Below are 115,343 nucleotides of genomic sequence, written 5' to 3' on the forward strand. Positions count from 1 at the left end.
GTCGGAGCTCCTTTACGTACGATGTGTTTGTATAGCCGACTATACATACGCAGCGTACGTAAAGGAACCTTCCGTGCCGAGAGCCTCCGCCGCGGCCGCAGCCGAGACGGCCCGTGCCGTCCTAGCCGCCGCCACCCGCCAGTTCGCTGATCGTGGATTCTCCGAGGTGTCCCTCGACGACGTCGCCGAAGCCGCGGGCGTCACCCGCGGCGCCGTCTATCACCACTTCCGCAACAAAGGCGCGCTGTTCGCGGCGGTCGCCGCGGCCTGCCATCAGCAGGTCGCCGATGCGGTCGTCGCGGCGGCCGAAGCCGCCGGCACCGACCCGGCCGGTCAGTTGAGTGCCGGGTCGCACGCGTTCGTGGACGCGATCACCAGCGGAGCGGCCGTGCGCATCCTGCTGATCGACGGACCTGCGGTGGTCGGCTGGGACGAGTGGCGCCGACTCGACGAGGCCGGGTCGGCGACCCATCTGCGCGAGGCCCTCGTGGCGGTCGGCGTCGACGGCGAGTTGGTCGACGTGATGACGATGCTGTTGTCGGGTGCGATGAACGAAGCCGCCCTCTGGCTCGCCCGGCATCCCGACGACGACACCGCACGCGAACGCGCCCACCGCGCGCTGGATCGGCTGCTGGCCGCGATCGTGTGAGGAATCCAATAGAATCTCAATGCGATTCGTCCCGGAAGGCGGCTCGAATCGCAACGCGAACGGTGGGCCTTGCGGCCTATCGCCGTTCGACCTCGCGCGGCGGATGGCCGTACCCGCGAGGCGCATTCGTCGCGTCGGCCGTCTCGACCGCGGTGACGGCACCCGACGACGCCAGTACGACGCCGCCGAGAACTGCGCCGAGGAAGGCCACGATCGCGACCGGACCCCATCCGGCACGTGTGACGTCGCCGAGGAACGCGATGCCGACCGCCCCGGGCAGGACCGTCTGCCCGACGACCAAGGCGGCGGCCGCACCGTTGACCGAGCCGGTCTGCAGCGCCACCGTGAACAGGTAGAAACCGCCGATCCCGCTGAGCAGCAACGCATACAGCGCGGGGTCGGTGAACAACACCGACAGATCGAGTGGGTCGAGACCGTCCAGGATGCGAGAGGCCACCGCCATCACACCGAAGACGGCCCCGGCGATGAGCCCGGTCACCGCCGCGATGTGCTTACGCAAGCGGCGCATCACGATCACGCCCAGCGCGATCAGCGCCGGTCCGGCAACGAGTACCGCCCAGTGCATCCACGCATCGTGCTCCACACCTTCGCGGCCCGCCGAGAGCGCGAGCAGCACCAACGACAGCACGATCACCGCCCCGGAGATCCAATCCCGCAGCGTCAGACTAACTTTCAGGACCACCATCGCCAGCAACGCGGTGGCCACGAGCCGCGCGGAGATGATCGTCTGCGACAAGAAGAGCGGGATCAGCCGTGCCGACGCGATGGTCGCGACGAAACCGATGATGTCGAAGACGAATCCGACGAGGAACGGCACCGTGAGCATGGTGGCCGCCGTGGAGCGCAACGACGGATGCGCGGCGGCCGACCGACGGCGCTCCTCACGGATCGCCGCTCGCTGCGCAACCTGCTCGGCGCCCAGCGCCTGCAGCACCGCTGCCGCGGCGAACGCCAGCGAACCGATCACCGCGATCACGATGCCGGCGGTCATGACAGGAGCTCAGCTCAACGCGGCGTGAGCACGTCGGTGCCCACGAACTTGGCGAGCTCGGCGGGCAGCCGGACCGAACCGTCGGGTTGCTGGTGGTTCTCGAGGATCGCGACCAGCCAGCGGGTGGTCGCCAGCGTTCCGTTGAGCGTCGCGGCAGTCTGCGGTTTGCCGTTCTCGTCGCGGTAGCGGATCGAGAGGCGTCGTGCCTGGAACGTGGTGCAGTTCGACGTCGAGGTCAGCTCGCGATAGGTGCCCTGCGTCGGCACCCAGGCCTCGCAGTCGTACTTCCGCGAGGCAGACGAGCCGAGGTCGCCGCCGGCGACATCGATCACGCGGTACGGCACGTCGATGGCGGCGAGCATGTCCTTCTCCCAGCCCAGCAGGCGCTGGTGCTCGGCCTCGGCGTCCTCGGGCCGGCAGTAGACGAAGCCCTCGACCTTGTCGAACTGGTGGACGCGGATGATGCCGCGGGTGTCCTTGCCGTAGCTGCCGGCCTCGCGTCGGAAACAGGTCGACCAGCCGGCGTACCGCTTGGGACCGTCGGACAGGTCGAGGATCTCGTCCATGTGGTACCCCGCGAGCGGCACCTCCGACGTGCCGACCAGGTACAGGTCGTCGTCCTTGTCGAGGTGATAGACCTCGTCGGCATGGGCGCCGAGGAACCCGGTTCCCTCCATGACCTCCGGCCGGACGAGCACCGGCGGGATCATCAGGGTGAACCCGTTCGCGGTGGCCTTCGCCGCGGCCATGTTCAGCAGTGCGAGCTGGAGTTGCGCACCCTGGCCGGTAAGGAAGTAGAACCTCGACCCCGACACCTTGGCGCCGCGCTCCATGTCGAGCAGTCCGAGCGACTCACCGAGTTCGAGGTGGTCCTTCGGGTTCTCGATGTCGCGGGGCTCGCCGACGTGCTCGAGGACCACGTAGTCGTCCTCACCGCCGGCGGGCGCCCCATCGGCGACGATGTTGGAGATGGCCCGATGGGCCTTCGCCGCGGCCGCATCGGCCTCGGACTGGCGCGCCACCGCAGCTTTGACCTGCTCGGCGAGCTCTTTGCCCTTGGCCAGCAGCGCCTGCTTGTCGTCGCCCTGAGCCTTGCCGACCTGCTTGCCGAGAGCTTTCTGCTCGGATCGCAACGCGTCCGCCTCGACGATGGCCGCCCGGCGCTCGGCGTCGGCGGCGAGCAGCGCGTCCACCAGGCCCGGGTCCTCACCGCGGGAGCGCTGTGAGGTGCGGACGAGGTCGGGGTTGTCGCGAACAGTCTTCAGGTCGATCACGACTTCAAACCCTACTTGAGAGCGCGATGCGAACCCGATCACGCCGTCGGGTCCCCGGGGAGGTCTCAGCTCCACAGACGACGCAGGTCCTCACGGCCGAACATCGCTGCCGCGGCATCCGCGGCCGGAGTTCCCACGTGCGGGTCCGCCCCGGCGTCGACGAGCGCCCGCACCACGTCGTCGAAACCCTTGAACACCGCGCCCGCCAACGGCGTCTGCCCTTTGTCGTTGGCGAGGTCGGTGTCGGCGCCGCGGTCGAGGAGGGCCGACACCGTCGACGCGTGGCCGTGGTAGGCCGCGAGCATGAGGAGCGAGTCACCGGACTGGTTGCGCAGATCGGCCGGGACGCCGGCGTCGAGGTAACCGGCGAGCGTGTCGGTGGCACCGGACCGCGCCATGTCGAAGAGTCGGGTGGCCAGTTCGACGACCTCAGGGCCCGGGGCGTCGATGCCGGGCCCGGCCTCGAGTGGATCGTCGGAATTGGCTGCCACTCCCGCGAGTGTAGGCGTGGCCGACACTCCCTCGATCTGGGTGAGGCCGCGGGCACCGCATCGTGTGGGAGACTCGGCGCAGTGACTCCTCCCGACGCGCAGCACGAATCCGGCGGACCCGGCGAGAGTTTCCTGACGGTCGTCATCGCGTTCGTGTCGAACCTCTTGATCGCCGTCGCCAAGACCGGCGCCGCGATGATCACCGGCTCCGCGTCGCTCGTCGCCGAAGCGGCCCACTCGTGGGCCGACACCGGGAACGAGATCCTGCTGCTGATCGCGGAGCGACGTGCGCATCGGCCCCGGGATGCCCGTCATCCACAGGGCTACGGACGCGAGGCATACATCTGGTCGATGTTCGCGGCCTTCGGGTTGTTCGCGGTCGGAGCCGCGGTGTCGGTGCAGCACGGCATCACCGAACTGCTGTCACCGGAGCCGGCGACGGATTACGGCATCGCCTATGCGGTCCTGGCGATCGCCGCGGTACTCGAGGGCATTTCGTTCGTGCGGTCGTATCAACAGGCGAAGCGCGGCGCGGTCAAGCGTCGGATCGGTCTGCTGCGACAGGTCTTCCGCACCTCCGACCCGACTCTGCGTGCCGTCTTCGCCGAGGACGCGGCCGCGCTCATCGGTCTGGCCATCGCCTTCGTCGGAGTGCTCCTGCACCAGATCACCGGGTCGGCCACCTACGACGCGATCGGGTCGATCCTGGTGGGCGTGCTCCTCGGAGTCGTCGCCATCGTCCTGATCAACCAGAACAGGCGATTCCTGCTCGGGCAGGCGGTCGACGACGCCGTCCAGCAGCGCGTCCTCCGGGACCTGCTCGCGCACAACAACATCGAGCGCGTCACCTACCTGCACGTCGAGTACACCGGGCCCGTTCAGCTGTTCCTCGTCGCCGCCGTCGATTTCACGGGTGACGACGCCGAGTCCTCGGTGGCCACCGCTCTCCGGCAACTCGAGAACGAGCTGGAGCGCGACCCGCGAATCACGGAGGCGGTACTCACCCTCTCCGCCCCCGGCGACGCGGACCTTGTGCCCGACGCACCCTGATCTCACCGGGGGTCTCGTAGCGCAAGCGCACGGATCGGGTCGTGCCTTCGCTACGAGATCCCTGGTGATTCCGTTTCACACTGTGGAGTTGTCAAAGGTCTTGTGGCGCCGGGGTCGACGCCGGAGGGTCTGGTCTGCGCGGGGCCGGCAGCTATACGAGAGCGTCGTCGAGTCGCATGGTGCGCCGATTGTAGGCGGGTCGGGGTAGGCGCCGTGGGTCGATATCGGCGGGTGGGATCAACCACGGGTGCCGGTCGGGACCCATCACCACCTGCCAGCCGTGATGATGAACCTGGGTGTGACAGCGTTGACACAACAGGCACCCGTTGTCCAGATCGGTCGGACCACCATCGACCCAATGAACCAGATGGTGAACCTGCGAATGCGCTGCTGGCGCCCCGCATTTCACACAACACCGATCGCGCACGACGATCGCCTGCCGCAGGTGATGCGGGAACAGGCGTTTCGTGGTGCCCATTTGTAGCGGCACCCCTTCGTCGTCAAGGACGATCTCGGCCACCCCACCATCACACGACAGCCGTCTTGTCGTCGACTCCGAGACCGCCCCCATCCACGGCAGCCGTGCCGGATCAGCGCCGTCGGCGGGGATGGTCACCATCACTTGGGTGCGGGGTGCGCCGGCGGTGGTCATCGCCGCGCCGATCGCGGCTTGATCCAACAGCAACTCCAGCGCATCGGCGCGTCGCTCGGCCGCACCTCGACGATCGGCAGCGCCGTCGGGTTCGGGACGCGGACAGGACCGTTCGTCGATCATGGACACGAACTTCTCTCCGATCACCGCGGTCACATCTCCGGCGATCGCGACCCGCCCGTCTTCGGTGATCCTGGTGTGCACGGTGTTCAGCGATGCGTCATCGGCCGCCGCCACAATGCTGGGGTCGGTGGGGGCGACCCGGATGGCGATCCCACGGGCGTGGTCGTCGATCTGGGCGGGGGTGGCTCCGGAGAACGCCTGCGCAAGCAACTCACTCTCATATCCGCTGCGATCGTCGTCGGAAAGCGCTGTGGCAGAACGTTTGTCAATAAGCGCTAGCCCGCGGATCACCGCGTCGACACACTCGGCAGACAGATAACCCTCCCAGGCACAGTCGTCAACCTTCGGCACCGACTCCAGTCCGCCGGCGATCCGTACATAGCGGTGCGCGGCAGCGGGCGGCATGCCCATTTCGATCAACGCGTTCCGTGTGGTCGACCCCGCCCGCCCAGCGGCACCTATTGCGTCAAAAAGCGCTACGTGCACGGCGATCTGGTGATCGAGCACGTTGCGCAGCAGCCGTAGTTCGTCGAGCCGCTCGTGCAGAGCACGGCCACTGCCGTCGTCGGGTGGTGACGGCAGTGAGATGAGGGTGTCGCGGAGTTCGGTGGTCGAGGGCATGACACCAAGCTACTCGCAATCACGTTCGACGACGAAGTTTCTCCACAGCCCTCATCGTCATCGAATCCTGTTGCACAGCAATCGCCGTCAATCGCGCCCCAGTGGTGAACCGTGGTGGACTGTGGTGAACAGATACCCCACCAGTCACAGACGCCGGAGGGGTGCACCGGGGGGCACCGCCTCGGACGCAGGACCCTTCGTGACGCGCCCTCCACAAGCCCCGGACGCTCCTCAGACTCAGGGGGCGGTGGGGGCCGCGCCCTCCGCAAGCTCCGGGCACTCCTCAGCATCTGCGCCTTGCGGGCTGTTGTGGACTATGAAAGAACACTCGTGAGCGTCCAAACTTCTGCTCCCTGGGGTGCGAGCAAAGCGGGCAACGAAGGACCTCGCACGGTGCCTCACCAGGCCCTTCGCGGCTCGTCGCTCGCGCTCCTCGCACCTCAGAGACCATGGGTTTTGCGGTTCTCTCCGATTAGGAAGCAGGGGTTGATCGCCGCCCTCCGCAAGCTCAGGGAGCAGAGCGGGGCGCACTTCGCTCACGTCAGTGCGGCGTCGATCACTCTGTCGGCGAACGGAATTGGGCACGCTTCCAGTCGCCGTTGATCTCGTCGCGTTCGCGGACGGCGTCCCGGAACCCGACGGTCGCGGCCCGCTGCTGGAAGGCGTAGCCCTCGCGGGTGTGGCGGGAGACGCCGTCGAAGACCGTGCTGATCATGCCCGAATTCGCGACGCCCTGGGCCAGGAGCGCACTGTTGAGCGCCAGTTTGGCCATCACGAGTTGATTGATCGGCATGCGGGCGATCCGCTTGAGCAATGCCTCCGTCCGGTCGTCGAGCTCGTCCGCCGGGGGCGCCTCGACGGCCAGCCCCCACTCGTGCGCCTGTGTGCCCGAGAGGCAATCGCCGGTGAACAGCAGTCGCTTGGCGCGCTGATCGCCGAGCCGATGAGCCCACATCCCCGCGGCGGGGATGCCCCACACCCGGGTCGGCGGATAGCCGATCTTGGTGTCGTCGGCGCAGATGATCTGGTCGGCGTAGAGGGCGATGTCCGTCCCGCCGGCGACGGCGAACCCGTGCAGCTTGGCGACCGTCGGCTTGTTCGCGTGGAGCAGGCTGGCGAAACCGCGGTTGAACCTGCTCATCATCGCGTAGTCGATCATGGGATCGATCCCAGGTGCGGACCGGGTCGTGATTGCGTGCCTGCACAACGGGATCGAGCACGGTGCCGGTCCGTGGGTTGACGGTATGGGGATCGACGTCCTGCGACGGGTCGCCGCCGTTCTCGGCGAAGATCGACAGGTCGTATCCGCCGCAGAAACCCTTGCCCCGCCCGGATACGACGATCACGTGGACACCGGGGTCGAGATCGGCGCGCTCCACCGCGTGCGACAGTTCTACGGGGTGTCGACGGTGATCGCGTTGCCCTGATCGGGTCGGTTGAAGGTGATACGGGCGATCCGGCCGGTGACCTCGTAGGTGAGCGTGCGGTAGTCGGCATCCGGCTCGCGTCCGGCGCGGCCGGCGAACAACGAGTCCGCACCGTCGCGCAGGTCGTCGCGCCACGCGGCCGGCCGCGAGCCGGACGACTCAATGACGGACGTTGTCCTGCACGGTCTTCGGCGTCACCCGTTCGATGATCGACGCCGTGTCGATCCCCGACGGCAGGGTGCCGAACACGTCCCCCCGGTCGTTGCCGAGCCGACTCGCGGCGAACGCGTCGGCGACCGCCGGATGGCCGTACCGCACCAGCAGGGAGGCCTGGAGGAGCTGGGCCATGCGGCCGACGACCCGCCGGGCCCGGTATTGCATCGCGTCGAGGTCGCCCAGCTCGCGTCGGAGTTCGTCGGCCGCGGCGTCGAGGTGCCGATCCGCCCCTGCCGCACTGTCGATCTCGTCGAGGAACACGGTCACCGTGTCGGGCTGTTTGGCCATCGCCCGCAACACATCGAGCGCGGCCACATTCCCCGACCCCTCCCAGATCGACATGAGCGGTGACTCCCGGAAGAGCCGCGGCATCCGTGACTCCTCCACATATCCGTTGCCGCCCAGGCACTCCAGCGCTTCGGCGGCATGGATCGGGGCGCGTTTGCACACGTAGTACTTGCTGACCGCCAGCGAGATCCGCCGCAGCGCATCCGCCCGGGTGTCGCCTGCGGTCGCCTTGTCGGTCAGTTCCGCGAGCCACAGTGCTGTCATCGTGGCCCCTTCCGACTCGACCGCGAGATCGGCGAGCACGTTGCGCATCAGCGGTTGGTCGACGAGCGCGGCGCCGAAGGCCCGGCGGTGGGTGGCGTGATGGGCGGCCTGGGCGACGCCGACCCGCATGCCGGTCGCCGAGCCGAGAGTGCAGTCCAGGCGGGTCATGTTCACCATCTCGATGATCGTCGCCACCCCGCGGCCCTCGTCACCGACGAGCCACCCGACTGTGTCGTCGTACTCGACTTCGCTGCTCGCGTTGGAGTGGTTGCCCAACTTGGCCTTCAGCCGCTGCAGCATAAAGGTGTTGCGGGATCCGTCGGGCAGCACCCGCGGCACGAAGAAGCACGACAGACCTCCCGGCGCCTGCGCCAGCACCAGGAACACATCGCACATGGGTGCGGAGGTGAACCATTTGTGGCCGGTGATGCGGTACGTCCCGTCCGGTTGGACGACGGCCGTGGTGGTGTTCGCGCGAACGTCGGAGCCGCCCTGCTTCTCGGTCATCGACATTCCGGCGGTCAGCCCCGCTTTCGACAGCGGCACCCGGAGACCGGGATCGTAGGTCGTCGAGACGAGCAGCGGCTCGTACAGCCCGGCGAGTTCGGGGTTGGCCCGCAGTGCCGGCACCACCCCGTAGGTCATCGACAACGGGCAGCCGTGCCCGGCGTCCACCGAACCCCACACGCTCGACTTCACCGCACGCTCGAAGTGCGCCGTCGGGCTCGGGTCCGACCATGCGGTACCACCGAGACCGAAACCGATACCCGTCCGCATGAGGTGGTGATAGGCGGGGTCGTAGGTGACCTCGTCCACCCGGTTGCCGTAGCGGTCGTGGGTCCGCAGTTCCGGCGGGTGGGACTCGGCGAGGTCGCCCCATCCGAGCGCTTCCGCACCACCGGCGAGACGGCCGATCCGGTGCAGGTCCTCGAGCATGTGGTCGGCGCCCGCGCGGTGAACCGCCTCGGAGATGGCCGGAATGTCCGCGGCGTCGAAGTCGACGAGTTCGGGGACCTGATTGGTGACGACGTGGGTGGACATGGCGGAACCCGCTTCCTGGTGGAGGTCGTAACCCACGGTATTACATGATTCTGCTGTGCGCCAGAGTCTTGTAATACCCGTCGTCGCCGCCGAGCCGATCCCGCCCGATAGCATCGACGCCGTGCCCGGACGCGTGGACATTCCCAAGCTCACGGCGCGATCGGTCATCCTCAGCGCCCTCCTCGGCCTCGACTCCCCCGATGCGTCGATCAACGGGCTCCTGGCCACGGCCACCGAGCTCGGGCTCCGGGAATCGACCGTGCGGGTGGCGCTGACGCGTCTGGTCGCGGCGGGAGACCTGGAACGCACCGACGGCAGATGCCGACTCTCGCCCCGCCTGGTCGAACGACAGCAGCGCCAGGATCGGGCACTCCATCCGGCACGACGGGACTGGGACGGCAGCTGGGATCTCGCGATCGTGACGATCGGTTCGGAGAGCTCGACCGAACGAGCCCTGCTGCGCGACACGCTGCGGAAGGCCCGGCTCGGCGAGATCCGGGAGGGCGTCTGGGCCCGCCCGGCCAACCTCGACATCGAGCTCCCACCCGAACTGCGCCGCCGTCTGAGCCTCTTCCGGGCGGCTCCCGAGGAGGCGTCTACCGAGCTGGCCGCACGACTGTTCACGCCGTCGACCTGGGCCGCGACCGCGGACGAATTGCTCGACGCACTCGCCGCCGCGGCGACGGTCGCCGATCGATTCGAGGTCGCCGCCGCCATCGTGCGGCACATCCTCCGCGACCCGCTCCTGCCCGCGGAACTCCTCCCCAACGCTTGGCCCGGGGATCGGCTCCGCGAGGGTTACGAGGGCTTTCGCAGCGAGCTCACCGGACTCACCGCCCGGCACCTGTCACCCGGCGGGGAGTGAGGAACCGGTCTCAGAACCCGACCGGCGCGGTCATGCGGTGCATCGGCCCGGTCCGGCCATCGGCGCACGAGGGTGTGCCCCGTCCGATCCGTTAGGCATGATGGATCCCGATGAACGCGCCCGACCCCGACCGCAGCCACCCCGCCGACGCCGACGCACCGGCCGGCGGACCCCGCCGACCAGGCGCTTTCGCCCGCAACCCGGTCTTCGTGGTCCTGGGCGCGATCGTCGTCGGCGCACTCGTGGCCGGCGGGATCGCCTTCGCTGCGGGGGTCTTCGACGACAGCGGCAGCGTCGGCGGCAGCAACATCGGCGAGGGTGAGCGGTTGGTCGAGAACGCCTTCACGAAGTCGGTCGCGGGCGACTGTCTGGACTGGCCGGCCGGCAACCCCGGCCAGCCGGTCGATGTGCCGTGCGAGCAGAAACACCGCTTCGAGGTCGCGGGAGCCATCGACACCGCATTGATCCCCGGCGCGGAGTTCGGCGAAGACGCTCTCTGGCCCGGCGCCGAGCGGTTCGCGACGATCCGCGACGAACAGTGCCCGGTGATGGTGGACCAGTATCTCGCCGGGCGCCTCGACCCGCAGGGACGCTTCGCTGTCGGGATGATGTACCCCTCCCAGGTGCAGTGGGACAAGGGCGCGCGTCAGCTGCGGTGCGGGGTCCAGGAGAACGGCGCCGACGGAGCCCCGGTCCAGTTCTCCGGCCGGGTCGCCGACCAGAACCAGTCGTACGTCTGGCCCGAGGGCACCTGCGTCGGCATCGATCCCGAAACGCGCGCCCCGACCGGTTTCGCGGTGAGTTGTGCTGAGCCGCATGCCTTCCAGACGACCGGGATCGTCGATCTGTCGGTCCGCTTCGGCGACCGGATGTCGAACAAGCCGTGGCCGCCGACCGGCGCCCAGAACAGCTACCTCGGCTCGATCTGCCCGGTCCAGGCCGAACGGTTCGTGGGCGGGCGCAAGCAGCTCGACGCGACCACGCTCAACGTCCAGTGGTCGGTGCTCAGCGAGCCGAGTTGGCTCGCCGGAAGCCGCAAGGTGGTGTGCTACCTCGGGCTACCCGACAAGCGCGGCGGCTTCGCGACCCTGGTGGGCGACGCCAAGGGCGGCGCGCTGCTGATCAACGGGCGCGCGCCGGTCGCACCTCCGGAGGCGCCCCCGGGCCGGGCCCTGCCGACGCCGGTGCCGCTCCCGCCGGGCATCGCGCCCAACCCCGCCGAAGCACCGGCCCCGGCGGGCTGACCCGATGGCCGTGTACATGTCCGACGACGAGTTCGACGGGCTGGTCTCCGACGCGCTGGACACCATCCCCGGCGAACTGACCGACGCCATGAACAACGTCGTGATCCTCGTCGAACCGCACAACCCGGAAGAACCCGGCATCCTCGGGCTGTATCACGGTGTGGCACTGACGATGCGGACCACCGACTATGGCGGATTCCTGCCCGACACCATCACCATCTACCGCGACCCCATCCTCGCGATGTGCCACTCGCGGGAGGAGGTCGTCCACGAGGTGGCGGTCACCGTCGTCCATGAGATCGCACACCACTTCGGCATCGACGACGAGTGGCTGCACGCCAACGGTTGGGGCTAGTGGTGTGGCCGGCGCCCCGATTCCGCCGACTCGATGTTTGACCTGCGGCGGAACGCGGTACGAGGGGTAGCAGATCGAGCAGCCCTCTATCTCAGGAGTACGTCCATGTCCTCAGACGCCATCGTCATCCTCCGGGACGACCACAAGGAGATCCGCAAACTGTTCCGCGACTTCAGGTCGCAGGGCGACAACGCCGTGAAGACCAAGGGCAAGATCGTCGACAAGATCATCGAGGCCCTCACCGTGCACACCTACATCGAGAACGAGGTGATGTACCCCGAGATCCGCAAGCGGGTCCCCGATCTCGAGGACGACATCCTCGAGTCCTACGAGGAGCACCACGTCGCCGACGTGCTCGTCGTCGAGTTGGCCGCTCTCTCACCGGACAACGAGCGGTTCGACGCCAAGACCACCGTCCTGATCGAGAACGTGGAGCACCACATCGAGGAGGAAGAGGACGAGTGGTTCCCGAAGGTCCGAGAGGCGCTGAGCCGCAAGGAACTCCGGGAGATCGGTGAGGAGATGCTGCGCCGGCGGGAGAAGGCTCCCCGACGCCCGTCGCAACCGTCGGCGCTGAAGAAGACGGTCGACGCCATCATCAAGTAACCCTTCGTGACGCTCGCAAGCTCGCTCCTCAGGGAACGGGGTGACGCTCGCAAGCTCGCTCCTCAGGGAACGGGGTGAAGCTCGCTCCTCAGGGAACGGGGTGAAGCTCGCTCCTCAGGGAACTGAGGGACGCCGTCAGCCCATCGGTTCGTCGACCAGCGGCTCGTCGGCGATCTCGAACGGGGCCGTCGTGGCGCCCCATCGCGTGCACACCCAGATGCCGTCGGAGTACTCGAGTTCGATGGAACCGGTGTTGCCGAGGTGGGTCGCCGCGGCGAACCGGGAGTCGATCCCGGCGAGGCGCGCGGCGATCAGGCGGATGGCCGCACCGTGACTCACCAGGAACACATCGCGCTGGTCTGGGCCGGTGAGGTACATGTCGGCGAGGTCCTCGACCGTCGGCAGGTACCGGTCGTAGACCATCGCGAGGGATTCGCCGCCGGGGATGCGTGCGTCGAGGTCGCCGGCGTGCCAGCGGTGCATGATGTCCTGGAAGACCTCATGCGATTCGCGGTCGGAGCGGTCCTCGAGCTCGCCGGCCTGGACCTCGTGCACGCCGTCGATCGCCGCGGTCTCCACATCCCACACCGACCCGATCAGCTCGGCGGTCTGCCGGGCGCGGAGCGCGCGTGAACTGAGCAGCACCGCGTGCTGTTCCGGCACGTTCTCGAGACCGAACCGAACACCCTGTCGCGCACCGAAATCGGTGAGTGCGGCACCGGGCAGAGCGGTGTCGAGGCGGCGCATGACGTTCGAGGTGGTCTCACCGTGACGGACCAGATGCAGCCGCGCCATCACTTCCCTCCCCGACGCATCGAGTCGACCCATGCAAGCGATTCGGTGTGGTCCGGCGGCGCGGAGCCGGTGGTGCGCGCCGCGGGCCACGAGCCGAGGAACACCACCCGCTCGCATCGGCGGTGAAGGGCGGCAAGGGCTTCGGCGACGGCCGCATCGTCGATGTGTCCGACCGCGTCCAGGAAGAACCGGTACCGGCCGGTGATGCTGCGGCCCTGGGCCTCGTCACGCTGTGGGCGCGACTCGATCCGTGTGAGGTCGATTCCGCGCGAAGCGAATTCGTTCATCGCCGCCATCAGGCTCCCCGGTTCGTTCGACAGCTCGAGGATGACCGAGGTCCGGTCGGCGCCGGTGCGGGGCAGCGGAACCCCGGGTCGGCCGACCAGAAGGAATCGCGTGGTCGCCTCCCGCGCGTCGGCGACACCGTCGGCCAGCACGACGAGTCCGGACAGGCGCGCCGCGAGCCCCGTCGTGACCGCGGCGTCCGCTTTCCCGGCTGCGACGTCTTGCGCGGCAGCGGCATTCGAGCTCGCGATCACGAACTCGGCGTTGGGGAACAGCCCACCGATCGACTGACGCACCTGCGCGGAGGCAACCGGGTAGGCGGCGATCGTGCGGACATCGGCCGCGACCATCGGCGCGGCTGCGGCGATGGCGAACGAGATGTCGAGCACCGTCTCGGCGAAGGCCTGCACCCGACCGTCGACGGCGTCTGCCGCGGGCGGCACCAGTGCGTCCATCGTCGCCGGCACCGAACCCTCCAGCGAACTCTCGATCGGCACACAGCCGTAGTCGGCATCTCCGGTGCGGATCATGGCGATGGTGGCGGCCGGACTCGACGCGGCGACCCGGTCGACCCCGCCCGACAGGTCGAGGCCGTCCGCGGACTGTTGTTCGGCGAGGACCGCGTCGAGCGCCATCTCGGTGAAGGTTCCGGGCGGGCCGAAGTAGGCGATCACAGGCACCACACGAGCCTAGTGGAACAGGCCTGCCGAGACCCTTTCGCGCATGTGTCCCAGGCTCTACGCAGGGGTGTCGAAACCATTGACGCGTGCGCTCCGGGTATTTAGGTTAGGGTTACCTTTCATACGACCCGCGCCCCGCGACGCCGACCGGAGAGACTGTCATGACGAGAACGACGACCGACCGCCCCACGGATGCCGAGATGATCCAGACGGCTTGTCGTCGCGGCGGTTCCGCCATCCTGGCCGTCGAGGGCGCGGACGCCACCCCGATCGACGTCGTGCACCTCTTCGAGTCCCAGGCCTTCGTCCTCGTCCCCACCGACGGCGACGCGATGCGGACCGTCGACGGCGCCGAGGGCGTGCCCGCCATGCTCGAGGTCACCGACTGGGCACCCATCGACTTGCGTGAACGCGTGCGTTCGGTGATCTGGCTGAACGGCACGTTGCACGAGGTCCCGCGCGACCTGGAACGCGACCTGGCCATCGAGATCGCGGGCGAACACCCCGACGACGGTCTCCTCGACATCGGACACGGCGCGTCGATGATGCGCCTGCAGGTCGACACCGCGGTCATCGCGTCCTCGGACGGCGCGGCGTCGGTGTCGGCCACCGAGCTCGCCGACGCCGACCCCGACCCCTTCTGGGAGCACGAAGGCAGCTGGCTCGAACATCTCGACAGCGACCACGCCGACATCGTCGGACAACTGGTCCGCAAGCTTCCCGTCGAGCTGCGCACCGGACGGGTGCGGCCGCTCGGCCTCGATCGCTTCGGCATCCGGTTCCGCATCGAGGGACTCGACAGCGACTCCGACGTCCGCCTCCCGTTCGCGCGGCCGGTCTCCGACGTGTTCGAACTGTCCCGCGCGCTGCGGAATCTCGCGGGCTGCCCGTTCCTGAACTCGATGCCCGACTGACCCGGCTTCCGTAGCAACGCCGCCCGCGGATCACGCATCCGCACCACGGATCGCGGGGTCCTAGGCTGACCGGCATGGCCTTGCGCGAGTACCTCACACCGTCGCCCCACGGCATCCCGGTCGTCACCGACCGGACCGAACGACGCGGCATCATCGTCGAACTGGTCATCGTCGGTGTCCTCACATTCGCGTTCTCGGCGCTGTCCGCGGCACTCGCACTGCTCGAGGCGCAGCTCGCAGGCGGTATCGGCGAGACCACGGTCGCACTCAATCCCAGCCGCTCCGACCTCGGTCTCATCGACGCCGTCCGGCAGATCATGGGCGGCCTCCGACTGTTCGCCATCGCCGCCTTGGGGATGTATCTGCTGTGGCGCAGCGGGATCGGACTGTCGCGCGTCGGCCTGGGTCGGTGGACCCCGCGCCGCGACATCCCCTCGGGACTGGTCCTCGCCGCCGTCATCGGTCTGCCCGGCCTGGGACTCGTCGCCGTGGCCCGGACCCTGGGCCTCAACGCGAGCCTGGTGCCCAGCCAGGCCGACACCTGGTGGGAGTGGCCGGTTCTGGTGCTCATCGCGATCGGCAACGCCGCCGCCGAGGAGATCGTGGTGGTCGCGTACTTCATCACCCGGTTGCGACAACTCGGCGTGTCCGACAACGCGTCGCTCGCCGCCAGCGCGATCCTCCGCGGCGGCTATCACCTGTACCAGGGCTTCGGCGGCGGACTCGGGAATCTGGTCATGGGCGTGGTCTACGGGCGCTTCTTCCAGGTCACCGGCCGCGTCTGGCCCCTCGTGATCGCCCACGCGGTCATCGATGTGGTCGCCTTCGTCGGCTACGGACTGCTCCGCGACCATCTGTCCTGGGTCGGCTGAGAACCGAGACATCGTCGACCGTGCGGCCTTTCCCGTCGACTGCGCACTCCGACCGTGCACCCCTACCGGCCACCATTGAACGGGGTGAGATGATTCGCTAGATTCGTCTCATGACCGTCGATGCGCCGTCCGACCCGACCGCCGAGCCGGCGAGTTTCCCTTTCCCGCGACGCCATCGAGCCGCCGAGTCCCGCGGCCGGCGCATCGGCAGACTGCTCAAGGTCTACAACCACCTCCGTGAACCCGGCGACGACGAGCTCGCGGAGCTCGGACGTCGGCTGCGCACACGGGACGAACCCGCCGCGGCGCTGGTTCGGGCCATGCGCCTCCCGCGGGACACCGACGGCCGGGTCACGATGCGCCAGTTCGAGCGGGCCCTCGCCGGCGACATGCCCTCCGATGCGCCCGACGCCCTGCGCGACTTCTTCGCACTCGTCGAGAAGACACCGGACTGGGTCGATCCCGCTCTCTGCGACCGCGGCGCCGCCGTCTATCGGCGGTTCGGCCAGAACGCCAACGACGTCCTGCTCCAGCTCTCCCTGATCGGCGGCTACCGCTTCGGCGGTCCCGCCGACCTGCTGGTCGCGACCGGCGGCCTCACCGGGAACACGGTCATCCGACGACTCGGCGAGACGCAGACCTGGGCCATCGCGGTCGGCGAACCGGGCGGGATGGCACGCGACGGCGACGGCTGGCGACTCACCGTCCACGTGCGCCTCATGCATGCCCTGGTCAACGAGCGGTACGAGCACAACGGCCGCTGGGACATCGACCAGTGGGGTCTGCCGATCAACCAGTCCGACCTCGCCGCGACGCTGAACCTCTTCAGCGGCGCACTGATGATGGGGGTCCGCGCCCTCGGCGTCCCGGTGAGCCGTGACGACTCCCGCGCCCTCATGCACCTCTGGAAGTACGTCGGTTGGCTGATCGGCGTCGACGACGACTGGCTCTTCGACTCCGAACGCGACCAGCATCAGCTGAGTTATGCGGTCTTACTGGCGCAGCACGACGTGACCGACGCCGGCGCGGCCCTCACGACAGCGATCGTCGACGCCCAGAGCCGCTTGCACTACCGGTTGTTCCCCCGCCTCGCCGCGCGCTACACCCGCGCCCGCCTGCTGAGCATGCTGCAGGGCTTTCTCGGCGTGCGCGGCATGCGCGACCTCGGTCTCCGCCCCGCGGTGCCGTGGGCGTTCGGTCTCGCGTGGGTCCGCAACACTGTTGTCTACCAGGTCATCGCACGAACACCGGCCGGTCCGCGCTATCTGGAATGGACCGGCACCCGTTCCCGACGCCGCACACTCTTCCGCCACTTCGGCCCCGACGCCCCCGAGATCGGATCGCTCGCGGAGCATTGAGCCAGGGCTCGGGTCATCGGTACGAGGTCGCGTGCGACTTCGAACCGTCGGCGCGACTTCGATCGACGTCGCGCGTACCGATCGAGGTCGCGTGCGACATCGGTCCGGCAGCCGAGACCGTCCCGCGAAGCAAGCGTTCTCATCCCGAACCCGACCGACACGCGGTCAGCACGCGCATCGACTTTGCGGCATCTTGGTCGGCCTGCCGCAAACCGCCGCAACGAATATCGACTGTCGCGCCACAGGTCCGGCGCCTACGGTGGACCGATGTCGACGACCGGGATGATCCGCGAATGGCACCACGACGAGGGCTGGGGTGTCATCGAGTCACCAGCGTTGTCCGGCACCGTCCACGTGTCCACCTTCGTCGTCCGTGTTCGGGCCGTTCAGAATCTCGACGAGCTGTCCCTGCCGGGCTTGCGTCCGGGGACCGTCGTCGACTTCGACCATGCGATAGCTGTGCCAGCGGAAAGCGGATGCCGATATGTGGCGCTCTCGGTCTGGCCGACCGAGGTGGCCCGGCCGGATCCGAAGCACAATGGCGTGTTCCGAACTGCCCTGTGGCACAGCGTCGGTGACGCCGGACCGGACGGACTCACGATAATCGAGGAGACCGCCCTCACCGACACACCGACGTCACCGCCACCAACTACCCTCGGTCCGAACACCACCGGGACCGTTCGGTCGTGGAACGGCGAAGAGGGATGGGGCGTACTCGCTTCCGACGCCACCCCGGGCGGGGCGTGGGCGTTCTACAGCGAGATCGTCGGTACCGGTTTCCGGGACCTGGTGCCGGGGCAGACCGTCGAATTCCAGTACGAGCGAGCGAGTCAGGACGGATACGACTACCGCGCGAACAACATCCGCGTCAGGTGAGGCGCCCGGAGCGATCGTCGTCGTCGATGTCGTCGTCGATGTCGTCGTCGTTGACCCGGCGCCCACCCGACCCGGTCACACGCGCGAGGAGATAGAGCACGAGTCCGACGACGATCAGGATGCCCGCGCGCAACCAGGTCGACGCGCTCTGCTGCGTCATCAGGACGATGCAGGAGATCACCGCGAGCACGGGCAGGATCGTCGGCGCCCGGAAGTGGTCGGTGTCCGTGCGGTCGCGGCGCAGGACGAGGACGGCGACATTGGTGCTGACGAACACGAACAGCAGCAGGAGCACCACCGTCTCGGCGAGTGCCGCGACGGTCCCGGTTGCCGAGAGGATCATCGCGACGGCGGTGGTGGCGACAATCGCCGTCCACGGTGTCCGACGACCGGGCAGCACCTTCGCCAGCGCACCGGGCAGCAACCCGTCGCGGGCCATGCCGAAGGTCAGGCGCGACGCCATGATCATCGTGAGCAGCGCGCCGTTCGCGACGGCGATGAGCGCGATCAGGGAGAACAGCTGGTCGGGGATCCCGACATCGGCGATCGAGACGACCTCGAGCAACGGGCCCGACGACTCCACCAGGCGCTCCGGTGGCGCGACGACCGACACGGCGAGACCGACGAGGACGTAGACGACGCCGGCGGCGATCAGCGCACCGAACAGCGCCTTCGGATAGACCCGCCGCACGTCACGGACTTCTTCGGCCATGTTCGCGGAGGTCTCGAACCCGACGAACGAGTAGTAGGCGAGCAACGCCGCGCCCAGCACGGCGAGAGCCGGGGTGGTCTCGTCGGTGAACTCCAGCACCCGCTGCGGCTCACCGTCACCGCGACCCAGCACGATCCCGGCCAACACGACGACGAGCACGAGTCCGGAGACCTCCACCACGGTCATCACCACGTTGGCCCGCAGGGACTCGGTGATCCCGCGGGCGTTCAGCGCCGCGACGGCGAGCAGGAACACCAGCGCCGCCGCGGTGGTGGGCACGTCCAGAAAGACCTGCAGGTAGTCCCCCGCGAAGGCGAGCGCCAACCCGGCGGCGCTCGTCACACCGGCCGCCAGCATGCAGAACCCCACCAGGAAAGAGATGAGCGGATGGCGGTACGCGTGCCGCGCGAACACCGCCGCGCCGCCGGCCCGCGGGTACTTGGTGACGAGCTCCGCATACGACGCCGCGGTCAGCATCGCCAGCGCGAGGGCGAGCGCCAACGGCACCCAGATCGCTCCCCCGACCTCACCGGCGACCTCCCCGACGAGCGCATAGATGCCCGCACCGAGGACATCGCCCAGGATGAACAGGAACAGGAGTTTGCCGGTGATGGCGCGACGCAGCGGGGTGTGCCCGCCGTCGGTCCGGGCGTCATCGTTCCCGGAGTCCTGCGACGTGGCGTCGGCGACGTGTTTGTCGGTCATGGCGTGTCCTGTACCCCGTTCGGTCCGGAACGAGACCTCAGGTGGGCGGTTCGACGCCACGTCGGCAACCAACCGACCGACATCCGTGGCCACCGCCCATGCGTACATTGGTTGGGATGAACGAGCAGGACCCGCCGATCCTCCGGCGAGGTCGCCCCGGACCGCCGATGCCGCCCGGGCGGCCAGCGGGCCCGTCTCCGCGCCCGGGGCCACCACCCGGACAAGGCCACCGCCCTCCTCCCGGTGCCGTCGGTCCGTCCGCTCATCCGCAGGCCATGCCGCGGATCCCTGCACGCGGTCCCGACCCGCGCCGGGCGCCGGGCCCCGGTCCCACCGGCCGGCCCCCGCACCCGTCCCCGGCCGATCGGCCGCCACCATCGGCGCGGCCCGCTCCCGGCGGGTATGCGCCCACCCAGAAGCCGGAGCCGATCCCCGACGATCGGTCCCGTGGACCTCGTCCGCCGCGTGGCGACCGTCGCGACCGGGACCGGTCCGTCGGACGTCCGCCCGCGACCCCGGGGCCGGCCGGTCCTCGCCGGCCCCGGCGCACGGGGCGCCGCGCGGTCCGGGTGGGCAAGATCCTGATGATCCTGCTGCTCGTCGTCGTCCTCGGCAGTGTGGGACTGCTGTTCTACTACGACACGAGACTGGACCGGATCGACGCCCTGCCGGCCTACGCCGGACGCCCGTCGGACACCCCCGGCACCAACTGGCTCATCGTCGGTACCGACTCGCGATCCGATCTCACCGAGGAACAACGCCGGGCGCTGGCCACGGGTGACGCCGACGGCTCCCGCACCGACACGATCATGCTCGTCCACAACCCGCCTGGCGGCGGCAAGGCGATCGTGGTGAGCATCCCGCGCGACCTGTACGTGGAGGTGCCGGGCCACGGCAGCCTGAAGATCAACGCCTCGTTCAGCATCGGTGGTCCGGCGCTGCTCGTGCAGACCGTCGAGAACCTGACCGGCATCCGCATCGACCACTACGCCGAGATCGGCTTCGGCGGATTCGACACCCTCGTCGACTCGGTCGGCGGCGTCGACATGTGTCTCGACCAACCGCTCAACGACCCCAAAGCCGGTCTGCGCCTGGCGAAAGGCTGTCATCGTCTCGACGGTCGGCAGGCTCTCGGGCTGGTCCGGACCCGCGCATTCCCGCGCGCCGACCTCGAGCGCGTGGTCAATCAGCGGAAGTTCCTCGCCGCACTCGTGTCTCGCGCGACCAGTCCGTCGGTCCTGCTCAACCCGTTCCGACTCTTCGGGTTCGTCGGCGGCGCCATCGACGCGCTCACCGTCGATGAGCGAGATCACATCTGGAACCTCGCGTCCCTCATGTTCGCGCTGCGCGACCCCATCACGACGACGACGCCGGCCGGCGAGGGCACCTTCACCGACGAAGGACTGGCGTTGCCCGTCACCGAGCAGACCGAGGAGTTCTTCGGCTACCTCCGCGCAGGTCAGCCCGTCCCCGACGAGCTTCTCGTCGACACCGGCGGGCCGTCGTGAAAGGGTCGCCAAACGCAGGCCAGACTTGCCTTACTTAGCCTGAACTTGCTGGTGAGAGCCATTTTTCGGCTCTACGATGGGCCGCATGTCCGAACACACGAAGTTCCATCAGCTGCTGCACGACCAGATCAGCAACGAGTTCTACGCCTCGCAGCAGTACATCGCGGTCGCCACCTATTTCGACAACCACGACATGCCCCAGCTGGCAAAGCTCTTCTACCGCCAGGCCGTCGAAGAGCGCAATCACGCGATGATGATCGTGCAGTACTTCCTCGACCGCGACATGGAGGTCGAGATCCCCGGCATCCCGGCACCGAACAACCGGTTCGAGGACTACCGTGCGCCCATCGATCTCGCTCTCGCACAGGAGAAGACGGTGACCCAGCAGGTCGTCGACCTGGCGAAGTCGGCCCGCGACACCGGCGACTACCTCGGCGAGCAGTTCGTGCAGTGGTTCCTCAAGGAACAGGTCGAGGAGGTCGCGACCATGACGACCCTGCAGACCATCGCCGAACGCTGCAACGGGAACCTCTTCGACCTCGAGAACTTCGTCGAACGAGAGTTCAACGGCGAGAAGACATCCGACGCCACCGCACCGGTCGCGGCCGGCGGGAACATCTGACGACCCCCATCCGCTCCCTGAGGAGCGAGCTTGCGAGCCCAACCTCTGCTCCCTGAGGAGCGAGGAGCGCAAGCGACGAGCCACGAAGGGCTGGCGACGGACGTCACCACGCCCCTTCGTGGCTCGCTTCGCTCGCACCTCAGGGAGCAGAAGAAGGCTCTCAGGGAGCAGAAACAGCGCGGTTACGGACCACGACGGTCAGCGCAGCGTGACCTGGCGACCGCGAATGCCGTTGCGGGAGCTGCGTTGTTCGATCGTCAGCGGCGAGGTGTCGGCGAGTGCTTCGGCGAGGCGGCGATCGAGCTCGTTGAGACCGGCGTACCACTCTTCGTGGTGCATCTCGTTGTCGAGGTCGAAGACCGGGACGAGCAACCCGTGGGTGCGGAACGATCCGGCGAACCGCGAACCCTCACCCATCGTCAGATGACCGGCCGCGTGGAGCCGGGCCATCGCCGACATCAGGTCGTCCTCCGGCTCGGGTCGAATCCAGCGCAGGTGCGCACGTTCGCCCGCATCGACCCACCAGGGCGCACCGGCGCCGCTGTCGACCACGAGCCGCGCGGTCGGCAGCACCGAGTCGTTGGCGCGCTCGAACATTGCCGTGATCTCCGCCGGGACCTCGGTGCCCTCCACGAACCACCAGCCGAAGTCCTGGTGCACCGTGATGTCCAGGGTGGCGTCGGTTCTCACGACCTCGTCGAGGCTGGGGGCCTCGTCGGCAGCTTCGAGGTCGAACTCACTGCCGGCGTCGGCGTGAGCGGCCCACGCGATGGCCGCGGCGAGTTCGACGGTCAGCGCCGAGCGATCGGGGTCGGTCTGTAGACCCACGAAACCCTCTGTCGCACCGTCGAGGTCGCGCGCGAGAGCAGGCACCGCGCCCGGCAGGATCGTCACGATCGAGACGTCGTTGCGGGAACCGGCCGGCTCGGTGAGCTCCAACCGCGCAGTCGCCGAGGCGACGAAGGTCCGCAGCGCGACGAAATCGCATTCGGACGCGAACCCGGCGAAGGGCCGGGGCGGCGGCGCCAGAGCTGCGGCCTGGCGTGCCTTACGTGCTGCGACGCGCTCGGCGCGATTGCTTCCCGGACGTGGTCCACTACCCCGTTTGCTCTTCTTGCCCATCGGTCCACTCTCTCACGTCGGCCCGCGGCGCCCGACAGGTCGTGCGGGCGGCAGCTCAGTCGACGGTGACCAGCCAGTCGCGCACCTTCGCCGGGTGGTTGGTGGCCAGCCATCGCACACCGAGATCGGCACACAGCTGGACGTCGACCTGCTCGTCGACGGTCCAGCAGTAGGTGACCCGACCGGCTGCGGCGGCGCGATCGACCAGGTCCGGGTACTGCCGCAGGGTCATCACCGACGGCCCGATGCCGGTCGCCCCGACGGCGGTCGCGGCGCCCCCACCCAGGACCCGGGCGGTGTCACCGAGCAGGATCGTCGGCAGCATCGGGGCGTGGCGTCGGATCCGCCAGACCCCGGCCGACGAGAACGAGATGACCACGGCGCGGCTGTGATCGGCCGACGGCGGCGTCGCCACCCCGAACTCGTGCAGCATCTCGAGGAGCTTCTGCTCGACGAGACTGCCGAACCGCACCGGATGCTTGGTCTCGATGAACAGGCGGACGGGTCGGCGCCAGTCCAGGGTCAGCGTGAGCAGCTCCCGCAGCGTCAGGATCGACGCGGGTCCACCAGCCGCATGCCAGCTCCCGAAGTCGAGCTCGCGCAGTTCGGCGAGCGTCATCTCGCTGACGATCCCCGAGCCGTCGGACGTCCGGTCGACGGTCCGGTCGTGCACGCACACGAGTTCGTGGTCGGCGGTCAACCGGACATCGCACTCGAGGCCGTCCGCACCCTGTGCGAGAGCCAGCTCGTAGGCGGCCAGGGTGTGTTCCGGACAGTCGCCCGACGCCCCGCGGTGCGCCACCACCGCCGGCTTGCCCGATCGGGAGACCTTCTCGGCCGCGCCCACGTTCACCCCTGAGTTCATCCGACCGCCACCCACCGTCTCGTCGGGACCGGGGCCGCCGCGGCGGCGTCGAACAGTGTCCGCACCCGGCGTGCCATCCAGAAGGCGAAGGCAGCCGAGACCGCTGCGCTGACGATGACCATCACCATCGCGTTCGCCCCGGTCTGCAGCGAGTCCGAGCGCCACGCGACGAGCCGGGCGATGATCGCCGCACCGGCCGCCGCATTCACCACCACCCAGGCGACCCACAACTTGCGGAGTCGTCGGCCGACGAGGTCGGCATCGAGCGCGGGGTCCTGGCCGACCCGATGCACGGCGACCTCCTGCACCACCAGCGGCGCACCGATGAGGTTGACCAGCGGCAGGCCGGCGAGCGCGGCGACCCAACCGGGCCGGCGCGGGTCGACGAGACCGGCCGCGGCGTAGGTGTCCGCGCGCAACTCCAGGACCCAGCGCATGAAAGCCAGCGTCGCCAGGACGAATCCGAGGAATGCGACGACACCGACGAAGACGGTCAGCCAGTCGGACGCGACGATGAGGAATTCGGGCAGCGGACGGTCACGGTTGACGACCAGCAGGAGGTAGCGCACGAGATGGACCAGTGCGGACGCGGCCAGCGCAGAGCCCGCCACGTTCAGGGCGAACTGCAGTCGGACACGCGAACTCTCGAGTTTCTGGTGCGCGGTGTCGACCTCCGCCGGTTCGTCGTGGAGACCCCAGGTGGGTATGTAGACGTACCGGGGAATTAGTCGGGGGCCACGTCGACCCGAGGGGCCGCGGCGGGCAGGAATCGCCTCGGGTGGGCGGCGGGCCACCCACCGGACGTTGCGACTGCGGTAGAGACGTCCGGCGGACACCGGGGCCGGGCCGGAGCGAGACGGGACGTGCGGCGGGCGCACCGCGCCGGGCGCCGGCGATCGTGCCGGCGTCTGCCGGGCGGCCAGCGCCCGCGCGGCATCCTCGACGACGCTCAGCGGTCCGCCGCATCGGGGGCAGTGTTTACGGCCGGGACGGTGCGGTGCCTGGATTCGACACCGCGGGCACAGGTCGATCATCGGCCGGCGTCGCCCTCGGGTCGTGGATCACCGATCTCGACGGGCTTGCCGTGTTCCTGCCAGGCGAGCATGCCGCCGCGGACGCAGATCCCGTCGTAACCGACCTGCGCGAGGTACTGCAGCACGCGCATCGATCGGCCGCTGGAATGGCAGACCACGTACAGATCGTGATCGGGGTCGAGTTCGGCAAGGCGGCCGGGCACCTCGGCCAGCGGGATGTGCACGGCGCCCCGGATGTGACCGGACGCCCATTCGTCGTCCTCACGGACGTCGAGCATCACCGCGTCGGTCTGCCCGGTGAAGTCATCCGGAAGGTCGGTCACCGGCACCTGAGTGATGTCGCCCATGCTCACGTTTTCCATGGTGGCACAGAGACGGCCGGGCGCGGCGGCAGCTCGACCGGACCACTGCCCGCGCGCCCCGCTGTCATCACCGAGACGGGTGTGGAGCAACGCGCTATGTAGACCTACATAAATTTATCCACATGTACGTCCTGGACATTTGTCCCTCGTTCGCGCACTGACCGTCTACTTGGGGATGAGACTGTGGAATTGTGGAAAAACGCTGGCCACCGGCCCGCGGCTTGTGACCGCGATCACTCGTTTAGCCGAATGTGCGCGTAGGAAATTCACGAAAGTGCACACGCCGGAACGTCGTGAACTCTTCCTTCGATGAACAGCACCTGTGGATAACGTGGGGACAATTCACAAGCAAAACCATGTGAACGGGCTGTGATCGGGCCTTTCAGTCCCGGTGGAGCAGCGACAGCCGCAACGACGGGGCGCGGTCGAATGCAGCCAGAATGCCGGTCGTCACGCTCTCCGCAAATCCGGCAACCGATGTCTGGCTTCCCACGAGTCTCATGAGCAGCGGCTTCGGCGTCTCCACGACGGTGATCTCGGCGTCGGGGTACCGCTCGGCGACGACCGAGCGCATCACGCCGATCCCGTCGACGACCCCGAGTTCCGCGGCGCGGTGACCGATCCACACGTCGCCGTTGAAGAGTTCCGCGTCGGAAGCGGTCAGCTTTTTACCGCGGCGCTGCCTGACCCACGCGATGAACGCCTCGTGCAGCTGTGCCTGCAATTCCTTCAGCCATTCGACGTCCTCGGGCTGTTCGGGCGAGAAGGTGTCGAGTCGCGCCTTGTTCTCGCCGGTCGTGTACAGCCTGCGCTGCACACCGAAGCGGTCGAGCACCGCCGAGAAACCGAAGCCCGACGACACGACCCCGATCGAGCCGACGATGGAGGTGTGGGCGGCGAAGATCTCGTCGGCCGCGCAGGCGATCCAGTAGCCGCCGGAGGCCGCGACGTCCTCACAGAACGCGAGGACCGGCACGCCCTTCTCCGCCGACAGCTGGCGGATGCGTTCGGCGATGTACTCCGACTGTGCCGGCGAGCCACCGGGCGAGTTGATGACGACCACGACGGCCCGCAATCGCTCCGTGGCGAATGCCTTCTTCAGAACCGGCTCGACGGACTCGGTGTTGACGCCGTGCTTGCCCATCCCCGCGATCCCGATCGGGCCGTCGAGACGGACGACCGCGACCTGCTCGGTCCGCGCCTTCGAGAATTTCTTCCCCACCGCCCCCAGCGGTCCTGCAGTCATCTGTCCGAGTGTAACGACGGCGACCCGCCTGCTGTTTTCCCACGCGCCGCGACAGTCCGCGACGTGGGACGCACCGTAGAATCTGCCGGGTGCAGGTGCGGTGGCTCAGCGCATTCCTCGACTTCCCCGCGGAGGTGTTCGGCAGCGAGGTGACCTTCTGGCGCGCGATCTCGGGCAGCACGGTCTCCCCGCCGCGGGGTGAGCACCGCGAGTTCGCCTCGCTGGAGCCCTTCTACGGCGACCCGCATCTGCGAGTCCAGCGGATCGACGACGGACCGGGTGGAGTCCACCTCGACATCCACACCGACGACCCGCACGCCGCCACCGCCGAGGCACAGGCACTCGGTGCGACCCTCGTCGTCGACGCCGGGACTCACCTCACCCTCCGGTCACCCGCCGGTTTCGTGTTCTGCCTCGTGCCGTGGGAGGGCGAATCGAAGCGGTCGCGGCCCATCCGTTGGCCCGGCGACACCATCAGCATCATCGACCAGCTGTGCATCGACATCCCCGCCGGCATGTTCGACGCCGAGGTCGACTTCTGGACCGGGTTCACCGGCTGGCCGACGAAGCCCCGGGGTCGGCCCGAGCTGGTCGCGCTTCGCCGCGACCCCGCGGTGACCCTAGGAATCCTGTTGCAGCGCAAGCAGGATGAGTCAGACAACGATGTGGCGACAGCGCACCTCGACATCGCCACGAATTCCGTCCCCGACGAGGTCGCACGGCACGAGGACTGGGGCGCCCGCGCGATCGAGCACTTCCCGCACTGGACGACGATGGCGGATCCGGTCGGTCGCCGCTACTGCATCACCTCGCGGAACCCGCGCACCGGCGATTGAGTCGCGGGCTCCTTCGATCCGGTCCGCAGACGTAGTGTGTCGTTGCGCTCGGCGCCACGATGTGCGACATCTGCCGGGCCCTGCCGCTCCGAGCTTCAGGTATCGACCAGGAATTCACGGAGCCGATCGACCTCGGCGTCGACCTCGCGCCGTTCGGCGGCGGTCACCGGACGCAGGTACTCGACCGCCGGAACGTCCTTGGCGTCGAGAGACCATGTCCCCGCGAGGAATCCGTCGAGGAACACGAATCCGGGCGACCGGCCATTGGGAGTCACGGTGCGCCGGTACATCTCCGGGTCGGCGACCCGGATTCGGTCGGCCTGGGCGCCGATCACGTGGTCGAAGGGGGCGATCAGCCGCGCCGCCGCCGCCGCATCCGGGTCGGCGAGGGCGAGACCGTCGAGGTCGTAGAGAACCTCGCCGTTCGGGCCGTCGAGCCGGACGAGCTCCCAGTCGGCCTCCAGCTTTTCGACGAGGGGTCGCAACCGGGTGAGCCCGGACCACGTCTGGATGGCCTTCACGGTTGCCGGGCCGAACCCGCGCAGATACATCCGGACGAGATCGGCACGGGCTTCGTCGTCGACGACGGCCGGCACGCCCGGGCCGGCCCACTCGTCGAACAGGCGGTACGTCGGAGCGCCCCGCCCGCGCCACAAACCACGCGGGGGGACCTGGACCAGTGGCAGCCCGCACCGTGCGATGGCGGTCAGGGTCGACGCATCTTCCGCCGGATGGCGGGCAACCAGTTCGCTCCCGAGGTCGGCGACGGCGAGTTCGCGACCCGCCAGAATCTCGGCGGCGGACCGCACGACCTGCGTCGGGTCGGCGTCCACCAGTCGCTGGGCGTGGATGTCGGTGAGTCCACGCCGCAGCGTGGGCTCGGCGAGTGGACGAATCCAGCGTGCGTCCTCGGCGTCGATCAGGAAGATCGTCGCGCGCAGGAGCGTCATGCGCACGACCTCGCGGTCGGTGAGCAGATCGTCCAGCTCGAGGGGATCGAAATCCGCGATCCGCGACCACAATCCGAAGAATGCCGCCCGCGGGTCCTGGGACTGCAGTCCGACGCAGCGGTCCAGGACCTCGATGGCGTCCTCGGCGACGCGGGTGAGCAGGTGCTGACGCTGCAGCAGGGTGCGATTCCACTGCCGCAGCGAGATCCGTTCGGTCACCGCGTGTCTCGTCGGGTCTGCGACCGATGGGTACGACCGCGCACCGCGACGTCAGGCGGGGTAGGCGACACCGGTCGCGGCATGGCAGCGGTATCCATGCGGGTTCTTCGCCAGATACTGCTGGTGGTGGTCCTCGGCGTAGTAGAACCGTCCGTTGCCCGCCTGCGCCAGCGGTTTGATCTCGGTGGCGATCGCACCCTGGCCCGCAGCGTCGAGTGCGGTCTGGAAGGTTGCGGCAGTGCTGCGGACGACGTCAAGGTCCGCGTCGGTCAGGGCGTACACGGCTGACCGGTACTGGGTTCCGATGTCGTTGCCCTGACGCATCTCCTGCGTCGGGTCATGCGACTCCCAGAAGACCTTCAGCAGGCCTTCTAGATCGACGACGGCCGGATCGAAGACCACCAGCGCCGACTCGGTGTGACCGGTCCGCGCGGTGCAGGTCTCCTCATAGGTCGGGTTGGGCGTGTACCCGCCCGCGTATCCGACGGCAGTCGTGTACACACCGGGGACCTGCCAGAAGATCTCCTCGATGCCCCAGAAGCAGCCACCGGCCAGGACGATCGCGTCGAGTCCGTCGTCGAAGCGTCCGATGCCGTGTACGTGGGAGCCGTCGGACTCGGCCCGACCGCGCATGGGCGTTCCGAGAACGAGGTGCTCGCCCGGGACCGTGATCTCGGACGAGCGGCCGGGCAGTGCTGCGTCGGCGGCGACGAGATCCCGTTTGCGTGAACCGGCGGCGAAGAGCTGGTCGAGCCATGACATGCGTCGAGTCTACGCGCGGTGGGATACGGCCCGGCGACGACGAGTTGAGCTGACCGTTCGAGTCTGTTTATGATGGCGGTCACATCCGTGGCACTGTGATACCGATCACTCGAACGCCATCGCGGCCCGTCCGCCGGCAGGGATGTGCAGCCGTTCCAGGGACGAGAGGCGACGATGGCGACGCACGCGACCGGAGATCTCCGACGCGCCCCCGGGCTCGGTCGGACCGCCCCACGCGCCAACTACGACGTCGCGAGGAGTTGCCGCACAAGCGCCCTGACCATTCTCGCGCTCATCGCGGTCTTCATCCTGCTCGTCCTCATCTGAACCCAGCCGCCTCGATGCGGCCTGGTCAACTCTCAGCCGACGCACTCTCGCATCGTTGACATCTCAACCGCACTTGATGTTTCTTGGCGCGGGATTGTTGCAATCACCCATGCTCTGGGGAAGGCTGGAAGCATTCGCGTGGCGCCCGGCCGAGTCGTCGGAGCCATGCGTGGACAGGGAAACGAGTAGCACCTCAGAGAGGAACATCGTGGCTGAATACACCTTGCCGGATCTCGATTACGACTACGCGGCACTGGAACCGCACATCTCCGGCAGGATCATGGAGCTCCATCACAGCAAGCACCACGCCACCTACGTCAAGGGCGCCAACGACACCCTGGAGAAGCTGGCCGCGGCCCGCGACGACGACAGCATCGCCGGCAAGGTCTACGGACTCTCCGCCACCCTGTCGTTCCACCTGGGCGGTCACACCAACCACTCCATCTTCTGGAAGAACCTGTCGCCCAACGGCGGTGGCGAGCCCGACGGCGACCTCGCGGCCGCCCTCACCGAACAGTTCGGTGGCTTCGACAAGTTCAAGGCCCACTTCACCGCCGCCGCCACCACCCTGCAGGGTTCGGGCTGGGCGATCCTGGGTTACGACACCATCGGCGGCAAGCTCGTCATCCTGCAGCTGACCGACCAGAGCGGCAACATCCCCGCCGCGATCATCCCGGTCGTCATGCTGGACATGTGGGAGCACGCCTTCTACCTCGACTACCAGAACGTCAAGCCCGACTACGTCAAGGCGTGGTGGAACGTCGTGAACTGGGCCGACGCCAACGAGCGTCTCGCCCGCGCGAAGAGCCAGGGCAGCGGCCTGGTCGTCCCGGCCTGATCCCGGTTCGCCGAACCTCAACAGCGCCGGTCACCTTCGGGTGGCCGGCGCTGTTTGTTGTTCGGGGCCACGTTCTCTGCTGCAAGCAAACCCCTGCTCCCTGAGTAGCGACTTGAGCTTTCCTCCGCTCCCTGAGTAGCGACTTGCGAGCTTTCCCTCCGCTCCCTGAGTAGCGACTTGCGAGCTTTCCCCCTGCTCCCTGAGGTGCGAGGAGCGTTAGCGACGAGCCACGAAGGGTTTGGCGACGCATCTCACCAGGACCCTTCGTGACGGCCTCCGCAAGCTCCGGCCTCCTCAGGGAGCAGTGGGTGGGCCCGCTCCGAGACAACGAGTTCCGTAGCGGTCCACGACGGCCGTCGGGCCGCAGATACTGAGGAGCGAGCTTACAAGTGTCACCCTCAGAGAGCCAGCGTGACCGTGATTGCGACCGCGCAGGCCAGGCCGATCACGATGAGCGCCACCACATCTGCGCGCCCGGGGCCGGCCTGATGGGCGGTCAGGCGGCCGGTGCCGCCGCGGGCGGTGATCGCCTCGGACATCTCGGCGCTGCGTCGGAGCGCCGACGACATCGCCGCGGTGATCAGATCCATGATCCCCATCTCCGCCGACGGATGGTCGCTGCGGCCCCTGGCCGTCGGCCGGAGGCGATGCGCCGCACGCAGCATGCGCAACTCCTCGATGAGCAGCGGAAGACCCCTGAGGCACAACGCGATCGCGACCGCCCACTCGTCGACGGGCAGCCGGAGCCACCGCAGCGGACGCATCAGCCGCGCCAGCGCCGGCGCCACGTCGGCCATGGGAGTGGTCCAGATGACGAGGATCGAACTGGCGACGAGGACGAGTGCCAGGGTGATCGCGCGCAGGAAGACCAGGGCGCCGGGGATGCCGGCGAACGACACGTTGAACGCGACGCCGATGCCGATCAGACCCCAGAACCACCACGGCGGACGAGGTATGGCGCCCAACGGGATTCCCGCGACGAGGGCGGTGATCACCACCACCGCGGCGACCATGCCCAGCGCCGGCCACGACGGCAGCACCCAGGTCATGATCCCGAGGATCAGCACGATCACGAGTTTGGTCCCCGCCCACAGCCGGTGCACGAACGAGTCGCCGGGCACCTGCCGCAGCGGGACGGTGCGCATCGTCATCGGGTTCCTCCGTCCCAGCCGGGAGCCTGGTCGATCATCTGCTGCGAATCGGGCAGGAGACGCCCGTCGACCAGTCGGACCCGCCGGGTGCACACCGACTCCAACGACTCGAAGTCGTGCGAGATGATCACGATGGTCATCCCGTCGGCGCGGAGCCGGGCCAGCAGTGCGACGATCTCCTCGCGTGCCGGCGGATCGAGACCGGCCAGCGGCTCGTCCAAGACCAGCAGGTCGGGATGGCGCGCGATGAGACCGGCCAGCACGACGCGTCGCATCTGTCCGCCCGACAGCGCGTCGACCTTGGTGACCGCCATCCGGCGCGGCAACCCGACGAGTTCGAGGACCCGGGCGACCTCGGCGGTGCCCACCTTCTCACCACCGGCCGCCATGATCTCGTCGGCGACGGTGACCTTCTGCAGTTGCAGACGCGCGTGCTGGAATCCGAGTCCGACCGCGCCGACCCGCTCCGTCATCGGCGTTCCGGCGTCGAAACCCGCTCCGGGAGTGATCTTCTCGTGGATGTCCAGCAGACGGCAGGTACCGGTCCCGGGCGGGAGCAGGCCGGCCATGATCCACGCGAGAGTCGTCTTGCCCGATCCGTTGCCGCCGACGACGAGGAGTCCCTCGCCGCGGTAGACCGTCAGCGAGATGTCCTGCAGGGCAACTACCTCCCACGGTGAGCCCGGCAGGTGCGCATAACCCACCTGGTCGAGCACGAGGAGTGGCCCGCCGATCCGCGAGGTCGGTGCGGGCGGGGGCGACGGGCGCGGGTTCGGCGCGCCCAGGTCAGCGTCGGGACCCGGCATCCAGTCGGGCGCGTGCGGCACGAGGCGTCCCCCGGCCAGGTGGATCACCCGATCGGCCGCCGCCGCCTCGCTGCCGCGGTGCGTCACCAGGACGACGGCGATCCCGCGGCGTGCCGGGAGGCCCGCGAGCAGCGCCAGCAATTGTCCCCGGCCTTCCGGGTCGACCATCGACGTCACCTCGTCGGCGATGAGAAGCTGCGGATCCCGGGCGAGCGCCGCCGCGATCGCCAGCCGCTGCTGCTGACCGCCGGACAGGTCCGTGGTCTCCCGGTCACCGAGTCCGGCGAGACCGACCTCGTCGAGCAGTGCCTCGACGTCGACGTCGACGCCCGGCGGCAGACCCCAGACGACGTCGTCGGCGACGCGGGAACCCAGCATCTGTATCTCGGGACGTTGCAGGACGAGCGCGGTCCCGCCGTGCGCGCCCAGACCGGGCAGGCCCGGCCGGTGGACCACGCCGGTGGACGGGTCACGCCCGGCCAGGATCTTCGCCAGCGTCGACTTCCCGGAACCGTTGGCGCCGACGACGGCGACGAACTCACCGGGATCGATCCGCAGGTCGATGTCGTGCAGCACCGGGCGGGCTTCGGGCGCGTACGCGAACCCGACGCGTTCGAAGACCAGCGGAAGCGGCGCGATGCCCGGATCGTGGGCCGCGGCGACCACCGCGGCCGGGGCGAACCCCGACGGGACGGCGTCGAGCGTGTCCTCGCTCGGCACGTCCCGCAGCCTGCTGATCACGGAACCGAGGATCCACCACGCGACGAGCAGCGAGATCGCGGTGCCGAGGGTTCCCGACACCCAGACCCACACCCACCAGTCGTCGGCGATGCTCCGGCTCATGGCGTCGAGCCCATCGGCGACGCCGCCGGTCGGGCCCCATCCGTGCAGCCACTTCGCGACGCCGTGGATGGAGTTGGTCATCGCCTCGATCGTCAGCTCACGCAGCGGCACCAGGATCAGGAGGATCAGCACGGAGATCCCACCGAGCACCGGCGAGGCGACCAGCGTGGCGACCCCGAGCACACCGATCCCCCGGCCCCGGCGCTTGATGTCGCCGACCAGGCCGCCGACCAGCGCGGACCCGAGGACGGTTGCCATCGCGCCGGTGCCCGCCATCGCGAACGCCACCGCGGTGGTGGCGACCGTGGCGGTGACCAGGGCCCGCGGCCGCGTACGCGCCGCGATGAGTGCGAGCGGCACCGGGGCGAGCAGTCCGGCGGCCTGGGCCAGTGGGATGACCGACGCGATGACCACCGCCGCGACGGTCAGTCCGCCGAAGATCGCGACGGACGCGAACTCCATGGGTCGCAGCGGGGGCGAGTTCTTCACCGGTCCAGTGTGCCTGGTGTCGTCGCCCCCACCGGCGGGGACAGTGCTCCGCGACCGCCGCTGTCGTTCGTTCGCATGTTAAAGATCCATCACAACACGGTGATTCGAGTTGTCGACGCCTCGCCACCGGTGGATGGTCTTCTCACCAGGGTCGGCCGTCGGTCCCCAGTCCGTGGATCACCCCGAGGTCGTGCCCGGGTCGGAGGAGGACATGATGCAATCGATTCCGATCGGCCTCACACCGTTCCAGCACGAGGGCACACTGAACGGCATTCTCATCTCGGGCCGCTGGCCGGAGTCGACGCTCGAGTGGACGCAGACGCTGGTGGCCTCGGTTCGGATCGCCTGCCGGCCGGGTTTCCTGCCCACGACGACGATCTTCGGCGTGGTCGAGCAGCGTCCGGAGCAGGGTGAGGCGGACACCGTCGGGATGATGGTCGCGATCGGCAATGTCGTCGACGACAGCTTCGTCGAGGCGGGCCGCTTCCTGAACAATCCGCCGGCCCTGGTCATGCTGCATCCCCCGTCGCAGACGCGCCCGTCTCTGCCCGAGTGTTCGCAGGTCGCCTCCGGCTGCGTGCTGCTACCCGGACTGCCCGAACTCGGGCTCGAACACCGGGCGGGATGGGCTGAGGCGGAGGCCGACGGCACGGTGGTCAACCTCCGCAATCAGGTGGGTATCGACCCCAACGCCGACCCCGACACCGCCGTGCTGGCCATGCTTCTCGCAGCGTAGAGCGGGGCGGACGCCCGAAGGCCATACGACGGGTCACCGACCCCGTGGATACGGGTCCCCGAACATCTGATTTTGATGGCCCTACCTGCGGAAATACGGGTCTTCGACGAGTTGCGTCCGCGAGTTAGCGCTGACTAACCTGGCGTCCGTGATTGCCGCCCTGCTCCTCAGCTTCGGCGTGATCTTCGTCGCCGAACTCGGTGACAAGTCACAGCTGATGGCGATGACCTACGCCCTGCGCTATCGCTGGTGGGTCGTCCTCCTCGCAATCACCGTGGCCACCACCGCGGTGCACGCGGTCTCGGTGTTCTTCGGCCACTTCCTCGGTCTGTCGATACCCACCACGCTCCTGACGATCCTCGCCGGCCTGGCGATGCTCGTCTTCGGCCTCTGGACGCTGCGCGGAGACCGGCTCGACGACGAGGAGTCCAGTCGGGCGACCCGCGTAGGCGCCTCGGTGTTCTTCGCCGTCATGTCGGCGTTCTTCCTCGCCGAACTGGGCGACAAGACCATGCTCGCGACCATCACGTTGGCCACCGACAACGACTGGCTCGGGGTCTGGATCGGGTCCACGCTCGGCATGGTCGCCGCCGACGCGCTCGCCATCGGCGTGGGTGTGCTCCTCGGCCGCCACCTCCCCGAGCGCGTCATCGCGATCGGCGCGGCAGTTCTCTTCTTCGCCTTCGCGGCCTGGCTCATCACCGACTGTCTGATCGGTGCGTCGGTACCTGTGATCGCCGGCACGCTGAGTGCGGTCGTGATCATCACCGGGATCGGCATCGTGCTGATCCGCCGGGAGAACCGCCTCCGTTCCGACGAGAGCGTCCGAGCGCTCGTTCGGTAATTCAGGGGGTCTTTCGCGGTTGGTGCGAGTCGTCTGACTATCGTGAAACTGCAGCACGAGCCGGAGCGGCGTCGCCGACGACGGCGGCGCGGCCGGCAGGAGAACGGGTCGGGTACCGCGAAAGGATCACCTCACACATGGACGTTTCAGGCGCTTCCGTACTGGTCACCGGCGGGGCCTCCGGCCTCGGTGCGGCCACCACACGGCGTTTCGCCGCAGCCGGCGCCCAGGTCTTCGGCCTCGACCTGCAGGCCTCGATCGACAAGGCCGCGCCCACCGAAGGAGTCACGCTGGTCGCGGCCGACGTCACCGACGAGACCCAGGTCCAGGCCGTCATCGACACCATCGCCGAGTCCGGGGCACCGCTGCGTGTCGCAGTCAACTGCGCCGGCGTCGGCTGGGCCGCACGGATACTCGGCAAGAAGGGCCCGCACGAGCTCGATCTCTTCCGCAAGGTCATCGACATCAACCTGGTCGGCACCTTCAACGTCATGCGACTGGCCGCCAACCGCATGCAGGAAGAGTCCACCATCGACGGTGACGGTCAGCGCGGTGTCATCATCAACACCGCATCGGTGGCCGCGTTCGAAGGCCAGATCGGTCAGATCGCCTACGCGGCGTCGAAGGGTGGTGTGCACGCGATGACCATCTCGGCAGCCCGCGACCTCGCACGCATCGGCGTGCGCGTGTGCACCATCGCCCCCGGCACCATCAGCACGCCGATGCTGGCTGGTGTCACCCCCGAGTTCCAGAAGACCCTCGCCGAGGGCATCCCGTTTCCGCAACGTCTCGGCGAGCCCGACGAGTACGCGCAATTGGCGGAGTTCATCGTCGCGCACAACTACCTCAACGGAGAGACCATCCGCATGGACGGCGCGATCCGGATGGCGCCGCGCTAGTCCGACTGACTCGTTGGATTCACCTGAGGCGACTTCGCCCGTTCGAGGGCCGGCCGGCGCGTCACCGGTCGGCCGGCTCCTCGACCATCTGCACGGCGTCGAGCGCCCGGGCCAGTCTGATCAACGGCGCGGCATCCGCTTCGAGACCCTCGCCATCCGCCGGCGCCAGGTCTCGGACGGCACCGCCGTCACCCTCTCGCGGATCGTGTCCGGCCACGGCGGCCCGCAACAGCCTCGCCTGCACCTCGGGTTCGGCATACCCGAACACCGCCGGGACCCGAGGACTCAACTGCGTCAACGCGTCTCGGGTCTCGACGACGCGCCGATGCAATCGGGTGGTCGGTGTCAGCCGGCCGGCATCCGGTAGCACCACTTCGGGGACCGCGTCGGTCACCAGTCGCCACAGGGGCACGAGTTCGGCGTCGAGGCGTCGACGACGCCGGTTGGCCGCGACCGACTGAGCCCGCGCGTAGACCATCGGATAGCTGATCCCCACCAGGAACGTGACGACGCCGACGATGGCGACGGCCCGATTCGTCGTCAGAAGCCACGGCGACCGGACGACGTTCGTCGCGGACACGATCACGAACACGATCTGACAGACCGCGCCGACCGCGAGACACGTCAGACCCGTCATCAGAAGGCCAAGGGACACACGGAGATAGCCGTCCGCCGTCGCATAGAACTTGCGGACGCTGTTGACGCAGGCGACGAAGCCGTAGGCGAGGTAACCGCTGGCGATCAGCATGAACAGCGCGAAACCCCAGTTCTGGACGGTCCATTCGTCGATGGTCGCGGTCCGGATCTCGACCGGGATGACCAGCATGGTCACCTGCAGCCCGACGAGTGCCACGACGAGGGGCAACGCCTCCCATCCGGTCCGGCGTTCGCGCGTGACCTTCCCGGGGAAGAAGAACACCACCACGAGCGCCGCGACCCCGATCGCGAGGAGCGCGTAGAACGCCACCCTCGACAGGCCGGTGAAACCGACCTCGTTGAGCACGTCGGCGACCGAGTCGTCGACGACGACGAATGCGAGGGTCAGCGCCGCCACGGCGATCATCATCGCCAGCGGCTGCAACCCCCATCCCGCACGGCGGATCTGATCGAGGCGCCAGCAGAACGCGAAGGCGAAGACGACCGCGGCGACGGCGTTGACCGCGCCGATCCCGACGTCCACCCCGGAGGCCAGCAGATTGACCGTCGGGCCCCCGCCCGCGACAGTGATCACGCCCAACAGGGACTCACATTCTTCCCGGTGCCGCAACCGACCGGCGTGTCACAGCCATCCGCGATGACCCCCCAACAGTTTCTGGAGTCCACGCAGTTCGCCGTGCGATGCGGTGCTCCCGACGCCGGTGCCGGCGTCCTCGGCCCAGCCGAGAATCAACGAGGCGAGCATCTCGGCTTCCCACTCGGCGTCGTCGGAGTAGCACGTGCGCCGGAGCGCGGCTGCCGATTCGTCCTGCGTCAGGGCGGCGATCCCCGCCGCCGAGGCCTCACCGAGGATCTGGTGGCCGGCGATCAGATGGCCGAACTCGTGGACGACGATCTGGTTGCGGTGCAAGCGTGAGGTGTGGGCCTGGTGGAAGAAGTAGTCCGCGTCGGTCGCGGCCAACCAGATGCCGTTGGGAACTCCCGCGGGCAAGGCATGCTCGATCAAGCGGATGGGCCGACCGCGACGGTCACCGTACCGTTCGCAGAGTTGAGCCACGTCGAGGGGCAGATCGAGATCGAGCCCCTTCAGCTCGGCGCGGCACAACGCGCGCAATGCGCGCTCGGATCGACGCATGAGCTCATCGAATCACGAGCGCGCACCACGCCGGAATCCACCCGCAGCGATCGACTTCGCTGGCCTGTCCGGGCCGACACCCCTCGGTCCGGAACGAATGGCTCCGCGAACGCCTCACCGGCGGTCAGTCGTCGCTGTGGTCTCCGACGACGCGAAGCCGCGAATCGGCCGACGGCTTGGTGTCGCTCAGACCGGCCGCGATCACGTCCGGCGGATCCTTGGGCAGACCCTGCTGCTCGCGCAGCACCTTGATCAGCTCGTTCACCACCGTGACCGAATCACTCGACAACCCGGCCAAGCGGAAGGCCGCCAGCTGGACGTTCGTGTCGGCCTGCAACCGCATCAGATCGATCTCGTCGCGGGTACGCTGCGCGGCCCGATCCTCGAGAAAATAGTGCACGTCGACCCCGAAAGCGGCCGCGATGCCCTCCACCGTGCGGAACGAGGGAGACTTGGCCTTCCCCGATCGCAGTTGGCTCAGATACGACTCGCCGAGCCGGAACCCCCGCTCGGTCGATCGCGCCGCGATCGCCTTCGCGCTGTACGCCCTACCGTTCGGACCAGGAACCGTCCGGAACAGTTCCTCGAGCCGCCGGGCGAACAGCCCGGGGTCGAGAGCATCCGCGTCCGTCGTCCTCGAACGATCGGAGTCGGTGCGTCCGGTGTCGCCCATAGGCTTCTCCGCCCCTCCTGAAGTCATGACAATCTTCTCCGAAACGCAAAAATTTGAATTTGCAAGCATTAAAGCCCGCTGTACACGGCCGTTGCAACGATCGGTACGATCAGAAAGTACCGGACCGCCGCGCTCTGCGCGTATCACCTGTGAAGATGGTGTAACGATCGTTAGTGTGGCGTTCTTCACATTCATGGGGGTCATGGGTTGCCGACGCGGATCCGTCAGATGAACATTCGGGTTCGGCCCGCGGTGCGCGTCGATTTGCCGCATGGTGTCAACGACGATGTTTCACCCCCTCGACTGTACGCCTGACGAACGATGAGCCACCGTCTCCCGACCCACCGCGGCGCCCGTGCCAAGCCGCGTGGTCTCGCCGTCCTTCTGATCGCTCTCGCCGCGATTCTCTTCATCGTCGTCGCGCCCGGGGTGGCGTCGACAGCTCCACCTGGCCCCGATGCGCCAGGCGCCGACTGGGCGGGTGACGCCGACAGCGATCCCGATGACACGGACGAGGTCGACGACACCGACACCGACACACCCGCGGGCTCGCCGACCGACGACTCGGACACCAGCGACCCCGAGACGACCGAACCCGAATCCACGGACCCCGAGAGCACCGATCCCGAGACCACGGACGAGTCCTCCGCACCGTCTCATCCCACGGGCTGCGGTTGTGGATCGTGGCCCATGCCAGGGACGTCGGACACGACGAGCGAGACCACCAGCACGACCACGACCACGACCGACGATCCGGATCCGTCGACGTCCGGGCGCGAGACCACGTCCGGGAGCGATGGCGACGGTGACGACCCGTCCCCCGGCACCCGCCGGGAGGAGGACGCTCCCTCGGCGTCCGACGGCGATGTGAGCGGGTCCGACCCGGCCGGCGCCCCCGCGAACACCGGTCCGGCCGTCGCCGACGTACCGACGGTCGCCCCGCCTGGTGGAGGTGGTTCGACCGGGCCGATTCCGGACTCCGGCTCCGGCAGCGGGCCGGACACCGATCGTCGTTCTCCACAGCCCGACACCGACGTCGAAGCCGACGGCACCGACACCTCGCAGACGGTTTCGGGTGCAGCGGGTCCGCCGGTCGATCCGCCGCAGGCCTCGCCCGGTGTGCCGGAGGACTCGACGTTGACGTCGGTGCGGAAGTTCGTCCTCGGCGTGGCGCCGGGAGCACTGTTGCTGCTCGGCGCCGTCGCCCTGCTCGGCAGCGGGTCGTTCCTCGACTCGTTGCGCTCGATGCGTCCCTGACACGCGGCGACGAGACGTTCGACCCAGCGGTTCGGCTGAGGTCGTCAGCTCGCCCGGAACCGGTCGAGCAGATCCCGCTCGTGGGGCACCTGCGCGGCCGCGCCGTCGGTCATCCACTCGCGCAACACTTTTGTGGCACGGACATCGTCTTCGTTGTATTCGAGAAGTCGCCGGCGCTGCCCGTCGTCGGGGCGCCCGCCCCCGAGCGCGACAGCTGCCCGGTACCACTCCATCGACGCCTCGCCGCTCGCGTCGTCGTCGCGCCACGAGAACCCCGCGACCGGCGCCACTCGTTTCAAGCCCTTGCCCCGCGGGCAGATGAAGTTCTCGCCGACCGCCTCGTAGATGTCCACCCATTCCGACGATGCGATGAAGGCCTGGACCTCGGCGCGCGCCGGGATGCCCGGCTCGCCGGCAAATCTGTCGGCCGACCCCAGCAGCCATCGGTTCTCCGCCTGCTGGGAGTAGCAGTAGGCCGCGAACGTCTTCCCGGCCTCGCGGGCGGCGGCGCGTTCGGCCATGAGCCATCCCCAGAACTCGGCGAACGACCGCGCTTCGTCGCGCGTGGGCAGCGGGTCCCAGGTGACGAACGGGCGGTACTCGACGGGCGCGGACGAGTCGGTGGTGTCGGTGCGCAGTGTCCCCCACAGATACGCCCCGTGCTCGCCGTAGCTCTCCATGTCGACGTCGATCTCGATGTCGGCGCGGTGGACCCGCGGCGAGTCGACGCGCCGGACGAGCTCGGTGCCGGTGAGCCAGGCGATCGCGTTGATGATCGCGTCGCCGAACCGGACGCCGCCCGGCCAGCCCTCCGGTGGGGCCCCGCGCTGTGCGGCCAGTTCGTCGATCGTCGTGATCCCGGCATCGATCAGGACCGAACCCTGGTTGCCGCTCGCCACGAGACTGACGTCGCGCTTCTCCTCGAGCTCCGGTCCGCAGCGCACCCACCACGGGCACGAACGGCATTCGCTGATCCGGCGGGGCTCGGTGGGGACCTGCCCACCCGCGACCGCGAGCCGATGCTCGAGGATCGCCGAGTAGTCCTCGAGCATCGCCCCGGTGTCCAGGACGACGATGCAGTCCGCGTCCACGCCGATCACGCCGCCGCGCAACTCCGTCGTGTCGGTCGACGACGCCCTGCCGATCTCCACGAGCATGGCGGTGAGATGAGCCAGCCGGAGGTTGTCCCGTCGGTTCGGCCGGCCGGTCCGATACGGGTCGGGGCTCGGTGCCCACATCCAGAACGGACTGGTCACCAGGCTGGGCGCACGCCCGTCCGGTTCCGGCGTCGATTTCGCCGGCTGGCTGACCCGGTGATTGACGACGATGACCGGTGTGTAGCCGTCCCCGACCCGCACCAGCAGTTCGGAATGGCCACGGCGCCCGTGCTCCCGGTCGGTCGGCAGGGTCGCGTTCCAGATCCACGACGCCCCGGCGTCGCAGGCACGCAGCGTGGCCGCGACGCGCTCAGCGGTGCTCGCATCGGCGTCGACGACCACGAACGCGCCCGGCTGATCGCTGTGTACCCCGCGGAGCAGCTCGCGGATCGCCGCTCGATGGTCGGCCGCGGCCTCCTTGCGACGCTGCACGCCAGGCGGATCGGGTTCGTCGGCGGGACGTCTGTCGTGCGCGAAGTCGAGGGCGACCCGGTGCTCGCAACCGGCGAGGTCGCGCGGCGACAACACGACAGGGACCACGCCATCCCTTTCCGGGCTCGAACGGACGGACACGTGGTCGGATACAACCACATGTCATGCTTGTACTTGTTATCACGCGCGCCTGACGTCGGGAGCGAAGCGAGCGGGGCCACGAAGTGCGGCGCCGGACGCGATCGAGCGAGCCGGTCGACACCGGCGCCGGGAGCGGAACGAGAGCAGGCCGGGGGTCGACTGCGGTCTTCTCGGCAGCAGCGAAAGGGCATTCGATGGGATTGTTCTCCTCCGACGGTACGACTCGTGCTCAGCGCAAGGCAGAGGCCAAGGCTCTCAAGGCGAAAGCCAAGCTGGAGGCCAAGTTCGACGCCAAGTCGCGGCGCAAGGAACAAAAGGCCCGGCGCAAGAACGAGCACAAGTACTTCCAGAAGGAGATGAAAGCCGAGCGCAAGACCGCCAAGCAGCTCGCCAAGTCCCAGACGAAGGTGAGCAAGGCCGAGGCGAAGAAGTTCGCCGTCGAGGCGCAGGCCGCCGCCGACGCGAAGGCTCTCAGCCCGGCCAGCGTGAAGCGCTACCTCACCGTCGCCCGGCTCGTGGCACCGATCGCCGCACCCGTCGTCTACCGGGCCGCGGTCGCCGGACGCGAACAGCTCTCCACACTGCAGGCGAACCGCGCGGGGGTCTCACCGGAGGTGTTGCGCCAGTTCAGCGGTCACGGAGCGACCCTGTCCGCGCGGATCGCGACCACCCGTACGGCACTGGAGAAGGTCGTCGCGCAGGACACCAGCTCCGACTCCACGGATTTCGTCGCGGCGATGACCAAGCGCCTCGACAATCTGGACATCGCGGTGCAGACCGCCGAGACGATGTCGGCCGGTCAGCGCCGCACCGCCCACAAGTCCATCGCCGACGAACTCGAAGCCGTCGACGCCGACATCCTCGCGCGGCTCGGGGTCCGTTCCTGACCCACGGTCCGAGCCGGGTCCTCGCCGCGCCGGTGGACGGCGGCCCGTCGGGTGAGATCGGCGAGCGATCAGCGGCACGTGTGGAACAGGCTGCGGGATCCGGTCGCCGGTGCCCGGTTCCGGGGCACACCATTAGGATGGGTGCGAACGTGTCGCGCGGCGCAGCAGTTGCCGGGCGCCTGCCGGATACTTGCGAGGGAGCGCCGTATGACCGAGCCGGATCCGAACGCCACGCCGTCCGCCGGTGAGTCGAACCAAGACGAGCAGGCGCTGTTCCCGATCGCCGCACCGGAAGAGTCCGCCTCCGTACCCGACGCCGTACCCGCCGCGCCGGTAGCGAAGAAGGCCTCGCCGGAGACGGCTGCCGCGGAATCCGGCGGCGACAAGCTTCCGCCGAAGAAGGCGGCGAAGAAGAGCCCCGCGAAAAAGGCACCGGCCAAGAAGAGCCCCGCGAAAAAGGCCGCCGGGGCCGCACCGGCGAAGAAGTCGGCAGCCAAGAAGGCACCGGCCAAGAAGGCGCCGCCGAAGTCGGCGCCGCCCGCCCCGGAGCCAGTGGATCCGCCGACTCCGACCCCGGAACCCGAAGCGCCTCAAGTATCGTCGGCCACGACCCCGGCGTCGCCCCCCGAGCCGCCGGTGACGCACTCCCCGAAGCCGGCCCCGACCGCGTCCTCGGCCCCCGCGCCCGCCGATCCCACGCCCGCGCACCCGCCGGTCGATGTGGTCGCCGAATCGAACGCCGCCCGTGCGACTTTCGCACAGTTGCGCTCGGGTTCGCCCACTGAACCCCCGACCACCAATCTCACGCCCGCGTATGCCGGGCTCGCAGCTGTGGTCGCGCTGATCGTCTTCGTCGTGTTACGCCGAGTCCTGCGCTGACGGTCCCACCGCCGACGGGGCGGTGGTCGAACCGTTCGCCGGGGCGAGATCGCCGACCCGGTCGAGGACCGCAGCGACAACGTCGTCGGCGTGCGCTTCCGGCAGCCAATGGTCGGCACCGCGCAACGCGATGAACTCGTACTTCGCGTCGACCCACCCCGAACACAGGCGGGCCGCCTCCTCGCCGATCGCCGGGTCCGCGTCGCCCCACACGAACGTGGTCGGGACGCGGACCGGCCGGGGCGCGGATCGCTTGTCGGGGAGCAACATCGCGCGATACCAACCCAGCGCGCCGGGAAGGGCGCCGTAGTCACCGATCTCACGGGCGATCCGCGACGCGAACGGTTGCGGAAGTCCCATCCGTTCCCCGAAGTCCGGTTGTGTTCGCATCGCCCAGCCGAGGAACTTCTCGGGCAGGACCGGAACCTGGAAGGCGGCCATGTACCAGGACCGGAAGATCTGTCCGTGGCGCATCGAGCGCAGGAAGGCCCCTGGGTGCGGAACAGACAGGGCGGTCAGCGTCTTCACCCGCTCGGGATGGTGCGCGGCGACCGCCCACCCGACGAGTGCGCCCCAGTCGTGGCCGACGACGTGGGCTCGTTCGAGGCCGGCGGCGTCGAGCAGGGCGAGCACGTCCGCGGCCAGTTCGCTCTGCACGTAGTCCCGTCGGCGTGCGGGGCGAGCACCGGGCGAGTACCCACGCTGGTCCGGTGCGAGGGTCCTGAACCCGTTGTCGTGCAAGATTTCCGCGACCAGTTCCCAGCACGAGGCCCGCTGGGGGAACCCGTGCAACAGCACGATCGGTTCACCGTCGATCGGACCTTCGTCGGTGACGTCGAAGGTGTGGGGTCCGCGGTCGAACCGGGTGATGCGCGTCGTCATCGATGACCTTTCTGTGTCCGATTCACACCATGGCGATCACGCGCGCCGGACCGCCGGTACCACCGGCGAACTTCGGTGCGCCGACGATCACGGTCGATTGCGTGTCCGACGGCCAAGTTGTGCACATTGCTCAGCCGTCCCAGCGCACCCGCAGGATGCGGTCTGCGCCTTCGCCGTCGCTGGTTGTCAGGATCAGCGAGCCGTCGGGCGCAACGGCCACCCCGCGCAGGCGACCATGCTCGTCCTTCAGGGCCTCGGTTCGCGACACCACGTGGCGTCCGTCGTCGGAGAGCTTAAGGAACACCAGTCGTTCGCCCTTGAGCGCCGTCAGCACGACGCCGCCGTTGTATGCGCCCCAACCGGTTTCGGGCAGGAATGCGATTCCCGGCAGAGCGATCGTCTCGTTGCCCGAACTCCAGACCGGACCGATCGCGCCGGGGACCCGTACCGGATCGGTCATCGGCACCGATTCGTCGTAGATGATCGGTGTGCGGTCGGGCTTATAGCCGTAGTTGCCCCCGGCGACGATGCGATTCAGTTCGTCGTCGCGGCTCGTGCCCTGCTCGATGGCGTACACGCGACCAGTGCCGGGCTGGACCGCCACGCCCTGTACGTTGCGATGCCCTAGGCTATAGATCGGACTGCGCGGGTTCGGGTTTCCCGGAGCGGGCGTACCGTCGAATTTGATGTGTAAAACTTTGCCGCCCAGCGACTTCTGGTCCTGGGCAACGGATGGTGTGCCTGTGTCGCCGGTACCGACCCAGAGGCTGTCGGCAGTAGCGGAAAGGCCGCATCCGGCACGACTGCCGGAGGACGTCACGGGGATTCCACCGAGGACCGTCCGTTCACGGGTCATCTGCGTCCAGTCCGCACTAACCCCCACGACACCACCTTGATGGTCGGACCAGTCTGTGGGGCCGGAAGAGGTGCGCCGGCAAGAGGTTCCGGCACGACAAAGGCGCCGGGCACCGTGTACTCCGCTTGACATGAATACACACGCCGGTTGTCCGAGAACCGTTGGTCGATGGCGAGCCCCATGAGGCCAGCCTCGTGGACAGCGAAGATCTTCGACAGGTCTGCTCTGACGTTCACACGTTTTCCACCGGGGCGCACTGCAACAAACCGCCCCGCGCGCTCACCGGAAAGCACGGTGCCGTCGGGTGCAACAACTACACCCCAGGGGATGGTCATCCCGCCAGTCACAGCAGTGACCTGCAGCGGCACTCGAGCATGAGCCGCCGGGCCGGCGAAGAACAGCCCAGCCACGACAGCCGCGGACGCGGTCATCGTCACAAGCCCACGGGCCGGTGATGGGACGGATTTTTTGCGTCCATGACGTGTTCGGGTCACAAGGCCTACCGTAACCACGCTCACACCCACGGGGCAGGACATCGGGCGTCTCGATCAGCGAAATCGTGCTCCCCAGGCACGCCAGATGCCGCGACGTCGCGGCCCGACCGGAGCGACCGGGTGGTGGCGACGCGACGCCGTCCGGGGTGAGGGATTTGCGTCCCTGTGAGCGAGGTCGGAGGGCAATCTGCCCTTCCCACACCCTGAGGTGGACGGAAATTCGTCCTACTCGACGCCGTCGAGGGAACGAGTCATCCCACTCCCGAACAAAGCAGAGAGTGAGCTCTCTTACTCTCTTACCGGCCCGGCAGGTACTTCAACGCGCGGACGGCGGTCGGCGTGATGGCGCGGTAGATGCTCGTCGGGACCACCGGCATGCGGTCGATGCCGATGAAACGCTGCTCGGCGATGGTCTGCGGCTCGGTGTACTTCAGCAGCCCCTCGTCACCGTGCCGGCGTCCCATCCCGGAGATACCCATGCCGCCCATCGGGGCCGCCGTCGACGCCCACGCGGCGGCGTAACCCTCGTTGATGTTCACCGTCCCGGCGCGCAGCTGCTCGGCCACCTGCTGCGCCTCGGCGCTGCTACCGGCGAAGACGCTGGCGTTGAGGCCGTAGTCGGTGTCGTTGGCGAGCTTGATCGCCTCGTCGGTGGAGTCCACCGGGTAGATCGAGACGACGGGTCCGAAGGTCTCGTTCGCAAAACACACCATGTCGTCGGTGACGTCGGCGAGGACCGTCGGCTCGAAGAAGAAGGGGCCCAGGTCCGCGCGACGCTTGCCGCCGGCGAGCACCTTCGCGCCCTTGGCGACCGCATCCTCGACGTGTGCTTCGGCGGTGTCGATCTGCGCGGCCGAGGCCAGTGAACCCATGTCGGCGCTGAAATCGTAGGAGGCCGACAGCTTCATCGTCGACACATACGCGGCGAACCGCTCGGCGAAGTCGTCAGCGATCTTCTTGTCGACGTAGATCCGTTCGATCGAGATGCACAGCTGCCCGGAGTTGGAGTACGACGCGCGCGCCGCGCCGCGCACGGCGTTGGCGATGTCGGCACTCGCGGTGACGACCATCGGGTTCTTGCCGCCGAGTTCGGCCGAGAAGCCGATGAGCCGACGTCCGGCCTGTTCGGCGAGGGTGGCACCGGTCTCCGAGGAGCCGGTGAACATCACGTAGTCGGTAGTGGCCATGATCGCCTGTCCGACAACGCTTCCCGGCCCGGGCACCACGGCGTACAGCTCACGCGGCAGACCCGCCTCGTACAGCAACTCGGCCAGGGCCAGCGCGCAGTACGGCGTCTGGCTGTCCGGCTTGATCACGACGCCGTTGCCGGCGATCAGGGCGGCCACCGCATCGGACACGGCCAGTGTCAGCGGGTAGTTCCACGGGCTGATGATGCCGACCACACCCTTGGGCAGGTACCGCACGCGCACGCTGGTCGCGCCCGGCAGCATGCCCTTGACCTTGCGATCGGCCAGCAGCTTGGGTCCGTTCGTCGCGTAGTGCCGCGCGGTGATCGAGACGTCGATGACCTCTTCTTGCGCGTAGATGCGCGCCTTGCCGGTCTCGGCCTGCGCGATGTCCATCAACGACGCCGCGTTGCGGTGGACCAGGTCGGAGAAACGGTCGATGATCGCGGCGCGGTCGGCCGGCGTGCGGGCCGCCCATCCCTCCTGCGCCTGGCGGGCCCGGGCGACCGCCACCTCGAGATCGTCGGCGGTGGCGACCGGGATGGTCGCCATCTCCGTCCCGCTGAACGCCTCGAGGACGGGGCGCGTGGGACGACTCGCGGCGTCGTCGATGGCGACGAGCGCACCCAGGCGAGCGAAATAGTCGGCGGTGGGCTTCGGCATGGCGGTGCTCCTCAGCGCTGTGCGGGTGTCCGGTCTTCGATGTCGATCGTGGTCTGCGGTCGGGGCTCTACTGGTTGTCTCCCGCGGCGACGAGCACGATGCCGTCGTCGTCGGAGTAGACGATGTCGCCGGGGGTGAACGTCTCGCCGCCGATGGTCAGCGGGACGTCGCGTTCACCGGCGCCGGTCTTGGTCGACTTGCGCGGGTTGGTACCCAGGGCCTTGACCCCGATCGCCATCCCGCCGATGGTCTTGGCGTCGCGGATGGCGCCGTTGACGATGATCCCCACCCAGCCGTTGGAGCGGCCGAGCTCGGCGATGAGGTCTCCGACCAGTGCGGTGTGGACCGACGCGTCGCCGTCGACGACGAGCACCCCGCCGGGGTTGGATTCACCCAGAACCGACTTCAGCAGGGCGTTGTCCTGGAAGCACTTGACCGTCGACACCCGTCCGACGAACTCCCGGTTTCCGCCGAACTGCGTGAACTGGGTGTCGCAGCTTCGGACGTCGGCGCCGATGTCGTCGACGAGGTCGGCCGTCGGGGTGAAGGTCAGCTCGCTCATGCCGAACAGTTTAGGTGTAACCGCAAGTAGCTGGTTACTCGCGGGTAGGGATGGGCCGCACCCCGCCGATGATCTCGGCGACGTCGTCCGGGCGCTCCGACACGAGGAAGTGCCGCGCCCTCGGGAGTACCGCGATCTCGCGGGCACCGAGCACGTCGGCGTACCGTCGCTGCTTCCATTCCCAGAAGTGGCGCCACCCCGGGAGCCTGGACGACGCCACGACGACGATCACCGGGACGTCCGGCATCGGCTCGGACCGTCGCAGACTCCGCAACGTCTGGTTCATCGATCCGAAGGCGGCGTTCTCGACGAGAAGGGCCAGGAGGTAGGGCGGCTGCCCGAAGACGCGCGTACTCCATCGGCGCTGCTGCTCGCCTCGACCCTCCGGTGGCGCGGGCACGACGCGGCTCCACACCTGGAAACTGGGCCAGCGACGAATCCCGACGCGGCTCGTCACCGCGCGCGCCGCACCGACCACCCGATGGGCGTTGCCCACCCGGAACGACAGCGGGACGATCCGCCACGGCACCAGGACGAACGACCCGTCGAGGATGACGACGCCCGCGGTCCGCTCGGGATATCGGCGTGCGAACGCCTCCACATACAGCGACGCCAGCGAATGCCCCACGACGACAACCGGTTCGGTGATACCCCGAGCGTCCAGCACCGCGGCCATCCGCTCCACCTCGCCCAGCAGCGACGGGTGATGACCCCGGCCGATGGGATCGGACAGCCCGTAACCCGGCCGGTCATAGCGGATGACCCGCCACGACGAGGAGAGCCGCGCCACCAACGGATCGAGATCGAACCAGTTGCTCCCGAGCGCCGCCATCAGCAGCAGCGGCGGTCCCGAACCCTCGTCCAGCACGTGGAGCCGATGCTCCCCGACCGTCACGAACTCACCGGGTGAATCCAGACCCGCGTCGGGTGTCGTCTCGTGCACGCGTCCAGTGTGCCCGCGCGGATGGCGCGGCGTCGCCGGACGGCACGACGCGCTCACAGCCGATCCGTCAGCGGTCGTCCTGCGCGTCCAGGCAGCTCCGCAGCCGTCTCAGGCCGTCCCGGATGCGGGATTTCGTGGTGGGCAGGGGTGTGTCGGTGCGTGCCGCCACCTCGGGATAGGTGAGTCCGCCGAAGTACGACATCTCGAGGCTTCCTCGCTGCAGCTCCGTGAGATGTCCGAGGCAGGTATGCACTGCGCTCACCTCCACCGACCGCAGCACCGCTTCGAGCGGAAGATCCTGCGTCATCTCGGGTTCGGCGGCCCGGACGCCGTACTCCGACAACCGCTCGGTCTGCATGTCCTCGGTACGGACCCGGTCGACGGCGCGCCGGTGCGCGATCGTCATCATCCAGGTGATCACCGATCCGCGGGTCGGGTCGTAATCGGCGGCACGCTGCCAGTACTGCAGGTAGGCCTCCTGGACGATCTCCTCGGCGTAGTGCCGATCACGCACCACCCGGACGGCGAGGCCATAGATCCGCGAACTGGTCAGGTCGTAGAAACGCGTGAACGCCGCACGGTCGCCTTCGGCCACCAGGGCCAGCAGGTCCCGTAGGACCTGCGATTCTCCCCCGCCCCCATGATCCGCATTCGCGGTGGCGTCGCTCTCCCTCGGCGCCACGGTTTCAGGTGCTGCCGGGTCGGGGACGAGGCACGGGAAGACTCGGTGGCTGCCCGGGAGTCGCCGTGAACCGGATGTGGGTCGGTTGCATGTCAGCGACGGTCCGCCCGACGGTCCTGGTGTGCGAGCTCTTCGACAACCATTCCGGTACCTCTCGTCAGACGTCGGGGGTCGATGAATAGGTCGTTGGACTCTAGCGCGTCGTTACACATTGTGTTCGGTTGTAGCCCGTTGGGAGGACAGCAGGCCCTTCGAAGGGCCAGGACCATTCAACGACGGCGGAGTGGTACCCAAAACCTCTCCGCGGTGAACTACACATGACATCCGCTTGCCCGGAATCGGCGCGGGCACCTAGCGGTCGGGGTAGGAATACGCGGTGGCCACCTTTCGCCAGCCGGGCCCGGCGCCAGCCGAGATGCTGCGCACGGGTGCGCTCGCCGTGCGCGGCGCGTTCCGGCCGCGCCCGCCGGACCGGCGACTCATCGACGCCATCGAGGACGCCGGGCTCCCCGACGGCGAGGTGACGGTCCGGGTGCGCGCCCTGCCCCAGGTTGCGCGACGGGTACCGCTCGCCGGCCTCGCCGAGGGAGCTCGTACCCTGCGTCGCGCGTCGTCGGCGATGACGACCTTCGTGGTCGAGCACCCCGAGGCCGCGTTCTTGGTCGATCCCGGCTTCTGCCGCGACGCCCATCACCGCGTCCTGCCCGAATTGCCGACGATCTTGCGCCCGCTGGTCACCCCGCCGCGGTCGACGGTCAGCACCGCCGACGGTCTCGAGCTGCGGCCGCTGCACCGCTCCCCCGACTTCGCCCTGCCGACGCACGCTCACTGGGATCACGTATGCGGCCTGCTGGACCTGCCCGGCCTGCCGGTGTGGCTACCTCGGCCCGAACGCGAATGGATACTGGCGGGCACGCGACCACCGGTCGGCGGGGTGCGGGCGGCTCTGACCGACGGCCGACCGATCCTCGACTACGAACTCGACGGCCCGCCCGTGTCCACATTCGTCGCGAGCCACGACCTGTTCGGCGACGGCTCCGTGGTCGTCGTCGACCTCGGCGGGCACACCCCCGGGAGCGTCGGCGTCCTGGCCCGCACGTCCTCCGGCCCGGTCCTGCTCGCCGGCGATGCGGCCTGGCACTTCGAGCAGGTAGCGCGCCTGCGCCAGAAGCCGAGCATCCCCGGCGAATTCGTCGACGACGACCGCGACGCGGCGTTCGCGACGCTGCACCGGCTCCACCTGGCCCGCCACACCGTGCGCGTGATCCCCACCCACGACCACGACGCCGTCGGAGCACTCTGCGGCTGAGGCGAACGGGGGGGCGGGCTCAAACGTGAAGAAGTCACACGCATGGACCTGTCCCGTGCGACACCTCAACTGTCACCTCGGGTCAGGCGGGTTTCGGCGAGCGGTGGCCGGATCAGAATCAGAGGCCCTGATTCGAATCCCCGCCTCGATTGTCCCCGCCGCCTCCGTTGTCCCCGCCGGTTTCGCAGACGGCCGCGACATCCCGGGGCGTGTTCCCGGGAGTGCGGTAGGTCTGGACGGCCCACGCGACCTTCTTTTTCGTCACCGGAGACAGCACCTCGGTCCGCCGGATGCCGACCGCGAAACACCCACCGGTCATTACGAGTTTCTGGAGTTCCCCTCGATCGAGCCACCTGCCGATCCCGCTGTACGGCAGATCCGTTCCGGCGAAAGCCGGCACGATCCCGGTACGCGCGATGTCACGCGTCTGCGCCGCATTGAAGAGCGTATTGAACTCCATACGGACACCGACGTTGGGCCAGAACCAGTTCTGGTAAATCGTCGGGAACGAGCTGAAACCCGCTCCCGCAGGGGTACTCAGGCCGTGACCCTCGCCAACGGGTGCCGCCCCGGCCACACCGCCGTAGAGTCCCACACCCGATCCCGTCAGCATCACGGCCGACGCGGCGATCGAAACCACAACTCTCCGCGCACTTTTCATCTCTCTGAGCCTCCAGGTCAGCTATTCATGAGACAAGTTGCGCTGCGCAGCGTCTTCAGCGTCGCACAGATTGAGGATGGTGTACATCACGCTTAGGAACGCTCATCACACAGGACCCCAGGGTGCCAAGGCACCTCAAGCGTCCTGCGGTTTCGCCAGCGGGAACGCGAGCGACTCGCGGATCGACTGTCCGGTGATGAGCATGACCACGCGGTCGACACCGACACCCAGACCTCCGGTCGGCGGCATCGCGTATTCCAGTGCCTGCAGGAAGTCCTCGTCGAGTTCCATGGCCTCGGGATCGCCGTCGGCGGCCAGGATCGACTGCTCGGTGAGACGTGCCCGCTGCTCCACCGGATCGGTGAGTTCGGTGTAGGCCGTGCCGAGTTCGACGCCCCAGGCGACGAGGTCCCATCGCTCGGCGACGCCCGGCTTGCTCCGGTGCGCGCGGGTGAGGGGTGACGTCGACGTCGGAAAGTCGGTGTAGAAGGTCGGGAAGGTGGTGCGATCCTCGCCGAGGTGCTCGTACAACTCCAGGACGATCTGCCCGGCGTCCCAGTCGGGCCGGTGATTGATCTCCAGGCGGTCACACACCGCGCGCAATTCCTCGACGGAGGTCTCCGGCGTGATGTCCTGCTCCGCGCCCTCCGAGACCACCTGATGAACGGTCTTGACCGGCCACTCCCCGGAGATGTCGACGCGCTCTTCGTTTCCGTCGGCATCGGTGCGAACGATGACCGGTTCCCCGTAGGCCGCCGTCGCCGCGTACTGGATCATCTCGCGCGTCAGATCGAGCATCTTGAGGTAATCACTGTGCGCCTCATAGGCTTCCAGACTCGTGAACTCCGGGTTGTGACTGAAGTCCACACCCTCGTTGCGGAAATTGCGGCCGATCTCGAAGACCTTCTCGACCCCGCCGACACACAGTCGTTTGAGGTAGAGCTCCGGGGCGATCCGCAGATACAGGTCGAGGTTGTAGGCGTTGATGTGCGTCTGGAACGGGGTGGCGTTCGCGCCGCCGTGGATCTGCTGCAGGATCGGCGTCTCGACCTCGAGAAAGCCACGAGCGCCGAGGAAGTCACGCAACGACTTCACGACGAGACTGCGGGTCGCCAGCGACTTGCGCGTCTGCTCGTTGATGGCGAGGTCGACATAGCGCTGGCGGACACGCGCTTCCGGATCGGTGAGGCCGGCCCATTTGTCGGGTAGCGGACGCAGGCATTTGCCGTTGATCCGCCAGGCGTCGATCAGGATCGACAGCTCACCCTTCCGACTCGTGCCGACGACGCCGCGGGCCTGGATCAGATCCCCGAGGTCGACGTCGGTACCGAAATCGGGTGTGCCCGGGATGATCCGGGAATCCTCGACCAGCACCTGCACCTCGCCGGACCAGTCGTGGACGTCGGCGAACACCACTTTGCCGAAGTCCCGAAGTCGCGTCACGCGTCCGGCGACGGTGACGACGGTTCCCTCTGGTTCGGCCTTGGCCGCCGCGATCGTATGAGTGGGTTGATCGGCCGGCGGGTACGGATCGAACCCGCGCTCGACGAGCCGGTCCATCTTCTCGAGTCGGACGCGCACCTGTTCCGGCCGGTGGACGATCGCACCCTCGGGTGTGGCTGCCTCGGCGTCGAGCTCGGCGATGAGCGCGGGCGCGTTGACACCGGGCGGGATCGACGGCGGCCCCTGCGTGTAGTGCTTGGCCCGTCCGAAGCGCGGCAACGTGATGAAACCCTCGGTCACGATCGCGGCTAGGCCCACCCGGGGCAGGATCCGGCTGTCCTCGAAGCACAGGTAGCGCGACTGCCAGTCCGGCAGATACTTCGCATTCGACTTGTACAGCGACTCCATCTGGAAGAACCGCGAGCCGAACATGAGGATCGAGTAGCCCATCCGCATCACGGGCCCGGCCCCGATCTGGGGGCCCTGCTCGAAGAACGCCCGGAACGCCGCGAAGTTCAGCGACACCTCGGTGATGCCCAATTGCTCTGAGTTACGGCACAACTCGGCGACCATCGTCTCCACGACGCCGTTGGGTCCGTGCCGGTCACGACGCATCAGGTCGAGCGAGACACCCCGGCGCCCCCAGGGCACGAAGGACAGCATGCCGACGACCCGCTCGCCGGGGGTGCCCTCGTCCATCACGGCCTCGACCAGCAGGCAGTCGCCGTCGGCGGGATCGCCGATGCGCGAGAGCGCCATCGCGAAGCCGCGTTCCTCGTCGGTGTCGCGCCAGTCGTCGGCGCGCGCGACGATCTGCGCCATCTCGGTGTCGCCGATCTCGTTGTGTCGTCGGATGCGAACGCCGACCCCGGCACGACGGGTGCGGGTCACGGCCTGGCGCACCGCCTTCATGGCCGGCCCGCTGAGGCTGAACTCGCGCGTGTGCAGGATGGCCTCGTCGCCGATGTTGAGTGAGACGAAACCGGCGGCGTCGAAGGCGGCCGCGCCACGCGGGCTCGACCCCATGGATGCCGGATGCCACCCGTATTTCTCGCACAGGGTGAGGAATTCGGCGATGGCATCCGGCCACGACTCCGGATCGCCGATCGGGTCACCGCCCGCCAGTCCGACGCCTACCTCCACCCGGTAGGTGATCGCTGCCCGACCATCGGGCGAGAACACGACGGCCTTGTCGCGACGGGTCGAGAAGTACGCGAGCGAATCGTCGTCGTTGAATCGCGTGATCAGCGCCCGGATGAGCGCCTCGTCCTCGGCGGTGATGAGCCAGCGCAGCCGTTGCGACCGGAACAGCACGACGGCCGCGGCGATCAGCGCCAGCGCGCCGAACAGTCCCAGCAGACCGTTCACGAACAGGTGGGTGTGCCGACCGTCGAACGAGGCATCCTGGTCGATGGCGCCGAACGCCACGACCCGGTTGAACGCGTACGGCAACCGGTCGCCTCGGGTCAGCGTGTGCGGGAACGCCCACACCAGGGCCCAGCCCAGCAGCGTCGCGATCGCCAGTCCGGCGATCAGGGTGCCGAACGCCGCCAGGACGGCGCCTTTGCGGACCCGTGTGTAGAACTGGCGGTATGTCGACAGCAGGAACATCAGGGCAAGCGCGTCGATGAACAGTCCGAGGTAGATGTTCGTGCGGTCCCACCGCGTCACGCCCAGGTCGTCGGCCAGCGACGGCACGAGATAGAGCGCGTTGGTCGCCATGAACAGGATCAGGTAGATGACGCTGATCCACCAGGCGATCCGCTTGCGGGCCGAGAGCGCGACGGCGATGAGGGCGAGCACGAACGCCCAGGCGAAGCTGGTGTCGGGGAGGGTGATGAGGTAGTCGTCGACGTAGCGGCGGGGGTCGTGGATCAGATGCCGTATCGCCGGGAAGAGGCTGGACAGCAACGCGATTGCCGCCAGGACACCGACGATCGTGCCGGCGATGTGCGGGGCGCGGGACCCGAACCCGGAGGGCCGTCGGATCTTGTCGAGCAGCGCGAGGGACCTGCGGTCGGCCGCGGTGGGCGTCCGCGGTCCCACGTCGCGGTGCTCGCCGGGATTCTCGGGGTCGACCGGCGCGAGGGGGGTGTCGGTGGCCATGCGTAAAAGGTAGTCGGGATGAGAGGTATGTCCCGGCACTCCACGCGGATTGGCCCCGTCCGGCACAGATCGTCTTGCGTCCCCGACGGCCGAGGTGGCCCGGCGGGCGGTGGAACGGCATGATCGAAGCCGTGTACGACGTGACGATCCGGGACGACTCCATCCGACTCGGCCAATTCCTCAAACTCGCCAACCTGATCGAGTCAGGGGCCGAGGCCAAGGAGGTGATCGCCGACGGTCTGGTCACCGTGAACGACGAGGTGGAGACCAGGCGCGGCCGTCAGCTGACGATTGGCGATGTGGTGTCGGTCGGCGGGATGAGCGTGCGAGTCGTCGCCGAAGGCGACGTGCCCTGATCCGAAGAAGCGTCCCCCATTGCTCCCTGAGGTGCGAGGAGCGACAGCGACGAGCCTCGAAGGGCGCTAGGACCGTACGCCGAACCGTCTGAGCTCGGCGGGTGTGATGAGTCGCTCCGCTTCGGCGGGGAACATCGTCGTGGAACCGCGGCGGCCCCCGAGTCGCCCGCCGGTCAGCGAGTTCAGCAGAGAGCCCCGGCGGGGCGAGTGAAATGTGTCAGCCAACTTCATGACCAATCACTTCCTGATACTTCACATTCGTTACAACGGACTGGAACTTTGTTTTACTGTAGCGGCTGTTCCCGGTCGTGTCGCCGGACTTTCCAGTGGCTTTCGCCACGCCCCCGCGACTGCCGACACGTGTGAATCCCGCAGCTCCGGTTCCCGAAACGGCGAGTGCCGCACACGACGGCTAGATCGATCGTCGCACGAGAACTGTTACCTCGCGCGTAGCGACGCGCCCCTCACCTGCATGAATGACCCGGGCGCGGCCAGGCGTTCACTCGCCCCCGCGGGTCGCCGTCGAACGACCGAAGCCGCCGACCCGGGATTCGGGCCGGCGGCTTCGGTGTGATGGACGACGATGGCGGTCGGTGCGCCTCTCGGCAAACAGGCCGCTCGAAGCGGCAAAGGGTGGGACCCGGGGCATTGAGTCGGTCACCGTCGCGGGGTACAACCGCGCTTCCGCACGAGGTATTCCATGGGTCGTCCCACTCTCCCGGCCCGCTATCCCGCGGCACTGGCGCGGCGTCGGCGGACCCGCTTCACGACGAACCAGGCGACCATGAGAACCAGCACGGCGATCACGATGTTGCTCAGCACGCCACTCCACCGTTCGAGTGCGGGGGCGATCGCCGGACCGAAGCCGAAGCCGATCCCGATCCACAGCGCGTTCCACACCCCCGACCCCAGCGTCGTGTACGCGGTGAAGCGCCAGAACGGCATCTTCTCGATGCCCGCCGGGATGGAGACGAACGACCGGACGAGGGGCACGCACCGACCGAGGAGAACCGCCATTCCGCCCCAGCGGACGAAGTACTCCTCCGCCTTGTCGAAGTCGTCGTAGTCGAGCAGCGGCATCCGGCCGACGAGTCGCCGGGTGCGATCGCGGCCCAGAGCCGCACCGATCCAGTACCAGAGCCAGGCCCCGACGAGCGACCCGATGGTCGCCGCGGCCCAGGCGAGCCAGACGTTCATGCGGCCCTCGTAGGCGAGGAAGCCGGCGCCGGGAAGAACGGCTTCGGACGGAATGGGCGGCAGGAAGGTCTCGAGGAGGATCGCCACCCCGACACCCAGCTCGCCGAGCGTGTCCATGAGGTCGAGAATCCAGCCGATGAAACCGCTGTGACCTTGCGACGGGTCGGTCTGGGCGAGTACGGCGGCGAGCTGCGTTGGCAAGGAGATGTTCCGTCTGTCCGAGGGCGGGCGGCTGGTCCCCGGCTTCGGTGACCACTTCGGCCGCCACTCTAGTCGGACGTCCGATTCATCCGGTTCTCGTGCAGGTCAGCCGACCGGCGCCGTCAGGCGAGGCCGGCGAGGAACCGGTTGGCCCACTGCACCGCGGTCACGCCGGGACGGACCTCGAAGTCCCGGTAGGTGCCGTGCGACCCGGACTGGAGGAATTGGTTGAACGACCTGATCTGCTCGCGAGCGCGCGCGTCACCGAGCTCCTGCGCGATCTCGCCGGGGCCGCCGAGGGTGAGCAGTTCGGAGAAGATCGCGCCCGCCTCGGCCTGGTACTGCACGATCTGGCTCGGCGTCGGGTCGCTGGTCTCGGCGAGGTAGCCGACGATCCGAGTCACGTAGTAGTCGCGGGGCACGTTGCAGTAGACGTCGGTGGGTTCGCAGAGGGTGAACGCCCTGGGCAGGACCCACCCCATGCCGTCGAGGCGTGGTCCGCCACTGCCCTCACCCCTCAGGGCGGGGCCGATGAGATTGTCCCGCTTGGACCGCCGCGGATCCGCGATCAGCACGACCCCCGCGACCTGGCTCGGACGGATCGCGGCGCGACCGGTGCCGATTTCGGATGCGAGGTCACCGGCGGCGTCGGCGCCCTGGCTGTAGCCGACGAGCGCGATCCGGGTACCGGGGCATCGTCGGAGCATCTGAAGGGCGAGCCCCGTGGTGTTGGCAACCGCCTGCGCCTTGGACTTGCCGTAGATCGCCTTCTCCCACGGGAACGCCGTGGCGTCGTAGCCGACGTACTGCACGCGGGTTTCCGGTCCGAGCCCGGCGGTGATCTCCCCCAGCACACCCGGGCTGGCGCCGTTGGACCAGGTCCCGGGGACCGCGAGCACATAGATCTCCGGGCACCCCCGGGGCGCGGCGGTCGCCGTCGGGACGGCGAGCACACCGCCGGCCAGGAGCGCACACAGCAGGGCACATACAGTCGCGACGATCCGACGCATGGTCCGTTCCCTTCGTACCGGCCGAGGAGGCAGCTTCACCGCCGAGTCTAGGTCGGGCGTCCGGCGGGCGTGTTGCCGCCTGCGGAACTCCCGTGGAACGACGGATCTGCCTACGCAGAACTCCCGCCCACCCTGAGCGGGTGAGCGGGAGTTCGGTGTCGTACGTACTACACGAAGCGCGCGATCAGCGCTGCGCGACCTGTGTGGGCACGATCGGTGCGGGCAGGTCCGACGCCCCGGTGAGGAACGCGTCGGCGGCCGCGGCGGCCGAGCGCCCCTCGGCGATGGCCCACACGATGAGCGACTGTCCGCGCCCGGCGTCGCCGGCGACGAAGACACCCGGCTGACCGACGGCAGCGAAGTTGCCGTCGCGCTTGACGTTTCCGCGGGGGTCGTACTCGACGCCCATCTTGTCGAGGAGGTCCTCGCGCTCGGGTCCGACGAAGCCCATGGCGAGCAGCACCAGGTCCGCCTCGAGTTCGAAGTCCGAGCCCTCGACCTTCTCGAAGCGGCCGTCGCGCATCACGACCTCGTGCGCCTTGAGCCCGGTGAGCTTGCCGTCCTCGCCGACGAACTGCTCGGTGTTGACCGAGAAGACGCGCTCGCCGCCCTCTTCGTGGGCGGACGACACGCGGTACATGAGCGGGTAGGTCGGCCACGGGGTCGACTCGGCACGCTCGATCGGCGGCTTCGGCATGATCTCGAACTGATGGACGATCTCCGCGCCCTGGCGCAGGGAGGTGCCCAGGCAGTCGGCGCCGGTGTCGCCACCGCCGATGATGATGACCTTCTTGCCCTTGGCCGAGATCTGGCCCTCGACTTCGTCGCCGAGCTGCACCCGGTTGGCCTGCGGCAGGAACTCCATGGCCTGGTGGATGCCGTCGAGCTCACGCCCGGGGATCGGCAGATCGCGACCGATGGTCGAACCGTTGGCGAGGATCACCGCGTCAAAGTCGGCGCGCAGCTGCTCGACGGTGACGTCGACACCCACGTTGACGCCGGTGCGGAAGACGGTGCCCTCGGCCTCCATCTGCGCGAGACGACGGTCGATGTGGCGCTTCTCCATCTTGAACTCGGGGATGCCGTAACGGAGCAGGCCACCGATGCGGTCGGCCCGTTCGAACAGCGTCACGTCGTGTCCGGCACGCGTGAGCTGCTGCGCCGCAGCGAGTCCCGCGGGCCCGGAGCCGACGACGGCCACCGACTTGCCGGTCTTCTCCGACGGCATGACCGGGGTCACCCAGCCGTTGTCGAAGGCGTTGTCGATGATCTCGACCTCGACCTGCTTGATGGTGACCGGCGGCTGGTTGATCCCCAGCACGCACGACGCCTCGCACGGAGCCGGGCACAGGCGGCCGGTGAACTCCGGGAAGTTGTTCGTCGCGTGCAGACGTTCGATGCCGTCGCGCCACTGGTCCTTGTAGACCAGGTCGTTCCACTCGGGAATCAGGTTCCCCAGCGGGCAGCCGTTGTGGCAGAACGGGATACCGCAGTCCATGCAGCGGCTCGCCTGCGTCTTCAGATGGCCCTTGTCGAAGTCGGTGTAGACCTCTTTCCAGTCCAGCAGACGCAGTTCCACCGGGCGGCGGTCGGGCAGCTCCCGCTCGGGGTGCTTGAGAAATCCTCTGGGGTCAGCCACGTGCGGCCTCCATGATCGCTTCGTTCACGTCTCGCCCGGTCTTCTCCGCCTCGGAGATGGCCAGCAACACACGCTTGTAGTCGCGCGGCATGACCTTGGCGAACTTGGTCTGGGCGGTGTCCCAATCGCCGAGCAGCGCTGCCGCGACCGGGGATTCGGTCTCGGCGCGGTGCTCTTCGATGATCGTGGCGAGGAACTCGATGTCCTCGTCCTCGAGCGGCTCGAGGTCGACGAGCTCGGTGTTGAGGTTGTCGGCCAGCTTGCCCTCGGGGTCGAAGACGAACGCCATACCGCCGGACATGCCCGCCGCGAAGTTGCGGCCGGTCTCGCCGAGGACGACGACGCGTCCACCCGTCATGTACTCACAGCCGTGGTCGCCCACACCCTCGACCACCGCGGTGACGCCCGAGTTGCGAACGCAGAAGCGCTCACCCACGATGCCGCGCAGGAAGATCTTGCCCGCGGTGGCACCGAAGCCGATCACGTTGCCGGCGATGATGTTGTGCTCGGCGACGAAGTCGTCCGGCGCGTTGCGTGCCGGACGGACCACGAGGCGACCGCCCGAGAGACCCTTGCCGACGAAGTCGTTGGCGTCGCCCTCGAGGCGCAGCGTGATGCCCTTGGGAACGAAGGCACCGAAGCTGTTGCCGGCCGATCCGGTGAAGTCGACGATGATCGTCCCGTCGGGAAGACCCTGTGCGCCATAGGCCTTGGTGACCTCATGGCCCAGCATGGTGCCGACGGTGCGGTTCACGTTGGTGATCTTCGAGGTGAAGGACACCCGCGTGCCGTGGTCGATGGCCTCGCGGCTCTGCGCGATGAGCTGCTGGTCGAGCGCTTTGTCCAGGCCGTGGTCCTGCACGCCGGAGCAGTACAGGTCCTGGTTCATGAACGGCGACTCGGGCATCGCCAGGATCGACGACAGGTCGAGCTTGCCCGCCTTCTCCGACTTCCAGTGCGCGAGCGCCTTGGTCGTGTCGAGCGCCTCGACGTGACCGACGGCCTCCTGCAGGGTGCGGAAGCCCAGGCGCGCCAGCAGTTCCCGGACCTCTTCGGCGATGTACAGGAAGAAGTTCTCGACGAACTCCGGCTTGCCCGCGAAACGCTCCCGCAGCAGCGGGTTCTGGGTGGCGACACCCACCGGGCACGTGTCGAGGTGACACACCCGCATCATGATGCAACCCGCGACCACCAGCGGCGCGGTGGCGAAACCGAACTCCTCGCCACCCAGCAGGGCGGCGACCACGACGTCGCGACCGGTCTTGAGCTGGCCGTCGACCTGCACGACGATCCGGTCGCGGAGTCCGTTGAGCAGCAGGGTCTGCTGGGTCTCGGCCAGGCCGATCTCCCACGGCGCACCGGCGTGCTTGACCGAGGTCAACGGCGTTGCGCCGGTACCGCCGTCGTGCCCTGAGATGAGGACGACGTCGGCGTGCGCCTTCGAGACACCGGCCGCGACGGTGCCGACGCCCACCTCGGACACCAGCTTCACGTGGATCCGGGCCTGCGGGTTGGCGTTCTTCAGGTCGTGGATCAGCTGCGCGAGATCCTCGATCGAGTAGATGTCGTGGTGCGGGGGCGGCGAGATGAGGCCGACGCCCGGCGTCGATCCACGGACCTCGGCGACCCACGGGTACACCTTGTGCGGCGGCAGCTGCCCGCCCTCACCCGGCTTCGCACCCTGCGCCATCTTGATCTGGATGTCGGTGCAGTTCGACAGGTAGTGCGAGGTGACGCCGAAACGGCCCGACGCGACCTGCTTGATCGCGCTGCGACGCCAGTCACCGTTCTCGTCGTGATGGAAGCGCCGCGGATCCTCGCCACCTTCACCGGAATTCGAGCGACCACCGAGCCGGTTCATGGCGATCGCGAGGGTTTCGTGCGCCTCCGCGGAGATCGAACCGAAGCTCATCGCGCCGGTCGAGAACCGCTTCACGATCTCGCGGGCCGGTTCGACCTTCTCGATCGGAATCGGGTCGCGGTCACCGAAATTGAAGTCGAACAGGCCGCGCAGCGACGCCATCTGGCGGGACTGGTCGTCCACCAGCTTCGTGTATTCCTTGAACACCTTGTACTGGCCGGTGCGCGTGGAGTGCTGGAGCTTGAAGACGGTGTCCGGGTTGAACAGGTGGTACTCGCCTTCGCGGCGCCACTGGTACTCGCCGCCGACCTCGAGCTCGCGGTGGGCGCGCTCGGACGGGCGATCGGAGAATGCCAGCGCGTGGCGGGTCGCGACGTCGGCGGCGATCTCGTCGAGACCGATGCCGTCGAGCTGGCTGTTGAGCCCGGTGAAGAACTCGTCGACGGTCTCCTGCGAGATACCGATGACCTGGAAGAGCTGTGCACCGGTGTACGAGGCGAGGGTCGAGATGCCCATCTTGCTCATCACCTTCAGCACGCCCTTGCCGGCGGCCTTGATGTAGTTCTTCTGCGCGGTGGCGAAGTCGAGGTTGCCGAGCACACCGCGCTCGGTCATGTCCTCGATCGACTCGAAGGCCATGTACGGATTCACCGCTGCCGCACCGAAACCGACGAGCGCGGCCACGTGGTGGACCTCGCGGCAGTCACCCGACTCGACGATGAGACCGGCCTGGGTGCGCTTGCGTTCCCGCACCAGGTGGTGGTGCACCGCAGCCGTCAGCAGCAGCGACGGGATGGGTGCGTAGGTCTCGTCCGACTCGCGGTCGGACAGGATCACCAGGTTCACGCCGTCGTCGATCGCGGCGCTGACCTTCGCACGCACCTCGTCGAGGGCCTTGCGCAGACCGGCGCCACCCTCGGCCACCGGGTAGAGGCCGTGGATGTGGACGCTGCGGAAACCGGGCAGCGCGTCGTTGGAGTTGATCTCCACCAGTTTCGCGAGCGTGTCGTTGTCGAGGACCGGCGACGGCAGCTCGATCTGACGGCACGACTCGGGGCCGGGGTGCAACAGGTCGGCCTCGGTGCCGATGGTGCCGCCGACGCTGGTCACGATCTCTTCGCGGATCGCATCGAGCGGCGGGTTGGTCACCTGGGCGAACAGCTGCTGGAAGTAGTCGAACAGCATGCGCGGACGCTTGGACAGCACCGCGATCGGGGTGTCGGTACCCATCGAGCCGAGTGCCTCGGCACCGGTCTTCGCCATCGGCGCGACCAGCAGGTCGAGTTCCTCACGGGTGTAGCCGAACACCTGCTGGCGCAACGCGACCCGGTCGTGCGGCATGTGCTGATGCGGCGGCGCCTCGATGTCGTCGACCGCGACCAGTCCCTGCTCGAGCCACTCACCGTAGGGGTGCTCGGCAGCGAGCTCGTCCTTGATCTCCTCGTCGTCGACGATGCGGCCGGCAGCGGTGTCCACCAGGAACATGCGGCCGGGCTGAAGACGCATCTTCTGCACGACGTCGGCGTGATCGATGTCGAGCACGCCGACCTCGGAGGCCATCACGACGAGCCCGTCCTTGGTGACCCAGATCCGACTGGGCCGCAGGCCGTTCCGGTCGAGCACGGCACCCACGACGGTGCCGTCGGTGAAGCACACCGACGCCGGTCCGTCCCAGGGCTCCATCAGTGCGGAGTGGTAGCGGTAGAAGTCCCGGTGCTCAGGTTTCATCGACTCGTGACGCTCCCAGGCCTCCGGGATCATCATGAGCACGGCGTGCGGGAGGGAGCGTCCACCGAGGTGGAGCAGCTCGAGCACCTCGTCGAACCGGGCGGTGTCCGACGCACCCGGGGTGCAGATCGGGAAGATCTTCGACGCCGCGTCGGCCCCGAAGGCCGCGGTGTCGATGAGCGCCTCGCGGGCCCGCATCCAGTTCTCGTTACCGGTGACGGTGTTGATCTCGCCGTTGTGGGCGACGCGGCGGAACGGATGCGCCAGCGGCCACGACGGGAAGGTGTTGGTGGAGAAGCGCGAATGCACCAGACCGAGCGCGCTCTCGACACGCGAGTCCTGCAGGTCGACGTAGAACTCCCGCAGCTGCGGCGTCGTCAGCATGCCCTTGTAGACGAAGGTGCGTCCGGACAGGCTCGGGAAGTAGACGGTCTCACGTCCGGGCCCGTCGGCGCCGGCGCCCTTGTTGCCGAGTTCGTACTGGACCCGTTTGCGCACGACGTAGGCGCGACGCTCGAGTTCCATGCCCTCCGCGCCGCCGACGAACACCTGCCGGAAGGTCGGCATGGCATCGCGGGCAAGTGCTCCGAGCGAGTTCTCGTTGGTCGGCACCTCGCGCCAGCCGAGCAGGGTCAGACCCTCTGCCTCGATGACCTTCTCCACGCCCTCGCAGGCGAGGCGGGCGTCTTCCGAGCCCTGGGGCAGGAAGGCGATACCGGTCGCGTAGCTGCCCTCCGCGGGCAGCTCGAAGTCCACGGTCTCCCGCAGGAAACGGTCCGGGACCTGGATCATGATGCCCGCACCGTCGCCGGTGTTGGGCTCGGCACCCGCGGCGCCGCGGTGCTCGAGATTGACCAGGGCCATGATCGCCTTGTCGACGATGTCGCGACTGCGCCGCCCGTGCATGTCCACGACAAACGCCACGCCACACGAGTCGTGCTCATTGCGTGGGTCGTAGAGACCCACCGGTCCCGGAGCCTGCTTCATAGTTCGCCTCACTTTGCGCGCGAGGAGTGCACGCACTACCCGTCGTCGATGTCTGGGGCCACACCCGGCCGTGTCGGGCCGCGGACCACGATGTCCCCGGCGTCGTCGTGCTCCACCCGCATCGGGGCTGACCTGGGCAGAGCCGACGATCACAGCGGCGGTGAGTCCCGGTCAGCGCCGTTGCTGACGGTCCCTTCGGGCCGCATCGTCGGGACCCGAACCACCCTGCTCATCGCAGCTACCGCGCGCAGCACGCCAGAGCGCCCCCGGGCAGCCGTATGAGCATTGTGAGTCATTTTTCCACGCGAAGGGCCCACTCTCGAAATCCGGTTACCACAGAGACACCGCCGGTGCACGTCAGACGAAAATCCGGCGATTCGGGGTCCGCCCCGGAGACGGCCCGCGCGGGCCTTTCGGGAGCGTCGACGGTCGCGGTCCGATTGCGGCCGGGTCTCACCCTCACCGATCCCGCACCCGCACGGCATCGAGCCACTACCGTCAGGTGATGAGCGTCACCGTATCGGCCGATGAGCCCACCCCGGAAGCGGATCTCCTCGCGCATCCGTTCGGCCGCCTGGGCGTCGATCCGTACGGTTCGCGGCGTTCCCGTGCGGTCAACGCCTATCTGGCCCGGGTCACCTGGCCGATGATGACGGCGGCCGGGGTCAGCCACCCCCGCGTCACCGCGCAGATGATCCAGCGGACGCGCCCGGCACTGAACCGGACCATCGAGCGGATCAACCCGCCTCCGGCCAACACCCGGGTGAAGATCGTGCGTGAGAACTTCCGGGGTGGGCAGGTCCGTGGCGAGTGGGTGATCGGCCGGCAGGCGAGCGCTCCGGTCCCCGGTTCGCGGATTCTGTATTACATGCACGGGAGCGGGTACGTGGTGTGCTCGCCGCGAACGCACCGGGGCCTGGTCGGCCGGCTCGGCAACAAGACCGGGCTGCCCGCCTTCAGCCTGGACTACCGGCTCGCCCCCGAGCACGCCTGGCCGTGCGCGGGCAACGACGCCGTCCGCGGCTATCGCTGGCTGCTGTCCCAGGGGTACTGCGCCGAGGACATCGTGGTCGCGGGTGACTCCGCCGGCGGCCACCTGGCGCTCGACCTGCTCGCCGTCAACCACGCCACCGGGACCCCGCAGCCGGGTTCGATGGTGCTGTTCTCGCCGCTCTACGACCCGACTTTCCAACTGGCCGTGCGCAATCAGCGAACCGGGGTGCGGGACCCGATCATCGACGCGATGTCCGCCCGCAAGATCCTGCGGCTCTACACCCGGACCGCCGACCCCGATCATCCACGGATGCGCGTCCGTCTCACCCCGGACATGACCCTGCCCAAGACGCTCATCCAATACGGGGCGCGCGAGGTGATGGGGGCCGACGCCCGGGCCACCCACGACGAGATCACCGGCGCCGGAGGGGTTTCGGTGATCCAGGCCTGGCCCGACCAGGGTCACGTCTTCCAGCTGATCCCCCGCCTGTCGGCCGAGGCGCGGTCGGCCATCGACATCGCTGCGCGGTTCATCGAGGTGACCGCGCCGGTTCCTTCCGACTCGCAAACCCACCCCTTTTCCACAAACCCAGCACGCTTCGACGGGCTGGGTTTACGGAAATAGGGTGGGTTTGTCAGGGGGTCAGTCCGCGAGCCACGCGCCGTGCAGCCCGGCGGGGACGCGGATCGGGAGTTCGACGGTGGCAACCGGCCCGGCCGTCGGCTCGTCGGCGGCGAGAAGGTAGAAATACGAACGCATGTCGGCGGGGTCGGTGCCGATCGCGCCCCAGTGATCGCGTTCGGCGCCCGGGATGTAGATCGGCTCGCCGATCGCGGTTCCGGGACTCCAGAAGGTCTCGGTGCCGGCGGAGAGATCGTGGAACCAGAGACTGTCGGTGGCATCGGTGTCGCGGGGTCCCTTCGCCACCGTTGCCACGCGATGGTGGTCCCGGGTGAGCAACCGGTCGTCGACTCGCGGGAACTCCATGTTGAAGGCGTTGTCGCTGATCGTGTTCCGGGTGATGGTGCCATCCGGGCGGATGATCGCGCGGGTGAGCGCCGACGTCGCCGGCCGGGGTTCGGCGGCGAAACCACCCGGGTAGCTCCATTCCACGTAGTCGACGGTGACACCGTCGTCGGGGCCCGGACCGTCGAAGGCGTTGGCGAAGTGCCACACCCAGAACGGGTCGGTCTGGACCCAGCGCACCGGGCCGCCGTCGCGCGGGATGAGGGCGATGCGCGTGCCGTCGTCGGGTTGCCAGGACAGCAGCGAGCCACCGGTCATCGCGGCTTCGAGGTCGAAGATCAACGGGCACACGAAGAGTACGAGGTACCGCGACGTGAGGGCCATGTCGTGGATCATGACCGACTTGTCCAGACCGTCGACCGGGTTGGGCCCGGTTGCCGCCGTCCCGTCCGGATTCACGATCGACCAGGTGAGATACGGCGCTTCGAGGCTGTAGTTGAACAACATCATCTCGCCGGTGGCCGGGTCGATCTTCGGGTGAGCGGTACTACCGACCCGCATGGCGCCGTCGCAATCGGTCTTGGCCAGCGTCGCCAGCGTCGACGGTTCGAGCAGGTAGGGCTGGTCGGATTCGGCCATCGCCATCAACCGTCCGCCGTGACGGACGATGTTGATGTCGGGCAGTTCGCGGTAGGTGCCGGCGAGTTCGTCCCCGACTACACTCGCGGGTGGTGTGTACCCGTCGGTGAGACCGGACCAGAGTGCATGTCCGGCAGCCTCTTCCGCGATGACCATCGGGGTCCGGACGAAGCGGTTGGTGTACCCGACGCGAACGCCGTCGATGCTGATCCGGTGCACCATGCCGTCACCGTCGAGGGGATAGACGAACGATCCGATGGGATCGAAACGCGGATTGGGGCCGTTGCGCAGGTAGCTGCCGCGCAGATCCGCGGGGATCTCGCCGCGGACGGGCAGGTCGGTGACATCGACCTCCTCCCGCTGCGGGGCGTACACACCGGTGAGGTGGGCGTGATGCGCGAGGTCGACGGGGGCGGGCGTGGGGGGCGTGGCGATGGTCATCGGATGTCCTTCGGGCGGGTCGGTAGGAGGGCTGTGCCGCGGGGGTCAGCCGACGGTCGGGGCGGTGGAGGCGGCGGGCGCGCTTGGGGCCGCGTCGGCGATTGCCCGGGTCCGCTTGACCGCGAACACGATCAGCGCGATCGGCACGACCCAGTTGAGCAGGATGTTGCCCGGGTGGCTGCCGGGCACCGACGCCGACGACGCCAGCAATCCGGCAACGATGTGCGAGCAGCCCATGAGTGCGATCGCCCCGGCCCACAAGAGGCTGATCTGGCGGTTCTTCGCGCGGAACACGGGTGAGTGCCACAGGGCGGGATCGACGGTCTCGCGGGCGTACTGCTCGGTGAACGGGACCGTGAACGCGGACACGGCCATGACCGCGGCGAGGACGAACGCCGAACCACCGCGACCGAAGAACACGAGCGCTTCGTCGACCTGAGTATCACCGACGATGCCGATGAGCGCGATGACGCCGAACAGGACGACCCCGGCGACGTCGATGATCTTCCAACCGCCGCCGGTGCGGACGGCCTCGTAGATGGTGACGGCCAGGGCCAGCGCGCAGGCGGCGATCGCGGCGAGCGTGACGTGGTCGGCACCCAGGCGTTCGGCCGCCCAGGCGAACACGAACCAGGGGGCGAGTCCCAAGATCATCGATTTGGCGTTCACGGGTGGTCTCCTTCGGTACGGCCGAGGTGGGTCCTCGTTGGGGGTACACCCACTGTCCGCCGTACCGATGACGCGTACATCTGCGTCATGACGGAGAAAACTGCGCCAACCGTGCGACGATGCTCAGTTCTGCTGCCGACCCACGACGAACGCGGCGAGTTCGACGCGGGTGCGCAGGCCGAGTTTGGCGAGGGCGTGGGAGACGTGGGTCTGCACCGTGCGGGTCGAGATGAACAACCGGTCGGCGATCTCGCCGCCGCTCATGCCGGCCGCGACCAGTTCGGCGACGGTCGTCTCGGTCTTGGTGAGACTGTCCCAACCATGGGTCGGCCGGTCGCGTGCCGCGGGGTCGAGCCGAATCCCCAACGGACGCAACCGCGAGGCCACGCGTGCGGAGCTGGTGCTTGCTCCCATGGCACGCGTCAGTCGCATCGCTCGCCGGGCGAGCTCGCGGGCGCGGTCCCGGTCTCCCGAAAGGGCGACCGCGCACGCGGCTTCCTCCCACACGCACGCCTCGGACTGCCGGTCCCCGACCGCCTGCACGATCTCGGCGTACTCGTCGGCGGCGTGCACGATCGTCAACGGGTCCGCGTCGTGGAGCACCACCGAACACATCGCGCGGGCCACCGCGACGGGCCCGGACATGGGCGGCGCGGGCGGTACCGGGAACTCGTCGAGCCCGTCCAGAATGCTGCCGAGCAGCGCGGTGTCGCCCGCACGCGCGCCGATCCGCGCGGTCTCGAGAACGACGGTGGGCAGCCAGGAGTACAGACCGAACCGGCGGCCGTGGTCCCATGCGCTGCCGGCTGTCGTCGCGGCCGCACGTAGTTTCCGGTTCGCCTCGAGCAGCAGGGCGCGGGCGTGGGTGGGCACCGGGAAACCGAACTGGTCCGGTAGTCCCGTGTCGTCCCACGCGTCGAGGCGGGTCGACGCGGCCGCCAGGTCGCCGCGTAGCACGTCGACCATGGCCCGCCCGCCGACCGCCATCGACTTCCAGCCCATGTCCGCGGAGTCCGCGCGATCCAGTCCGGCATCGAAGGACGCCGCCGAATCGTCGAGGTCGCCGAGCCCGAGAGCTATTCCGCCGCGGGTGAACTCGTGGTACGCGGTCATCCAGTCGGCGCCCCGGCTCGATCGCAACCGGGCGGCCCCCGCGAGCAGGTCGGCCGCGGCCGCCGGGCCATGCGCATACTGTTCGATCAGCGACGGCCAGATGTCGGCCGACGACGTCGACAACGTGCCGCCGGCAGATTCCGCCGCGTCCCGACGCGAGGCGAGCAGCGCGATCCCGAGCGCCTCCTCCACCTCGCCGCGCAGGAACCGGCGTAGTGCCTCGGCGATCAGGCCGGACACCGATCGGGTGGACGCGTCCCGCTCGACGTCGAAGAACGGGGTGTCCGGCGCGGGCGCTCGTCCGTCGAGGATGCCTACGTAGTGCCGCAGGTCGGTGAGCGTGCCGGCGACGCCGTCGTCGACCGGGAGTTGCAGGGTCTCGTCGATCAGGTCCCGCACCCGGTCGGTGTCACCCTTGGCGATCAGGGCGAACAACAGGATTCGATGCAGCTCGGCGAACTCGGCGATCTCGGTCGCCAGTCCCATGCCGTCCTCGGCGACGCGTGAAGCCCGGTCGAGCTGCCCGGTTCGGGCGAGGGCGAGCGCGAGTGCGGTGTTGACCCCCGCCGACGGACGGGCGGTGCCGGCCAACGTCTCCAGGAGTTCCGCCGCGACCGCCGGCGTGCTGGCGAGTTCGCTCTCGGCACGGCGTACCGCCGCGAACATCGCGGATTCGTCACTACCCGAAGCGATTCGATGATGAGCCACGGACTGTGGATCGTGCCGAGTACTGGGATGGCTGGCGATCGCGTCGTGCAGCACCGAGCGCAGCATCGGATCGAGTTGTCGATAGGTGACATCGGCGTACAGATCGTGGGTGAACCGCAGTGCTCCCCCGTCGTCGACGCCGACGATCCCGGCGTCGATCGCCGACTGGGCCGGCCCGACCAGCGAGGCGGGCGGAACCGCGTCGACCGCGGCCAGTTGGGCGAGCGTCGCCGGGCGGCCCCACACCGCGAGCTTCTGCGTCAGCTCGCGGGCACGACCGTCGAGGAGGGCGACGTGTTCGGCGATCGCGTCCTCGAGTCCACTCGGTACCCCCGACGCGGTGCGTGCGTCGACCGCCGCGTGACCGTCGACGATCCGCAGACCGCCCGACTGCTGCAGCGCGCGCAGCACCGAGATCACGTGCATCGGGTTCCCACCCGATGCACCGAGCAGCCCGAAGAGTTCGGCGTCCGGTGCGGCACCGACGGTCTCGATCGAGATCCGGTGGACCTCGTCGGCGCCCAGCGGGGGCAGGGACCAGTCGACGACCTCCGCTCGCGCCACCAACCGGTTCAGCAGATCCCGTTCTGGGAGCGGCCGCCGGCCGAGGAGCATCACCAGCGGTAGCACCCGCGTGGCAGGTACGAGGCGGGACAACAGTTCCAGGGTCGCCGCATCGGCGTGGTGGGCATCGTCGATGACGAGCACGAGCGGCCCGTCGGCACACAGCGTGTCCACGCGCGCGTAGAGATCGTCGTCGAAGCCATCGGGAACCGGGGTCGGCAGATCCACTCCGAGCAGCTGCCCGGCGAGTCCGAACGGTTGGCGCCATGACAGTTCGTCTGCCCGCACCGTGCGAACGGAACCATCAGTGGCAGAGGCCAGTTCCCGGAGCGTATGGGTCTTTCCGGCGCCCGGGCCGGCGGTGATCACGCCGACCCCACGGCGGGCGGAACCCGAATCGCGTTGGGCAGCGGCGACGAAGTCGCGCATCTCGTCGACCACCGCCCGACGGTCGGCGGACTGGGACGCGAGCACGGACTCAGGGTATCGGTTGTGTCCGATTCGCGTGATCTATCTGCTCACCTCACCGGCCGAACTCGGACCCGTATCCCTGCCGGTCCGCAGCCGCGGCCAGTCGCCGGTCGAGGTCGTCGGACCAGTCGCGGGCGACCTGCGCGTCGAGCACGGCCAGTCGCTCGGCCACCGGCGCGCGCTGCGCGGGCCCGCACCCGGTGAGAAGGGACTCGAACAGCGCGCGCAGGCGGCGTTGCACCTGTACCTGGCCGGTGCTGTGCCGTCGGATCTCGTCGGTCCCGATCGCGACGTAGTCCGCCCAGCTGCGCCGGATGCCGCGGACCGAGGGGTCGCTCGAGAAATGTTCGCTGCGAAGCCGCGGAGCCAGCAGCAGCAACAGGTCCTCGGTGTGGTCGAGCGCCTGGACCACGACGCTCGGATCGTTGCTCCCAGCCGACATCGCCTTGAGCGCGATGTCCGAGATCGCCTGCAGCGCCGCGGCGGGACTCACCGAGGGTTGATGGGTGTCCCCGAACAGCAGACAGGCCAGCACGCGGCGCTTCTCCACCTGGATCGGATCACCGATGATCTCGACCACCGGGAGATCGTGCGGCACATGGTCGCCGACGGCGACGAGCACGTCGATCCGGACGTTCCACGACGCTGCGTATCGACGAAGACGATCACCGTTGACGGCCAGCAACACCCGACCCCGCGCCGACACCTCCCCCAGCCTGATCTGCATGCGTGGCGCATCCGTCGTGACGTCCAGATCGACGCTCGGTTCGCCCGGTCCGGCGACGACCGACGGAACGGCCTCACCGTCGAAACCGATTGCCACCGAGGGCTCGTCGTGCTTCACCGGCGACATCGGCAGCTGCCGCACGATCGCCGACCGGCCGTCGTCGGCGATCCACTGCAGCAGGCGCGAGGTGTTCAGGATCGTCCCGACCTTCCCGACGAGCGCGATGAACAGGTACGCGCTGACGGTCGTGAGCATGAATGCGATCGCCGTGGACAGGCCGGGGGTCGGCTCGTCCGGACCCCCGACCGACAGGTCGATCGCGATGATCACGCTGTAGACGAAGGTCGCGAGGAAGAAGCCGGTGGACCACCGCATGACGGGTTCTTGCTGCAGCATCGGGATCACCCGCACCGAGATCGACGACGCCCCGAACTGCATGGCGAGGGTGACGGCGGTGAACACGAGACCGGTCAGGGTCGCCATCGAACCGGCGATGACACTGAGCAGCGTCGCCAGGGTTCCCGGGTCGACCTCCAACTCGAGCAGCTCGTCGAATCCGACGGTGGTCCACGCGGCGACGATCGCCAGGGTCACCAGCACGACCGGCAGCCGCCAGATCGGGACCGTCCGCAGCGCCCGGCGCGTACGCCGCCATCGGATAGCGGTCGCCAGCGCACTCGGCACCTTCTCGGTCACGACGGTGACCGCCCCCGGCGCCGGTGTCGGAGTCGGAACGGGAGCCGGGGTGTCCGGCACCCCGAATCGGCCCGCCACCGCCTCCTGCACGACGATCTTCCATCGCATCAACGGTTCTCGATATCGCTGCTCACGCCCGATCGCGCGAGCCAGTTTGCGGGGGCGGTTCTTGTATCGCCACCGGGCCCATGGTGATCGCGGCCGCGCGAGTCGCGCGGCACCGAACCACAGCAGGACCGGGACGAACATGCCCACCAGTCCGGTCCAGACCTTGCCCTTGATCAGGGTGACGATCGCCAGGAGCACGTTGAGCACGACGACACCCGCCGCGACCAGCCGTGCCACCAGGCCGTTCTCGTTCCGGATGTCCCCGACGACCTCGAACGCCCCGAACGGCTGCAACCCGAGGAGGAAGAGCAGACCGATGGCGATCGCGACGAACACCGCGTCGATCGACGTCCGCCCCTCCTCCGCCCAGTAGACGTCGCGCAGGTGGAGGATGAGCGCGAACTCGTCGAGCACGAGCGCCGCTCCGATGCCGAACAGGGCCGCCAGGACACAGTCGATCACCGGTGTCCGGAGCGGGTCGACCGCGACGAATCCGAAGCCCGCCACCAACATCGCCATCATGCCGAAGAAGGCGTGGTGCACATGCACCCCGCCCGGCGTCACGTTGCCCGGCCACCAACTGACCTCAGCGCGGATCATCCGCACACTGAAGCGGATGAACAGGAAGGTCAGGACGAAGGCGAGCAACAGGAAGAACAACGGCAGACGACCGGTCTCGACGATCCGCTCATCGAACCACCCGGTCATCCCCCGACCCTAGCGGCAGCGCCGGGGGTTCTCGCGGGCAATCGCGACTCTGATCTACGGGCCGAGCTGGCGCAGTGCACTCAGAGCCGCGTTGTGGCCACACATTCCGTGCACTCCGGCGCCCGGTGGCGTGGACGCCGAGCAGATGTAGACACCCGGGATTCCGGTGCCATACGGGTCGGCCGCGATCCGGGGGCGCATCACGACCTGGAGGGGATCGTTTGCCCCGCCGATGATGTCGCCGCCGACGAGGTTGGCATTGCTCGCGGCGAGATCTGCGGGCGTGCGCACGACGGACCCGACGATCCGATCGCGCGTCCCCGGCGCGAATCGTTCCAGCTGCGCGAGCACGGCGTTCGTGGCGTCGCCGCTGTAGCCATGCGGCACATGTGCATAGACGTACACCGGATGGACGTCACCGACCGACCGCGCCGGATCGGCCAGATATTGCTGGGCGACGAGGACGAAGGGCCGCTCCGGCATCCGGCCACGATGGATCTCGGCCTCGGACGCGACGACCTCGGCGGCGGAGCCGCACACGTGCACGGTGCCCGCCCGACCGGAGAACTCGTCCCGCCACGGAATTCCGCCGTCGACGGCGAGGTCGAGTTTGACCGCGGCGGGCGCCCGCCGAAACCGTCGATACGCCTTACGGACTCGACTCGGGAGTGCGTCCCCCGCAAGGTCGGCGACCGCGCCGGGCTCCAGGTCGAGCACGACCACATCCGCCGGTGGGAGGTCGGAGAGGGAGCTGACCCGATGGCCGGTTTCGATCCGGCCGCCCAGCGTTGTCAGCACCGCGGCGAGGGCCTCCGGCATTCGGGCCGTCCCGCCCTTGATGATCGGCCAGCCGTACCGATGCGAGATGGCGGCGAACATCAGCGCGAACGCAGAAGTGGTCGGACGGGTGAGCGGGTACCACCCATGGGCGGCGTTCCCGGCGAACAAGGCCGCCGCCTCGTCCGTGTGCCACACCCGTCCCAGGACGGTTGCGGGCAGGAGAGCGGCGGGCCCGAACCGGGCAAGCGGGCCGAGATGACGCGGCACGTGCAGGAGCGGGCCCAGCACTTCCTGCGCCAGGCCGTCGAAGTTCTCCGCCAACGGACCGAACAGGCTCCGCCATCGTGGTCCGTCGACCCCGAGAAGCCGACTGGTCTCGTCCAGCGAGTTCATCATGGCGCCGGCCCGGCCGTCGGGCAGCGGATGTGCGAGGTCGATCTTCGGCCAGCCCCATTCGAGCCCATGGTCGGCGAGTCCGAGGCTCTGGAAGAACGGCGATGCCAGCCCGATCGGGTGGACGGCCGCGCCGTCGTCGTGCAGCAGGCCGGGCAGGATCCGCTCGGACGAGCGGGCGCCACCACCGATCGTCTCGGCCGCCTCCAGCACGGTCACCACGATGCCCCGCTGCGCGAGGGTGATGGCGGCGGCGAGCCCGTTGGGGCCCGCCCCCACCACGATGGCCGAGGTCATGAGCGGCATCGTATTCGATTTGCATCGGCACGACCGCGATCGCAGAACTCGATGCCGGGCTCGACATGGTGGTTGCCCGGATGAGCCGCCCGCCTCACTGCATGTCGGGGTGATCGGAATGTCGGGCCGGCCCGGGCTCGCTGCGTCTGACGGACGCCAGGCGGGACGACGCCTGCGCGCGTAGGGCGGCGACATCCGCTGCCGGCGCCGGCGCGGTGGCCGCGGCGAGTGAGGCATCGGGCAGGTGTCGACGCAGCTCATCGATCAGCGCCGCCGCCTGCCCGGGTGGACCGTCGTCGTCGTGCACCACGCAGATCGCGAACTCCGAATCGGCCAGGCGTGCCAGGGCGGAATCGGCGGGAAGCAAGTCGACGCAGGTCCGGGCACGGCGAACCAGTCGCCGTTCCCTCTCGCGTGGGTCGTCGGTCGTCTCGGAGTCGTCGACTGACCACGAGATCACCGTGACCGCCGCGGCCGACCGCCGTCCGTCGAGGAGCCCCGCGGTCGCGAGTTCCCAGCCCGCGCGGTTGAACACGCCGGTCAGCGGGTCAGCACAGACCGCGGTGAGCAGCGTCCGCGTCAGCAACCCGAACGACTCGGCCGCCGCCGGGATGGCGACGGCGACGACGATGTACGTGCTGAGGTACTTCGGTGCGGGCGCCACGGCAAGCGCGACGACGCACCCGGCCGTCAGCACACCGATGAACGCCCACGCCTGCCGACGCGGAAGAGTGGCACGGACGTACATCGCCAGGAACATCGCCGCGATCATGCACAGGAACTCGGCACTGATCAGCTCGTGGAACGCCATCACCGCGGGGGTGGCGACACCGGCCGCGATCACGGCCGGTAGCGGGCGCTGCCGCCGCACCGACAGCCACCCCAGCGCCGCGAGGCCCAGCACGACGGCGACCAGTCCCCCCGTTGGGTCGGACAGGGTCGCTGAGTCGTCGGCCGGGAACAGCGTGAGAGCCACCCCCACCGCGTACAGCAGCGTCGTCACCGCCAGATAGGTCCGCAGCACATGCAGCGGCGATCGCGGGAGCGGGCCCCTCAGCGCTCCCAGGTGCAGGTCCGGTCGATACATCCCCCACTCCGATCCTCGGTATCGGTCCCCGATCCGAGGTTGCCAAATCGCGTCGAGTTGCGCGACCGGCGCGGGGTGGTGGGGCGTCGGGTTCCTGGTCGACGAGCTCAGAACAACCAGGGCATCTCGTCGTGCCCGAAGTCGCGGAAGTCGCCGAACCGGCCGGAGTAGAACACCAGCCCGGTGCCGTCGCGCCATCGCAGCTCGGACACGTCGCCGTAGAAGACGCGGTGGTCGCCGATGTCGTGCGCGCTGTGCACCGTGCATTCCAGGTGCGCAAGCGCATCGGCGACCACCGGCAGTCCGCAGGCGGTGCGGTCACACGGCAGCCCTTCGAAGCGTGCCCCGCCCCGGGTCGCGAAGCGCCGGGCGACCGCCTCCTGCCGAGACGACAGGATCGACACCGCGAACCGCCCGCCGGCCTCCACCGCGTCCGTGGTCCGCGATCCGTGGGTCAGCGACACGAGGATGATCGCAGGGTCGAGACTGACCGACGTCAGCGAACTGATGGTCATGCCGCACGGTTCGCCGTCGGAGTCCTCGGCGCTGACGACCGCGACACCGGTGGTGAACCTCCCCATGCTGCGTCGCATGTCAGAGGGAGTGGGCCGAGAGAAGGCCGGCAGGGTCATGATCGTCTCCTATGCGCTGCGGTAGCGGACCTCGAAGGTGAGCACACCTTCGTCGGTCCGCCACGGTCCGTGCGGCATTCCCGGTGGGCGGCAGGCGTACTCACCGGCCGAGAAGGTCTGGTCCAGGGTCAGGTCGACGAACGAGCCCTCGAGGATGTAGACCTCTTCCCAGAAGTCGTGCTTCTGCACGCCCATCGGGCTCGAGTCGGCACCCGCCTCGTAGCGGAGGATGCGGGTGGCCACGTTGCCGTCCGGGTCGCGCGACAAGATGCGTTCGGTGATCTTCGGATCCCCACCGGGGCAGACGGTGTAATCGACGTCGGTGACCGGGAAGAATTCGTACTCGGGTTTGGCCATGATGGCTCCTCTCAGGCGTCTTCGAGCTTGTAGGACTGCAGGAAGCCCGCGACGTCCTCGAGTGCGTCGTCGTAGGCGTAGTTGCGATAGGTGTAGGCGCCCTTCACCACGAACGGCGCTCCGGCGTAGAACATCTCGTACTGCTGGTGCCGGCCGGCGAACTCGGAACCGACGATGTCCCAGGCCAGCTTGAACAGCTTGATGCGCTCTTCGGACGGCACGCCCGGCGACTGCACGTAGTGCTGGATGTCCTTGGCGGTCAACGAGCTCGTGAGGTCGTGCACGCTCGACGGCAGCTGGAGCACTCCACCACCGACCAGATCGCGGAGGATGGCGAGCACGCGCGGATAGGTTTCCGATTGCAGACCCATCGACCCGTACAGGGCCTGCCGGCCCGGCAGCCACTGGCCCGACGCGTCCGGCTCCGCCGTGTATTCCGCTGCCAGCACCGCGGATTCGACACCGGACACGACGGCGGCGAGTTCGCCGAGCTTCTCCTGGACGCTGGGGATCTTGTCCACCCCGTTGACCTGGGTCACCCGCCGGGCCACGCCGGCGATGAACTTCAGCTTCGTGGCGAAACGGATCTGCGCCTGCCAGTTGCCGAGGACGTGTGCTCCGGTCTCGAAGAACTGACGGCGCACGCCGACGATGTCGCGGTCGACGAAGACCCGATCCCAGGGCACCAGCACGTCGTCGAACACCACCAGGGCGTCGGGCTCGTCGTACCGCGAGGTCAGCGGGTAGTCGAAGCTGCTGGTCGCCGCGGGCGCGTACGGCCGCCGGCAGTACAGCTTCAGGCCCTCCGTCGCCACCGGGACAACGAACGAGACGGCGAAGTCACTGTCGTCCGGGCCGAGCGGCTTGATGCACGAGACGAACACCTCGTCGGCGATCGCGGCGCCGGTGGCGAGCATCTGCGACCCACGCACGACGATCCCTTCGTCGGTCTCGCGCACGACACCGGCCTGGAGGAACTCGCCCTCCCAACCCGACGCCGTGGTCGCGCGCGAGACCTGCGGCGGGATGATCGCGTAGGAGACATACAGGTTCTCCTCCAGCAGACGCCGGTGGAATGCCGTCACGTTCGCCGACAGGTCGCGGCCCTCGCCGGCGAAGACCTCCGGGTGGGCGGCGAAGGATGCGAGGAAGGTCCCGACGTGGTCGGGGCTGCGACCGACCCAGCCGTGGGTGTGCCGGGCCCAGGTCTCGATGGCTTCGCGACGGAGTCGGAGTTCCTCACGGCTGCGCGGGATCCCGAACGTCCGGTTGGCGGTCGCGCCGGTCTCCGGCGCGGTGTACTGCATGTTCTGCGCGGGATCGGCAGCAAGGTCGAACATCTCGGCGATGGTCGCCGCGACCGGCGCGAACGCCGGGTGGGTCGTGACGTCATCGACCTGTCGCCCGTCGACGAGCACCACGCGCCCGTCGTTCAGCGAGGACAGATAGTCGGCTCCGGTACGCATCATCAACGTCCTTCCGGGTCGGAGGTGTAGGAGTGGGTCAGGACGGTCCCGTCCGGCAGCGTGAGTTCGAGGTCCCACCGGGTGCCGTAGACGAAAGTGCCGTCGAGCAGGGGCAACGTGCCCGCGAAGCAGAGCAGGTCGGCGTCGTCGTCGCCCTGCCGTTCGGCGAGGATCCCGAGCAGGTTCTGCGGCGTTCGCAATCCCGACAACCCGCCGTCTTGATAGAGGCGGCCATCGACCCAGCTGCGGGCACGGCATGCGTCCCAATCGAAGTCGGCCCAGGACTCGATCTCGACGACCTGCCGGCCGACCGGCTTCGGGCAGGCACGCTTCGAGTCGCCGATGTCCACGGTCTCGAGCTGGCGGTCGGTGTGGTCGGAACCGATACCGAGATACCAGCGTCCGTCCCGGCGCAACAGCACCGGCTCGACCTCGCCGGAGGTCTCGCGACCGTGCACCTCCGTGGTGGGGTCGGTGGTGATGCTGCCCGGCTCGACCGGATAGAACATCGGAACCTCGGGCGGCGGCGCCACACCGATGGCCGCGAGCTCGTCGATGTGGTGGCGCACGGCGGCTTCGTCGCGTCCGGTGTATCCGGCGACAAGTGTGCGGAGGGTGTCGAATTCGATCTGCTCGGCGGTGCCGGCGATCGTGAAGCTGAGCACCCGGGCGTCGGTACCGGTCATGAGTGGACCTTTCTACGGGACAGGACGGAATAGTCGGGCAGGCGGTCGCCGAGCACCGGGAACTCCGACCGCACGGTGGAGACCAGGGTGGGGTCGATCTCCGAGAGGGTGACCCCTTCCTCCGAACCGGCCTCGGCGACAACCGCTCCCCACGGGTCGACGATGCGGCTGTGACCAGCCAGTTCGACCCCGGCATGCGTGCCGGCAGCGTTGCATGCGATGACGAACACCTGGTTGTCGACGGCGCGCGCGGATGTCAACAGTCGCCAGTGTTCCCGTCGCGCCATCGGCCAGGCTGCCGGCACGATAACCAGTTGCGCTCCCGCAGCCCCGATCTCGGCCCACAGGCCGGGGAACCGAAGGTCATAGCAGGTGGTCGCCGCGACCGGACCGAAGGCGGTGTCCACCGCGTGGACCTGCTCACCGGGCTCCAGCAGATGGGCCTCCTGCGACCGATAGCCGAACACGTGCACCTTGCTGTAGTGGTGTACGACGGTCCCGTCCGGTCCGAGCAGGACAGCGGTGTTGCGCAGGCGTTCCGAGCCCCGATCCTCGACGATGCTGCCGGCGTGCACGAAACAGTTCCGGCGGCGTGCGATGGCCGCCATCGTCGACACGGTGGGCCCGCACAGGTCCTCGGCCGACGACAGGTAGTCGTCGAAGTGGTTGTAACCGACCCGCCACAGTTCCGGCAGGACGATGAGGTCGACGTCGTCGGGCAGGCCGTCGACGAGTGTGCGCACGCGTTCGAGGCGATGCGCGCCGGTCTCGTCGTCGGGACTGGCCACCTGGACCAGTGCGATCTTCATGAAGGGCTCCTCGGTACAGATCTATAGATGGGAGTGGCGCAGGGAGTCGTGCGTGGTCCCAAGGTGCTCGCGCACACTGCGAACCGCCGCGTCGACGTCTCCGGCCCGGATGGCGTCCGCGATCGCCCGGTGCTCGACCAGCACCTGCTTCTTGCGGTGCTCGTCGTTCATGACGATGCGGACACCCATGCGCATCTGGCGATCGCGCAGTGAGTTGTAGAAGTCACCCATGAGGCTGTTGCCGGCCGCACGGATGATCGTCGTGTGGAATTCGAGGTCGTGGGCGATGAAGTCGACGGGGTCCTGGTCGTCCTCCTGCTGTTGCAGGAGGAGCGCCAGTTTGTCCGGGACGAGTCCCGGTCGCGGTGCCACCTCGTGCACCGACCATTCTTCGACGACCCGCCGCGCCTGCATGACCTCATCGACATCGCGATCCGACAGCGCCGGGATATACGCACCCTTGTGTGGGACCCGGCGGATGAACCCCTCCGCCTCGAGCCGCATCAGGGCCTCCCGGACCGGGGTGCGCGAGATTCCCGACGACGCCGCCACCTGAGCCTCGGACAGGAACATCTCTTCGTCCCGCGGGAGCGTGATGATCGTCTGCTTGAGCCACTCGTAGGCGAGTTCGGGCGCGGTGGCCGTGCCGGAGCGCGATGTCGACATGGTGTTGTCTCCTCTCAGAGCGTCACGGAGCAACGGCAGCGGGCGGCTGCTGTTTCGCTTCGGTCGTGGTCGTTTCGGCTGCGGCGGAGGGGTTCTCACCGGAGTCATCGTCTCGCCCGGTATCGCCGACCGTCGCCAGGTCCACCGACTGCGTCTCGCGGGCGACGATGGCGGCGATCAGTGAGATCAGGCCCATGACGGCGAGGTAGGCACCGATGGCGAAACCCGTGTCGAACCAGTTGTAGAGAGCGATCGCGATAATTGGCGCGAGCGATCCCGCGAGCACCGAGGCGAGGTTGTACGCCAGGGAGACACCGGAATAGCGAACCTCGGTCGGGAACAGCTCGGAGAAGAACGCCCCGATCACCGCGCTGTAGGCCGCGAAGATCAGCAGCCCGACGGACACGGCGACGACGATCGCCACTGTGTTCTTGGTGTCGAGCAGTCCGAAGAAGGCGAAGGCCCAGACAATGGTGGCCAACGAGGCCGAGATGTAGATCGGGCGCCGGCCGATCCGGTCGGCCAGGATCGCGAACAGCGGGATCGTCACCAGCGCCACGACCATTCCGATCATCACGGCGTTCAGTCCGGTCGAGCGGTCGAGGTCGAGGATCTGGGTCAGATACGTGATGACGAACAGCGAGAAGATGTAGAAGCCGGCGTTCTCGCCGAAGCGGGTGAATGCTGCGAGCAGGATCTGGCGCCAGTAGCCGCGGACAGCATCTCCCAGGGGCATCCGGCGGGTCTCGGACTTCGCTTTCTGCTGCGACTTCTCGAACAGCGGTGTCTCGGCGACGTAGAGGCGCAGGACGAGTCCGACGATCACCATCACGGCCGACAGCGCGAAAGCGATCCGCCAGCCCCAGGACAGGAACGCTTCCTCCGACATCACACCGGACAGGATCGCGAGCGCACCGGCGGCCATGAGATTGCCCAGTGGCGGACCGAGATTGGGCCAGGAGGACCAGAAGGCCCGACGGGTCGAGTCGCCGTGCTCGCTGACCAGCAGCACCGCGCCGCCCCATTCACCCCCGAGCGCGAATCCCTGGACGAGACGCAGGAACACGAGCAGCAGCGGCGCGGCGACACCGATCGCGGCGTAGGACGGCAGGAAGGCGATCAGGAAGGTCGAGACACCCATGAGCATGAGGCTCGCGATGAGGGTGGCGCGCCGGCCCTTGACGTCGCCGTAGTGGCCGAGCACCGCGGCGCCCAGCGGCCGGGCGATGAAGCCGACGGCGTAGGTGGCGAAGGCGAGCATGGTGCCGACGAGCGGGTCGTCGGCCGGGAAGAAGACCTCGTTGAACACCAGCGCAGCCGCGGTGCCGTAGAGGAAGAAGTCGTACCACTCCACGGCGGTTCCGGCGAGGCTGGAACCGGCGATCACCGGAAGGCTGGTGTGGGATCTACGACTGCTAGATTTCGTGGTGGCAGTTGCCATATGTCGACTCCTCAGTCGAATCGTCGTTGCGTGACGACTGCGCGACCGGCGCCTACCTGCCAGTAGGCGAACGTCCGGACGTGCAGGTGGAGCTGTCCGGCTCGGTGGTTGTTGCTGCAACCACCGAGCCACCCCGAGACCATTGATCACCGTGTGAAGCGGACCACATCAAGGCCGTACACCAGTTGTATACGACCCGTACACGATCGGGCAAGGGGTGTAAACGAATCGTCACGAGCGGATACGTGGCCGTAACCCGGACCGGTTGCACAGGATGTCGACCGGTACGGCGGCGGCGCACATATCCTGATCCGATGAACAGCCTCGTCACCGTGGTCGTCGTAGACGACCACCCGTTCTTCCGCGACGGCGTGTCCCGGGGCCTGACGGCCAGTGGCCGGGTGCGGGTGCTCGGTGAAGCCGGCGACGGCAGGGCCGGACTCGAGCTCATCCGGCGGGAGAAGCCCGATGTCGCGGTCGTCGACCACCAGATGCCGCACATGACCGGTGTCGAGGTCGCGCACGCGGTGTCGCGTGACGGGCTGCCGACCCGGGTGTTGCTGCTGTCCGCGGTCACCGACGGTCCCATCGTCTTCCGGGCGCTCCAGGAGGGTGCGGCCGGTTACCTGTCGAAGGACGCCGATCGTGACGACATCGTCGGCGCGGTGACCCGGGTGGCCAAGGGCGAGACCGTGGTACCGCCCGAGCTCGCCGCCGGACTGGCCGGTGAGATCCGGGCGCAGACCCAGCGGGACGCGCCGGCACTGAGTGAACGGGAACGTCAGGTCCTGACGGGATTCGCACGCGGACAGTCGATTCCACAGGTCGCCGCCGAGCTGTACATCGGGGCGTCGACCGTGAAGACCCACACGCAGCGCCTCTACGAGAAGCTCGGCGTGTCCGACCGCGCGGCCGCGGTCGCCGAAGCGATGCGCCGTGGCCTCCTCGAGTAGCACCGGCTCCTCGAACCGAGGAGCCGAGCCTGATCAGATCGCCGGTGCGACCCGCTATCTGGGCCTCGACGAGTTCGCCGACGAGCCGAGGATCCACGACATCCTGATCGACCACGCGATCCGCGGCATCCGAATCCAGGTGGTACTCCGGCTGTTCCTGTCGTTGTTCGTGCTGCTCACCGTCGCCCTTGACCCACCCGCGCACGCCGAGACGTTCAGCGTCGTGACCGCAATCCTGTACGCGGCGTGGTGTATCGGCGGGTCGATCGTGGTCGTCCGCCACGAGTCGGCGATGATCCGGTACTCGTGGATCGCACTTCCCGTCGACCTCCTCCTGCTCACCGCGCTCGCCGTGGTGGCGAGCCGATCGAACGAATTGAGTTGGACCACCGACGTTCTCCTCAGCGGCTTCGTCCTCGTGCCGATGATCGCCGCGATCGCTTTGCAACCGAGGACATGTGCGGTGGTCGTGATCGTGACGACCGTGGTGTACGCCGTGTCCTCCTCGCTGGCACGGACGTCGAACGGCGAACCGTGGTCGGTGATAGTGCTCCGTATCCTCGTCGTCGCGGCCCTGGCCGTCGGCGCGATCCTGTTGTCCCGGTTGCAGCGATCGCGGGTGACGACGATCGGGGCGCTCGCCGCCGAACGCGCCCGTCTCCTCGACGCCACGATGGAGATCGAGGAACGCGAACGGCGCGATCTCGCCGACAACCTGCACGACGGCGCCCTGCAGTACGTCCTGGCCGCACGTCAGGAACTCGCCACGCTGCGCGACTCCACCGATCCCGTGACGCTCAACCGCGTGGACGGCGCGCTCCGCGACGCGGCGCAGCTCTTGCGTTCGACGCTGAGCGAGTTGCACCCGGTGGTGCTCGAGCAAGCCGGTCTGACGGTGGCCCTGACCGACCTCGCCTCCTCCGTCGGGAGCCGCACCGGCGCTCCGACGATCTCGGTCGACACCGCCGGCTGGCCGCCCGACCTGCGCACGTCCGCCGACCCCCTTCTGTTCGCCACCGCCCGCGAACTGCTGACGAACGTGATCAAGCACGCGGCCGCGACGACCGTCGAGGTGACCGCCGAGTTCGACGACGGACGGGCACGCCTCGTCGTCGTCGACAACGGCACCGGACTGCCGGCCGACATCGTCGTCGACGAATTGATGCGTCGACGACAAGCCAAGGGCCACATCGGGCTTGCCTCGCGCCGCGTGCGCATCGAGGGAACCGGTGGCACGTTGTCGCTGTCGAACCATCCCCGCGGCGGAACCGTCGCGATCGTGGAGGTTCCCGCTCGAGCGGTATGAGGCAGACTGCCAACCGGGGACGCCCGCCTGCTCCACGCGATTGCGTGGACGCCGCTATCGACGGTCGCCCTGAGCCGGCTGGCCGATAGTCCGCACCGCCGGTATCTGCAGCAATCGCTCATAGCTCGTCCCCGGCGCACTTCGCGCAAGGGCGATCACTGCTTCTTCGGTCGTGGCGATGAGCACAGCGGGGTCGCTATCCGCAGACTCCGGAACCTCCGTCGTGAAACTGGCCGCTCCGCAGATGCCGCCACAGCCCGCTTCGAGGTCGACACATAACAGACGCTGTGTGTCGTCGACCAGAAGAACCCTGCGCACGAAGCCGTCGGACTCGCGGTACGACCTCGGCGGGCCCAGGTCGACGATCCGCCAGCCGCAGCGCAACAACTCATTCAAGGGATAGCGTTCTGCCAGTAAGTGTGTCATCGTCCACTCGCCGCATCGTCACCCACTGAGTGGCGGCCCTCCACATCCGCATGTCTGACACCGACGCCTCTGGTGTCCCGGGTGGTCGTCTCGGGCGGGCGGGCAAGCGGGCGAGCACAATACACCGCGGTCCTCCTTTCGATGCTGCGGAAACAGGAAACAACTGCCATCACTGTCCGTCGACGAACTCGGTCGCCGCTGTCATCTGGCTGGTGGTTTCCTGAGCGCCGGGATCTTCGCAACACAGTCGACGACTCACGACCCGGCAGCCGGCAGCCGGCAGCCGGCACACTTCACATGGCCAGGTGCGGCGAGTTCCTGATCCGGCGCGCGTGAGGTTCGAGCCGACAGCTCACGACGTCTGCCCGGTGGCGAACAGTACGTCCGATGAACCGACCAGCGCGTGGTCTCGTCGCCGGGACGTCAGTACCCCATCACGCAATTCGGCGACTTCGTCGGCGATCTCGGTGACACGGGGGTCGTGGGTGATGAGGAGGGTGGACCGGCCATGGGCGAGACGTCGGAGGGGCTCCAGGATCCGCTGCGCGGTCTCGTCGTCCAGCCCTGATGTCGGCTCGTCGAGTACGAGGACGGGACTGTCGCGAAGGATTGCCCGCGCTATCGCGATTCGCTGGCGCTGACCCCCCGAGAGGGTCAGGCCGTCTTCGTCCAGAGGTGTGTCGTAACCGTCGGGGAGCTCGTTGATGAACGGGTCGGCGTCGGCAGCAATTGCAGCGCTGATGATCTCGGCGCGGGTAGCGTCCGGTCGCCCGTAGGCGATGTTGTCGGCGACGGTTGTCGCCTTGATGATGGGCTGCTGGGGTAGCAAGGTCACATGATCGCGGATGGCGCGGCCTGAGAGGGCGACATAATCGAATTCGCCGAGAGTGATCGTTCCTGCGTCGGGGCGGTCGAATCGACACAACAACGACGCGAGTGTGGACTTGCCTGCGCCGCTGGGTCCGACGAGTGCTGTGATCGTTCCCGGATGCAGATCGAGCGAGACGCGGTCGAGTACCGTCATCTCTCCCCGACGTAGGGTGACCTCCCGCATCGATACCGTGTGATCCGGTCCCAGATCGGTGATCGCATCGTCACAGTCGGCATCCGTGGGTTCGAGGTCGAGGAGCTCGCCAATCCGTTCTGCGCTGACCGCCGCAGACGCGAGCGACAGTCGCACCTCGGCGAGTTCCTGCATCTTTGGATACAGCATGCCGAGATATCCGGTCAGGGCGATCAGTTCGCCAACGCTCAGTGCGCTCTGGCGCACTTGCCAGACTCCTGCGACGGCGATCGCCAGAGTGACCACGACCTGCCCGAAGCCCATGACGGCCCCGAACCCGGCCTCGATCCGTGTCTGCGATAGACGGGCGCCGAGCCAGGTGAAGCCGTAGTGGTGCAGGCGCGCCTGTTCACGGTTCTGCTGGTTGTAGGCTACGGCCGTCTCGTGGCCACTCAACGCGCTCTGCACAGCGACCGCGATGCCGGCGTTGGCGATTCGTTCGTCACGGGTGACCAGCGTCTGTCGACGTCCGTAGAATGCCGAGACCGCCCACAGGGCAGGCACGGCCGCGATCGCCACCACAGCGACCTGCCAGCTCATGATGAGGGCCGCCACCACCAAACCGATGGTGTTGGTGACCGCCACGATCAGTTGCATGACCCCGGAACCGATCAAATACTCGACGGCTTCGAGGTCGCTCGAATGACGGGTGACCATGTCGCCCAGGCCAAAACGTCGGTGAATCACCGGGCTGAGTCGCTGGACGTGAGCAAATAGCCTGTCGCGCAACCGCAGGACCACTCGTTCGGAGACGCCGACCGCGGCAACCTGGCCGTAGTAGTCCGCTGCAGTTGAGATCGCTGTGATCAACAGCCAAAGCGCGGCGAGGCGGGCGAACTGAAGTGCGCTCTCGGCCGAGAGCGCGCCGTCGATCACGTCGGACAGAACGAAGATCGCGATCACCTCGCACGCGGTGGCGACAAGCAGAAGTGTTGCGGCAAGGGTGAATCGCGGGCCCTCGCCTCGGAGAGCCGGCAGGAATCGGAGGTAGGCCTCGCGTGCGGTCATCTATCAGTCCATTGGTGGTGAGGGTGCCGGACCTGGGGACACCGCGTCGGATGTCCCCAGGTCTCGGCGGGATGGGCTAGGTCGCGCGCGGGATCAGTACCAGGTCCAGACCCAACGATGCTGGTGCCGGTTCCATACACGGCGGCGACGTCGCTGGCGCGGTTGAGCGGGCTGCTGCTGACCGGGGCGCTGGCCCTGTCCGGACTGCCGTCCTGGCTGAGACATGAATTCTCCTTGTATTCAGATGACCGGCATCGTTGTCGGCCAGGAACGAAGCTATGGTCGCGGCCTGGGGGGTGCCTTGCGCGCAGCTGGGAGAACGCTGTCATCGAACTCGGGCTGTCTGACAGCAAACACACAGCCACAGCGCAGTGCGCTTTGACATCGCGGGTCGATCCTCAGAACATGAGAAGAACCACACACCGCGCCTCAGTCCCCCTCGTAGTCCTCGACGACCCCGCGGCGCTCGATTACGCTCGGTCGCTGTTCGACTGCGACATACCGTTGGGTGTCGTCAGTAGCCGATACTCGGTCATTCTTCCCTTCATGGTGGGAAACAACGGCCTCACAGTCGCGCTCGTCGCCGACGTCGATGACCCCGATCAGCTCGCGGGCGCGATCGGGATCGTCGAACGGCGTCTCGGGCGGGTCACTTCCGTCATCCGCTATGCAGGCGACGTACCTGTGGAGGTGGGTGCATCGGAGACGAGCCGGGCCTCGTGAACGCATCAACGGAGTGCTGGCCCAAGGCTCGGTCTGACGCACAACGCCTGTACGTCTGATCGATCCCTGCTGTTGCGACCACGTTCCGGAACGCCAGTGGCGTTGTCGACCTCTCGATGCCGACCGCCGGCCCGGGCTTCAACCGATGCTGAAGGGTTTGCCGTACAGAGTCGTCTTGGTTTTCGAACCCTTCTCGTAGGCAGTCACGTTGACATACAGGCGGGCCTGCGCGTAACCGGCGCAACCGGTCAGGCCAAACGTCTTATCGGTGAAGGTGAGGCTCGCCGAGTGGCCGTTGAAGGTGTAGTAGCCGACCTGCTCGGTGTCACCGTTCTCATCCTTCTGACTGAACATCAGGATCGGTTGGCGTTCAACGTCTCCCGGACCCAGAGTGATGTCGCCACCGGCCGACGCCCCGATCTCGACGGTGCTGTCGCCGGCCTCCGAGGTGCTCTTGGCGTCGGTGCTTGCGCCGAGCGCCACCTGGCAGCCGATGATGTAGCCGGCCTCCAACCGTCCGTTTGTCATGGTATTGCTGCCCTCGACACGGACGGTGCCGGAAACCCAGACGTTGCGGTGCAGAGGTGTGGCGCCCATCGAGGGTGAGATCCGAGCACGGTCATCGGCGGTGACAGTGATGGTGCTGCCGTCGGAGAGTCGGTCGACCGCTTGAACGCGGGGTAGGTTCACCTGGGTGTCGGCGTTGGCCGGCGAGTGACTCAACGCCGTTCCCGCTGCGACAACGGCTCCGGCGACCGGGATGGTCAGTGATCGCTTGATGATGGGGTGCAATGGTGGGCCTTTACGTAAGTATGGGCGGATCAGCCGAGACTGAACGGACGTCCGTAGAGCCAGCCGACGTAGCGATGGGCTCCCTCGTCGGTTTCGACTTTCGTCACCGAACGTGCTTGGGCATAACCCCCGCATCCGGTGATCTCCAGGCCCTGGCTCGCGTAGCGAATAGAGGCCCTGCCGTCGACAAGGTCGATGTCGGTGACCCGGCTGTACTTCACCTCGCCGGCTTTCAACGGAATCGACAGGCCCGCAGACAGCGCTGACGAGTCCAGCGTCAACTCGCCGCCAAGACTCCCCTCCAAGCCGGAGATGTCGACCTGACAACCGACGAGGTACCCGACTTCCAGTTCGGCCGGGACGCCGTTGGGCGACGTCGCCGACACCTTTCCGCTGACCCAGGCGGTCCTTCCGGTGCCATTGGCGTTGAGGGCCGGCGAGATCACTGCGCGCTCGCCGCTCCTCTGGATCATGTAGCCGTTCTCCGTCCGCTGGCCACCGGGTAGGGAGACCGTCGTGTCGGCGCTTGCAGATGCCGGTCGGGCAACCGTCAGCAAGCTGGTCACAGCCATTGCCATGACCACCGTCGACACCAGAGGTTTCCAGCAGAGCATGAGGTTTGATCGATCGTCGACCAATGCAGAATTCCTTCGTCGTGGGCTTGCGCCGCAGATGTGATGACGCAACCACGACACCAGGCGAACATCTGGTGAACTGATGGTGAATCTGCGAGTTCGCTGTGCAAACGGCATATTGGCTGGCAGCAACCGGAATCGCACGCTACGACCGTTTACGCTCGGCACGTGCGTCAGAATCTCGCTCAACCGCTGCCCACGGTGCTCGTGGTCGATGATGAAGAATCCATCCGCAACCTGCTGTGCATGTCGCTTCGGATGAGCGGCTTCCAGGTGATCGAGGCGGGCGACGGCAGAGCTGCACTCGGCGTCGCCTTGAGCGCGGTCCCGGATCTCATAGTGCTGGACGTGAGATTGCCCGACATCGACGGTTTCGAGGTGGCGAGGGCACTGCGTTCCGGAGGTAGCGACGTCCCGATCTTGTTCCTGACAGCTCGGGGTGCACAGCAGGATCGCATCGACGGACTCGAATCCGGTGGCGACGACTTCGTCGTCAAACCTTTCAGTATCGTCGAAATCGTCCTGCGCATACGAGCGATCCTGCGGCGTACGCGAGGTGAGGTGACGTCGAGATCGCGACTGGTCTATCACGATCTCGAGATCGACCTCGACGCTCACCGTGTGTTTCGTGCTGGAGATGAGATATGGCTCTCGGCAACCGAATTCAGTGTTCTTGACTACCTGGCGCGGAATGCGGAAAAGGTGATGAGCAAGTCCCAGATCTTCGAGTACGTGTGGGGATACGGCGAGGGACAGAACGAGCGAGTGGTACAGACCTTCGTCAGCCAACTCCGACGAAAGATCGATGACCATCGTCCACCACTGATCCATACCGTCCGAGGGATCGGATACACGCTGCGAACGGCCCCCAGCCGGTCGTGAGATTCCTTCGCAAACCGGTCAAGTGGAGCCTCAGCGCCAGGTTGGTCATTGCCCTGATGGCGGTCGCCGCAACCGGATTCGTGATCTTCGGGGTGATCAACACCCTGGTCCTCCAGCGCCTGCAGGATGATCGGCTCGACGGTCAGCTCGAGGTGATAGCCAACGACATCAGTGGTTCCGAACAACCACCGCCGAGCCCGTTGCCGGACGTCGATCAGGCCCCCTCGGAGTTCCGGCTCATGTACTTCGACACCTATGGCAGACCGGTGAGTCGTCTTGGTGCGCCCGTGGGGCGGAGTACCTACCCTCGCCTGCCGGACATGAGCGTCGATACAGTCCGCGCCCGAGGACCAGGGACATTCACGGTTGGTGACGAGCAATCCGATGTGCAGTGGCGAGTACGCACATTCGTGCGTGCGGCATCGACGGCCGCGGGCCCGCCCGAGACCGGGGCCGTGGCGATCTCGCTGGAGACCGTCGATGACACCGTCGGGCGGCTTCGTTCGATCGAGCTGATCGTCGGAGCCGCTCTCCTCTCGGGGATGACACTCATTGCCGCGCTGGTGGTCCGGATCGGACTCCGACCGCTCAAAGGCATCGAACTCGCAGCAACCTCCATAGCCGATGGCGATCTGGAACGTCGGGTCTCTGTCGATGAGCACACGGAGATCGCTCGACTCGGGTCCGCTTTCAACACCATGCTGGATCGTCTGGCGGAGGTCATGAGCAGACTCGCAGGCTCCGAACAACGAATGAGGACCTTCATCGCCGACGCCTCGCACGATCTTCGGACACCGCTCACGGCGATTCGCGGATATGCAGAACTCTATCGGCACGGCGCTCCCGACGATTCGACACGCAACGAGATCGTTGCACACATCGAGGCTGCAGCGGTGCGAATGAGCAAGCTCGTCGACGACCTCATCGAGCTCGCCGAGTACGACGAGCGACCCGCTCTCAGTGTTCGCGATGTGGACGTAGGGCAAGTCGTACGCGATGCGGTCGAGGAGGCCGGGTTCGCGGCCCCCGCTCGGCACCTCACGATCGAAGGTGCCGAGACGCCGCTGGTGATTCGTGGCGACGAGGTTGCCATGCGGAGGGTGTTCAGCAACCTCATCGGAAACGCACTGGTCCATACCGATGACGCGGTCAATGTCGTAGTTGTGGAGTCTGAGCAAGCCGACGGTTTCCTCGACACGCCGGTCAGGGCCCACGCCGGCGCCGAGGACAGCGGCGGTGGCAGCGTGACCGTTTACGTGTGCGACAACGGTCCCGGCATCCCGGTGGAAAAATCGTCCCATGTGTTCGAGCGGTTCTACCGCGCGGACGAGTCACGAGAACGCGCCGCCGGGTCCGGTCTGGGCCTGTCCATCGTCACCGCCATCCTCGCCGCCCACGGCGGCTACATCGAGCTGCTCGACACAGACCGCGGCTCGACGTTCCGCGTCGTCCTTCCCTACGGCTGACAGCAAACTCCAAGGCTCGCCACACGGTCACCGAACATTTCTCCGTTGTACTCGTTGCAGTCATGTGCTGTTCATCTGCACACAACTGACACATCCTCGGGATGCGAGGCAGACCGATTCACGACCAGCTGGTCGGCAGGAACGGTCCGCCGCACCCGAAGGTGAACGCGTGTGATGTGTGAAGAGATTTTGCGTGCGCACCTCTCGGTGGGCGATGGAATGGAAGGGCAAGTGCAACGTGGGCGTGTTCGACAGGCTGGGTAGACGATCCCGGGCAGAGCGGGATGAAGCAGAGGACGCACCGACCGAACCGACCGGCTATGAACAGACCGCGAGCAAACTACATGCGTTCAACCGCTACGAGATCAAATACTTCGTCGATGAGATGAACGTGCCGACGCTGCGGCGCGAGCTGGCAGCCCGCATGGACAGCGACCCATTCTCTCCCCACGGCGGCTATCCGGTGACCTCTCTGTACTACGACACTTCCGACCTGCGGTTCTACTGGGAGAAGATCGAGGGACTGAAGTTCAGGCGCAAGGTGCGCGTGCGCCTGTACGGCGACCCGGCGGACTGTACCGATGACACATCAGTCCATGTCGAGATAAAGCAGCGCGTCAATCGAGTCACTCAGAAACGGCGCACCGCGATGCCGTACGGACTCGCGCAACGGTGGCTCAACGGCCGCGAAGAGATCGAGTGTGACAACTCGCAGCTCCCCTTCGTCAATGAGGTGTCCGGTTTGATCGGCAACCTGGACCTCCGTCCTATCGTGACGACCGGCTACTTACGGGAGGCGTTTGTCGGACGTGATGCTGATCTTGGTCTGCGTGTGACGATCGATCACAAGGTTCACGGCCGCGACCGCGACTTTCACTTCGCATCCCGCGCGCAGAATCGTTTCATCATCCCGCCCAAGCTGGCGATCGTCGAGCTGAAGGCGAACGAACGCGTGCCTTATTGGGCGACCGATCTCACGGCCAGGCTGGACATGTCTGTCATCCGCATCTCGAAATACTGTCAGTCGGTCGAGGCTTTCGGTCTCGCGCCCCGGTCCCGTATGGGCGCGCCCGAATTGGTCCTTCCCGAGGGAGCCGACACACGCGTGCCGGTCGGCCTGTTCGACTCCGCGACCACCAAGTCGACCCTGGCGAGTTGATTGGACAACGTGCGCATCCACAATCGACGTCGGCCTTCTCTCGCTTGCCATGCAACGTTGTGTGATCTCTTCCCCCCGAGATAGATAGCAGGATTATTCATGAACCTTGATTTCCAAGATCTGAGCGGCACCTTCACGGCTTTTGACATCATCGTGTCGTTGTCGTTGTCCTTTGTATTGTCGTCCATCATCGCGTGGGTCTACCGCTACACCCACAAGAATGTCTCCTACAGTCAGTCCTACGTTCAGACTCTCGTGCTGTGCGGCATGATCATCGCCCTGATCATGTTGGTGGTCGGTTCGAACATCGCACGCGCCTTTGCTTTGGTCGGCGCCCTTTCGGTGATTCGATTCCGCAACGCCATCAAAGAAACCCGCGATGTCGGGTTCATCTTCCTAGTGATGGCGATCGGCATGACGACGGGCACCCGGTTCTATGTGCTCGCAATAGCCGCCACCGTCGCAATCTGTCTCGTATTGCTGATCATGAACAAATTCAATTGGTTCAAGCTCGACGTCAGCAGGCAAGTCGTCAAGGTGCAGGTCCCGCCAGAGCCCGAGTACACCTCCCGGGTGGAGGACGTCCTCATCAAGCACTGCAGCGAGTACGAGCTGGTGTCCACTGAATCAGTGCGTGCCGGGGCGTTGACCGAGTTGTACTACACCGCCATGCTCAAGAAGGGGGTCTCCTCGGGCCAGTTGATCGCGGAGCTGAGCGCGGTCAACACCGGCCAGCGCGTGACCGTCCTCACCGGTTACGACCAGACTGATCTCTGATGACCGGTCCGACCGCGGTGCCGCCTCGACGACGGTGGCGACACCGCATTCCCAAATCGGTGCGCCAGCACTGGAAGTTGCCCGCGGCCTTCGTGCTTTTCGTGGTGATCGTGGCCACCGTGTTCGGTACCACGTCCGTCCGTCCGTACATCACCGGCGAAACCGATGTGATCGCATCGGAGATCACCGACAACATCAGCGGTACTGTCAACTTGTTCGACGACTCGGTAACACATGAGCTTTCGGTCGAGATGAGCGATGCCGAGTACAACGACATGATCTCCTCGTTTCGCAAGAGTGGCGACAAGAAGTGGATCACCGCCGATGTGGTCATCGACGGGACAGAGATCGCTGATGTCTCAGTCCGCCTGAAAGGCAATTCCACCCTGATGGGAGTACGGGGGGGCGACCTCGGAAAGATGGCGCCTGAGGGCGATGACGTGCCTGCGGAGTTCGAAGGCGGACAAGGCCCGCCCGGAATGGGAGACATTGCACAGGCGTCCGCCGATGACCCAACGTCATTGCCGTTGCTCATCAGTTTCGATGAGAACGCTGACGGCAGGGCCTACCAGGGGATGACCGAGTTGTCGGTACGTCCTGGTTCTCCGGTACTGAACGAGTCGATGGCGTTGTCACTGACCGCCGAGACCAATCAGCCGTCCCAGCGCTATGCGTACACGGTCTATTCGGTGAATGACAGTCCCTCGGCGACGCGTCTGGTACTCGAGCATCCCGACGACACCTACGCCAACTCATTGTTCGACTCGGATGGTTACCTCTACAAGGCAGACGCATCCTCGCGATTGGAATACCGGGGCGATGACCAGTCCGCGTACGCCGACCAATTCAAACAGATCAACGCAGTCGATAGCGGTAACCTCCAGCCGCTCATCAATTTTCTCAAATGGCTGGATTCCGCCAACGAGAGTGAATTCGACACCCATCTCGCCGATCACGTCGATATCAAGTCATTAGCGAGGTATCTGGCGACACAAAATCTGCTGGTCAATGCTGACGACATGAGTGGACCAGGCCAGAACTACTACCTCTGGTACGACCTCGACACCAAGAAATTCTCGGTGGTGTCATGGGATCTCAATCTGGCCATGAACGGCGATTCCACCGTCGGACCGAACGAGACCGTTTCCATGGGTTCCGGCAGAAAACCCGACGTCCAGGCAGGTGACCAAGCAGTAGACGGTGCTGAACCCGCGATCGACCCCCAGAATGAGGACGATCGGGCAAAGAATATGCGCGGCGGCAATCCGCAGAGAGCGGGCAATCAGCTCAAAGAGCGTTTCCTCGAGTCCGACGCCTATACGCATCTCTACGAAGAGAACTACTGGGAGCTGTACGAACAGATCTACAGCAACGGAACAGCACTGCGGATCCTCGATCAGTTGGCCGGCACCATCCCCACGTCGGATGAGCTCACAGCAGAATCCCTGCAAGACAGCGTCGATTCGATGAGGTCCTGGGTCGATCAGCGCACCACCAGTCTCAGAGAGTTCCGCCAGACCTAGGAGAGGAGGCGCCGTGTTCTCTCGTTTCAAACCCAAGAACGATCTCTTCTACGACCTGTTCAACTCGTCGGCACAATGCTTGGCCAGCGGGACGAAGACCCTCACTCAACTACTCGCGCCAGAGCCCGATGTCACCCAGACGGCACGTCTCATGGTCGAACTCGAGCACGACTGCGACCGCATCACCCACGAACTGTTCCGCACTCTGAACTCGAGCTTCATCACTCCGTTCGACCGCTCGGACATCTATTTACTGGGCTCATGCCTCGACGACGTCATGGACCACATGGAGGCCGCGACCCACCTCATGGTCCTCTACGGGGTGTCCGAGCTACCGCGGCACCTGCAGGAGATGATCGTCAACCTCGACACATGCGCGGCGGTCACTGCCGAAGCGATGCCTCGCCTGGCGAGGCTGAACGATCTCGAGAAGTACTGGATCGAGATCAACGAACTCGAGAATCGGGCTGACCACACCTACCGCACCTTCTTGGCCCATCTCTTCGACGGCCATCTCGATGCCCTGACGGTCATGAAGCTCAAAGACGTCGCTGACGAGTTCGAAGACGCCGCCGACTCTTTCGAGAAGATCTCACACTTCGTCGAGGCCATAGTGTTGAAAGAGTCGTGACCTGAGGTGTTCGCGCTGCTCGTCGTGATCGTCCTGGCGATGATCTTCACCTTCACGAACGGCTTCCACGATTCGGCGAACGCGATAGCGACTTCGGTGTCCACCCGGGCGCTTACCCTCCGCTCGGCACTGGCCACGGCCGCGGTGGGCAATCTGGCCGGTTCGTTCTTCGGCGCCAAAGTCGCCAGCACGGTGGGTTCGGGAATCATCGAACTGGATGTGAGTGCCGAAGCACTCATCCTCGTGGGTGCCGCGCTCGTGGGTGCCATCACCTGGAATCTGATCACCTGGTGGCTGGCCCTACCGTCGTCTTCCTCGCACGCACTGTTCGGCGGGATGGTCGGCGCTGCCCTCGCCGGCGGAATGAACGTGCTATGGGGCGGAGTGCTCCACAAGATCGTCCTGCCGATGGTGATCTCACCGATCGTCGGGTTCCTTCTCGGGGCCGCCGCAATGCTCACGATCATGTGGGCGTTCCGCAAGCGATCACCCTCGCAGACCAGCCGGAATTTCCGTCGGGCACAAACATTCTCGGCAGCGATGATGGCATTCGGTCATGGCATGCAGGACGCGGCCAAGACGATGGGGATTGTCGTGCTGGCTCTTGTGGTCGCAGGATATCAGGACGACTACTCCATCCCCCTGTGGTGTTTCCTGCTCACCGCTGCTGTACTGGCGGTGGGAACGGCGACCGGGGGCATGCGGATCATGCGCACCCTGGGTCGCAAGATCATCGAACTCGACCCGCCGCAGGGATTCGCCGCCGAATCAACCGCCGCATCCGTTCTGTATGTCGCTTCCGCCGGAATGGGCGCACCTATCTCCACCACTCACGTCATCTCGTCAGCGATCATGGGTGCTGGATCAACCAAGCGTACAAGCGCCGTGCGCTGGGCCGTCGCGGGAAACATGGCGACTGCCTGGGTCACAACATTTCCTGCTGCCGCCGTCCTGGGGGCCGGCACATACTGGGCTGCAACAGTATTCACGTAAGACTCGCCCGTCACCATCTCGAGCTGGACACATGACAGACGCCATGTCCAGCCCGTTGACGGCTCACGGGCAAGAGTGGGTGGCAGAGACGTTCGGGTCTCGCGAGTGCGAGCTGATACGTCCAGGTACCCGACAGGTTCGTGTGAACTACCGACAAGGTCTGCGGCGCATAGTTGTTCTTGTAAGGCAGTAACCCGGAGTGAGCGACAAGGAGATTCCAGTGGCGAATCGCAATCGGAACCAGAACAATCCCAACCAGCGACGTCGTCGGGTCCGGCGATACGACCAACGTCAGCGACGCTGGATCTGGATCTGGCAGTGAGCTGAGCGACCACCGACTCTGTCGGTGAAGAGGCGGCCCCGTTGCAGACAAGTGGCAACGGGGCCGCCGCCCTGTTCGAAGGGGGGAGTTCCGGCGAGTGGTTGCGGAGTCGGCGGCAGGGCCGCACCATGTGACCGAAACCTGCGGGTCGACGTCGTCAACTCACCCGGACTCGCGTGCGAGCTCGACTCATCCGTCGACCCGTGTGCGGTCCACTGATACTTCGTCGGCGACACCGACCATCCTGTGCGGGCGCAGCACCGGCAGGCCGTTGCAGCTCACGAGGCCTTCCATCACAAGTGCCGACGCCTCCGCGACGCTCCTTGCGAGACCACGCTCTACAAGAGAGTGCGGCACCGGCGACAGTTCATCCATTCCCCCACTATCTGCCTCTCACGCGACCTGGAGATGTCCCGCAGGAACGTGATGCCGTCCAGTACGTGAACGTGGGATGACAACAACTGCGAATGGCCATCACCAGCGCCGTGGCGGGTGGACGCCGCTGACTTCAGCCGGCCGACCGTTTGTCCCCGCAACCCATCCGCCGTCCGCTCCCGAACCCCGCCACTTCCACCATAACTCGGCGGCCGGGGCTTGCGGCAAGACCCCGCTGCCCGTGCACAATCGCTCGACGACCGACGCGCGGGAGGCGATCTATGGCAAACGGTGCGAACGATTCACACAGGACGGACACGCCGGAACGATTTCGAGTTCACGAGTCCGGGAACTTCTTCCACGGCACCAAGGCGGACCTCCGGGTGGGCGACTTCCTGACACCCGGGCATCGCTCGAACTACCGTCCGGAGCACATCTCCAACTACGTCTACATGACGCAGGTGCTCGACGGCGCGGTGCTCGCGGCCGAGATGGCGGTGGGTGACGGGCGCCCCCGGGTCTACATCGTGGAACCGCAGGACGACGTACACGACGATCCGAACGTCACCGACAGGAAGTTTCCCTGCAACCCCACCCACTCCTACCGGAGCGCCCGACCGGTCCGGGTCGTCGGCGAGATGACCGACTGGGTGGGACATTCGCCGGAATACCTCCGACAGTTCCGCGCAGGATTGGAAGCACTCCGCCAGCGGGGCGAAGCGGTTCTGTACGACTAGCCCGGCCGTCACGACATTCTCGCCGTGACGGCGGCGCTCCGCGACCGGTCACCGGCCGCGGAGCGCCTGCTGCAGAGTCGAACTCACGGATCAGGGAAAGATGTTCTCCAGCGATCCGAAGGCTCCGCCGGCACCCGATGCGGCGAAGTTGGTGGTGCAGCCGTTGAACGAGACGTTGTCGACATTGACCTTGCCGGTCTTTTCGTTGGGCTGACTGGAGATTCCGTAGTGGTCGACCACGGTGGTATGGCCCTCTGAATTGGCGGCCTTCACCAGATCATCCAGCGTGGCGTTGGTGCCTCTCTTGATCGTGCCGAGATCTCGGGTGGACCACCACTGGTCAGATCCGCCGGCATCCGCCTTGCCCGCACCAGCCGGCGCGGTCCAGACGAGCGTCGCAAATCCATTGCTCTCACCGGTGTTGGCCCCGGTCACGCGGAGTTGCCAGTTCGCCTGCCCGTCGGACTTGTTGAACGTGAGCGGCTTCGTGATGGCGTCCGTCAGCTTGAGCTGCCCGGCGCTCTTGTACGACGCCTGGCGCGGTGTCTGCTCTGTCGTCACGAACTCGAGAGACCCGTCCTGATCGACAACATTGGTCGCCGTCACCTTGCCCGCCTGGCCGCGCTCGTCACCGAACGTGTTGCCCCACCCCGCCGGATTGGCCGGAGTGGAGACCTTGGCACAGTTCGCCTCCGATACGGGGGCTGCGGTTGCCACCGCGGGAGCGATCAGAGCCGCGACCCCGAGGGTCGCGCCAGCCGTCGTCACACGAATGAGATTTCTTCGCACTGGTTCTTTCCTCCTTTGTCGTTCGGGTCCATCGAACTCCCGCAAGCTAACAAAGGGATCAATCAGATACCAGCGCGATTAAAGGCATCTGAATGAGGAACAGCTTTACACAGCGAACCTGACCTGCACGCACAGTGCATCAGTGGACCATGTCGCATGTTCGCTTTTAAATCCGGAACTCCCGGCTATCTGCCTATTCCGCACCACCCGGTGACTGTGCGCCGAATCCCATTGACTGTGCATCGAATTTCGTTGACTGTGTGCCGTATTCCGTCAATTGGACTCATGGACTCAGAGCGTCGTCGCAATCCCACCGTCGACCGGAATGACGGCACCGGTGAGGTAACAGCCGGCGCGGCTGGCGAGGTACACGACCGTGCCGATAATGTCGTCGGCTCGACCGATACGGCCCAACGGCGATGCTGCCGCGACTTCTTCGCCCAGCTCGGCCAGGATCGGTGCCATCATCTTGGACTCGAAAGGCCCTGGCGCGATGGCGTTCACGGTGACGTGACGCGGTCCGAGGTCCCGCGCGAGATGCCGTGTCAGCTGATGGACGGCCGCCTTGCTCGACGAGTAGGAGTACGACGCGGTGCGCGGCACCCGGATCCCGTCGACGCTGCCGATCATGATGACCCGCGACGGATTCTCGGCAGTCGCAGAACCGGTCAGCAACGGCAGCAGCGTCTGCGTGAGCACGAACGGCGTCTGGACGTTGAGCTTCAGCACCCGGTCCCAGGCGGAGTCCGGGAACTCCTCGAGGGGCGCACCCCAGGTCGCGCCGGCGTTGTTCACCAGGACGTCGAGGGTGTCGGACTCCGACGCCACCTGCTGCGCGAGGGTTCGTGCACCCTCGGGCGTCGACAGATTCGCCTGTAACGCAGTCAGTCCCGCGGCGCGCGCCTCGGCCAGCGCGTCGTCATTGCGACCGGTGATGAGGACCCGTGCCCCGCGGTCGTGCAGTCCGTGGGCGATCATCGCCCCGATACCCGACGTGCCGCCGGTGACCAGCACCGTCTTGCCACTCACATCGAACAGGTCAGAAGTCATCGTCGTCGGTACCTCGGTGCTCGTTTCTCCAGGAAGGCGGCGGTCGCCTCGCCCCGATCTTCGGTCATAGCCGTGATCATCTGCTGCCGGTTCTCGAATTCGACCGTGGCACTGAAGGAATCGGACTCCACCGCGGCCCACATCCCGACCTTGGTGAGCTCCACCGACAGCGGCGGGTTGGCCAGGATCGAACGCGCCGTGGCGCGTGCCCGCTCCAGGAGATCGTCGGGCTCGGCGAGTTCGGCGAGCAGCCCATATCGCTCCGCCTCCACGGCCGTGAACTTGCGGCCGGTCAGCATGAGTTCGTGTGCGCGGCCCGTCCCGACGAGGCGCGGGAGCAACCAGGACACGCCGATGTCGCAGGCGGAGAATCCGGCCCGGATGAATCCGACCGCGTACACGCTCGACGTGGACCCGATGCGGATGTCACTCGCGCACACCAGCGCGAGACCGCCGCCGGCCGCCGGCCCGTTGACAGCGGCGATCACCGGCTGGCGCAGCCCGTGCAAGCGGAGCGCGAGCCCGGCGATGTCCTGTTGGCGCTCGAACATCGGGATCACCCCGCCCTGTTCGGCGGTGCGATCGTCGTCGCCGTAACCGTTCAGGTCAAGACCGGCGCAGAATGCGCGGCCCGCTCCGGTCAGGATCACCACCCGGCAACCGGGGTCCTCGTCGACCTCGTCGAGTGCAACCGTCAGGTCCCGCACGAGGTCGGCGTTCAGCGTGTTCAGCGCGTCCGGGCGATGGAGGGTGAGCGTCGTGATCTCACCATCGCGCTCGACAAGGACCGCCGGCATCAGATCTGACCCCACATATCGCGGCACCGGATGTGTTCCATGTCCTGTTGGTACCACTCACGGTGTCCGGTTCGTGGCATCTCGTCCGGTCACGTCACAGATAACCGTCCCGAGCCCACCCGACCGAGGACACACTGCGCGACAGCATGTTCCCGGGCGTCCTCCGGCAGATCTCGTCACCTATACCCAGCCGCGCGGAGGGCAGCCATCAGTTCCGACCGTGATCCGGCGTCGAGCCGGCGTCGGATCCGGGCGACGTGATGCTCGACGGTCTTCGCCGAGATGTATAGGCGCTCACCGATTTCCCGGTAGGTGAAACCCTGCAGCAGCTCGTGGGCAACCTCGGCTTCGCGACCGGTGAGCGGCCCGCCGACCTGTGGAGTCAGCCGCCGATCTTCACCGGCCGAGCGAGCGGTGTCCAGGAGGCCGGCCGCGGTCGCGGGATCGTCGGCGCGAGACGCGGCCATACCCGCGAGACGCGCTGCCTCCCAGTGTAATCCGATGCTCCGTAGCGCTTCGACGGCGGCGGTGACGGGTTCCGTTGATTCGCCGGCGTCGTTCAGCGCGACCCAGGCGCGCGCACCGGTCGACAACGACCCGGCCGTGCGGTTCTGCGCCGCGGCGAGGTCGAGACGAGTCAACCGGTGCGCCACAGCGGACTGGTCGCGCGTGATGGCAACGGCTTGGACGCCCGCGAAGTCCCACGACGCCGACCACGCCGGGGGGTCGCCAAGATCCGCGAGCAACCGGTCGGCTGCGTGCACATACCGCGCAATCGCGGGAATCTGACCCAGTCGCGCTGCGGCGATCCAGAACTCGCCGAGCGGACGCAGCAGGTAGAGGTCCACCTCGATGGCGGCGAGGAGCGACAGGCCGTCCTGCCACGCGGCCGACAGCGCGGACAGGTCACCGTGGCGCCGGGCCAACCCGAGCCGGATGGCCTGCACCCGAAAGCGTTCGGACATCCCCTGCGGTTCCGCCGTCGGGAGCAGACGCGCCGCCGCTTCGAGATCGCCGACGGTGAGCGCGGCCTCGGCGTCGAGAATGGTTCGGGCCGGCTCCGCCGCCACCGTCCGGATCGATTGCGCGGCAACGGTGTCGCCGAGGTTCAACGCCACCGCGGCGGCCGCGTGCAGAATTCGGGCCGCAGACGGGCCTCGGGACGACGTCGCTCCCGCTGAGATCCCACGCACCACGACGTCGACCGCGTCGCCGGTACTCATCTCGGCCGTGTCGTCGAGGGTGGCCAGCAGCCCGCGGACCACCAGCGACCGTGTGGCCCGACTCGCCACCGGCGCGCGGCCACGATCGGCCGCGCCGATGGCCGTGGCTGCCGCGCGGTCTCCGACCGCGAGCAGGGCGACTGCAGCCGACAACGACTGCGATGCAGAAAGATCGGATCCCGTCCAGCGGTAGAGGTCGGCGGCGTGCGAGGCGAGTCCGCGCCGCGCCGCGACGGCGGCGGCGAGCTCCACCCACTCCGCGACCCATTCGTCTGTGGGTGCGGCCGACTCCAGCCGTCGGTCGGCCGCGGTACCCGCACCGTCGAGATCACCCGACGCCAGGGCGCGCTGGGCCATCAGCAGCCGGACGTCATCACGCCCCGGCTCCACCCGATCGGCGGCCTGCAGGAGGACCACCGCCCGCGCAGCGGTCGCGTCGACCGCGCCGGCCAGCAGCGCGTCGACGATCCGCGGGTCGTCGACACCGGCCTCGGCCGCGAGCAGCGCGGTGTCGGGGGTGAGCTCGGTCGCACGCAGTCCGACGACGACCGAGTTGCGTCGTAGCTCGTCGATCCGCTTGTCTCCCAGCACATCACGCAGTGGAACGGCCGCAGCCGAGACGAAGACGTCCGCGCCGCGTAACAGGCCGCACCCGCGAGCCCGGTCGACCGCCTCGAGCGCGGCGGCTCGGTCTGTGCCCGCCGCTTCGGCGACGCTGTCGGGGTCGAGGGGCGCCCGGACCGAGGCGAGGGCCAGCACCGCGAGCGTGAGCGGATCGAGTCCGCGCAGCAGCCGATGGTGCCACTCGCGGGACACCCGATCGACGACGGCGATTTCGTCGGCCCCCGGCTCGTCGAGGACGCGCGAGGCGCTGCTCGAAGTGCTCCGGAGCGCCCGCAGCACAATGTCGATGGGAGCTCGCGCACCGCCACAGCGTCGACGGATCAGCGATGCCGTGGTCGGCGCGAGGGTCAGCCCGGCGCGGGTCGCGCGGGTCAGGACATCGGCGGTTCCGAGCGCCTCGAGTTCGAGGACCGCGCCGAACGGTCGGGCGCGGTCGCGCAACCGGCGGACGTTCGGGTCCAGTTCCCGCGGTTCGATCGTGGCGATCAGCCCGATCGTTCCCGCGTCGAGCATGCCCAGCGCGGTCTCGAACATGGCCACCGGCCACAGATGCATGTCGTCGGCCAGCACGAACACGGGACCCGCGCCGTCCGCGACGGGCAGCCCCACACTCACCGGGAGGTCCAGTCCTCGGAGTTGTTCGTGCACGGCGTTCAGCAGTGCCGAGCGTCCGCTGCCGGGGGTGCCGACGGCCACGGCGCACAGCGGATGGCCCGCCTGCGCGCGATCGACGATGCTCGCCACCCACGACGAGGTGCGCGACGCGGCCGAGGACGGGTCCGGACGGTCACCGATCGTGGAGACCGGTGTCGTCGGGGTCATCGAACGGTCCAGGGTGACCGGGGAGTCAACGGATTCAGCAGTCGATGCCGACGACGCCGGTGACGCCGCACAGCACCCGGCCGGTGCCGTCGAGGACCCCGCCCGGGGTGATGCCGCCACCGCCGGTGTCCGGTTCGGGGTAGTCCGGCGCCGGTGCAGGCGCTGGTGCCGGAGCGGGCGCCGGCGCTGGTGCTGGTGCTGGTGCGGGCGCTGGAGCAGGCGCGGGCGCCGGTGCAGGCCGGCCGGGGGTGCTTCCGGGCGCAGGGGCCCCGGCGGACGGGACGCCGACAGACGGGGCGCCGGCCGCGGTCCGCCGCGGCGCATCGGTTGCGGTGCCCGGAGCCCGGGTTCCCGTACCGGTCACCGGTGCCGCGGTGGTGCCGGGACGCGCACCGGTCGCGGTGGTGCCCGGGGCGCCACCGGGGTTCTGCGTCGAGGTGGCCGTGGTGGTCGCCGCTCCCGCGGGTGGGGGCGTCGCCTCGCCGACCGAACCGACGAGTCCGGTGCCGACGGAGAGTCCGGTTGCGGTGACGAGCGCCAGTGCGGCGGCGCCGACCGTGATCAGGGTGCCGCGCTTGCGGCGCGAGAACCGGGGAGCGGGCTCGGCGACCGGGGTGCTCGGAGCCGGGACGATCTCGCGGAGCGGCCGCTCCTCGGGCGCGGCCGAGACGAGGGCCGCGGTCGTGGCGGCGGCCGGAGCCATCGCCGACCGGCGCGCGGCAAGCGTCGTGCCCGCCATCAGCGCGCCGCCGGCTGCCGAGGCGGACGCGGGATCGGGGTCTCCGACGACCGGCAGACGCAGGGTCGAGGACAGCATCTCGGTGACGAGCGGGATCGCCGCACCGCCGCCACCGAGCAGGACCGCGGTCACCCCGGCCGGCTTCATCCCGGGGGCCGCGTGCGCGCCCGACGAGTCATGGCCGACGGCGGACGCGGAGACCGCTTCACGAACCAGCGCGACCGCCTCCATGACCGGTGCGCGCAGCAGGTCCTCGATGTCGTCGCGGACCAGCCGCGCCTCGGTGCTCACCTGCCCGATCCGCACGTCGACGACGGTGTCGGTGTCCACCGACAGAGACTCCTTGGCCCGGCGGCACTCTTCCCGCAGCCGGTTCACGTCGTCGAGGATCGCGCCGTTCCGGGCCGGGTCGGCCAGACCCGCGTCGACCTCGGCGCCGGCACCGGTCACCCGCAGGGTGTGCGCCAGCAGCAAACGGTCGAACTCGTTGCCGCTCACGGTGTCCAGATGCAGCGGACGGCCGATCGGGGCCGGATCGGAACCGGTGGTCAGGACAGAGACGGTGAGCCCCCCGGCGCCGAGATCGCAGACGACGACCGCGCCGTCGCCGAAGGCGCCCTCGGCGTGTTCGGTTGCGGCCAGGGTCGCCCGTGACTCGGTCACCCAGGTGATCGCGTCCGCCGGCACCGAGTCGGGGTGGGCGGCAAGCGCCGCCCGGGCCTCGTCGACGGCCTGATCGGACCAGTTGTCGGGGTGCACGACGGTCAGGTGCACGTCGTCGGACGGTGCTGAGTCGACGCTGTTCGTGCCGAGGTCGAGCCGGGCGACCAGCGCCGCGACCGCGTCGGCGTAGAGGTCGGCGGCCGCGATCGTGCGGCCGTGGTCGTCGAGCATCGGGACCGGGTCGCCGACCCGTCCGAGGAAGTCGTCGGCATCCACCAGAGCGGACGTCTCGACCGAGACCGCGCCCTCCCAGGACTGTTCCGAGGCGGCTACCGCCACGCTGTTCGCGGACCCGATCTTCACACCGATCCCGATGGCCATGACGCTCACTCCTGTTCGCACCTGCAGACGGTGGGCGGTGACGGTGCCGCGTCGTGCGGGCAATCCGTCGATGTCACGTGCCCCGGCCCCGGCGGCGCACTTCACCCAGTGTGTCGCGGACCGGCCCCCTGGTGTTAGCCCTGGCCGGGGATTAGGGGGAAAGTCCCGACCCCCCCTATGCCGGCGGCGCCCGGACCCCGGACCCCGGTCGAAATCCCCCTGGGGGATGACCCACCCCCCGGTCGTCGGCAGGACTGGGGATTTACCCCGATGTCGTCGGGCCCCGAAGTCCATACGGTCGAACTCGACACGGGATCGAACTGCGATCTCCCCGACGCAAGGAACGACGCCATGGCGACCAACGCGGTACTCGACTTCATCCTCGGTCTGCTTCGCGACGAGGAATCCTTCAACGCCTACTGCGGCAATCCCCAGGCCGCGATCGATCGCGCCGGACTCACCGGCGTCACCCCCGCCGACATCTCCGCAGCCGCCCCGCTGGTCGCCGGAGGCGGTCTGGCCGCGGGCGGCGGCCTCGGTGCGATCATCGGTGCCGGCGGTGGGGCGGTCGGCGGCGGCGTGATCGGCGGCGGCGCGGTCGGTGGCGGCGTGATCGGCGGCGGTGGCGTCGGAGTCGGCCTGGGCGGCCTGGAGTTCGGCGACATCAACGTCGGCGGCGGAGACGTCAACCTCGGTGACGTGAACCTCGGCGGCATCGGTGGGCTCGAACTGGGCGACCTCGACCTCGGTGGACTCGATCTGGGTGGAATCGATCTGGGCGACATCGACTTCGGCGGTCTCCTCGGCGGCATCGGATTGGGCGACATCGACCTCTCGGGTCTGTCCCTGGCCGATCTCGACCTCGGCGGTATCGCATTCGGTGACCTCGACCTCGCGGGCCAGCTGGCCGTCGCCCTGGGCGCGGCGCTGTCCGCGGGCCTGGGCGCCGGCGGCGCGATCGCCGCGCAGTTCGGTGCCGCGCTGGGAGCCGCGCTCGAGACGGTCGTCGACGGTGGCCTCGAGCTCGCCGCAGGCATCGGACCGGTCATCGCCGGGACGCTGGCCGGCGCGATCGGCGCCGAGGGCGCCCTGGTCGCCCAGCTCGGGGCTTCGCTCGACGCACTCCTCGCCGCAGGCGCCGACCTCGGGCTCGGACTCGGGGGCGGTCTCGCCGCGCAGCTGTCGGCGGCGCTCGAACTGGGTGGCGAACTCGCCGGCTCGTTCGGCGCGACGCTGGGCGGTCTGCTCGGCGCCACGATCGGCGCGGGCGGCGCACTCGGCGCCGACCTCGCGGCCGCGCTCGGTGCCGGTCTCGGTGCGGGCGGCGCGCTCTCGGCGGTACTCACCGGCGCGCTCGGTCTCGGCGCCGAACTGTCCGGCGATCTGACCGCCGCGCTGACCTCCACTCTCGATGTCGCGGGTGACCTCTCGGCGACGCTGTCGGGTCTGCTCGACGCGCAGGCCATCGCCGACCTGTCCGGCGAACTCGGCGCCACCCTCAGCGGCGCTCTCAGCTCGACCCTGGCCGCGGGCGGCACCGCTGCCGCCTCCGTCGGCACCGCACTCGGTGTGGCCCTGACGTCGACGGCCGCGGCGACCGGCGGACTGGTCCTGACCGGCGCGGCCGGCGCGAACGCCGTCCTCGGTGGCGCCCTGACCGCCGTCCTCGGTGTCGGCGGCGGCGCTCAGGCCGGACTCGCCGCGGCGCTCGAATCCGTCCTCGAAGCCGGCGGGATCGTCGACGTCGAGGCGCTGCTCGAAGCCGGCGGCGATCTCAGCACGACTCTCGCCGGCGCTCTGGCCGCCGGCCTCGAAGTCGGTGGCGAAGCCGCCGCCGGTCTCGGTGCGGCCCTGGGCGGCACGCTGGCCGCAGCCCTCGAAGGTGGCCTGGCCGCCGATCTCACTGCCGGGCTCGGCGGTGCCATCGACGCCGGTCTCGGTCTCGGCGGGGCGCTCGAAACCGGCGTCGGCGGCGCTCTCGAAGCGGGACTGGGACTCGGTGCCGGACTGGGCGCGGGTCTCGGTGGCGCGGTCGAGGGCGCTCTCGGGGTCGTGGGCGGTCTCGGCACCGAACTCGGAGCCGCGCTCAACGGACTGTTGTCGGCCGGCGCCGGCCTCGACACCGCGCTGAGCACCGTGCTCACCGGCGTCCTCGGTGCTGCCGCGGGCGCCGACCTGGGGGCCGCGCTGGGTGGCGCACTCGAACTGGGCGGCGTCCTCGGCGCCGACCTCACGGGTCTGCTCGAGGGCGGCTTGGCCACCGACCTGGCCGCGCAACTGGGCGCGATCGTCGGTGGCGGCGGTGAGCTCGCGGGCGAACTCGGCGCCACCCTGGGCGGCGTGCTGGGCGCGGCCGCAGGCATCGAGGGCATCCTCGACGCCGCCGCCGGTGCCGGCCTGAACGTCGGCGAACTGCTGGCCGCGGACCTCGGCGGTGCACTCGGCGTCGACGGCGCCCTCATCACACAGCTGGGCGGGGCGCTGGACGCCGCACTCGACGCCGGCGCGGGACTGGGCCTGGTGACCGAGACCGCCGCCGACCTCGGCGGAACCCTCGAGGCCGTGCTGGCTGCGGGCGGGGATGTGGGTGCCGACCTCGGCGCGTCCCTCGGCGCCGTCCTCGGGACCGCGCTGAGCGGTGAGCTGGGTGGTTCGCTGGCCGGCCAGCTGGCCGGCGGGGCCGAACTCCCGGCAGCCCTCAGCACCGTTCTCAGCTCCGCACTCGACGTGGATCTGTCGGCCACCGACGGCCTCGTCGCGACCCTGGACTCGACCCTGGAGGCGACTGGTGGCCTGGGCGGGGCGCTGACCGGCGAACTCGAGGCGATCGTCAACCCGAGCCTCATCCTCTCCCCCGAGGGCACCATCACCGTGGGCGGACCGCTCCTGGTCACCGAAACCCTCGGCGGCACAGTGGTCGACAGCCTCACCGGCAACCTGGGCGCGGGCACACTGGCCGGCCTGGGCACCGTCGCCGAGACCGGCACGGACCTGGTCGCCGGGCTGGACAGCACTCTGCAGGGCGGCCTGGAGGGGACCCTCGAGACCGGACTCGCCGGCCTGGGCGCCGGGAACGGCGAGGCCGATCTGGGCGCCACCGCCGGTCCGGTTCTCGACGGTGCTCTCGGCGCCGGCGCAGGCGTGGGCGGAGGCCTCGGCGGAGACCTCGGCCTCGGTGGCGACCTCGGCCTGGGCGGTGCGCTCGACACCGAGCTGCCCGCAGAGGTCACCTCCGAACTGACCACCGCGATCTCCGGCACGGCCGGCGGCGCAGTGGACGTGGTCGGCGACGCCGCGGGCTCACTCGAGACCGGGGTCGGCGGCACCCTCGACACGACCACCGACATCGTCGGTGGGGTGACCGGTGGTCTGACCGGCGGCGCAGTGGTCGGTGGTGGCGTGGACGCCGGCGGCGGTGCCGGCGCGGACGGCGGCCTGGACCTGGGCGGCGTGACCGACACCGGTGCCGAACTCGGCGGCGCGGTCGACACCACCGTCGGCGGCGCGGTCGACTCGACCGTCGGAGGCGTGGCAGACACGACCGCCGACCTCACCGGCGGATTGACCGGCGGCCTCACCGGAGGCCTGGCCGGTGGCCTCGGTGGCGACACGGACACCGGGATCGGCGTCAACACCCCGGACGCCGGACCCGACGCCGACTGACCGGGTCACGTCGGCAACCCGCCCCGGGACTCGTCCGGCCCCGCCTTCTCCCGGCGCGCTCGCACGCACCGTCCGAACGGGTGCGGAGCCCCGCCGATGCCGACCGGACGGGCCGACTCACCGCTACCGTGAGGACACCATGACCACTCCACCCGCCGAACCACCTCGCGTCGGCCGGCACGCCGCCGATCGGGACGCACCTGGTCCCGCCCCCACTTGGAAGGCAGCAGCCCCGACCGCACCGGCAGACGCCGCTGCCCCGCCCCGGCCACCCGCGACCACGGCCCCAGCCCCGGCGACCCCGGCAGTGGCGACCCCCACACGGACGCAGGTACCGAACACCATCGGTGACCTGCTGACCACGATGTCCGAGGTGGCCCGGGAGGCGGGCCGTAACGATCTCGTCAGTCGCCTCGACGGCGCGCGCACCCGGATCACCGACCCCCGCCTGCGGATCGTCGTGGTGGGTCAGCTGAAACAGGGCAAGAGCTCGTTCGTCAACGCACTGCTCAACCTGGACGTGTGCTCGGTCGGCGACGACGAGACGACCGCGGTGCCGACGGTCATCTCGCATGCCGCGCAACCATCGGCCCATCTGGTCGTCGACGGCCCGGCCGCCGACAACCGCATCCCGGTGCCGATGGACGCCATCGCCGGTATCACCCCCGACTCCCCGCTCGCCGGTGGCCGCGAGGTGCTCCGGCTCGAGATCGAGGCACCCGGCCCGTTGCTCGCCGACGGCCTCGTCCTCGTCGACACCCCCGGCGTCGGCGGCCACGGACACCCTTATGCCGCAGCGACTCTGGGCATGGTCGCGGCAGCCGACGCGGTACTCGTCGTGTCGGATGCCAGCCAGGAGTTCACCGCGCCGGAGATGTCCTTCCTCCAGCAGGTCGCCGGACTGTGCCCGACCATCGCGTGCCTCATCACGAAGACCGACCTGTACCCGCACTGGCGGGCCATCGTCGACGCCGACCGCACCCATCTGCACACCGCCGGCCTCGACATCCCGCTGTTGCCCGTCTCATCGGTGCTGCGCACCCACGCGCTGCGGCTCGGCGACGAGAAACTCAACGCCGAGGCCGGGTTCCTCGATCTGTACCGGTACCTGCGCGAGCGCGTGGTGTCCACCGCACGACAGGCGACCCGGACCACCGTCGCCACCGATCTGCGCGTCGTCAGCGAACATCTCGCGCTCACCCTGGGCAGCGAACTCGCCGCCCTGCGCGATCCGGAGACCGCCGGCCGCGCCGTCGGCGCGCTCCGGGAGGCGAAGTCCGACGCGGAGGCCATGCGACGTCAGTCCGCTCAGTGGCAGCAGACGCTGGCCGACGGCATCGCCGACCTCGCCGCCGACATCGACCACGACCTGCGGGACCGTCTCCGCGCGGTGACCCGGGAAGCCGAACGGGCCATCGACGAGGGCGATCCGGGGGTCGACTGGGAACAGCTGAGCGAGTGGCTGGCCGATCAGACCGCCGCCGTCATCGGTGACAACTTCGTCTGGGCGCATGAGCGATCGGTGTGGCTCGCCGAGCGGGTGGCCGACCACTTCGCGGCGGCCGGCCAGAACTCGCTGCCCGACATCGACGTCGCCGATCTGACCGGTGTGCTCGATTCCGTGGCCGAGCTCGCCGAACTCGACAGCGGCAGAGTCGGTCTCGCCCAGAAGCTGTTGATCGGCATGCGCGGTTCGTACGGCGGTGTGCTGATGTTCGGACTCATCTCGACGATGGTCGGCATGGCGCTCATCAACCCGGTGTCCGTCGGCGCCGGTCTGTTGCTCGGCACCAAGGCGTACCGGGATGACAAGGAGGCGAAGGTCCTCGAACGCCGCGCCAAGGCGAAGGTCGCGGTGCGCGCGTTCACCGACGACGTCAGCTTCCAGGTCGGCAAGGAATCCCGCGACCGGCTGCGGGTCATCCAGCGAGTCCTCCGCGATCACTTCACCTCGGTCGCCGAACAGACCGCACGCTCGATCTCGGAATCCCTCAGTGCCGCACAGTCTGCCGCGACCCTCGCCGATTCGGAGCGATCCGGACGCGTCGCCGAACTCGAGTCCCGGCTCACCGCGGTCGCCGCGCTGCGCAAGGCGGCCGATCATCTCGACCCGGAGGAACCCGCTGCGGAGCTCCCGCGCCGATGACCGACATCGCCCGCGTCCGAGGGTTTCTCGACGCCACCCGCACCGCCCTCGCCGACGACCCGCACGCACAGGCCGAGCTCGACGTGTGCGCCCACCGGTTGTACCAACCGGTGCGGGTCGCCCTGGCCGGTTCGCTCAAAGCTGGCAAGTCGACGCTGCTGAACGCCCTTGTGGGACAGGACATCGCCCCCACCGATGCCACCGAGTGCACGCGGGTCGTCACCTGGTACCGCAACGGCCGGTCGCCGTCGGTCACCGCACACGTCGACGACGGTCGCGCGGTGGGCATCCCGGTCACCCGCATCGACGGTCGACTGGGCTTCGATTTCGGGCGACTCACCGCCGATCGCGTCGACCGTCTGGACGTCGAATGGCCCGCGCGTGCCCTGCAGTCGACGACCATCGTCGACACCCCGGGCACGGCGTCCTTGTCGACGGAGTTGTCCGCGTCGACAATCCGGCTCCTCACCCCCGACGACGGTCAGTCCGGCGTGGACGCCGTCGTCTACCTGTTGCGTTCACTGACCGCCACCGACACGACGATGCTGCGCCGCATCGGGTCGGCCATCGGCGGATCGTCGGGCCCGCTGGGTGTCATCGGCGTCGTCTCCCGCGCGGACGAGCTCGGTGCCGGCCGGATGGATGCGATGATCTCCGCGCACCAGATCGCCGGACGGTTCGCCGGCGAGCTCGAACGCACGGGCCTGTGCCAGGCGGTCGTGCCGGTGGCGGGACTGCTGGCACTGGCCGCCCGCACCATGCGGGAGGTCGAGTTCCGCGCGCTGGCACAGCTGGCCGCGACCCCGGCACCCGACCTCGAGGCGGCCTTGCTGACGATGGACCGGTTCTCCCGGCCGGACATCCTGCCCGACATACCCGCCGAGCTGCGGCGTTCGCTGGCCGAACGCTTCGGCGCCTTCGGCATCCGAATGGCGGTCACGCTCATCCGGTTCGGCGCGAGCTCCTCGTCGGCGCTGGCCGCCGAACTCGTCGAGCGCAGCGGACTCTCGGAGTTGAGCGCCATCATCGACACCCAATTCGGGCAGCGCGCGGACCAGCTCAAGTCCCATTCGGCGCTGGTGACGATGGATCACCTCCTGGCCGCGTCATCGTCGGCGGGGGCGCGTGACGTCCGGGCCGCGGTTCGCCGGGAACTCGCGGACGTCCACGGTTTCCGAGAGCTGCGTCTGCTCGGCACCATCCGGGCCGGGGGCGTCGACCTCCCCCCTGATCAGAGGGCCGAGATCACCCGGCTCATCGGCGGGTCGGGCATCGATCCCGCGGCCCGCCTCGGACTGCCCGCGACCGCCGACGTGTACACACTGCGGGACGCCGCGATCGACGCCGCGCGGACCTGGCGGGCACGTGCCGGCCACCCGCTCCTCGCGCCGGCCTCGGCGTCGGCATGTCAGGTCGCGGTGCGTAGCGCCGAGGGTATCGTCGCCCAACTCGGTGAGGCGGTCCGGAGCGCCGGCCAGGGTTTCAGCGCAGGGATGCCGTGACCGACCGGGTGTAGGACGCTCCGGTGGCGACGACCGCGACAAGCGCGGCCGCCGCCGGAATCCACTGGGCGACAACCGGCAAACCGGCGTCGGCGAGTGCCGTCGCGGACGGGTTGACCGTGAGATGGAAGGTCACGGCGCCCGCCACCGCGACGACGGCGCCGACCGTCAGGATGCTCCGGCCGGACCGTCGACTGTCCCAGAGTCGCGCGGACCCGTACAGCCCGAGGAGCACGACGACCAGTGCGATCGCCCCGCCCACCATCAACGAGATGTCCACGGCGCGTGCGGCATCGGTCCCGCTGCCCGGATTGGTCCGGACGAGATCGGCGGCCAAGATGGCCCTAATGTCGTTCAGTGACAACAGTGTCAGACCGACGATTACCGCGACGAGGGCCACCGACACCAACCACCCGAGGATCACGTACCGAGTGACCGGAGAGCGTCCGACCGGCCGCTGCGGGCGCAGCGGCGTGACGGCGACGCGCGGGCGGGGAGGCGGAGAGCCGTCGGCGTTCGACATCCCTCGATGGTAGTTGCCTGCGCGTTCCGCTACCCCGAACCGGCACAACCCCGGATCATCGTTCGCGAAGCCACCCCGCGACCACCACCGCATGTCCCCCGATCGGTGGAGGCACCATTCACCCCACCCATCACCCGGTCAGCGGAATCCCCCGACCACCCATCCCCGGCAGAGTCGGTGGTGTCACCAACACAACCCCCACACCACACCGGAGCCCACCATGAAGACCACCACCCGCATCGCCACCGCCACCCTCGGACTCGCCGCCGCCACCGGCATCGCCCTCGGCGCCGCCGGCGCAGCCCACGCCGGCACCCTACCCATCACCCGACCCGGCGAACCCACCGTCGCCATGACCATCACCAACCACACCGACAAGCCCGAATACCTCCAAGGCGCCAACGCCGACGGCGGCCAATGGATCAACGCACCCCAACACATCCTCTACCCCGGCGCCACCGAAACCATCACCGCCACCGCACCCTTCACCAACCACCTCGACGTCAACGCCATCTACCGCATCGGCGCCTTCGGCCCCACCGCCAACTACCAACTCACCAACCACCCCCACAACGTCAACACCGCCATGAGCAGCATCTGGGGACCCCACGCCCAGAACTACTGGATGAACAACCACATCGACACCGGATACCCCCAGGTCAACGTCGGCTTCGACCAGTGGTGACACACCGCGGACAAACGCAGAATGCGTCGTGGGTAACGGTTTCCGGTACCTACGACGCATTCTGTGTGGGTCGGACCTCAGGGGCCGGCGGTGGCCCCCGTCAGTGGTGGCGACGTCGCCAGCACTTCGTTCTCCTCATCGGTGAAAGTCCGTGCCCGCGAGAGGAAACGAACCCCTTCCGGTGCCTCGAGACTGAATCCGGCACCGCGGCCTTTCACGACGTCGAGGATCAACTGGGTGTGTTTCCACAGCTCGAACTGGTCACCGTTGATCCAGACCCGAACGGCCGGAATGGGTTCGGGTAATTCGATCTCGCCGACCAGCACGTCTCGCTGGCCCACTCGATACTCCCCGACCGGATAACACATCGGGGCCGAGCCGTCACAGCACCCACCGGACTGGTGGATCATGAGGCCGCCGTGCAGCTCCGACAACTTGGTCAGGAGCTGCACGGCGGAGTCTGTGGCGACCACACGATCAGGAACACTCTGCTCGGCGGTCATCGTCAATCACCTTTCGTCTGCTCCCTGAGGTGCGAGGAGCGCGACCCCTCCGCTCCCTGAGGAGCGTTAGCGACGAGCCTCGAAGGGCTCGACGGGTCAGAAGAAACCCTTGGCGCTCTGAGCGTAACCGACCAGGAGGTTCTTGGTCTGCTGGTAGTGCTCGAGCATCATGAGGTGGTTCTCGCGACCGATACCGGACTGCTTGTACCCGCCGAAGGCGGCGTGCGCCGGGTAGTCGTGGTAGGTGTTCGTCCACACCCGGCCGGCCTGGATCTCGCGGCCCGCCCGGTAGGCGGTTGCACCATCACGGCTCCACACACCGGCACCGAGCCCGTAGAGCGTGTCGTTGGCGATGTGCATGGCGTCGGCGAAGTCCTTGAAGGTGGTGACCGCGAGGACCGGGCCGAAGATCTCTTCCTGGAAGATGCGCATCTTGTTGTTGCCCTGGAAGACGGTCGGTTTGATGTAGAAGCCGCCGGCCAGGTCGCCGTCGAGTTCGGCTGCCTCGCCGCCGATCAGTACCTCGGCGCCCTCGTCCTTGCCGATGGCGAGGTAGGAGGAGATCTTCTCGAACTGATCGTTGGAGGCCTGCGCGCCCATCATCGTGTCGGTGTCGAGGGGGTTGCCCTGCTTGATCTTTCCGACGCGGTCGACGGCCTTGGCGATGAACTCGTCGTAGATGTCCTGCTGGATGAGTGCGCGGCTGGGGCAGGTGCACACCTCGCCCTGGTTGAGCGCGAACATCGAGAAGCCTTCCAGCGCACGGTCGAGGAACCCGTCGTCGGCGGACATCACGTCGTTGAAGAAGATGTTCGGGCTCTTGCCGCCCAGCTCGAGGGTGACCGGGATCAGGTTCTCCGAGGCGTACTGCATGATGAGCCGGCCGGTGGTGGTCTCACCGGTGAACGCGATCTTGCGGATACGGTTGCTCGACGCGAGCGGCTTGCCCGCCTCGACGCCGAACCCGTTGACCACGTTGAGGACTCCGGCGGGGAGCAGGTCGCTGATGAGGCTGACCAGGTACAGGATCGACGCGGGTGTCTGCTCGGCGGGCTTGAGCACGACCGCGTTGCCGGCGGCGAGCGCGGGCGCCAGCTTCCACACCGCCATCAGGATCGGGAAGTTCCAGGGGATGATCTGGCCGACGACGCCGAGCGGCTCGTGGAAGTGGTAGGCGACGGTGTCCTCGTCGACCTCGGAGATCGAGCCCTCCTGGGCGCGCAGGGCGCCGGCGAAGTAGCGGAAGTGGTCGATGGCCAGCGGGATGTCGGCGGCCATGGTCTCGCGGACGGCCTTGCCGTTGTCCCAGGTCTCGGCGACGGCGAGCTTCTCGAGGTTCTCCTCCATGCGATCGGCGATGCGCAGCAGGGCCAGCGAGCGCTCGGCGACGGGGGTCTTGCCCCATCCGGGTGCGGCCTTGTGGGCGGCGTCGAGCGCGAGGTCGATGTCCTCGGCGGTCGAGCGTGCGACCTCGCAGAAGATCTTGCCGTCGACGGGCGACGGGTTCTCGAAGTACTGACCCTTCACCGGCGGGGTCCACTGTCCGCCGATCCAGTTGTCGTAACGCGACTCGTAGCTCATCACCGAGCCATCGGCACCCGGCTTTGCGAAGACGGTCATGGTTGCTCCTTGCGTGTGGGCCTCAGCTGAGGACGCTCTGCGGATGTCACACGGGACACCGAAGGCGTCCGTTGTGATCTGCTGCACACCTTAGGAGCGGGTTGGTTGCACGCGCGTTGCAACGTTGGCCACCTGCTGTTCACGCAGCTCAGACCGGTTACGCCCCGTACCTCTTGTCCAGGAGTCGGATGCGGCCGCCGACGACGGCCCGGTCGGGATCGCCCACGGGTAGGCGATGCTCGAGGCGGCGCCACGCGGCGAGGTCGTCACGACCGTGCGTCGATGACGTCCAGCGGCGCAACGCTGCGACGTCGCCGCCGGCGAAGAGACGCGACCGCAGGTCCTCGCGGAGTTCCTCGAAGATCTCGACGATCCCCGGTGCGGTCGATTCGGCGAGCAACCCGCCGCGGCCGAGGTCATCGACGACCGACGCGAGGTCCGAACCCGACGAGATGCGCGACCGGAGATCGTCGACGTCGGAGGTGAGGTCGAGTGTGAGCCGGTACGGCCGGCTCGCGACGACGTCGGCACCGAGGTCGCGGCGGAGTCGGGAGATCTCGGCCCGCACGGTGACCGGGTCGAGCCCGTCCTCGGCCAGCTTCAAC

At 68.0% G+C, this 115,343-nt stretch carries 98 protein-coding genes and 2 pseudogenes (1 of these 100 cut by a window edge); 39 read left to right on the forward strand and 61 right to left on the reverse strand.

The genetic code is table 11. The features are described 5' to 3' along the window. The first annotated feature begins 73 nt into the window (after positions 1–73). Entirely contained in the window at positions 74–649 is a 576-nt protein-coding gene (locus B1818_RS02960; RefSeq protein WP_078111886.1) for a helix-turn-helix domain-containing protein, read from the forward strand. A 76-nt stretch (positions 650–725) separates the two neighbouring features. Here the strand turns inward: B1818_RS02960 and B1818_RS02965 are convergent, their stop codons facing one another. The 3 genes from B1818_RS02965 to B1818_RS02975 all read right to left on the reverse strand — a co-directional run bounded on the left by B1818_RS02965 (position 726) and on the right by B1818_RS02975 (position 3,426). Then, positions 726–1,661 carry a hypothetical protein gene (locus B1818_RS02965; RefSeq protein ID WP_078111887.1) on the reverse strand — a complete coding sequence of 312 codons (936 nt, stop codon included), beginning with the start codon at positions 1,659–1,661 and terminating at the stop codon, positions 726–728. A gap of 14 nt (positions 1,662–1,675) precedes the next feature. Beyond that, on the reverse strand, positions 1,676–2,935 hold the full coding sequence (serS, locus tag B1818_RS02970) for a serine--tRNA ligase (RefSeq protein ID WP_068972421.1): 1,260 nt from the start codon (positions 2,933–2,935) through the stop codon (positions 1,676–1,678). A gap of 65 nt (positions 2,936–3,000) precedes the next feature. Next, positions 3,001–3,426: an ankyrin repeat domain-containing protein gene (locus B1818_RS02975; protein WP_247450908.1), complete on the reverse strand. Its 426-nt coding sequence runs from the start codon at positions 3,424–3,426 to the stop codon at positions 3,001–3,003. An 81-nt stretch (positions 3,427–3,507) separates the two neighbouring features. Here B1818_RS02975 and B1818_RS02980 point away from each other — a divergent pair, with 81 nt between their 5' ends. Continuing rightward, the gene (locus tag B1818_RS02980; RefSeq protein ID WP_058250913.1) at positions 3,508–4,476 is read left to right on the forward strand and encodes a cation diffusion facilitator family transporter; all 969 of its coding nucleotides are present in this window, start codon (positions 3,508–3,510) and stop codon (positions 4,474–4,476) included. Positions 4,477–4,627: 151 nt separating this feature from the next. On the opposite strand, the gene B1818_RS02985 is transcribed toward B1818_RS02980, so the two are convergent. The 3 genes and pseudogenes from B1818_RS02985 to B1818_RS02995 all read right to left on the reverse strand — a co-directional run bounded on the left by B1818_RS02985 (position 4,628) and on the right by B1818_RS02995 (position 9,108). Then, entirely contained in the window at positions 4,628–5,872 is a 1,245-nt protein-coding gene (locus B1818_RS02985; protein WP_078111888.1) for an HNH endonuclease signature motif containing protein, read from the reverse strand. 556 nt (positions 5,873–6,428) lie between these two features. Beyond that, a pseudogene (locus B1818_RS02990) lies at positions 6,429–7,421 on the reverse strand (crotonase/enoyl-CoA hydratase family protein). 37 nt (positions 7,422–7,458) lie between these two features. Continuing rightward, a complete protein-coding gene (locus B1818_RS02995) occupies positions 7,459–9,108 on the reverse strand; it encodes an acyl-CoA dehydrogenase family protein (protein WP_058250912.1) in 1,650 nt (549 codons plus the stop codon). 121 nt (positions 9,109–9,229) lie between these two features. On the opposite strand from B1818_RS02995, the gene B1818_RS03000 reads away from it, so the two are divergent. The 4 genes from B1818_RS03000 (at position 9,230) to B1818_RS03015 (ending at position 12,178) form a co-directional block, all read left to right on the forward strand. Next, a complete protein-coding gene (locus tag B1818_RS03000) occupies positions 9,230–9,973 on the forward strand; it encodes a PaaX family transcriptional regulator C-terminal domain-containing protein (RefSeq protein ID WP_217700276.1) in 744 nt (247 codons plus the stop codon). A 110-nt stretch (positions 9,974–10,083) separates the two neighbouring features. Continuing rightward, positions 10,084–11,217, forward strand: a complete 1,134-nt coding sequence (locus tag B1818_RS03005; RefSeq protein ID WP_058250910.1) for a septum formation family protein — start codon at positions 10,084–10,086, stop codon at positions 11,215–11,217. A 4-nt stretch (positions 11,218–11,221) separates the two neighbouring features. Then, positions 11,222–11,572, forward strand: coding sequence for a metallopeptidase family protein (locus tag B1818_RS03010; RefSeq protein WP_058250909.1), 351 nt, complete (start codon positions 11,222–11,224; stop codon positions 11,570–11,572). A gap of 105 nt (positions 11,573–11,677) precedes the next feature. Continuing rightward, entirely contained in the window at positions 11,678–12,178 is a 501-nt protein-coding gene (locus B1818_RS03015) for a hemerythrin domain-containing protein (RefSeq protein WP_058250908.1), read from the forward strand. A gap of 135 nt (positions 12,179–12,313) precedes the next feature. Here B1818_RS03015 and B1818_RS03020 read toward each other — a convergent pair whose 3' ends face one another. Further along, positions 12,314–12,973: a histidine phosphatase family protein gene (locus B1818_RS03020; protein ID WP_058253726.1), complete on the reverse strand. Its 660-nt coding sequence runs from the start codon at positions 12,971–12,973 to the stop codon at positions 12,314–12,316. Next, positions 12,973–13,941 carry a prephenate dehydratase gene (gene pheA / locus B1818_RS03025; RefSeq protein WP_058253725.1) on the reverse strand — a complete coding sequence of 323 codons (969 nt, stop codon included), beginning with the start codon at positions 13,939–13,941 and terminating at the stop codon, positions 12,973–12,975. The genes B1818_RS03020 and pheA overlap by 1 nt, the downstream gene beginning before the upstream one ends. A gap of 158 nt (positions 13,942–14,099) precedes the next feature. On the opposite strand from pheA, the gene B1818_RS03030 reads away from it, so the two are divergent. The 4 genes from B1818_RS03030 to B1818_RS24270 all read left to right on the forward strand — a co-directional run bounded on the left by B1818_RS03030 (position 14,100) and on the right by B1818_RS24270 (position 17,958). Continuing rightward, a complete protein-coding gene (locus tag B1818_RS03030; RefSeq protein ID WP_058253724.1) occupies positions 14,100–14,852 on the forward strand; it encodes a DUF2470 domain-containing protein in 753 nt (250 codons plus the stop codon). A gap of 74 nt (positions 14,853–14,926) precedes the next feature. Next, the gene (locus tag B1818_RS03035; protein ID WP_078111890.1) at positions 14,927–15,724 is read left to right on the forward strand and encodes a CPBP family intramembrane glutamic endopeptidase; all 798 of its coding nucleotides are present in this window, start codon (positions 14,927–14,929) and stop codon (positions 15,722–15,724) included. A 110-nt stretch (positions 15,725–15,834) separates the two neighbouring features. Further along, positions 15,835–17,082 (forward strand): oxygenase MpaB family protein, encoded by a 1,248-nt coding sequence (locus B1818_RS03040; RefSeq protein ID WP_078111891.1) that lies wholly within the window; start codon positions 15,835–15,837, stop codon positions 17,080–17,082. 267 nt (positions 17,083–17,349) lie between these two features. After that, positions 17,350–17,958, forward strand: a complete 609-nt coding sequence (locus tag B1818_RS24270) for a cold-shock protein (protein WP_058253721.1) — start codon at positions 17,350–17,352, stop codon at positions 17,956–17,958. On the opposite strand, the gene B1818_RS03050 is transcribed toward B1818_RS24270, so the two are convergent. Continuing rightward, complete coding sequence (locus B1818_RS03050) at positions 17,951–19,375, reverse strand: APC family permease (protein WP_058253736.1); 1,425 nt, start codon at positions 19,373–19,375, stop codon at positions 17,951–17,953. The genes B1818_RS24270 and B1818_RS03050 overlap by 8 nt on opposite strands. Before the next feature lie 584 nt (positions 19,376–19,959). Between B1818_RS03050 and B1818_RS03055 the strand changes: the two genes are divergently transcribed. Next, positions 19,960–20,883, forward strand: a complete 924-nt coding sequence (locus B1818_RS03055) for an LCP family protein (protein WP_058253735.1) — start codon at positions 19,960–19,962, stop codon at positions 20,881–20,883. An 85-nt stretch (positions 20,884–20,968) separates the two neighbouring features. Further along, positions 20,969–21,505, forward strand: coding sequence for a ferritin (locus B1818_RS03060; RefSeq protein WP_058253734.1), 537 nt, complete (start codon positions 20,969–20,971; stop codon positions 21,503–21,505). 198 nt (positions 21,506–21,703) lie between these two features. Here B1818_RS03060 and B1818_RS03065 read toward each other — a convergent pair whose 3' ends face one another. From B1818_RS03065 to B1818_RS03085, 5 genes are all read right to left on the reverse strand, one after another. Then, positions 21,704–22,627: a DUF5926 family protein gene (locus B1818_RS03065; protein ID WP_058253720.1), complete on the reverse strand. Its 924-nt coding sequence runs from the start codon at positions 22,625–22,627 to the stop codon at positions 21,704–21,706. Between the two features lie 55 nt (positions 22,628–22,682). Further along, complete coding sequence (locus tag B1818_RS03070; protein WP_058253733.1) at positions 22,683–23,492, reverse strand: glycerophosphodiester phosphodiesterase family protein; 810 nt, start codon at positions 23,490–23,492, stop codon at positions 22,683–22,685. Next, positions 23,489–24,526 (reverse strand): DUF4328 domain-containing protein, encoded by a 1,038-nt coding sequence (locus B1818_RS03075; protein WP_078111892.1) that lies wholly within the window; start codon positions 24,524–24,526, stop codon positions 23,489–23,491. The genes B1818_RS03070 and B1818_RS03075 overlap by 4 nt, the downstream gene beginning before the upstream one ends. Beyond that, the gene (locus B1818_RS03080) at positions 24,523–24,873 is read right to left on the reverse strand and encodes a rhodanese-like domain-containing protein (protein WP_058253732.1); all 351 of its coding nucleotides are present in this window, start codon (positions 24,871–24,873) and stop codon (positions 24,523–24,525) included. The genes B1818_RS03075 and B1818_RS03080 overlap by 4 nt, the downstream gene beginning before the upstream one ends. A 397-nt stretch (positions 24,874–25,270) precedes the next feature. After that, complete coding sequence (locus B1818_RS03085; protein ID WP_078111893.1) at positions 25,271–26,134, reverse strand: S49 family peptidase; 864 nt, start codon at positions 26,132–26,134, stop codon at positions 25,271–25,273. An 89-nt stretch (positions 26,135–26,223) separates the two neighbouring features. Here B1818_RS03085 and B1818_RS03090 point away from each other — a divergent pair, with 89 nt between their 5' ends. Next, positions 26,224–26,970: a VOC family protein gene (locus B1818_RS03090; protein WP_078111894.1), complete on the forward strand. Its 747-nt coding sequence runs from the start codon at positions 26,224–26,226 to the stop codon at positions 26,968–26,970. A gap of 95 nt (positions 26,971–27,065) precedes the next feature. On the opposite strand, the gene B1818_RS03095 is transcribed toward B1818_RS03090, so the two are convergent. Together B1818_RS03095 and msrA are read right to left on the reverse strand one after the other, a co-directional pair. Further along, entirely contained in the window at positions 27,066–28,139 is a 1,074-nt protein-coding gene (locus B1818_RS03095) for a winged helix DNA-binding domain-containing protein (protein WP_078111895.1), read from the reverse strand. Between the two features lie 51 nt (positions 28,140–28,190). Continuing rightward, a complete protein-coding gene (gene msrA, locus B1818_RS03100) occupies positions 28,191–28,901 on the reverse strand; it encodes a peptide-methionine (S)-S-oxide reductase MsrA (RefSeq protein ID WP_058253715.1) in 711 nt (236 codons plus the stop codon). A 174-nt stretch (positions 28,902–29,075) separates the two neighbouring features. On the opposite strand from msrA, the gene B1818_RS24140 reads away from it, so the two are divergent. Further along, positions 29,076–29,228 carry a hypothetical protein gene (locus B1818_RS24140; RefSeq protein ID WP_165629232.1) on the forward strand — a complete coding sequence of 51 codons (153 nt, stop codon included), beginning with the start codon at positions 29,076–29,078 and terminating at the stop codon, positions 29,226–29,228. Positions 29,229–29,436: 208 nt separating this feature from the next. After that, positions 29,437–30,066: a superoxide dismutase gene (locus tag B1818_RS03110; RefSeq protein ID WP_004021423.1), complete on the forward strand. Its 630-nt coding sequence runs from the start codon at positions 29,437–29,439 to the stop codon at positions 30,064–30,066. Positions 30,067–30,464: 398 nt separating this feature from the next. Here B1818_RS03110 and B1818_RS03115 read toward each other — a convergent pair whose 3' ends face one another. Together B1818_RS03115 and B1818_RS03120 are read right to left on the reverse strand one after the other, a co-directional pair. Beyond that, positions 30,465–31,217: an energy-coupling factor transporter transmembrane protein EcfT gene (locus B1818_RS03115; RefSeq protein WP_058253713.1), complete on the reverse strand. Its 753-nt coding sequence runs from the start codon at positions 31,215–31,217 to the stop codon at positions 30,465–30,467. Further along, positions 31,214–33,355 (reverse strand): ABC transporter ATP-binding protein, encoded by a 2,142-nt coding sequence (locus B1818_RS03120; protein ID WP_197414703.1) that lies wholly within the window; start codon positions 33,353–33,355, stop codon positions 31,214–31,216. Before B1818_RS03120 ends, B1818_RS03115 begins: the two co-directional genes overlap by 4 nt. Before the next feature lie 214 nt (positions 33,356–33,569). On the opposite strand from B1818_RS03120, the gene B1818_RS03125 reads away from it, so the two are divergent. From B1818_RS03125 to B1818_RS03135, 3 genes are all read left to right on the forward strand, one after another. Continuing rightward, a complete protein-coding gene (locus tag B1818_RS03125) occupies positions 33,570–34,091 on the forward strand; it encodes a hypothetical protein (protein WP_058253731.1) in 522 nt (173 codons plus the stop codon). Between the two features lie 148 nt (positions 34,092–34,239). Next, positions 34,240–34,935: a TMEM165/GDT1 family protein gene (locus tag B1818_RS03130; protein WP_058253711.1), complete on the forward strand. Its 696-nt coding sequence runs from the start codon at positions 34,240–34,242 to the stop codon at positions 34,933–34,935. A 137-nt stretch (positions 34,936–35,072) separates the two neighbouring features. After that, positions 35,073–35,834 carry an SDR family NAD(P)-dependent oxidoreductase gene (locus tag B1818_RS03135; protein ID WP_058253710.1) on the forward strand — a complete coding sequence of 254 codons (762 nt, stop codon included), beginning with the start codon at positions 35,073–35,075 and terminating at the stop codon, positions 35,832–35,834. A gap of 61 nt (positions 35,835–35,895) precedes the next feature. On the opposite strand, the gene B1818_RS03140 is transcribed toward B1818_RS03135, so the two are convergent. The 3 genes from B1818_RS03140 to B1818_RS03150 all read right to left on the reverse strand — a co-directional run bounded on the left by B1818_RS03140 (position 35,896) and on the right by B1818_RS03150 (position 38,326). Further along, complete coding sequence (locus tag B1818_RS03140) at positions 35,896–37,071, reverse strand: MAB_1171c family putative transporter (RefSeq protein ID WP_078111896.1); 1,176 nt, start codon at positions 37,069–37,071, stop codon at positions 35,896–35,898. Between the two features lie 42 nt (positions 37,072–37,113). Then, complete coding sequence (locus tag B1818_RS03145) at positions 37,114–37,626, reverse strand: hypothetical protein (protein WP_058253708.1); 513 nt, start codon at positions 37,624–37,626, stop codon at positions 37,114–37,116. A 124-nt stretch (positions 37,627–37,750) separates the two neighbouring features. Next, entirely contained in the window at positions 37,751–38,326 is a 576-nt protein-coding gene (locus B1818_RS03150; protein WP_058253707.1) for a helix-turn-helix transcriptional regulator, read from the reverse strand. Between the two features lie 294 nt (positions 38,327–38,620). Here B1818_RS03150 and B1818_RS03155 point away from each other — a divergent pair, with 294 nt between their 5' ends. Then, entirely contained in the window at positions 38,621–39,556 is a 936-nt protein-coding gene (locus B1818_RS03155) for a hypothetical protein (protein WP_078111897.1), read from the forward strand. A 44-nt stretch (positions 39,557–39,600) separates the two neighbouring features. Here the strand turns inward: B1818_RS03155 and B1818_RS03160 are convergent, their stop codons facing one another. Beyond that, positions 39,601–41,253 carry a TM0106 family RecB-like putative nuclease gene (locus tag B1818_RS03160; protein WP_058253705.1) on the reverse strand — a complete coding sequence of 551 codons (1,653 nt, stop codon included), beginning with the start codon at positions 41,251–41,253 and terminating at the stop codon, positions 39,601–39,603. Between the two features lie 227 nt (positions 41,254–41,480). Between B1818_RS03160 and B1818_RS03165 the strand changes: the two genes are divergently transcribed. Together B1818_RS03165 and B1818_RS03170 are read left to right on the forward strand one after the other, a co-directional pair. Further along, on the forward strand, positions 41,481–42,173 hold the full coding sequence (locus B1818_RS03165; RefSeq protein WP_068969999.1) for a DUF6474 family protein: 693 nt from the start codon (positions 41,481–41,483) through the stop codon (positions 42,171–42,173). 207 nt (positions 42,174–42,380) lie between these two features. After that, positions 42,381–43,052, forward strand: a complete 672-nt coding sequence (locus B1818_RS03170) for a hypothetical protein (protein ID WP_078111898.1) — start codon at positions 42,381–42,383, stop codon at positions 43,050–43,052. Here B1818_RS03170 and B1818_RS03175 read toward each other — a convergent pair. The 6 genes and pseudogenes from B1818_RS03175 to sigK all read right to left on the reverse strand — a co-directional run bounded on the left by B1818_RS03175 (position 43,032) and on the right by sigK (position 49,321). After that, on the reverse strand, positions 43,032–43,934 hold the full coding sequence (locus B1818_RS03175) for an alpha/beta fold hydrolase (protein WP_078111899.1): 903 nt from the start codon (positions 43,932–43,934) through the stop codon (positions 43,032–43,034). The two genes, B1818_RS03170 and B1818_RS03175, sit on opposite strands and share 21 nt — an antisense overlap. Before the next feature lie 130 nt (positions 43,935–44,064). Beyond that, positions 44,065–45,284, reverse strand: a pseudogene (locus B1818_RS03180) (sorbosone dehydrogenase family protein). Between the two features lie 296 nt (positions 45,285–45,580). Continuing rightward, positions 45,581–47,134, reverse strand: coding sequence for a succinic semialdehyde dehydrogenase (locus B1818_RS03185; protein ID WP_078111900.1), 1,554 nt, complete (start codon positions 47,132–47,134; stop codon positions 45,581–45,583). Positions 47,135–47,201: 67 nt separating this feature from the next. Next, positions 47,202–47,696, reverse strand: a complete 495-nt coding sequence (rraA, locus tag B1818_RS03190; RefSeq protein WP_078111901.1) for a ribonuclease E activity regulator RraA — start codon at positions 47,694–47,696, stop codon at positions 47,202–47,204. A 34-nt stretch (positions 47,697–47,730) separates the two neighbouring features. Next, on the reverse strand, positions 47,731–48,639 hold the full coding sequence (locus tag B1818_RS03195; protein WP_078111902.1) for an alpha/beta fold hydrolase: 909 nt from the start codon (positions 48,637–48,639) through the stop codon (positions 47,731–47,733). 67 nt (positions 48,640–48,706) lie between these two features. Continuing rightward, complete coding sequence (gene sigK, locus B1818_RS03200) at positions 48,707–49,321, reverse strand: ECF RNA polymerase sigma factor SigK (protein ID WP_068969995.1); 615 nt, start codon at positions 49,319–49,321, stop codon at positions 48,707–48,709. A 376-nt stretch (positions 49,322–49,697) separates the two neighbouring features. Between sigK and B1818_RS03205 the strand changes: the two genes are divergently transcribed. Continuing rightward, positions 49,698–50,630 carry an MBL fold metallo-hydrolase gene (locus B1818_RS03205; protein WP_254859535.1) on the forward strand — a complete coding sequence of 311 codons (933 nt, stop codon included), beginning with the start codon at positions 49,698–49,700 and terminating at the stop codon, positions 50,628–50,630. A 118-nt stretch (positions 50,631–50,748) separates the two neighbouring features. Here the strand turns inward: B1818_RS03205 and B1818_RS03210 are convergent, their stop codons facing one another. Both B1818_RS03210 and lysX read right to left on the reverse strand, forming a co-directional pair. Continuing rightward, positions 50,749–51,270, reverse strand: a complete 522-nt coding sequence (locus B1818_RS03210) for a hypothetical protein (protein ID WP_078111904.1) — start codon at positions 51,268–51,270, stop codon at positions 50,749–50,751. A 156-nt stretch (positions 51,271–51,426) separates the two neighbouring features. Beyond that, entirely contained in the window at positions 51,427–54,840 is a 3,414-nt protein-coding gene (lysX, locus tag B1818_RS03215) for a bifunctional lysylphosphatidylglycerol synthetase/lysine--tRNA ligase LysX (RefSeq protein WP_058253698.1), read from the reverse strand. Positions 54,841–54,959: 119 nt separating this feature from the next. On the opposite strand from lysX, the gene B1818_RS03220 reads away from it, so the two are divergent. After that, positions 54,960–55,196, forward strand: a complete 237-nt coding sequence (locus B1818_RS03220; protein WP_058253697.1) for an RNA-binding S4 domain-containing protein — start codon at positions 54,960–54,962, stop codon at positions 55,194–55,196. 726 nt (positions 55,197–55,922) lie between these two features. Here the strand turns inward: B1818_RS03220 and B1818_RS03225 are convergent. The 4 genes from B1818_RS03225 to gltB all read right to left on the reverse strand — a co-directional run bounded on the left by B1818_RS03225 (position 55,923) and on the right by gltB (position 63,819). Continuing rightward, positions 55,923–56,594, reverse strand: a complete 672-nt coding sequence (locus B1818_RS03225) for a DedA family protein (RefSeq protein WP_058253696.1) — start codon at positions 56,592–56,594, stop codon at positions 55,923–55,925. 122 nt (positions 56,595–56,716) lie between these two features. Continuing rightward, the gene (locus B1818_RS03230) at positions 56,717–57,604 is read right to left on the reverse strand and encodes a cutinase family protein (RefSeq protein WP_058253695.1); all 888 of its coding nucleotides are present in this window, start codon (positions 57,602–57,604) and stop codon (positions 56,717–56,719) included. Positions 57,605–57,788: 184 nt separating this feature from the next. Beyond that, positions 57,789–59,243 (reverse strand): glutamate synthase subunit beta, encoded by a 1,455-nt coding sequence (locus B1818_RS03235; RefSeq protein ID WP_058253694.1) that lies wholly within the window; start codon positions 59,241–59,243, stop codon positions 57,789–57,791. Beyond that, the gene (gltB, locus tag B1818_RS03240; RefSeq protein WP_058253728.1) at positions 59,236–63,819 is read right to left on the reverse strand and encodes a glutamate synthase large subunit; all 4,584 of its coding nucleotides are present in this window, start codon (positions 63,817–63,819) and stop codon (positions 59,236–59,238) included. Before gltB ends, B1818_RS03235 begins: the two co-directional genes overlap by 8 nt. Positions 63,820–64,324: 505 nt before the next feature. On the opposite strand from gltB, the gene B1818_RS03245 reads away from it, so the two are divergent. Next, positions 64,325–65,437 carry an alpha/beta hydrolase gene (locus B1818_RS03245; RefSeq protein WP_078111905.1) on the forward strand — a complete coding sequence of 371 codons (1,113 nt, stop codon included), beginning with the start codon at positions 64,325–64,327 and terminating at the stop codon, positions 65,435–65,437. An 18-nt stretch (positions 65,438–65,455) separates the two neighbouring features. Here B1818_RS03245 and B1818_RS03250 read toward each other — a convergent pair whose 3' ends face one another. The 13 genes from B1818_RS03250 to B1818_RS03310 all read right to left on the reverse strand — a co-directional run bounded on the left by B1818_RS03250 (position 65,456) and on the right by B1818_RS03310 (position 81,237). Next, positions 65,456–66,859 carry a carotenoid oxygenase family protein gene (locus tag B1818_RS03250; protein ID WP_078111906.1) on the reverse strand — a complete coding sequence of 468 codons (1,404 nt, stop codon included), beginning with the start codon at positions 66,857–66,859 and terminating at the stop codon, positions 65,456–65,458. 45 nt (positions 66,860–66,904) lie between these two features. Beyond that, entirely contained in the window at positions 66,905–67,528 is a 624-nt protein-coding gene (locus B1818_RS03255) for a hypothetical protein (protein ID WP_078111907.1), read from the reverse strand. A 123-nt stretch (positions 67,529–67,651) separates the two neighbouring features. Then, positions 67,652–70,387 (reverse strand): LuxR family transcriptional regulator, encoded by a 2,736-nt coding sequence (locus B1818_RS24650; protein WP_303048496.1) that lies wholly within the window; start codon positions 70,385–70,387, stop codon positions 67,652–67,654. A gap of 49 nt (positions 70,388–70,436) precedes the next feature. Beyond that, positions 70,437–72,623, reverse strand: a complete 2,187-nt coding sequence (locus B1818_RS03265; RefSeq protein WP_078111908.1) for a DUF2254 family protein — start codon at positions 72,621–72,623, stop codon at positions 70,437–70,439. Between the two features lie 54 nt (positions 72,624–72,677). Further along, a complete protein-coding gene (locus B1818_RS03270) occupies positions 72,678–74,093 on the reverse strand; it encodes an NAD(P)/FAD-dependent oxidoreductase (RefSeq protein ID WP_078111992.1) in 1,416 nt (471 codons plus the stop codon). A 94-nt stretch (positions 74,094–74,187) separates the two neighbouring features. After that, positions 74,188–75,180, reverse strand: coding sequence for a hypothetical protein (locus B1818_RS03275; protein ID WP_078111909.1), 993 nt, complete (start codon positions 75,178–75,180; stop codon positions 74,188–74,190). A 107-nt stretch (positions 75,181–75,287) separates the two neighbouring features. Next, entirely contained in the window at positions 75,288–75,812 is a 525-nt protein-coding gene (locus B1818_RS03280) for a flavin reductase family protein (RefSeq protein ID WP_058253362.1), read from the reverse strand. A 9-nt stretch (positions 75,813–75,821) separates the two neighbouring features. Further along, entirely contained in the window at positions 75,822–76,169 is a 348-nt protein-coding gene (locus tag B1818_RS03285; protein WP_078111910.1) for a cupin domain-containing protein, read from the reverse strand. 11 nt (positions 76,170–76,180) lie between these two features. Continuing rightward, the gene (locus B1818_RS03290; RefSeq protein ID WP_078111993.1) at positions 76,181–77,635 is read right to left on the reverse strand and encodes a 4-hydroxyphenylacetate 3-hydroxylase family protein; all 1,455 of its coding nucleotides are present in this window, start codon (positions 77,633–77,635) and stop codon (positions 76,181–76,183) included. Between the two features lie 2 nt (positions 77,636–77,637). After that, positions 77,638–78,321, reverse strand: coding sequence for a DUF2848 family protein (locus B1818_RS03295; RefSeq protein WP_078111911.1), 684 nt, complete (start codon positions 78,319–78,321; stop codon positions 77,638–77,640). Then, positions 78,318–79,130: a carbon-nitrogen family hydrolase gene (locus B1818_RS03300; RefSeq protein ID WP_078111912.1), complete on the reverse strand. Its 813-nt coding sequence runs from the start codon at positions 79,128–79,130 to the stop codon at positions 78,318–78,320. Before B1818_RS03300 ends, B1818_RS03295 begins: the two co-directional genes overlap by 4 nt. A 21-nt stretch (positions 79,131–79,151) precedes the next feature. Beyond that, positions 79,152–79,796 (reverse strand): GntR family transcriptional regulator, encoded by a 645-nt coding sequence (locus B1818_RS03305; protein WP_078111913.1) that lies wholly within the window; start codon positions 79,794–79,796, stop codon positions 79,152–79,154. A 22-nt stretch (positions 79,797–79,818) separates the two neighbouring features. Next, a complete protein-coding gene (locus B1818_RS03310) occupies positions 79,819–81,237 on the reverse strand; it encodes an MFS transporter (protein WP_078111914.1) in 1,419 nt (472 codons plus the stop codon). Positions 81,238–81,551: 314 nt separating this feature from the next. On the opposite strand from B1818_RS03310, the gene B1818_RS03315 reads away from it, so the two are divergent. Both B1818_RS03315 and B1818_RS03320 read left to right on the forward strand, forming a co-directional pair. Further along, on the forward strand, positions 81,552–82,190 hold the full coding sequence (locus tag B1818_RS03315) for a response regulator transcription factor (RefSeq protein ID WP_078111915.1): 639 nt from the start codon (positions 81,552–81,554) through the stop codon (positions 82,188–82,190). Beyond that, positions 82,174–83,496 carry a sensor histidine kinase gene (locus B1818_RS03320; RefSeq protein WP_078111916.1) on the forward strand — a complete coding sequence of 441 codons (1,323 nt, stop codon included), beginning with the start codon at positions 82,174–82,176 and terminating at the stop codon, positions 83,494–83,496. Before B1818_RS03315 ends, B1818_RS03320 begins: the two co-directional genes overlap by 17 nt. A gap of 54 nt (positions 83,497–83,550) precedes the next feature. On the opposite strand, the gene B1818_RS03325 is transcribed toward B1818_RS03320, so the two are convergent. Both B1818_RS03325 and B1818_RS03330 read right to left on the reverse strand, forming a co-directional pair. Next, positions 83,551–83,922, reverse strand: coding sequence for a hypothetical protein (locus B1818_RS03325; protein ID WP_058253370.1), 372 nt, complete (start codon positions 83,920–83,922; stop codon positions 83,551–83,553). A 352-nt stretch (positions 83,923–84,274) separates the two neighbouring features. Next, the gene (locus B1818_RS03330; protein ID WP_078111917.1) at positions 84,275–85,993 is read right to left on the reverse strand and encodes an ABC transporter ATP-binding protein; all 1,719 of its coding nucleotides are present in this window, start codon (positions 85,991–85,993) and stop codon (positions 84,275–84,277) included. Between the two features lie 405 nt (positions 85,994–86,398). Here B1818_RS03330 and B1818_RS03335 point away from each other — a divergent pair, with 405 nt between their 5' ends. After that, on the forward strand, positions 86,399–86,716 hold the full coding sequence (locus B1818_RS03335) for a hypothetical protein (RefSeq protein WP_078111918.1): 318 nt from the start codon (positions 86,399–86,401) through the stop codon (positions 86,714–86,716). A gap of 138 nt (positions 86,717–86,854) precedes the next feature. On the opposite strand, the gene B1818_RS24655 is transcribed toward B1818_RS03335, so the two are convergent. Next, the gene (locus B1818_RS24655) at positions 86,855–87,643 is read right to left on the reverse strand and encodes an MspA family porin (protein WP_078111919.1); all 789 of its coding nucleotides are present in this window, start codon (positions 87,641–87,643) and stop codon (positions 86,855–86,857) included. Next, complete coding sequence (locus B1818_RS24720) at positions 87,538–88,260, reverse strand: MspA family porin (protein WP_078111920.1); 723 nt, start codon at positions 88,258–88,260, stop codon at positions 87,538–87,540. Before B1818_RS24720 ends, B1818_RS24655 begins: the two co-directional genes overlap by 106 nt. Positions 88,261–88,401: 141 nt before the next feature. Between B1818_RS24720 and B1818_RS03350 the strand changes: the two genes are divergently transcribed. The 7 genes from B1818_RS03350 to B1818_RS03380 all read left to right on the forward strand — a co-directional run bounded on the left by B1818_RS03350 (position 88,402) and on the right by B1818_RS03380 (position 95,574). Then, on the forward strand, positions 88,402–89,025 hold the full coding sequence (locus B1818_RS03350) for a response regulator transcription factor (protein ID WP_254859548.1): 624 nt from the start codon (positions 88,402–88,404) through the stop codon (positions 89,023–89,025). A 56-nt stretch (positions 89,026–89,081) separates the two neighbouring features. Beyond that, positions 89,082–90,491, forward strand: a complete 1,410-nt coding sequence (locus B1818_RS03355) for a cell wall metabolism sensor histidine kinase WalK (protein WP_139362975.1) — start codon at positions 89,082–89,084, stop codon at positions 90,489–90,491. Positions 90,492–90,705: 214 nt separating this feature from the next. After that, positions 90,706–91,650, forward strand: coding sequence for a polyphosphate polymerase domain-containing protein (locus tag B1818_RS03360; RefSeq protein WP_078111922.1), 945 nt, complete (start codon positions 90,706–90,708; stop codon positions 91,648–91,650). Positions 91,651–91,749: 99 nt separating this feature from the next. Continuing rightward, a complete protein-coding gene (locus B1818_RS03365; protein WP_058253376.1) occupies positions 91,750–92,427 on the forward strand; it encodes a DUF4956 domain-containing protein in 678 nt (225 codons plus the stop codon). Then, entirely contained in the window at positions 92,427–93,950 is a 1,524-nt protein-coding gene (locus B1818_RS03370) for a CotH kinase family protein (RefSeq protein ID WP_078111923.1), read from the forward strand. The genes B1818_RS03365 and B1818_RS03370 overlap by 1 nt, the downstream gene beginning before the upstream one ends. Before the next feature lie 13 nt (positions 93,951–93,963). Next, positions 93,964–94,581 carry a DUF47 domain-containing protein gene (locus B1818_RS03375; RefSeq protein ID WP_078111924.1) on the forward strand — a complete coding sequence of 206 codons (618 nt, stop codon included), beginning with the start codon at positions 93,964–93,966 and terminating at the stop codon, positions 94,579–94,581. A 6-nt stretch (positions 94,582–94,587) separates the two neighbouring features. Next, on the forward strand, positions 94,588–95,574 hold the full coding sequence (locus B1818_RS03380; protein WP_078111925.1) for an inorganic phosphate transporter: 987 nt from the start codon (positions 94,588–94,590) through the stop codon (positions 95,572–95,574). 511 nt (positions 95,575–96,085) lie between these two features. On the opposite strand, the gene B1818_RS03385 is transcribed toward B1818_RS03380, so the two are convergent. Continuing rightward, positions 96,086–96,271, reverse strand: coding sequence for a S4 domain-containing protein (locus B1818_RS03385; RefSeq protein WP_078111926.1), 186 nt, complete (start codon positions 96,269–96,271; stop codon positions 96,086–96,088). Between the two features lie 281 nt (positions 96,272–96,552). On the opposite strand from B1818_RS03385, the gene arr reads away from it, so the two are divergent. Next, positions 96,553–97,008 (forward strand): NAD(+)--rifampin ADP-ribosyltransferase, encoded by a 456-nt coding sequence (arr, locus tag B1818_RS03390; protein WP_078111927.1) that lies wholly within the window; start codon positions 96,553–96,555, stop codon positions 97,006–97,008. A 90-nt stretch (positions 97,009–97,098) separates the two neighbouring features. Here the strand turns inward: arr and B1818_RS03395 are convergent, their stop codons facing one another. The 5 genes from B1818_RS03395 to B1818_RS03415 form a co-directional block, all read right to left on the reverse strand. Next, positions 97,099–97,776, reverse strand: coding sequence for a hypothetical protein (locus tag B1818_RS03395; protein ID WP_078111995.1), 678 nt, complete (start codon positions 97,774–97,776; stop codon positions 97,099–97,101). 312 nt (positions 97,777–98,088) lie between these two features. After that, a complete protein-coding gene (locus B1818_RS03400) occupies positions 98,089–98,847 on the reverse strand; it encodes an SDR family oxidoreductase (protein WP_078111928.1) in 759 nt (252 codons plus the stop codon). Continuing rightward, a complete protein-coding gene (locus tag B1818_RS03405; protein ID WP_078111929.1) occupies positions 98,844–99,644 on the reverse strand; it encodes an enoyl-CoA hydratase/isomerase family protein in 801 nt (266 codons plus the stop codon). The genes B1818_RS03400 and B1818_RS03405 overlap by 4 nt, the downstream gene beginning before the upstream one ends. 176 nt (positions 99,645–99,820) lie before the next feature. Further along, positions 99,821–102,313, reverse strand: coding sequence for a helix-turn-helix transcriptional regulator (locus B1818_RS03410; RefSeq protein ID WP_078111930.1), 2,493 nt, complete (start codon positions 102,311–102,313; stop codon positions 99,821–99,823). Between the two features lie 34 nt (positions 102,314–102,347). After that, the gene (locus tag B1818_RS03415; RefSeq protein WP_078111996.1) at positions 102,348–104,096 is read right to left on the reverse strand and encodes an Hsp70 family protein; all 1,749 of its coding nucleotides are present in this window, start codon (positions 104,094–104,096) and stop codon (positions 102,348–102,350) included. Between the two features lie 351 nt (positions 104,097–104,447). On the opposite strand from B1818_RS03415, the gene B1818_RS03420 reads away from it, so the two are divergent. From B1818_RS03420 to B1818_RS03430, 3 genes are all read left to right on the forward strand, one after another. After that, positions 104,448–107,759 carry an IniB N-terminal domain-containing protein gene (locus B1818_RS03420; protein ID WP_078111997.1) on the forward strand — a complete coding sequence of 1,104 codons (3,312 nt, stop codon included), beginning with the start codon at positions 104,448–104,450 and terminating at the stop codon, positions 107,757–107,759. Between the two features lie 139 nt (positions 107,760–107,898). After that, a complete protein-coding gene (locus B1818_RS03425; protein ID WP_139362976.1) occupies positions 107,899–109,905 on the forward strand; it encodes a dynamin family protein in 2,007 nt (668 codons plus the stop codon). Beyond that, positions 109,902–111,407, forward strand: a complete 1,506-nt coding sequence (locus tag B1818_RS03430; protein ID WP_078111932.1) for a dynamin family protein — start codon at positions 109,902–109,904, stop codon at positions 111,405–111,407. The genes B1818_RS03425 and B1818_RS03430 overlap by 4 nt, the downstream gene beginning before the upstream one ends. Here B1818_RS03430 and B1818_RS03435 read toward each other — a convergent pair. Continuing rightward, a complete protein-coding gene (locus B1818_RS03435; protein WP_078111933.1) occupies positions 111,388–111,930 on the reverse strand; it encodes a hypothetical protein in 543 nt (180 codons plus the stop codon). The genes B1818_RS03430 and B1818_RS03435 overlap by 20 nt on opposite strands. Positions 111,931–112,150: 220 nt before the next feature. Between B1818_RS03435 and B1818_RS03440 the strand changes: the two genes are divergently transcribed. Continuing rightward, positions 112,151–112,615, forward strand: a complete 465-nt coding sequence (locus tag B1818_RS03440; RefSeq protein ID WP_058253389.1) for a hypothetical protein — start codon at positions 112,151–112,153, stop codon at positions 112,613–112,615. A gap of 77 nt (positions 112,616–112,692) precedes the next feature. On the opposite strand, the gene B1818_RS03445 is transcribed toward B1818_RS03440, so the two are convergent. The 3 genes from B1818_RS03445 to B1818_RS03455 form a co-directional block, all read right to left on the reverse strand. After that, positions 112,693–113,118: a DUF779 domain-containing protein gene (locus tag B1818_RS03445; RefSeq protein WP_078111934.1), complete on the reverse strand. Its 426-nt coding sequence runs from the start codon at positions 113,116–113,118 to the stop codon at positions 112,693–112,695. 96 nt (positions 113,119–113,214) lie between these two features. Next, positions 113,215–114,738 carry an aldehyde dehydrogenase family protein gene (locus B1818_RS03450; RefSeq protein WP_004021499.1) on the reverse strand — a complete coding sequence of 508 codons (1,524 nt, stop codon included), beginning with the start codon at positions 114,736–114,738 and terminating at the stop codon, positions 113,215–113,217. A gap of 157 nt (positions 114,739–114,895) precedes the next feature. Further along, positions 114,896–115,343 carry the final stretch of a GAF domain-containing protein gene (locus B1818_RS03455; protein WP_078111935.1) on the reverse strand. The gene runs 845 nt beyond the window's last position, so 448 of the gene's 1,293 nt are visible here — the last part of the coding sequence; the start codon falls outside the window, past its right edge; it ends in the stop codon at positions 114,896–114,898.

It is taken from the genome of Gordonia sp. IITR100, from assembly GCF_002009645.1.
Taxonomy (GTDB): domain Bacteria; phylum Actinomycetota; class Actinomycetes; order Mycobacteriales; family Mycobacteriaceae; genus Gordonia; species Gordonia hongkongensis.

Excerpts from the sequence above, each read along its gene's own strand:
- B1818_RS02965 (WP_078111887.1), bottom strand. The coding sequence starts at position 1,661 with ATGACCGCCGGCATCGTGATCGCGGTGATCGGTTCGCTGGCGTTCGCC.
- B1818_RS02985 (WP_078111888.1), bottom strand. The coding sequence starts at position 5,872 with ATGCCCTCGACCACCGAACTCCGCGACACCCTCATCTCACTGCCGTCA.
- B1818_RS02995 (WP_058250912.1), bottom strand. The coding sequence starts at position 9,108 with ATGTCCACCCACGTCGTCACCAATCAGGTCCCCGAACTCGTCGACTTC.
- B1818_RS03005 (WP_058250910.1), top strand. The coding sequence starts at position 10,084 with ATGAACGCGCCCGACCCCGACCGCAGCCACCCCGCCGACGCCGACGCA.
- B1818_RS03010 (WP_058250909.1), top strand. The coding sequence starts at position 11,222 with ATGGCCGTGTACATGTCCGACGACGAGTTCGACGGGCTGGTCTCCGAC.
- B1818_RS03015 (WP_058250908.1), top strand. The coding sequence starts at position 11,678 with ATGTCCTCAGACGCCATCGTCATCCTCCGGGACGACCACAAGGAGATC.
- B1818_RS03020 (WP_058253726.1), bottom strand. The coding sequence starts at position 12,973 with ATGGCGCGGCTGCATCTGGTCCGTCACGGTGAGACCACCTCGAACGTC.
- B1818_RS03030 (WP_058253724.1), top strand. The coding sequence starts at position 14,100 with ATGACGAGAACGACGACCGACCGCCCCACGGATGCCGAGATGATCCAG.
- B1818_RS03035 (WP_078111890.1), top strand. The coding sequence starts at position 14,927 with ATGGCCTTGCGCGAGTACCTCACACCGTCGCCCCACGGCATCCCGGTC.
- B1818_RS03040 (WP_078111891.1), top strand. The coding sequence starts at position 15,835 with ATGACCGTCGATGCGCCGTCCGACCCGACCGCCGAGCCGGCGAGTTTC.
- B1818_RS24270 (WP_058253721.1), top strand. The coding sequence starts at position 17,350 with ATGTCGACGACCGGGATGATCCGCGAATGGCACCACGACGAGGGCTGG.
- B1818_RS03050 (WP_058253736.1), bottom strand. The coding sequence starts at position 19,375 with ATGACCGACAAACACGTCGCCGACGCCACGTCGCAGGACTCCGGGAAC.
- B1818_RS03055 (WP_058253735.1), top strand. The coding sequence starts at position 19,960 with ATGATCCTGCTGCTCGTCGTCGTCCTCGGCAGTGTGGGACTGCTGTTC.
- B1818_RS03060 (WP_058253734.1), top strand. The coding sequence starts at position 20,969 with ATGTCCGAACACACGAAGTTCCATCAGCTGCTGCACGACCAGATCAGC.
- B1818_RS03065 (WP_058253720.1), bottom strand. The coding sequence starts at position 22,627 with ATGGGCAAGAAGAGCAAACGGGGTAGTGGACCACGTCCGGGAAGCAAT.
- B1818_RS03070 (WP_058253733.1), bottom strand. The coding sequence starts at position 23,492 with ATGAACTCAGGGGTGAACGTGGGCGCGGCCGAGAAGGTCTCCCGATCG.
- B1818_RS03075 (WP_078111892.1), bottom strand. The coding sequence starts at position 24,526 with ATGATCGACCTGTGCCCGCGGTGTCGAATCCAGGCACCGCACCGTCCC.
- B1818_RS03080 (WP_058253732.1), bottom strand. The coding sequence starts at position 24,873 with ATGGGCGACATCACTCAGGTGCCGGTGACCGACCTTCCGGATGACTTC.
- B1818_RS03085 (WP_078111893.1), bottom strand. The coding sequence starts at position 26,134 with ATGACTGCAGGACCGCTGGGGGCGGTGGGGAAGAAATTCTCGAAGGCG.
- msrA (WP_058253715.1), bottom strand. The coding sequence starts at position 28,901 with ATGTCATGGCTCGACCAGCTCTTCGCCGCCGGTTCACGCAAACGGGAT.
- B1818_RS24140 (WP_165629232.1), top strand. The coding sequence starts at position 29,076 with ATGGCGACGCACGCGACCGGAGATCTCCGACGCGCCCCCGGGCTCGGT.
- B1818_RS03115 (WP_058253713.1), bottom strand. The coding sequence starts at position 31,217 with ATGACGATGCGCACCGTCCCGCTGCGGCAGGTGCCCGGCGACTCGTTC.
- B1818_RS03125 (WP_058253731.1), top strand. The coding sequence starts at position 33,570 with ATGCAATCGATTCCGATCGGCCTCACACCGTTCCAGCACGAGGGCACA.
- B1818_RS03135 (WP_058253710.1), top strand. The coding sequence starts at position 35,073 with ATGGACGTTTCAGGCGCTTCCGTACTGGTCACCGGCGGGGCCTCCGGC.
- B1818_RS03145 (WP_058253708.1), bottom strand. The coding sequence starts at position 37,626 with ATGCGTCGATCCGAGCGCGCATTGCGCGCGTTGTGCCGCGCCGAGCTG.
- B1818_RS03150 (WP_058253707.1), bottom strand. The coding sequence starts at position 38,326 with ATGACTTCAGGAGGGGCGGAGAAGCCTATGGGCGACACCGGACGCACC.
- B1818_RS03155 (WP_078111897.1), top strand. The coding sequence starts at position 38,621 with ATGAGCCACCGTCTCCCGACCCACCGCGGCGCCCGTGCCAAGCCGCGT.
- B1818_RS03165 (WP_068969999.1), top strand. The coding sequence starts at position 41,481 with ATGGGATTGTTCTCCTCCGACGGTACGACTCGTGCTCAGCGCAAGGCA.
- B1818_RS03170 (WP_078111898.1), top strand. The coding sequence starts at position 42,381 with ATGACCGAGCCGGATCCGAACGCCACGCCGTCCGCCGGTGAGTCGAAC.
- B1818_RS03175 (WP_078111899.1), bottom strand. The coding sequence starts at position 43,934 with ATGACGACGCGCATCACCCGGTTCGACCGCGGACCCCACACCTTCGAC.
- B1818_RS03185 (WP_078111900.1), bottom strand. The coding sequence starts at position 47,134 with ATGCCGAAGCCCACCGCCGACTATTTCGCTCGCCTGGGTGCGCTCGTC.
- rraA (WP_078111901.1), bottom strand. The coding sequence starts at position 47,696 with ATGAGCGAGCTGACCTTCACCCCGACGGCCGACCTCGTCGACGACATC.
- lysX (WP_058253698.1), bottom strand. The coding sequence starts at position 54,840 with ATGGCCACCGACACCCCCCTCGCGCCGGTCGACCCCGAGAATCCCGGC.
- B1818_RS03220 (WP_058253697.1), top strand. The coding sequence starts at position 54,960 with ATGATCGAAGCCGTGTACGACGTGACGATCCGGGACGACTCCATCCGA.
- B1818_RS03230 (WP_058253695.1), bottom strand. The coding sequence starts at position 57,604 with ATGCGTCGGATCGTCGCGACTGTATGTGCCCTGCTGTGTGCGCTCCTG.
- gltB (WP_058253728.1), bottom strand. The coding sequence starts at position 63,819 with ATGAAGCAGGCTCCGGGACCGGTGGGTCTCTACGACCCACGCAATGAG.
- B1818_RS03245 (WP_078111905.1), top strand. The coding sequence starts at position 64,325 with ATGAGCGTCACCGTATCGGCCGATGAGCCCACCCCGGAAGCGGATCTC.
- B1818_RS03250 (WP_078111906.1), bottom strand. The coding sequence starts at position 66,859 with ATGACCATCGCCACGCCCCCCACGCCCGCCCCCGTCGACCTCGCGCAT.
- B1818_RS03265 (WP_078111908.1), bottom strand. The coding sequence starts at position 72,623 with ATGACCGGGTGGTTCGATGAGCGGATCGTCGAGACCGGTCGTCTGCCG.
- B1818_RS03270 (WP_078111992.1), bottom strand. The coding sequence starts at position 74,093 with ATGACCTCGGCCATCGTGGTGGGGGCGGGCCCCAACGGGCTCGCCGCC.
- B1818_RS03275 (WP_078111909.1), bottom strand. The coding sequence starts at position 75,180 with ATGTATCGACCGGACCTGCACCTGGGAGCGCTGAGGGGCCCGCTCCCG.
- B1818_RS03280 (WP_058253362.1), bottom strand. The coding sequence starts at position 75,812 with ATGACCCTGCCGGCCTTCTCTCGGCCCACTCCCTCTGACATGCGACGC.
- B1818_RS03285 (WP_078111910.1), bottom strand. The coding sequence starts at position 76,169 with ATGGCCAAACCCGAGTACGAATTCTTCCCGGTCACCGACGTCGATTAC.
- B1818_RS03290 (WP_078111993.1), bottom strand. The coding sequence starts at position 77,635 with ATGCGTACCGGAGCCGACTATCTGTCCTCGCTGAACGACGGGCGCGTG.
- B1818_RS03295 (WP_078111911.1), bottom strand. The coding sequence starts at position 78,321 with ATGACCGGTACCGACGCCCGGGTGCTCAGCTTCACGATCGCCGGCACC.
- B1818_RS03300 (WP_078111912.1), bottom strand. The coding sequence starts at position 79,130 with ATGAAGATCGCACTGGTCCAGGTGGCCAGTCCCGACGACGAGACCGGC.
- B1818_RS03305 (WP_078111913.1), bottom strand. The coding sequence starts at position 79,796 with ATGTCGACATCGCGCTCCGGCACGGCCACCGCGCCCGAACTCGCCTAC.
- B1818_RS03310 (WP_078111914.1), bottom strand. The coding sequence starts at position 81,237 with ATGGCAACTGCCACCACGAAATCTAGCAGTCGTAGATCCCACACCAGC.
- B1818_RS03315 (WP_078111915.1), top strand. The coding sequence starts at position 81,552 with ATGAACAGCCTCGTCACCGTGGTCGTCGTAGACGACCACCCGTTCTTC.
- B1818_RS03325 (WP_058253370.1), bottom strand. The coding sequence starts at position 83,922 with ATGACACACTTACTGGCAGAACGCTATCCCTTGAATGAGTTGTTGCGC.
- B1818_RS03330 (WP_078111917.1), bottom strand. The coding sequence starts at position 85,993 with ATGACCGCACGCGAGGCCTACCTCCGATTCCTGCCGGCTCTCCGAGGC.
- B1818_RS03335 (WP_078111918.1), top strand. The coding sequence starts at position 86,399 with ATGAGAAGAACCACACACCGCGCCTCAGTCCCCCTCGTAGTCCTCGAC.
- B1818_RS24655 (WP_078111919.1), bottom strand. The coding sequence starts at position 87,643 with ATGCGGGGGTTATGCCCAAGCACGTTCGGTGACGAAAGTCGAAACCGA.
- B1818_RS24720 (WP_078111920.1), bottom strand. The coding sequence starts at position 88,260 with ATGCCGTTTGCACAGCGAACTCGCAGATTCACCATCAGTTCACCAGAT.
- B1818_RS03350 (WP_254859548.1), top strand. The coding sequence starts at position 88,402 with ATGAGCGGCTTCCAGGTGATCGAGGCGGGCGACGGCAGAGCTGCACTC.
- B1818_RS03355 (WP_139362975.1), top strand. The coding sequence starts at position 89,082 with ATGGCGGTCGCCGCAACCGGATTCGTGATCTTCGGGGTGATCAACACC.
- B1818_RS03360 (WP_078111922.1), top strand. The coding sequence starts at position 90,706 with ATGGAATGGAAGGGCAAGTGCAACGTGGGCGTGTTCGACAGGCTGGGT.
- B1818_RS03365 (WP_058253376.1), top strand. The coding sequence starts at position 91,750 with ATGAACCTTGATTTCCAAGATCTGAGCGGCACCTTCACGGCTTTTGAC.
- B1818_RS03370 (WP_078111923.1), top strand. The coding sequence starts at position 92,427 with ATGACCGGTCCGACCGCGGTGCCGCCTCGACGACGGTGGCGACACCGC.
- B1818_RS03385 (WP_078111926.1), bottom strand. The coding sequence starts at position 96,271 with ATGGATGAACTGTCGCCGGTGCCGCACTCTCTTGTAGAGCGTGGTCTC.
- arr (WP_078111927.1), top strand. The coding sequence starts at position 96,553 with ATGGCAAACGGTGCGAACGATTCACACAGGACGGACACGCCGGAACGA.
- B1818_RS03400 (WP_078111928.1), bottom strand. The coding sequence starts at position 98,847 with ATGACTTCTGACCTGTTCGATGTGAGTGGCAAGACGGTGCTGGTCACC.
- B1818_RS03405 (WP_078111929.1), bottom strand. The coding sequence starts at position 99,644 with ATGCCGGCGGTCCTTGTCGAGCGCGATGGTGAGATCACGACGCTCACC.
- B1818_RS03410 (WP_078111930.1), bottom strand. The coding sequence starts at position 102,313 with ATGACCCCGACGACACCGGTCTCCACGATCGGTGACCGTCCGGACCCG.
- B1818_RS03415 (WP_078111996.1), bottom strand. The coding sequence starts at position 104,096 with ATGGCCATCGGGATCGGTGTGAAGATCGGGTCCGCGAACAGCGTGGCG.
- B1818_RS03420 (WP_078111997.1), top strand. The coding sequence starts at position 104,448 with ATGGCGACCAACGCGGTACTCGACTTCATCCTCGGTCTGCTTCGCGAC.
- B1818_RS03425 (WP_139362976.1), top strand. The coding sequence starts at position 107,899 with ATGACCACTCCACCCGCCGAACCACCTCGCGTCGGCCGGCACGCCGCC.
- B1818_RS03430 (WP_078111932.1), top strand. The coding sequence starts at position 109,902 with ATGACCGACATCGCCCGCGTCCGAGGGTTTCTCGACGCCACCCGCACC.
- B1818_RS03435 (WP_078111933.1), bottom strand. The coding sequence starts at position 111,930 with ATGTCGAACGCCGACGGCTCTCCGCCTCCCCGCCCGCGCGTCGCCGTC.
- B1818_RS03440 (WP_058253389.1), top strand. The coding sequence starts at position 112,151 with ATGAAGACCACCACCCGCATCGCCACCGCCACCCTCGGACTCGCCGCC.
- B1818_RS03445 (WP_078111934.1), bottom strand. The coding sequence starts at position 113,118 with ATGACCGCCGAGCAGAGTGTTCCTGATCGTGTGGTCGCCACAGACTCC.
- B1818_RS03450 (WP_004021499.1), bottom strand. The coding sequence starts at position 114,738 with ATGACCGTCTTCGCAAAGCCGGGTGCCGATGGCTCGGTGATGAGCTAC.